This is a genomic window from Bacillus cereus group sp. TH152-1LC (assembly GCF_027710505.1).
GTDB lineage: Bacteria > Bacillota > Bacilli > Bacillales > Bacillaceae_G > Bacillus_A > Bacillus_A mobilis.
On the sequence record NZ_JAQFNK010000014.1, the window covers coordinates 57,672 to 142,839 of the forward strand.

Genomic DNA, 85,168 nt, shown 5'->3' on the forward strand with positions numbered 1-85,168 from the left:
CATTTTGTTGTACTTCCGCACGAATATGGCGAAGTAACGGTAAGTTTGGTAAAAACGTACCACCTTCTACGAAATTTCTCCAGTTCGGCGTTAATGTTGGAGAAACGCCCCACATATGTGTACTTACACGTGTACCTTTACCAGTCGTACTTTCTACAATTCCCATAGCGCGTAGTTCATTATAAGCAGTCGTTACTGTACTTCGGTTTACATTTAACTGCGTAGCTAATTTCCGTTCGGAAGGGAGGAAGCTACCAGGTGGAAGTTCTCCGTATGTAATACGTTTTTCAATAAAGTCAACAACTTGCTGATAAATTGGGATTTTACTGTCGTTATCTAGCTTCCATTCCATACAAACGCCTCCGCATCTCTTATATACATTCAGTATAACAAATTGGCTGGGTAAAAAAACAGCCAATTGGACGGTGTTATATCCAGCCAATTTTACTATGCTAAATATGGAAGGGGAGATTCGGATGAAAAGATGGCAAATGGAATGGCTCCTAGTATCAGTTGCATTAGTATGGGGAGCAAACTATACAATAGGAAAGTATGGCGTGGCATATATGTCATCCATTCAATTTAATAGTTTACGATTTTTAGTAGCATCACCGGTATTATTACTTATTACATTTATGATGGAACGCTCATTACGTATTGAAAGAAAAGATTGGTTACGATTAGTAGCAGTCGGTATCGTTGGTACGGCGATGTATCAAACGATGTTTATGCTATCTGTGAAATATACTTCGGCAACGAACGCCTCATTATTAATTGCGATGTCACCTATTTTTACAGGGATATTAGCAGTATTACACAAACAAGAACGTTTTTCGATGAAAGTACAAATTGGTTCAATAGTAGCGTTTATTGGTGCAGCATTCGTTTTATTAACAGGGCATACAGGAGGAGCTACTTATGAATATGCGTGGCTCGGAAATGTAATTGGATTAGTCGCAGCAATTGCGTGGGGATGGTATCCAATATTAGCGCAACCTCTTATTACAAAATACTCCGCAATGAGAGTCACATCATGGTCTACTTTAATTGGAATTGTACCGCTAGTTATATACTGTTTATTCAACGTAAATTCTTTAACATGGCCAGTAGATACGCCAAGCTGGGGATCACTAGCATATTCAATCATCTTTGCGACAATTTTCGGACTTGCAATGTGGTATGTCGGTATTAGTCAAATAGGCTCAACGAAGGTAATGGTTTATATGTATCTCGTCCCATTGTTCGCAGTTATCTTTGCAGCAGTAACAATTGGAGAGAAAATTAATATGATGCAACTCGTTGGCGGGCTGATTATATTTATCGGTTTATATGTTGTAAAAAAAGGCGGAATCAAAAAGCCTGCTCTCAATTTGAAAAAAGTCAGTTAATAGTAAAAAGGATCTCTTTCAGATAGAAGGAGATCCTTTTTTATTTCGTAATAAAAGAGCTTGTTCAACCGCCCATTTTTGATGATCATGAATGAGAAGCTCTACAGCAAGTAATGGAGACATCCATCGTAAAACATGATCATCCTCACAGTTTTCAGTTTTTTTCTGCACCATGTTTGCAATATAAAAGAACCCATCGTTTAAATAATATGTATCTTCTTTCTCTGCATAAAAATATCGTGCCGCATTACCGATATATTGATTAATTTCAACTACCCATCCTAATTCTTCTAGTAGTTCACGGTGCAAACATGCATCTTTTGTTTCATCACCTTCCATACCACCACCAGGTAAAAAGTAACGGTCACCTTTTTGGATAACAGCAATCATTGAAGAAGATGAATGGAAAATAATCGCATAACAACTAGGTCTTAATACATAATGAACGGTACGTTTTTTCGAGCCAAACGTGAGTTTTGAAATCATAAAACACGACCTTTCTCTATAAAATAAATAAAAGGGATATTAAGGTAAAAGTAGAGTGGTAATAAGTATAATCTTAATAGATTGGAGTGGTAACAACATGATAAATCGAAAATGTTCAAGATGTAAAGAAATAACAGGTACGCTGCACGGTGGTAAAAAAATTAAGGAAGAATTTTTATGTGAGGACTGTTTGCAAAAAGGAATTGAGAGCGGGGAAATCGAATTATCACAAGTGGAGCAAGAACAAACTTCGTATCTTTCTATAAAAATATTAAAAATAATGAGTGTGATTTATTTAATAGCATCTATTTTTATGGCTTTTTCAACCGGTCCATTTATACATAGTATAGGATTTGATGAAATGTCCATTTCAGGCCCAGAATTAGGTCTAATAAGTATTGTTATGTTAGGTTCTATATTCCAGTCTGTTCTTGTATTTTGCGGGATTTGGGTATTCATCCTTTTAGTAGAAACAGTCATTAAAATTTATGAAAAAATGAAGTGAGTGAGAGGGCGAAACATATGCAAGTAAGAAACATCCAAGGGGAAGATTATGTAAAGATTCATTCTGTTTTAAATGATTGGTGGGACGGGAGAGATATGGCTGCTATGTTACCAAAGCTGTTCTTCGTTCATTTTCAAGAAACGAGTTTTATTCTTGAAGAAGATGGCGAAACGTTAGGTTTCTTATGCGGATTCTTTTCACAAACATATAAAGATGAAGCGTATGTTCATTTTATCGGTGTAAATCCGAAGTATAGAAGAAGAGGAATCGCATCGACATTGTATTCTTATTTCTTTGATATCGCTCGTGCAAATAACCGTAAAGTTGTAAAAGCAATTACGTCACCGATTAATAAAAAGTCGATACAGTTTCATCAAGAAATCGGTTTTCGAATTGATGCCGGGGATGATGAGATAGAGGGTGTATCGGTACATACAAATTATGATGGGAACGGCGGTAGTAGAGTTTTGTTTTTGAAAAATGTGTAAAAGTAGGGTGGGCAAATTAAGTTTTATCTTAAAACGCCATCCTTTATTATTTTGTTAATTTGATAGAAGCCAGTAGAGGTGTCGAACGGAATTTCCGTAAAATCATTTTATCAAAAAGGGGATCTATATGAATTTTGAAAGAGATAGATATTTTTTAGAAATGGCATTGGAAGAAGCTGAAAAGGCATTAAATGAAAACACATATCCAGTAGGAGCAGTTATTGTTGATGGAAATAATAATGTCATTGCAAGAGGAAGAAATAGAGTACATCCACAAAAAGACATAACTGCTCACGCAGAGATAGATGCTATTCGCAATGCAGGCCAAGCGATGTTTAATGCAAAAATAAAAAATGAGAAGTTTACTATTTATAGCACGTTGGAACCATGCCCAATGTGTACAGGTGGTATTTTATTTGCAAAAATACAGAGAGTAGTTTGGTTGCTAAATGATGACTTAGGCTTTGGTGGATATAAAAAAATAAAAAATGCTTCAGTTTTCGAAGGGAAATTTAATAAAATCGAAATGGTGGAAGAACCATTTGGAGATTTAAAAATGAGACAATTAGAACTTATGAGACAATGGGAGCTAAATCCAAATAATATAATTAATTTGCGTAAGGCTATAAAAAAATAGTGAAATTACATCGATTTAACAATAAAATATGGAAGATTCTATTATTAATAGAAAGCCGTCCTAAAAGTATTCTAGGATGGTTCTTTTTGTTTGTGAGGAGGAAAGTATATGGAGAGTTCTCAAAGTAAAGATGAATACTTACGACGCATTTATAAAGTGCAAGATTATATAGAATCAAACATTGATAATCCACTTTCAATTGAAGAGTTAGCGGATGTAGCAGGATTTTCAAAGTTTCATTTTCATCGTATTTTTAAGGGGATAGTAGACGAGCCATTATCACGGTATGTAAACCGATTGAAGTTAGAAAGGGCAACACATTTACTTACATATCGCACAGATATGACGATTACACATATTGCGTATCACTTCGGATTTACAGATTCAGCAGTTTTCTCCCGCACATTTAAAAATTATTACGGATTAAGTCCGTCGCAATATAGAAACGACAATAGCAAGAATTGCAAAGACGTAAGCGGAACTTCTCAATACAATGGGTGTAAGAAGGTTCGAGGAAATGTTGAAATTGTAACAGCGGACGATATACACGTCGCATACATAAGACATATCGGTACATATGAAGAGTTAACGATAGCTTTTCCAAAAATGATAGAGAAATTATTTCATTACGCAGCGGAGGAAAACTATCATGCATTTGAGGATACGAAAGTATTAACCATTTACCACGATCATCATGAATTTACTGAGGACAATCATTTAAGAACTAGTTTATGTATAACAGTTCCGAATGAGTCCGCAGTAAAAACGAGGGACATTGGAATAATGGTAATACCTTCTGGAAAGTATGCGGTAGGTCATTTTGAAATATTCCAAGATGAATATAAAGGAGCATGGGATTTCTTATACGGTGAGTGGCTTCCCAATAGCGGATATAAGCCGAGAGATTCGTATCCTTTCGAAATGTATAAAAATGACCCAAGGCAGCACCCGGAAAATAAACATATAGTTGATATATATGTACCTATCGAACCTTTTTAATCATGAGTTAAAGGGGAATGAATAATGAAAACTGCTGAAAAGTTAGATTTGATTATAAAAGAAGAATATAAAAATATTAATGGTATGTTAGTAGTGCAGAGAGATAATGTTGTTTTTGAAAATTATTATAATGATCACGGTCCAGATGATGCATTTCATATAGCGTCAGTCACAAAAACGATAATTTCTGCGTTGATTGGACTATGTGTAGATAAAGGGTATATACAAAGTATTGATCAAAAAGTAATAGAATTTTTCCCGGAATATAACGTTAATTCATCTGAAATAACAGTACGACATCTATTGACAATGACAGCTCCACATCCTTTCGTAGACTGGGAGGAACCGTTAGAAGAGCTATGTACGCAACGAGATTGGGTACAGTATACGTTAAATAGGATAGGAGCAGGCGGAGAAGTTGGGATTTTTAAATATTCATCTGCAGGAGCTCATCTATTATCAGCAATCATAACGAGCGCAACAGCAAAAAGTGCCCGTGACTTTGCAAATGAGTACTTATTTCGACCACTCGGCATGAGAGAAATTCCAAACTACAATATGAAAGCATTTGGATTCGATGACTTATTCGGAAAAGATGTAAAGGGATGGGTTCAAGATCCAAATGGTATTTCGACAGGCGGCTGGGGACTCACGTTAACAGCTAGAGATATGGCTAAGTTTGGACAGTTGTATTTGAATAAAGGTATTCATAATGGAAAACAAATACTATCAAAATCATGGATAAAAGAATCGACAACAATGAACCAAAATCAATATGGTTACTTATGGTGGTTACGAGGAGAGGATGGAATCTTTTCATACTGTGCAATGGGCGATGGTGGGAATGTGATTTGCTGTATTCCGGAGAAGGAATTGGTGGTGGTGATCGCTTCTGAAATTATGGCGAATGTGGGAGATAGATGGAAGTTAATTAAAGACTGCATACTTCCTTATTTAAAAGATTAAGATGTGTATTTTTATGAAAATAAAAGGATTAGTTATACTTCTTATATTCACCATGATTGAAATTAGCGTTGTGAGAACAAAGTCGTTCAACTAAGATTAGAAAACTTCAACACCTATACGATTATTGAATAATTGCAAGGTGTTGAAGTACTTTATAATTTGTTTAGGTACTTTTAACTATTTTTTAACTTTTCGATGTATAAGGTACATCATGCCAAACACAATTACTAGCAAGATAAATTTAATTAATTCCATTAGGCTAATATCCCATTTTGTTTCTACTCCATCTGTTAAATAAAATACATTACACATACCATGTAAAATTGCGGGTATTATCACAGAACGGCTATACTCTCTCGTATATGTCAAAATTATAGATAATATAAATAATAATGAGAGAAAGCTTAATATTCCTACAAGCTGAAACTCATAATTTTTATAAAAGATTGATACTGGTAAATGCCATAAAGACCAAAGCGATGCAGTAATGATTGCTGTTTGTTTTAATGAATATTTTTTTCGTAAATGGTAATGAAAATTTCCGCGCCATATGATTTCTTCTAAAAATGCAGACAAAGCGGCAATTGTAAGACCAATGAGTAGGAGAAATCCCAATTCATTATAATGATGAAATAAGAATTTTACATTATAAATATAAAAATAGAAATGTATACATAGACCTAGAAGTATTGGGAATAAAATGGAGAAAATTAATGCTTTTATTTTTGGACGTGAAATTCCAAATGTATGAACTATATTTTGTTTCTTATATAATTTCTGATATAAAATAGCAGCTAAAAGCGGAATAACCATCGTAAACCCTAAATAATTACGACCATTTTCTATGTTCAGTAAGATGATATATACAAGCGATGTGAGACAATACATACATAATGTTGAATGAAAAACTATGTTTCTATTCATATTGTTCACCTACTTACATGTATAAGTGATTAATCAAATATCCGATATTTTAATTATATATGAAATGGAAATTACATATGTCGAACTTGTAGAAAAAGTTAGACTAACCCAGTAACTTTTCACAGCAAAAAATCGTTTAACACAAGTAAGGATTTTCAATTACGAATGGGGGAGAACTATGAAGATTTTAATTCTAGGTGGTACACGATTTTTAGGAAGAGCTTTTGTAGAAGAGGCTTTAAAAAGAGGGCATGAAGTTACATTATTTAATCGCGGAACAAATAAAGAAATTTTTCCTGAAGTAGAGCAGTTAATCGGTGACAGAAATAATGATGTTTCAAGTTTAGAAAATCGAAAATGGGACGTTGTCGTAGACACGTGTGGATTTTCTCCACATCACATTAGAAATGTTGGAGAAGTGTTACGGGATAATATAAAGCATTATATATTCATTTCAAGTCTTTCCGTTTATAAAGATTGGATTCCGCATTATATAAAAGAAGATTATATATTACAACCTGAACCTACGGGTGATCAAATAAAGGCTGTGGAGAATGGTGAAGTTTCTCCTTATAAGTATTACGGTGCGCTGAAAGTATTGTGTGAAAAAGAAGCAGAGAAGTATTGGCCGGGGCGCGTTTTACACGTAAGAGCAGGACTTCTTTCAGGAATGTTTGATTATACAGATCGGCTTCCATACTGGATTGGTCGTGTAGCAAAGGGAGGGGAAATATTAGTTCCAGGAAGAAAAGACCGTCCAGTGCAGATAGTTGATATAAAAGACATCGCAAACTGGGGACTAAATATGACAGAAAACAATAAAGCAGGTATATACAATGTAACAGGTCCGAACTATGAATTGACAATGGAAGAGCTATTAAGTACGTGTAAAAATGTTACGAATAGTGATGCTGCATTCGTTTGGGTAGACGAGTCGTTTATGAGTGAACATAATGTGCAGCCTTGGACAGAGATGCCTTTATGGCTTCCAGAAACTTTTTCATTAGAAGGTGAAACGAAGCCGTGGAAAGGTGGTTTTTCTATTAATATTGAAAGTGCTGTGAAAGAGGGGCTTACTTTTAGAAAGTTAGAACATACAGTTACAGACGTGTATGAGTGGATGAAGAGTGTGGACGAATGGGAATTTAAAGCAGGTATTTCAGGGGGAAGAGAGAAGAGGTTGTTAGAAAAGTGGTATCAATAAATTTAGATGAGCTCTTTGAATATAATTGATTGCACATAAGGAGGAGAAAAGCTATGTGGAAAAACACCATTCGCAGTATTTCACCAAACTTAAGTTTCAAAAATCCAGCTACAGAGGATGAACTCACTGAAGTTCAAAAAAATTTGCAGGTGGAGTTACCGAATGATTTCTATCAATTATTACCGGAAACAAACGGTGTAGCAGGTGAATACGGGGACTTTATATGGTCTACTTCAAAAATTAAAACTGAAAATATGAATATGAGAAATATAGTTGATTTCAAGGACTTATATATGCCATTTGACTGTTTATTATTTATTGCTGATGGCGGAAATGGTGATTTGTTTGGTTATTCCATTTTGAATGGAATCGTGCAAAGAGAGGATATATATGTATGGAATCATGAAAATGATAGTAGAACTTGGGTTGCTCCTTCGTTAGAAACGTTTATGAAGTGGTGGGAAAGTGGGAAGATAACTATTTAAACATAGTGTCATGAAAAACGCCTTGTTACGAAAGAAACAAGGCGTTTTTGACAATTAACTAATCTACCAGTCTATCGGTTCTTCCCCGTACATGTCCCATAACTTAGGAAACATCTTTTTTAATCCTTCTTCGTCATCATCATCCCAGTCTAACTCAATATCGATATCGTCGAACTTTTCATTGGACAAGACGTGATATAGCGTAAAGTATGTATCATCTTCGTCACCAGTCTTCTCCACATATACTTCTTGTCCGAAATATAGCGTGAGTTCTTCGATTTCAGGAACGTCATCCTCACTCAAATTTTCTAATACAGAAATTAACCGTTCTGGATCTTCAATACATGCTTCGTACGTTTCTTTTCCTTGATATAGTAACCAACCGCGGAAGTAATCAAAACAATCATCCGAACAGCCACCCATAATAATATATGCTGCTGCCCATAAACGAGACGTATAGGAATCTTTTAATATACGATGCATATGCGTATCAAAAGCTACAATTTCGTGTACTGTACGTTTAGCGAGATGAGAAGTAAGCCATTCTATTTGTTCTTCTTGGTCTTCACCTTTTGTTTTTGTACGATTAAGCAGTTCCCAAAATTCTTCTTCTGTTATCGTTTTTTCTTTTATGTAATCTTCCGCCGGGCACGGGTCTGTATATCCCTTTTTACGTTTGGAAGCAATTAGTTTGTTAGCTTCTTTCATACATTCTTCTTCTGTTTCGAACTCTTTCGCTTTCACACTACCTGCTGTGCCAATTTTTCCATAAAACACAACATAGTCCTTTTCTTTCACAACGATTTTCCAAAACTTATTTGATTTCTCAGTTTGCTGGATTAATAACGTTTCCATTCGTACCCCCATAATGTTTTTCTAGTGCGCATTGTGATTGTAATATATGTATATATACCTGTAATGATAAAAGATAAGTCTAATTACCAGAAAGTTCAAAACTTATTGAATGAAATAGAGAAATTTAGTAATCTTATTTGTACAGTACATACATAATAGTTTTATAGCGATTTTTAAATGAAATATAGGGGGTAACGGTGTGGATCTAACATTTAAAGTTGAGGAAACATGTTTTAATTACCGAGTCGGAGCAATTTGTAAACAGGATAATAAAATACTCATTTTGCAAGGTGACGGTGAAGATTTTTGGTACGTACCAGGTGGAAGAGTGAAAATGCTAGAAAATAGTGAAGATGCGTTAAAACGAGAACTTGCGGAAGAGTTAGCGGTTCCTATTGAGGTAAAGAAATTAATATGGTCAGTAGAAAATTTCTTTACACTTTCTGAACGAAAGTTTCATGAAATTAGTTTTTATTATGAAGTAGAGCTGAAACAATTACCTGCAAATGGGGCAGAGCAATATATTTTGGAAGAAGATAGAACGTATTTCTTTAAGTGGGTGCCGGTAGAAGAGTTAGATACATATAACTTACAGCCAGCATTTATTAAAGAGAAAGTAAAGGATGTAATAGTTCATACAGAACATATCGTTTTACAAAAGTGAGCCTACAAACCCCTTTAAATCAATGTTTTCAAGTGCTTTTAAAAGGGTCTTCAAACATTTTTCAAACATTAGCATCAAAATATGTTTTTTGCGAATGCTTTCACCGCATCTTCTTGCATATTTGGTAAAACATGAGAATAGATTCTTAAAGTTAAAGAGATATCCGAATGACCCAAACGCATGCCTGTAGTTATTGCAAGAAGATATCCAATATAATATCGTGATTCTTGTGAGTGTAATAAAAACTGTTTTACTTCTTTCTCTATCCAAGTCTGGATGGAGCTTTTTTCTGTTTTACGTATCACAGCTAAAGTAGCCGGATTTCTAAAAATAATATTTTGTTTTACAGCTAGATTTAAAGCTGCACTTAGGACCCGATGTTGAAAGAGTATAGTGTTGTTTGCAATGCCACTATTCACTCCAGATTGATAGCATTTTTGTATGTGCATAACATTTAATTTATGAAGTGGAATCATGCCTATACTAGACTGATATATAGATAAGCTACTCTTTTCTACACTCATTTTTTTCATTTCTAACCACTGAATCAAATAGTCTTTTAAAGTAACCTTAGATGGCTCTACAAACGTACCTTCATTCAACTCCGTTATCTTCTTCGCTATATCATTTTCAGCTTCTTTTTTTGTTTTATAACCAGAAAACCACTTTTGTCTTCTTTTTCCTGTCTCTGGATCAGGACCGATATCAATAACGATACAATATTTATTTCCTCTTTTCGAATATGTCCTTTCACTTAAAACATTCCTTCAGTTATTTTTGAATCATGTTGTATAAGTCTAGTTGTAATTTTGCTGCTATGAAAATTACATAGTTGGACATATCAGCGATGGATACATTTTACCATATATGAACCAATTCAGTTATAGGGTATGATTGTCAGATAATGCTAATTTTACCTTTACAATATATAGAAAATTCAGTAATATAATTAATGGAATTATAAAGCGATTTAAGGGGAGGAAGAAAGATGAAAAAGTTATTAGCAGTATTTTTCGCACTAGCATTAGTATTTACAGCTATTGGTTCTACACCAGCTATGGCAGCGGGGAATTCTGATGCAAGAATTGTAACTTATGTCGGAGTACTACAAAACTATATTTATGGTAAAAAGCCACTATTCAATAGTCCAAGTGATCCAACAGTAGTAGGATATGTAGCTAATCAATATGTAACAATAAAGCAACCATGGTTTATTGTTAATACATCTTTAGGGGAGAAATGGATGGGATTCAATCAAGGGGAAGTCTCACTATGGCGTGATTTTGATGCAGGTGCTGGACGTTTATATGTATCAGGAAAAGTGGCTATACGCAATGATCCAGGCTCTCAACCAGTAGGTTATGTTGCTAATCAAAACGTTACAGTAAAACAAGCTTGGTATTTAATTAATACATCTTTAGGACAAAAATGGATAGGTTATAATTTATAAAAAAGCGCTCATTATGAGTGCTTTTTTTATTTATATATAAGTCTAGTTGTAATGTTGCTACTATGAAAATTACATAGTTGGACATATCAGCGATGGATACATTTTACTATAGATGAACAAATTCAGTTATAGGGTTGTAAACTTTTACAAGATGAACATTTACAATATAAAGAATTGGGATCTCCTTTCTGGGTAACTTTCTTTGTTTTAAAACCACCTTTAGTGATTTGTTTTTGTTTACCTGTGAGTGGGTCTTTGCCGACATCCATAGTAAGTGACATAAAGGAATTTATAAAAAAGGTTACTTCTCATTAACTTTGGATACAAGAGTAGTGTAGTAATGAAGATTTTGCTATTCATTTTTCGAATATTACTTTAAAATTTAGATAAAAAGATAGTATTACTTTTGATTAATTTTAAATGTCTAAATAGAGGGTGAATGCTAGTGTTTATAATTACACAACAGGACCAAAAGGATTTTAAAAAAAATCTGCTTTATAAAAAAGATAAGACATTTGTTGAATTTATCGTAGATAGTTATGTACATACCAAGGAGTTGTCTAATGATACTGATAGTCTATCTAATAAGGATAAATTAATGGAGTTAGAAAAGAATGAATTAAAGTATGTGAAAGCAAGAATAGAAAGTTTATCTGAGTACCATGATCCACTTAAAATGGATTCAATGATTCTACCAGCTGTTACGGTTTTATTTTCTGTTCTTGCCACTGGATTTTTCGTTAATGCAAAGATGATTAATGGATCCGCTGATTCTATGCAGATTAGTGGATTTACCGTAACGGGTTTCTGGATTTTTACAATCATAACTTTTATTCTTTTCGTATTGAGACCTGGGAAAAAAAAGCATAGTAAGATTATTTTCTTTAGTAAACTGGTTGACATATGTATTGAAGAGAAAGAACAGGAAGAGAGAAGAGAGCAGAAAGAGCAAGAACAGAAAGAGCAGGAAAAGAGAAGAGAGCAGAAAGAGCAAGAACAGAAAGAACAAGAAAAACAGCGAAAAGAAAGTGGTTATAAACTATTACGTTTATACCTTGAAAAACTAGTTAAGCAAGAAGAAATGAAGGAAGTAAAAAGAAGCGGAAGAAAAAGATATAGAAAAAGATGATTCGGTAAAAAGCACACATTTAGGTGCTTTTTCTTTTACACGAAAGAAGCTCGAACGCGAGGTGGCAGGTGAAATGTAGATGGCGAGACAGCGTAGTCCAGACCGTGATAAAGCATTCGAAATATACAAAGCAAGTAATGGTGAGAAGCCACTTGTTGAGATTGCAAAGGAATTAAACTTAAAGCCATCTCAAATTAGAAAGTGGAAATCACAAGATAAATGGGACGAACAATTAAAAGGTAACGTTATTATTGCGAAAAGGAGCGTTACCAATGTAAAAAATCCCAAGACAAAAGCCAAGTTGAAAAAGATGCTAGATGATGAAGAGCTGACGGAACAAGAACGGCTCTTTTGTTTGTATTACGTGAAGTATTTTAACGGTACACAAGCGGCATTGAAAGCCGGTTATGCCAAGGGTAGCGCGCATGTTACGAGTAGCAGGTTACTGAGAAGAGAACGTGTAGCATCGTACATCCGAGAGCTTAAAGGTGAAATGGTTGAAAACATCTTTGTGGAAGCGATGGATGAAGAGAAGTAAAAAAATATGAAGAACTTACGCAAATTTATAAACAGAAGCATAACGGGAAAATGCCAGTGATTCATTTCTTTACAGTAATCAAATACAGGGAAAAGAAACGGGAAGAGTTAGCAGCTAAGTATGATGTTTTTGTGAAGGTTTATGTAATAGAAGAGATATAAAAAAAGTGCTAACAAGTTTGCAAACGAACTTGCTAACACGTATACAAAATAGACATAAAATATCGCTGATATGTCATTTGAAAAAACAGTAATAATTTAGTACTTATAATGAACCACTATTTATTATAATAGAAATCGTAAAACATATCGTTTTACAAAAGTAAATGTATGCGGAGGGGAAAAGGATGAAGGGGACTAAAAAAGAGATTCATGTAGACAGCAAAGTAATTCCATATACACATATCGAAAAAGGTTCCAGTACGGTTTGCTTTATGTTCTCAGGTTCAGGATATAATTATGATAAACCGTTATTTTATTATGCGACGATGCTTATGCTCGAAAATAAAATAGATGTAGTACATATTCATTATTCTTATGACGAACAGGTAATGAATAAATCAATGGAAGAAATAACGAAAGTAATGATGGATGATATTAATCCTGTAATGAAGGAAGTATTAAAAGGTGAGCAATACAATCATACGATGTTTTTAGGGAAGTCACTCGGAACAATTCCGATTGCAAATGATTTAATGAAGAGAGAAGAGTTTTTACAGTCAAAAATGATACTACTTACACCTTTACTAACTTTTGATTCTATTTTTGATTCAATCCTACATAGTCATCATAAAGGGTTATTAGTAATTGGAGACAAAGATCATCAATATAATGCAAATCAAATGGTGCAATTAGAGAAATCTAAATTTAAGATAGAGGTTATTAAAAATGCTAACCATTCTGTGAACGTAGGAGAATTTGAAACCGAGAATTCAATCGAAGTAATAGCAAAAATAATAGAAAAGCTTAAAGAAGTTGTTAGGACAAACTAACCTATCAATACATGAAAAAAGAGGTGCAATTTGCACCTCTTTTTTATTTAATAAGCCCTCAACACATGAAGTAAATAATCCTTTCGATTTAGCGGATTATAATCAACACGTTTTCGAATAGGGAAGGGAGCCTTCAGTTTTGTGTAACCAGATGGATTCGATGTAAAAATGCCTTCTCCTTCAGTGAATGAATGGAGCATTCGCTTAAAATTCTCTGTTTTCGCAACAGGTAATGAACCTGTTAACTGGTAAGAATCATTGTTTAATATAGGCTCGCTAAAAGTTGCTGGAATGGCAGCTAATTTATACATTGCGGTACTAATTGCGTACTCCGGTACATTCAATTCAAACTTGTTTACTGGTTCATATACACATGTTTCAGCTTGCTTTAAAGCAGCCATTAAAACGAGTGGTGTTAAGTTTCTAAAGTCACTTGCTGTTGTAACCGGGCTAGCATAACCTGTATGGGTTAACGTGACGATAATGTCCGTAACTTCCCATCCGTATAAACCTTGTTTTAACGTTTGAAATACAGTATCTTCAATTGCTTTATGAAATGCTAATGGAAGTGATCCCAGTTCAACACCTAACTTATATGTTATGCCAGAATTCAGTTCACCACGTTCGATTTTAAAGCCGATTGTTGCGTAAAATGGATTCGCTTTTTCGCCCATTACTTCAACGCTATTCCCTATGCCAATGGGCTTCTCAATACAAACGACACGCGTATTTGAGAAAGTAACTTGCAAATTGTATTTCTCCAAAAGAGTTGTTTCAATTACTTCTTTTTGTACTTCACCGAAAAGACGAATATATAGTTCATTATGAATATCGTCTGTCCACACTTTAATGAGCGGATCTTCTTCACATAGCTCCATAAGTGCAGCGTATAGATCATGAATACGTTCGTTTGGTAATGCTTCAATAGCAGCTTCCATTTGTGGTTCGGCAAAGTGAATGTCTTTTATATAATCCGTTCGTTCACCGATAATATCACCAATTTTAATATCACTCAGTCCCCACACTTTGCAGAATTCTCCGCTAGAAACGATTGAAGCTTGAACAGCATTTCCGTTATGAAACATGCATATTTTCTTAATCTTTTCTTTATGCGCCAGAGCGTCATCACGCTGTATATCAACATATTTTCTAACGTGTAAACGACCTGAAAAAATCCTTACAAATGCAATCTTTTCCCCAGAAGGTTCACGTTCAATTTTAAACACAACACCGGATAATGTTTCATTTTCAGCAGGCTTATTAGCTGGAAATAAGGTTGAAATATTTTCGAGCAGTTCAGTTACTCCCATACCTGTCATAGCTGAACCGAAAAAGATAGGGAACACATTTGCTTGCGCTATTTGTTTAATGAGTTCCTTTCTTAATCGTGTGTCTGGTACGATTTCATTATTTACATATGACTCAAGTAACGATTCATTATATGGTGCTAACAGTTCCATATAATCGTCATATGATTTGTATGCAATAATTCGTGCTTCTTTCGTTCCTTCGTTTTCTACAGAGTAGAAAGGGAATGCTTCATTTGAAAGAATCTCTTTTATTTGCTTCATAACTTTTTCAGTATTTGCGCCACTACGATCAATTTTATTAACGAATAAAATAGTCGGTATGTTTAGTTTCTGTAATGTTCGCATTAAAATTTTTGTTTGCGCTTGCACACCTTCAGCGGCAGAAATAACTAAAATTGCACCGTCTAGAACACGAAATGATCGCTCCACTTCAGCGATAAAATCAGCGTGTCCAGGTGTATCAATGACATTTACTTTTAAGTTATTGATACAGAAAGAGACGACAGATGCTTTAATCGTAATTCCGCGTTGTCTTTCTAATTCCATTGAGTCAGTTTGCGTATTACCACTATCTACTCGGCCAATTTCTTTAATCACATTCGTTTCATAAAGAATACGCTCAGTCAAACTCGTCTTGCCAGCGTCTACGTGCGCGACAATCCCTATATTTATTGTTGTCATATGTGAATATCCTCATTTCATTTCCCATTTTTAATTCCTCATTTCTATTTGTGTATTGCCGCATTACAATCACTCTCCAGTCATTTGAATTAGTACTATTATAGTGCAATTAACATTATTTGTAACGCGACAAAGCGCCTTAATTTGGAAAAATATAAATGAAAACAAAATGCTTGCATTCTAAATCGATATAGATTATATTGATTGACATATCAACTATTGATACATCAAACATTTTTGTTTTGTATGTAAAGGAGGGGTAGTTTGACAAGTTCATGCTCAAAAGAAGCGATTATTTTATATAAATTACACTTTCTAAATAAAGAAGTAAGCTCGAAGTTTGAAGGGTGTACGGGTATGAGCCAATCTCGATTAGAACTTATACTTCAGTTATATGAAGTAGGTGAAATTAGTCAAAAAGCACTTCAACAAGAAGTGAATATTGATAATGCTGCGATAACGAGGCATTTAAAACAGCTTGAGGCAAATGAAATGATAGTAAGACGTAAAAATCCAGACGATAACAGAATTACGTTAGTGTCTCTTACTGAAGAGGGACGAAATAAAATTCAGGCGTTTCAAGAGGAAAAAGAACGTTTTGCAGCTTCAGCATTTAAAGGATTAAGTGAAGAACAGCGCGACAATCTTTTAAATGTGTTAAATCACATTCAAGAAAATATAAAAGAACTTTAAAAAAGGGAGAATACAACTATGACTAACTCAGTAAAAACAAATGATTTTAACGAAATTTTAACAGGACGCCGTTCAATTCGTAAGTACGATCCTTCCGTGAAAATTAGCAAAGAAGAAATGACAGAAATTCTTACAGAAGCAACACTTGCACCATCTTCAGTAAACATGCAACCATGGAGATTTTTAGTGATTGAAAGTGACGAAGCGAAAGTAACACTTGCGCCACTTGCGAAATTTAATCAATCTCAAGTAGAAACATCTTCAGCGATGATTGCTGTATTTGGTGATTTAAACAACTTTGATAACGCAGAAGAAATTTACGGTACAGCAGTAGAGCGCGGTTTAATGCCAGCTGAAGTAAAAGAAGATCAAATGAAAAAACTTTCAGGTTACTTCTCAATGGTTACACCAGACGTAATGAAAGATACAGTACTAATTGACGGTGGTCTTGTAGCAATGCAATTTATGCTAGCAGCTCGTGCTCACGGTTATGACACTTGCCCAATTGGTGGATTTGAAAAAGACCAAATCGCAGAAGCGTTCGGATTAGATAAAGAACGTCACGTACCAGTAATGTTAATTTCAATCGGAAAAGCTGCTGACAGTGGTTACCAATCAGTACGCCTTCCAATTGAAAAAGTTGCTGAGTGGAAGTAATTTTATAAATACAGAAATAAGTGAGATATGAGAGGGGAAACACCATGATTATTATTCACGCAATATTTCAAGTAGGTCCAGCAAAACAACAATCATTTTTAGAAGAAATTCGTCCACTCATTCATAGTTCAAGAGAAGAAAGTGGAAATGTATCTTATGACCTTTATAAAGATACAGAAAAAGAAAATGTATATACGATGGTAGAAGTATGGAAAGATGCAGAGGCAGTTGCAAGTCATAATACGAGTGAACACTTCACATCTTTCGTTAGTAAAGTAAAACAGTTTTTAACTGCTCCTCTAGATATAAAAGCTTATAATGGAGAGTTAGTAAAATAATTTGGTGAAAAAGATGACTTTAGCGTGTTGCTGGGTCATCTTTTTTTATTTTTATAAGAATATATTTACTTCTACCACGATGTGTTATAATTTGGAAATAAATAATTCTTAATTTTCAGAATAAATAAAGTTAGGAGATACATATATGAGTACATTAAAGAAAATTACGAACAATATTTCGAAGGTTATTATAGGAAAAGATGAAGCGATTGAACTTGCAGCTATAGCTCTTATAGCAAGGGGACATATTTTATTAGAGGATGTACCTGGGACGGGAAAAACAACATTAGCAAAAAGTTTGGCTAAAAGTGTAGACGCTAAATTTCAAAGAATTCAATTCACAGCGGATACTTTGCCGGGCGATGTTATAGGTCTCGAATATTTTAATGTGAAGGAATCGGAATTTAAAACGAGGTTAGGTCCTATTTTTGCAAATATAGTAGTAGTGGATGAAATTAATCGTGCTGTACCGAGAACACAATCTTTGTTACTCGAAGTGATGGAAGAACGTACTGTGACAATTGCGAAACAGACACATTCATTACCAGAACCTTTTTTAGTTATTGCAACGCAAAATCCTCTTGAATCGGCCGGTACATTTCCTTTACCTGATGCTCAGTTAGATCGATTTTTACTTACTATACGCCAAGGCTATCCTACGAGAGAAGCAGAAAAGGAGATGATGAATCGTTTCCAAATGAATGATCCGTTAGCAACGTTACATTCAATTATTTCAACTGAAGAAATTATTACAGTGCAAAAACGTGCAAAAGAAGTGTTAGTAGGGAATGATGTGCAAGATTATTTACTTGAAATTATTGAGGCAACGCGTAAACATGAGTTAATTGAAATTGGAGTAAGCCCGCGGGGGACATTGGCATTTATGAGAGCGATTCAAGCAAGGGCAATATTAAATGAAAGAGATTATTGTACGCCAGATGATATTAAGACACTCGCAGCATCTGTTTGCGCTCATCGTTTAACGTTAACGATTGAGGGGGAGATGAAAACGACGAAAGAACAAATCATGAAAGAAATTCTTCACATGATTAATGTGTCAGTGGAGAATGTACGATGAATCAACAGCTTGTGTATACATCTTTAGCGGAGCCTTTCGTAATGGGAGTTATGTCAGTTGTAGCCGTTATTTTATGTGTATTTTCAAGTAATCTACTGTTTTTATCTCTCGTATTTTTGTATGTAATTTTAATAGGTGCGATGCATGTATACATACGTAAAGTATCTCGTGTTGAATGGGAATACAGTCAAGGGAATTCAACTGTTTTTATAGGTGAAGCGAATGTGTGCAAAATAAAAATTTCAAACAAGTCGTTATTCCCTATTTTCAATATCGTATTTCGATTTAAATGTGAAAATAAGCTAACTTGGAATCATGATGAAATAAACAAAAATACGAATACAGGTTCAAATTATTATATGAATGTACATTTAAAAGGAAGAGAGTCAGTTTCATTTGATTTACAAGCTGTAGCTGTAAAAAGAGGAATTGCGAAATGGGAAGAAGTTGAAATTGTCATTACTGATCCTTTTGGATTCATAACGAACCATATAACATATAAACAGGTTGAAACGCCGTCCTATTTAGTTTTACCAGCTGTTCCGAAAATGCAAGTTCCTGAATTACAAGAATGGTCACGAGGGTTTCGAAAAGCGATGTCATCACCCTTATATGATGAAACGAAAGTAATGGGAGTGAAGTCGTATGAAAATGAAGATTTTCGTTCTATACACTGGAGTGCAACAGCGAAAACAGGGACGATAACCGCGAAAAAGTACGAGCGAACACAATCAGATAAATATGCGATATATCTCAACTTGCAAAATAAAAGCGGTATTTCTTTGAGAAATGATACAGAGGAACTCATTGAATTAACAGCAGGCATATGTAAACAGCTGCTTATTCAAAACTGTTCATTTGAAGTTTGGATCAATAGCGTAAAAGATAATGGATTGTTGCATATAAAGAACGGTCATAACCGGAAACATTTGCAAAATGTATTAAAAGTACTCGCCTCAATATCGGACCAAGATACCCCTGTATCTTCTACTTATTTTTACACAGCAGGCTTTCGTCGAAAAGAATTGGATGCAGTGCCTTTAATTCTTGGTACTTCCCCAAGGAAAAACAGCAGAACGAATAAATGGATTGTAATTAAAGAATAAGAAGGGGGTTATGTCATGGCTAATAAAGAGCGACATATGAAGGTGAAGATTTGGAGTATTAGAGTTTTCATGATACTTTTCTTTACGGTTAGTGCGATAACGTTATCACAAGGTGTTGTGCATGTGCAAGACATAGTAAAAGGGCTTTTTTCTAGTAAGACGGAGACAATATCGGAAAGAAATTATGATTTTACTACTGTAGACGCACAGTTTGATGAACCTGAAAGAATTATAGATGAAGAAACAGGAGTTGTAGATACAAGAACAAAAATAGATAGGGAAATTCCACTTTTTGTACGAAAAAATTCATGGACTGATGTGTTTTCTGTTCTTTCAAATGCATGGATTAGTGTCGTTTTTTATGTAATTATTGCAGTGGTGATTCTATATGCTTTTTATAAATTAAAGAGGAAAAAGGTAACGAATTCAGAAATAGAACAGGATAAACATTCGATAACAAAAGAAAATACGGGTAAAACCGAAAAGAACAAGAAAGTGATGCATCAGTTTGAACAGCCGATACCTAAAGATACGATAAGGAAAACGTTAGTTGAATGGGAAAGAACTTTACCTTTTCACGAACAGCGAAGGTCCTATGAAACGATGCAACAATGGTTAAGCAGAATTTGTAGAACGCGAGATATTATTCCGATATATGAGTCTGTCCGATATGGAGAAAAGACTTATACGGAGTTAGATGTAGAGAGGACTGTACGATGGATAGAGCGAGACGGGAAAGCGTGACATTAATATAAGTAAATGAAATTAACTGTAAATTGATTTCATTTACTTATATTTAATTACATGGTAATGTATACTTACTTTTTTATATCTCTACCAATGGAAAAGGTAGCCTTAGTAGAGTATTGCTCGTTGAATTTTTTTTGAGGTTATCTTCACTTCATCAATATAGAATGAAAAAGAGATAAATCAATTACGGGTATCATGTAAATAAAAAAATATAATTTATAATTAAATTTTTGTAAGGGTGTGAAAATAGAATGAAACCGGTATTGAAAAACATACTCCTTTCCTTTGTTTTTTCTGCAGCAGGGATGTGTTGGTTTCTGCTTATGTTAGTTAGAGGAGGTGGAGACTGGTTATTGTCTTGGGTAGGTGTATTCATGGCCTTTTTATCTTTATACACGTTAATAGATTTATATTGTAAGTATACATACGATAAAAAATGGAGTAAATTGTTTATCAAAGCAACAGTTACTACCTTTAGTTTTGCAGTATTGGGAATCACCTTTGGTATTGTACACGAGCTATTACAGCCATGGAGTCTCAGTTTAATGGTTTGGTATTGGTTGTTAGTGTTACTTTTATTTGTAACGACCATAATATTATTAGTTTTTGTATTATTTGTTAATCGTAAAAATTATAATATTCCTGGGAGATATAGAATACTTATACTGCTTAATCTATTTCTTACGTTAGCACCAGTGCTGTGGCCATTAATACTTACTATTATCGGGAATGGCATGAACGCTAGTACAGGATGGTAAAAGTAAATGAACTAAAAAGTTGATATAGGGTTTTAAATATGTAAAAGAACGAGTTTTCATAAATTGAAAACACGTTCTTTTTTTATTTTCATACATTACTTTTTCTCATCTAGGCGTCTAATTTTGAAAGTAAGTATTTCGTAAGGAATGGATAAGAAAAAAGAGAGTTTTATCATTTAGGATGAAAGTATAGCTTGAATCAATACGATATGAATAGAGGAGAGAAAGCCTTATGAAAAAATGTTATTCCATTAAGTTAGCGAGTTTGGCAGTTTTATTAGCGGGTACTACTTTATTCACACCCGGTTTTACTGTGAAAGCAGAGTCTATTCAAAATATTTCTAATTCATCAGAAGCACATGATCAAAAGAATCGGAATGGTTGGAAACAAGTCATGCAGGAAACAATCCAAATTGGAGCGCCAGGGGTATTAGCTAAGACGTATAATAACGGGAAAATTAGTAGTTATAATGCTGGTTTGGCGGATTTAAATAGTAAGAAACCAATGAAATCGGATTATCGTTTTCGGATTGGAAGTGTGACGAAGACTTTTACTGCTACGACTGTTCTTCAATTAGTAGGAGAAAATCGTGTGCAGCTTGACGATTCGATTGAAAAGTGGCTGCCCGGCCTCATTCAAGGAAATGGTTATGATGGCAATCAAATTACGATACGTCAACTTTTGAATCATACGAGTGGTATAGCTAATTATTTAAAGTCAAAAGACGCTGATATTATGAATTCGAAAAAAACGTATACAGCAGAAGAAATAGTAAAGATAGGACTTGCTCTACCTCCAGATTTTTCGCCAGGTAAAGGTTGGTCGTATTCAAACACAGGATACGTAATACTAGGAATGCTTATTGAAAAAATAACGGGTAATAGTTACGCAGAAGAAATCGAAAAGCGCATTATTGAACCTTTGGATCTATCAAATACGTTTTTACCAGGGAATTCACCCGTTATTCCAGGTAAGAATCATGCAAGTGGATATATGAAAATTGATGAAAAAAGTGAATTGAAAGATATGACGTATTATAATCCGAGTTTAGCTAATGCAGCTGGAGATATGATTTCTAATGCGGACGATTTAAATAAGTTCTTTTCATCCTTACTTGGTGGTAAGTTATTGAAGGAACGCGAGCGAAAAGAAATGCTTACTACAGTTCCTGTAGAAGGAAAAGGGGTTGGTGATGGATATGGTCTTGGAATCTATGAGACTAAACTTCCAAATGGTGTCTCAGTATGGGGTCACGGAGGATCAATTCCTGGGTTTATGACTTTTGCTGGTGGAGTAATTGGAGGCAAGCATACATTTGCTGTCAATGTGAACTCTTTAGGTCCGGCTGATATTCTTACGCAGTTTAATAAAATGATGCAAATTGAATTTAAGAAATAAATGAAAAGAATGGGATCCTGTTTTCAAGGACAGTAATAGCATTCATAGTATGACATCAAGTGTAATTCAATCATATAGTTTAGTATAAAAAAGGATGTCGATTATATAGCATCCTTTTTTATTGAGAATCAAAGAGGTATGTACTGAATTTTGAAAATTGTTATTTTTACAATCATTCCATATAATGAAGGGGACAGGGGTTATACAGGGGAATTATGAATGGAGAATACTTTAGTTTGTTAATTGTTTTTATTTTAATAAATAAAAGTAAATAGATGTGGAGTGAAATTCATTGGGAGAAAATCAGTTTAGATGGAGTAACAAGCAATTAAGAGAACATGTTGAAGTAATAGATGGTAAAAGAAGTCCGCACATTTTATTTAAGAATGCAACGTATTTAAATTCCTACATGCGCGAGTGGGGGCAAGCAAATATTTGGATCTATGATGACCGTATTGTCTATGTAGGAGAAAAACTACCAGCGCAACTACAAGAATGTGAAGTCATTGATTGTGATGGAAAGTATGTAGTTCCTAGTTACATAGAACCGCATGCACATCCGTATCAATTATATAACCCAGAGACGTTAGCAAATTATGCGATGCAATTTGGGACGACGACTTTTATTAATGATAATTTAACTTTATTTTTCACATTACAACGTGAAGAATCATTTCGTTTATTAGATGATTTTGAAAAAATCCCAGCAAGTATGTATTGGTGGTGTCGTTTTGATGGACAGACCGAATTGCAAAACGGGGAATCTTTATTTAATCGTGAAGAAATAACAGAGTGGCTAATGCATAAAGCAGTTCTTCAAGGCGGCGAGCTAACAGCGTGGCCAAAGTTATTACATGGCGATGATGAAATGTTACATTGGGTGCAGGAAACGAAACGATTACATAAAAAAGTAGAAGGGCATTTTCCAGGAGCATCTGAAACGACTTTAGCGAAGTTAAAACTGTTAGGTACAGATTGTGATCATGAAGCGATGACAGGACAGGAAGCTTTTGCTCGTCTTATGCAAGGTTACACGGTTTCCTTAAGAAATTCTTCAATCCGCCCAGATTTAGAAGTGTTACTGAAAGAATTGTTGGAACTAGGAGTAAAACAGTTTGATAGATTCATTCTTACTACAGACGGCTCACATCCTTCATTTTATGAAAATGGAATGACAAACGTAATGATATCAACCGCGATAAAACAAGGAGTGCCAATAATAGATGCCTATCATATGGCAAGCTATAATATCGCTCGTTATTATAATATGGAGCATCTACACGGTTCAATTGCGACAGGTAGAATTGCTAATATAAATATTTTGGAAAGTAAAGAAAACCCGGTTCCAATAAGTGTAATTGCAAAAGGAAAATGGGTGAAGCGTGACGGAATAAACAATAATGAATCAGTACGAATAGAATGGAGTCAATTCAAAGTAACACCATTATTATTAAACTGGTCTATAGAAAAAGAGGATATGATTTTTTCTCAAAAAGTGGGTATACAATTATTAAATAACGTTATAACTAAACCATACACGACTGAAATTGATTTAAACCGTGATGAACTTTCTCTAGATCATGATGAGTGTTTTCTTATGATGATTGCTCGTGACGGTACGTGGCGAGTGAATACAGTTGTCAAAGGCTTTGCTAAAGAATTAGGAGGTCTTGCTAGCTCGTATTCTGGTACCGGAGATATCATTCTTATTGGAAAAAATAAAGAAGATATGCTTATAGCTTTTCATAGAGTAAAAGAGCTTGGCGGGGGAATAGTAATAGCTGAAAAGAATGAAGTATTACACGAAATCGCATTACCATTGCTCGGGATTATGTCTAATTTGAAAATGAATGAATTAATACAGGAAGAGAAACAGATGGTGAAATTACTACAAGAGCGTGGTTACGCGTATGACGATCCGGCATTTACCATTTTGTTCTTTTCTGCGACGCACTTGCCTTTTATACGGGTAACACCTATAGGGCTATATGATGTGAAAAATAGTAGGGTACTGGACTCACCGGTGAATTTGATAAAGCAATGTTAATATGAAAGGCCCTATAAAAGTCCAATTTATAGGGCCTTTCACATTGTTAGCATAAGAATATTGTGAGCCTCAAATAATATAGTATCTAAATTACTTGAGGTGAAACGTAAGTATGAAAAAAATATTGTATATTTTAAGTGTATTTATATTATGTGTATCTATTCAACAAGTTGTACATTCTCAAACAGATGCACCAGAGCTATCTTCTGATTGTCTTGAAAAAAGGGAAATTCGAGATGAGAAGTATGTGAAAAACATTATGAGGGACATTCAATCTACGTTTGATTTAAATATTGATGAACACAGTTTTTGGGAAGTGAGCCAAAGAGACCTGGATGCTGCACATTTAATGTATGGCGGAAGAGAAAATGATTCTTATTATAATTCGCTAACTAAAATTTATGATAGTGGTGGATTTAGAGAGCAGCCTAGTTTATTTGTGGCATTGCAAGAAGCATTTTTACTTTATAAAGAAAAAGATAATATCAATGTAATGAAACACTTAAACCTAGATGTTGAAAAAGGGGAATGGATCGTTATAGAAACGAAAAAGAAGAAAGGGAAAAAAGTGAAATTCAAGCCGTTGCAATGTGAAAAAGATTATATGAAAAAGAGAAATGAGTACCATAATCTAAAATGAAATAACGGAATTTTAAGTGAGGAAAATTTGTTGATAATTGTAAATGAAGTGGTAGAAATTCCTAGTGATTTTGCCATAAAAAAACGTCATTTTTTATTTTTAAAATGACGTTTTTTTATATACTTAAAGCTTTTGCATCGCACTTTCAATCCTCTTCACCAAATCAGCTGACACTTTATGAAAATACCCTAAAACGACCTTTCTAATATCTTCGGAGATAACTTTCAAATCACCAGCTAAATTTTCAGCAAGATGTTCTTTTTCAATCGGTTTTAACTTCGCATAAAATTCGCCAGGCTGCGTAAAGTCATCCTGTTTCGTAATAGAAGTTCTTTCAAGTTTACCTTCAACGTATCTTCCGTCACCGCTCGTAATTTGATTAGCAGGTGTCCAATTTTGCTGTTGGTTAATCGGTAATTTGCGGAATTCAGATCCAATTCTTCTTCTTTGAGAATCACTATAAATGTTAGCGCGTCCTTGCAACATTTTATCATCTGATAGTTCTGCACCGTCTAGTAAATTAGAAGGGGAGAAGGCGACTTTTTCTACTTGCTCCATATAATTTTCAGGATTTTTATTTAATACCATTTTGCCTACTGGTATAAGAGGGTACGACTTTTCATCCCATATTTTTGTATCATCTAAAGGGTCATAAGAAAGATGTTCTTCATCTTTCGGATCCATGAGCTGGACATATAAACCGTATTCTACTGGCTTACCATTTGCAATTGCATCATATAAATCTTTCCCGCTATAATCAGGGTTTTCGGCAGCTAGTTTATTCGCTTCCTCATTAGTAATCATTTGTACACCTTCAAATGGGTACCAATGATACTTTACATACTTGCGGTTACCTTCTGCATTTCTCCAAACATATGTATTTACACTATGTCCTGGGATACGTCGAAGACTTTTGGCCGTACCAACATCAGAGTATAAATGGACAACGAAATGAATGGATTCAGGTGCTCTAGCGACAAAGCTCCAAAATCTATTCGGGTCTAGTAAGTTATTTTTAGGTGAAGGTAATAACGCTTGAATTGTTTCTGGGAAACGCATTGGATCACGAACAGAAAAGACAGGGATGTGGTTACATAAAAGATCGAAAATGCCTTCCTTTGTATAAAATTTTGTAGCAAAACCGCGTACATTTCTTGAAGTGTCAGGTGTTCCTTTCGTACTTACAGCTAATGAAAATCGCACCATAACAGGAACTTTCTCATTAGAACTTTGTAGAAAGCTTAGTGTCGTATGTTCAGACATGGGATAGATTGTTTGAAAATAACCGAACGCACCAAATCCTTTTGCGTGAACAGGTCTTTCTAAAATTTTTTCGTGAATAAATTCTTGTAACGTCTCGTGAAGTACACTATCTTGCTTTAGAACAGGTCCACGTGAACCAACTGTTTGAGAGTGAAGTGTAGCTTGTTCATTACGTTCTCCACTTTCATTAAAGTCTTTCCCTAGTAAAGGTTTCTCCTGTTTATCGTTGTTTTCATCCATCGAAATAGCCTCCAAATCTTTTTTGTCCATTGTTACTAAATATGATTTTATAGCGTTGATTATGAATGACACGCAAAGTTCAAAATAGCTACAGACCGCTAGATGAAAAAAACGAGTATGTAGTGGACCTGTTGGAATAGAAGAAATTATGGAAAAATGAATATCGGGAAGAAAATTACTATTAAAATTTCAATCTTAAAAATGAATTTATACATGACTTTATAGAAAATGAACATAAATAAACAGGGAAAATAACTAGGAGGAATTTAAAATGTCGGATTGGTTTCAATTAGATAAAGAATATATGATGCCTACTTACTGTCGTACGAAGGTTGCGATAGAAAGAGGAGAAGGATGTAAGCTTTATGATGTGGATGGTAAAGAGTATGTAGACTTATTTTCTGGTGTCGGAGTGAATGTATTAGGATATAATCACCCGAAAATCGTGCAAACGACAATGGAACAAGTTACGAAATCGTTGCATCTACCATTTCATTTTTTAAACCCAGTTGCTATTGAATATGCAAAGAAATTAGTCGATTGCTCTTTAAAAAACGGAAAAGTCTTTTTTACAAACTCTGGTACGGAAGCGACAGAAACGACATTAAAATTAATTGATAAATATAGAGCTAATACGGGTGAAGAACGTGAAGGAATTGTAGTGCTGAAGAATAGTTTCCACGGGCGTACGTTAGGAGCACTTCATTTTACGAGACAAGAAAATGTATATCAAAATTTCCCGAAAACATCGATTTCTGTATATGAAGTAGCGCGAGAGAATATAGAGCAATTAGAAGAAACAATTGTTAAAGAAAATCCAATTGCGATTATGCTAGAGCCGGTTTTAGGAAGCGGGGGTATTTATCCTTTATCAGGTGAATATTTACATGGTGTTCAAAACTTATGTGAGAAATATAATGTATTACTTATCGTTGATGAAGTACAAAGTGGTATGGGGAGAACTGGTAAACTATTTGCTTATCAAAATTTTAATATTACACCAGATATTATTCAAATTGGTAAAGGAGCAGGAGGCGGGATACCGCTTGGAGGAATCATTGTAGGTGAAAAGTTATGTGATGTATTTGCACCAGGAGATCACGGCACAACATTTGCTCATTCATCAATGGGAACGGCTTTAGGGCTAACAGTATTAAACACATTGATTGACGATGGTTTAATGCAAGAAGCGTATGAAACGTCACTATATTTACATGATAAATTGCAAGAAATTCAGAAAGAAAATTCGTATTATATTGGGGAAGTACGTCATGCTGGCATGATGTTTGGAATTAGTTTAAATGATACAAATGAAAACGTAAAGAATTTACAAGTAGAGTTAATGGAGAAAGGGATGTTAGTTGACGTTACACAAGGAAATATCATTCGTTTACTTCCTCCATATATAATTACTAGAGAAGAAATTGATGCATTTGTTAAGGAGTTTATTTCTTGTATGCAAAGTTTAGCAGCTACAAGTGTTTAAAAACTTTAATGAAAAATCACCTTATTGTTAATGCAAATAGTAAGAAAATAGTGGTAAAAAAATAAATTTACGTAAAAAAATAAAAAGCTGAAAAAGGTACTCATATAGCGCCTTCTTCAGCTTTTTAAAATACTAAAATTACTTAACTTAGAGAGCATCTCATTGGACAAATAATTAATTATGTGAAACAATAATAACAGATAAGGAGACATTAATTTTCCTTAAGTGCTTCGAATTAATTTATTCAATAAGAGAAGGTGTGCTTAAAGAAGTTAAATTAAATAAGGAGCTGTTTTATTGTATGCAACAAAATAATGATTTAAATTTTGAACCTCAAGACGTTAATATTGTCAATCCTAAACAAGCCAGGAAAGCAGTAATTGCTACTGGTATTGGGAATGCAATGGAGTGGTTTGACTTCGGATTATACGCGTATTTAGCGGTAATTTTAAGTCAATTATTCTTCTCAGGTGTTGATAATAGTGGATTGCAACTTGTACTTACATTCGGTACATTTGCAGCAGCCTTTCTCGTTCGACCAATCGGAGGTGTATTCTTTGGTAGAATAGGAGATAAGTACGGCCGAAAAATCGTGTTAAGTACTACTATTATTTTAATGGCACTTTCTACATTATTCATCGCATTACTACCAACCTATGAACAAATTGGTGTATGGGCACCAATACTACTTTTAGTTGCCCGAATGATTCAAGGCTTCTCTACAGGCGGCGAATATTCAGGTGCAATGGTTTATATCGCAGAATCTTCTCCAGATAAAAAGCGTGGTATACTCGGTAGTGGTCTTGAAATTGGAACACTCTCAGGTTACATTGCTGCATCGGTAATTGTTACCATTTTGACGTTATTGTTAACAGATGAACAAATGCTCAGCTGGGGCTGGCGTATTCCTTTCTTAATAGCTGCACCAATTGGTTTGGTCGGTTTATATTTACGCCGTCATTTAGATGAATCTCCCATCTTTGAAGAGATGGAAAAAGCACAAGAGGAATCTGAAGACAACGAACAATTTTCATTTATGGATATATTAAAATATCACAAAAAAGACTTCTTATTAAGCACAGTAATTGTCGCCTTCTTTAATATTACGAACTATATGATTCTTTCGTATATTCCTTCTTATCTAACTCAAGTACTTAAAGTCAAAGAAACAACTGGCTTATTAATTATTTCTATTACGATGGCACTTATGATTCCACTAGCACTATATTTCGGTAAATTAAGTGATAAAATTGGTAATAAACGCGTCGTGCAAATTGGTTTACTTGGTTTAACAGTATTTGCAATTCCAGCATTTTTACTAATCGGTAACGGACATATTGCAGCTATATTTGCAGGTATTTTCATTTTAGGATTCTTCCTAAGCGTATATGAAGGAACATTACCTTCGTTATTACCATCACTCTTTTTCACCGATGTACGTTATCGAGCGCTTTCGATCTCATTTAATATTTCTGTATCGATATTCGGTGGTACAACGCCGCTCGTATGTTCATACTTAGTTCATGCAACTGGTAACCCGCTTGCACCAGCATTTTATTTAGCAGGTGTTAGTGTTATTGGATTAGTCGTATTTAGTGTATTATTCGTTACAACATCAGGACGTGCGCTAAAAGGTTCATATCCTACAGTAGAATCGAAAAAAGAAGCACACCAAATTGCTAAAGAAGACCCTGAAGAAACACTTTGGTGGCATGAAGAGTCATTAGAAATTGAAGCAGGGAAAAACGCTTCAATTTAAAAAGTAACGTAGAAGTATAAAAAGACTCCTATGAAAATAGGAGTCTTTTTGTTATGTTATTTCTTTCTTTTCTTCAAACTCTTCTGATACATATAAAGCTTATGAACCTCCTCCTTAAATTCCTGAAGTAGCACCATATCCTCACCATTTGAATAACGTACTGTATTATAAGCATCTATAATAATATGACTCTCAATATTTACATTTTCTTCAATATTTATTCTATCTAACCATGCTTCAACAGTTTCTCCTCGTTTTCTATTTAAAGGAGGAGTTAACTTACTTTCAAGTTTGAAAATCTCTTTTCTAATTTCGTTATGTGGTGGTTTGTTTCGTCTCAAACGTTTTTGGCTCATACCTTCTTTATCAGTAATGATAGTAGATTCGAAGACAGGCATATTTGGTAAACTGAATTGTTTTCGTCTTTTTATTATTTTCCAAACGACGTAAATAGCAATGGTTGTACATACTATAATTGTAATGCTATTTATGAGAGTTGGATCAAAATCACGCTGTCCAAATTCCTCCTTAATTTGAGGGTCTTTTAGATTTCCTTTATTCGACCAAAAATCGTCTGTCTCTTTGGATTCAGCTGCTGAAAATAACGGATTGATAGCATATCCGAATCCTAATGCAACTACTTGGACAATATAAGAAAAAATAAGACGTACATAAGGGAATACTAGAATAAGTAAAGCGCTAAATGTTCCAATTGTAATAATAGAAGTAAAACGTAATAACTGCTGATTACGATTGGAACCTGTTAACCAAAATGCAATCATAATGTGTAAGACTAATAGTAACAATTTCCATAATGGTGGAAAAGGTGCATAAAATATAGCTGAAAAGACGAACCATACAATACCACCTAATGACTTTTGAACTGGATATCCAGGACCGACTACATGTACGATAAAGAAGAAAAGCGGTAACATAATTGTGCCAAATAGAGAGAAAGAAAGAAGGATTGAGCAACCGATTATTTGAGTAAGTAACAGTATGACAAATCCTATTGTTCTTTTCTTCATAAATGTATGAATTAGAAATACACCCATATAGCCTGTTGCTAAAAATATAGCAACAGCAACAAGTTCATCTCTTTCCGTTAATAATGAAAGGAGGAGGAGCAGAATAAAGTCATGAACGTGATAGAGCCAAGTTTTCAAGTTGTTCCACCATCCCTTCGTTATTTATGAGAAACGTAGGCTGAGAGAGAAGAGGGAGTTCATTTCTCTGTAAACCAATGTATATCATTGTAGACGATCGTTCTCTTTTTCTCGTTACATAATGAAGAAATCCCTGTTTCGGAAGTAACGTACTATCATCTGAAATACGCGCTAATTCCTCTAAAGATATTCCGTAATGTGTTTGTCCTTCATTTAATGGTAAGTGAAGAGGACCACCTTCAGCTAATGCACTAATGAATAATTCAAATGGTATTTGATGCTTCGTTGCGTATTGGCAAATGTATGTTGCAAATGAAATAAGGTCTTCTATATTATCCTTCCAACCAAACCCGCGATCAGCAGCTAAAGAAAGACAAATCGTCCAACTATAATTTTTTACAGGCTCATATTGCTTCGCCTGTAATGATTGCATTTTAGCAGATGCTTTCCAATGAATAGAACGGAAAGACTCACGTTCATATCGTTTAACTCCAATAATAGATGTTTCATCATTGTAAAAAGAAAAATTCGTTCGGTGAGATCCATTTAAAAGTTGCTGTAGTTCTTGCAAACCTGCTACTTCCTTAGGAGAAGGGTACACAATAATTTCAGTTCGTAATTTATCGAAAATAGGTAAATGTACAGTTAAAAGATGAAAAGGATCTTTCAAAACGCATTCGAACTGTTCAATTTGAAACACACCACGCTTCGTCGCGGTTAATGTTAAATCCCATTTTTGCGCCGAATGAGCAGGTTGTGAAAACGGAAAAGAAAATAACGTTTTTGATATTTGTTCAATTCCTTGATCTTTTTGTGGTAGTAATGACGGATTTAAATGAAAATAACAAACACCGTTAACGAGTGGTATATTTGCTCCATTTTTTAAATGAATGAAAAACTGTCCAGATTCATTAGGGAATAACCGAGTTGTTTGTTTCTCGTTTACCACTTGAAACCTTTTCTCTATATAAGCGACATATTTATAAATGAAAATCGCAAATAAGTAATAGAAGAAAAAGAGAAACATAATAATTCGTTGTGGCATAAAAAATGTAAATAGTATAGCGCCTGGGACAGTTAGTTGAATAATATGGAGTTGGAAAAATAACGGTACCGTTACAACGCGCTGTCCATTCATGCTTGCTCAATCTCCACTGGTACGTCAACTTCTTTTAAAATTCTTTTCATAATTTCATTTTTCGTCGTACGTAATGCGCCTTCCATTGATAGGACGATACGGCGATTCCAAATAGAAGGAACTAAAAATTGTATATCTTCAGGCGTACAATATTCTTTCCCTCGTAAAAATGCTAATGCCTGTACGGCGCGCACTAAAGCAAGTGTGGCACGTGGACTTACACCGTTAGCGATGTAATCATGATTTCTTGTAGCATGAGCAAGTTTAATAATGTAATGTTCTAACGGCTCTGATACGAAAATTTCTTTTACTCGTTTCTGTGCCTCTAAAATGTCTTCTAAAGAAATAACAGACTTGACGCTTTCTAGTGGTACGTCGCTACGAAAACGTCGCATCATTTGTAGTTCATCCTCTGGAGATGGATAACCAATTGAAATTGTCATTAAAAAACGATCAAGCTGTGCATCTGGAAGAGGAAAAGTTCCTTGTGATTCAATTGGATTCTGCGTCGCAATGACAAAGAACGGTTTCGGAAGAGGGGTAGATTGCTTTTCAAGCGTTACTTGTCGTTCTTCCATCGATTCTAATAAACTAGACTGTGTTCTCGGCATAGCGCGGTTAATTTCATCCGCAAGCAAAATATTGGTCATGACTGGTCCAAGTCTTAATTCGAATTCACTCGTTTTCGGATTGAAATATTCAATACCTGTTACATCACTCGGAAGTACATCCGGTGTAAATTGGACGCGAGAAAAATTACCACCAATACTTTTAGAAAGTGTTTTCGCAAGTAACGTTTTCCCCGTACCAGGCACATCCTCAAGCAGTACATGTCCATCAGCAAGCAATGAAACGAGTAATAGATCAATAACATTTTCTTTACCGACAAAAACTGATCCTATGTTTTCTTTCAATTTATTTATCATATGTATCATTCCTTTCAAAATATAAACGGATATTTCTATATTTTAACAAATTATTCAGAAAATTGGTATTATTTTTTAATTCAAAGAAATAAATATCCAATTATTAAATTATACTTGCATATTTTGGAATGTAGTTATAAAATATCGATATACGATGTATCGCATGTCGATATATCACAAAGCGATGTATCGGAGGTGGTTATAATGAATACGAAAGCGAAAAAATATATTCCGTTAACAGAGGCGACATATTACATATTGTTATCACTAGTGAAACCAATGCACGGATACGGAATTATGCAAATGGTAGAAGAAATGACAAATGGGGAAGTAAAGCTCGGTCCAGGTACTTTATACGGGAATACGACAAAGTTACTAAAAGAGAAATTAATAGTTGAAGTGGCTTCTACAGATAGAAAGAAGTGCTATGAATTAACTCCGTTTGGGAAAGAAGTGTTGGAGCTAGAGTACAACAGATTACAGCGTTCGGTTAAAAATGGGAATAGTATATTAGGGGAGTGAATGGAAGATGGAGACAAAAAGGGTATTTAAGTTTTTTACGGCATGGAATTTAGAAAAAGAAGAAGCTTTTTTACGTAAGATGCATCAACAAGGTTGGGCATTACAAAAATACAATTTAATGTATACGTTTAAGAAAACTGAGCCAAAAGATGTAATATATAAAGCTGATTTTAGATTGGCTTATAGAGATTCGAAAGAACAACGACAAGAGTATTTCGAAATATACGAAATGTCAGGTTGGAAATGCGTAACAAGTTTCACAAGCTGGAATTATTTTTGTAAAGAAGTAGAAGAAGTAAATGAATTGCCGGATATTTACTCAGAAAAAGAGACGAGGATACAAAAACTAAATGAGTTATTAGTATTCTTTGTTATTATGTTAGCAACTATATTACCATCAATGTACAATCTTTTTATAAGCCCGATAGAATCAAGAGTGCCAATTTGGGCGAAAGTTATGACAGGTCTTACAAGTTGTATGTGGATATACTTCTTTATAAGACTCACTTGGAAAATTAAGAAATTAAAAAGTGAAATATTATAATAAAAAGTAAAGTTAAAAAGAAGTTGATTTTGTAGGGAGAATATAGAATATCGGAATCAACTTCTTTTGTCTCTATATTATTGTGTTTTTGTTCACTCTTTTTTACATATTAAAAATTTATATAAAGGCGCAAAATTAACTATTATGAAGAACCACACCCGGAAAAATAAATGAAGTGAAAACGATTCATATCGAAAATCAAAAAATAAAAGATGACTAAAAAGCGTGGGGTGTAACTTATAATAAGGAAGAAAAACATTTTTGATTAACATATTAAATGGAAAACCCCCTATAAAAATTCCATAGGGGGGATTAAAAATGTTTAAGAAAAAGATTGATTTTGCGCAGGTTTAATAAATTGCTCCGGGTTTTCAACAAGTCCGCATACAGCGCATTGGACGCGGTAAGTTGGTCCTTGATAGGCCATATGAAAAGCGTTCATCGTTTCATTTGTGTATTCTTCTTCTACTTGACCAGTTTGTGGATTTAACTTGACTGGTTTTACTTGTTGTTCAAGAATATTAAAGCGAGTACGGTTCGTTTTACAGCTTGGACATAGCATTGGTTCCATATGTATACACCTCCATTTGTAGCATTTCTGTAACTCATCAATTTTATGCAAGCAAAAAAACTTTCTCAATATAAATGGGTGTTTAAAGTATTCAAAATTCAGAAAAAATAAAATATAATAAGGGTACGAACTGGTTATGTCCAAACCAAATCTCCTGTTTTATGCCAATAAGCTGGGGGGCCGAGAAATCGGCCTCATTTTTTTGTGCTTATTACTATAGGAAACAAGGTTTTTATGAGACTTTTGTCGAAATTTTAGGGATGGATATAAAGGGGGATATAAAATGAATTTAAAAATGAAGTACATTATTTTATATGTAGAAAAGTTTGAAGAATGTGTAAGATTTTATAAAGATATTTTACAGTTACCTATAAAAGCAGAGCATGGTACATATATTGAGTTTAATACTGGTTCTACAATTTTAGCGATGAATACGAGGCAAGATGTGAAAGAATTAACAGGACTACCACTTACAGAAGGAGAGTTACAATCTTCTCATTTTGAATTGGGATTCGTTGTTGATCATGTACAAGAAACAATCGAACAATTTAGAGAGCAAGGAATTAAGATTTTAGTTGAACCAATTGTGAAACCATGGGGACAAACAATTGCATACATTGCCGATCCAGATGGGAATTATATTGAAATTTGCAGTTCATTAGAATAGAAGGAGAAAACGAGATGGGGTTTCCGAAACTAGAAACAGAACGTTTAGTATTAAGAGAACTAACGCTGTTAGATGCAGAAACGATGTTCCGTTATTTTTCAAAAGAATCTGTTATACGTTATTTCGGAATGGATTCATTCGAGAATATTGAGCAAGCGAAAACGACTATTCAAACGTTTAAAAATCGTTATGAAGAGGGAAGTGTATTTCGTTGGGGAATAGAGAAAAAAGGGACGGGCCAAATAATCGGAACGTGCGGATTTCATTTAATAAACAAACATCATAAGCGAGCTGAAATCGGTTATGAATTAGACGATACATATTGGGGACAAGGGTATGCAACGGAAGCGTTACAGGCAATTTTAACTTACGGATTTGAAACGCTGCAACTGATAAGAATTGCAGCTGTTGTATATGTAGAAAATAAAGCTTCTCAAAAATTATTAAGTAAAGCAGGGTTTCAAGAAGAAGGATTACTTCGAAAACATATGATTCAAAATGAAGTTGCTCATGATACGATTTTATATTCTTTATTAAAAGAAGAGTGGAAGAAATAATGGGTACAAATGAGCTTATAAATATAATGAAGAAACATAAAGAAAATAGGTTCATTCTAGGTATAGATGGTTTAAGTCGATCTGGTAAAACGACATTCGTTGCAAATTTAAAAGAAAATATGAAACAAGAAAGTATTCCGTTCCATATTTTTCATATTGATGATCATATAGTAGAACGTAATAAACGGTATCATACTGGATATGAAGAATGGTATGAGTATTATTATTTACAATGGGATATTGAGTGGCTTCGGCAGAAGTTTTTTCAAAAGTTACAAACTGAAACAAAGCTGACATTACCGTTCTATTATGATGAGACAGACTTAAGTGAAATGAAAAAAGTACAGATCCCTATAGTAGGTGTAATTGTAATGGAAGGTGTTTTTTTACAGCGAAAAGAATGGAGAGATTTCTTTCATTATATGGTGTACTTGGATTGTCCAAGAGAGACAAGATTTCTGCGCGAGAGTGAGGAAACGCAGAAAAACCTTTCAAAGTTTGAGAATAGGTATTGGAAAGCAGAGGATTATTACTTAGAAACGGAATTGCCGAAGGACCGGGCGGATTTAGTCATAGAATGATTAGAAAATAGAAGGTGAACAGAATGAATATTTTATGGGATTTTGATGGGACGTTATTTGATACGTATCCTGCATATACAATGATGCTATCTGAAATATTAGGTGATAGTGTAGATAAACAAGAAATATACAAAAACTTAAAAATATCATACTCTCATGCAATTCAGTATTATAATATTTCATGCGAACAGGAAGAAAAGATTAAAATTTTGAAGGAGAAATTCACTCCAAAAGATATGAAACCTTTTGCAGGTGTTGAAGAGGTTTTGAAATATGCGGATAAAAATGTGATTATGACCCATAAACATAGGGCGGGGGTTATGGAAATTTTAGAATATTACGGCTGGGAGAAATACTTCGTAGACATGGTTACAATTGACGATGGGTTCCCTCGAAAACCGAACGCTTTATCGTATGATCATTTGCATAAAAAGCACAGTATTGATTTAGCTATTGGTGATAGAGAATTAGATTTATTACCTGCAAAAGAATTAGGTATTTCAACATGTATGTTCCAAGGGAATTGTGATGTAGCGGATTATTCTTTATCGCATTACTCAGAATTTTTTAAGGTAGTAATTGATAGAGAGGTTATTTTATAAATCAATTAAATAAAACCTCTACTTTTTGCTTGAAAGTAGAGGTTATTTCCTATGCTTTATAAAAACGATAGAAAATTAATACTTTCTAGTACTTAGGAGGAGATTGGTATAATGATTTGAATTATATAGTTATAGATAAATCTATAAATAAAAAGATTTTTATAAAGCGAGTGATCACATGAGTATTTTCATTTTAGAAGATGATGTCATACAAGCGCAGCAAATGAAGCGGCTAGTTGAAGAGATTTGTGAGGAGTATATGTTGCCTTTTGATTTTATAGAGGTAACTAGTAAAAGTGAAAACATCATTACTAACATTCCTAAGGCGACGTATATCCCAATCTATTTTTTGGATATAGAGATAAAAAGAGAAGAGCGTAAAGGGTTCCAAGTGGCACAAGAGATACGAAAGTATGATACGCAAGGAATTATTGTGTTTGTAACGACGCATTCTGAATTTGCACCTATTTCGTATCAATACATGGTATCAGCTTTAACATTTATTGATAAAGGGTTGCCATATGAAGAGAGGCGTAACGTTTTTGAACAATGTTTACTCCAATATGAAGCGCGTAATAAGCATATCATTCCGTCCGATGACTTTATCGTTGAAAACAGTAATGCGACTGTGCGGGTTCCTTTTCATGAAATTGAATATGTTATGACCGATGAACCACACCGTTTAGCGTTAGTGACGTTAGATCGTATCGTTTATTTTTATGGAACATTAAAGGAGATTGAAATAATAGATGAACGTTTATTTCGCTGTCATCAATCATATATCGTGAATACGAAGCAATTGTCTTTTTACGATGCGAAGCAAAAAATGGTAGTTTTAAAAAGCGGGAAACGTATTCCGGTATCACGTCGTTTAGTGAGTAAAGTACGAAACATGTTAAAGGGTGAGATGTAATGTATATTTATGATTTATTTGCAATACTGCTTACTAGTATAAGCCATACGTTTTTATACATTCAATTAATCCGGTACAATAGATTGTCATATAGAATGTTAATAGCTTTAAGTGCGGTATTCATTATTTTACTTGCTATTGTCGTAACAGTAACGAGATATCCAGAATTGAATAGTACCATTGTGTTGTTTCTAATAAGTTTAGGATTAATGCAAAATGAATTGAAATTTAAGCATAATGTATATTTTGCACTAGTGAGTATGGTGATAATAACGTTAGTGAAAATGTTGCTATTTGATTTAGGAATGAAAATCTTTATGTTAACGCCATTCAATTTATATTTATGGACAGATAGCTTGATTCATCTTACCGTATCGACACTTACTTTTATCGGTATTTTTGTAGCTCGCAAAAGAATCCAAAAAATTGCTCGATATATAGTAGGTAGTCCGCTATACTATGTAACTTATATATTATTAATTGCCGGATTTATTATTGAACTAATCTTAACTCAGCCATCTTCTGCGTTATTAGCACAATTAAATCAACAATACAGTGAAGTAAGTTATATTTCAGCGATTATTATATTTTTATTATTACTAATCATTGTGTTAATAAGCTCACACTTATCGAAAGAAAAGTTACAAGAAGAACACGAGAAACGTTTAGATAAAGAGTTATTAGATTATGTGGAGAAATTAGAGGATATGCACGATGAGCTTGCTAGTTTCCGTCATGATTATATGAATGTATTACTATCGTTAGAGGAGGGCATACGTACAAAAAATGTGAAAGAAATTGAGCAAGTATACTATGACGTGATAGCTCCTACATTAAAAACAATAAATGATAATGAACTTGATATTGCGAAATTATCTCGTATACATATTCCTGAAGTGAGAAGTGTATTAAGGGCGAAAGTTAGCACTGCCCAGCACCAACAAATAAAAGTAATGCTCGATATACCAGAGAACATTGAAAGTGTTTCGATGACGATCATTTCATTTATTCGCATCATTTCAGTTTTAGTAGACAATGCAATTGAAGAAGCAGTACATAGTGAGGAAAAGATGTTGCAAATCGCATTCTTTGAAATGGATTCACGACAATATTTTATCGCGCGTAATAGTTCAAAGAGTGAAGCGATTGATTTGCAAAAAATTTATGAGAAAAACCATTCAAGTAAAGACGGAGCTCGAGGATACGGGTTATTTTCGTTAAAACGGATTATGAATAAAACAAATAACGCGACGTTAGAGACAACTTATGTAAGTCCTTATTTCACACAAACATTCATATTAAAAGAGATGAAATGACCATCTATGATGAAAATGAAACCGAATATGAAAGAACTATATACTTCCTTTACTCGTTTTTATACACTTCAAGTAAGAGGTGAAGCGAGATGAATGGTCTTATTTTTACAACAATGATTAGCTTTGGTTTACCGCTTGTAGCACTTTTATATGCTTTTTGGAAGAAACGCTATATTCCATATATGTTAGGTATATTGGCTTTTGTTGTATCACAAATATTGATCCGCATACCAATACTGAATTATGTAAGTGGAACTAGCACAAATTTTCAAATGTTTTCTATTATGCAGCCTGTACTATTTGTACTTTTGCTTAGTTTATCAGCTGGAATTTTTGAAGAGATAGCTCGTTTTATTGCAATGCGTTATTTTATGAAGCAACGAGATTGGCATTCTGGTTTTTTATTTGGAGCAGGGCATGGTGGTATTGAGGCAGTGTTGATAGTTGGAGTTCCGGTAATATCTCTATTATTGTCACAAACATTCATTCAAAATGGTGACAGTTACTATTTCGGCGGTATGGAGCGTATCGTCGCGATGGTATTGCATATTGGACTGTCCATCATTGTATTGCAAGCTGTCGTCCAAAAGAAATTCCGTTATGTTGTATATGCAATTCTCATCCATGGGACCGCAAATGCATTAGCTGGCATTATATCTCTATATGTACCAGGGAAAAACGGGATCATTATGTCAGAAGTTTCAATAGCAATTTGTGCTTTACTCGTTTTTAGTTATAGTTTTATTTTAAAAAGAAAGGGTGTATGAAAATGAGAAGAATGTTACTTATTATTATAAGTGCTATCGCGGCGTTCGCGCTTGCAGCATGTACCGGTAATAAAGTAAATGAAAGTACATCAAAAAACTTTATTCCGAAGGCGGAAGAAATTGTATCATTTTTAAATGAAGCAAAGTATAAAGGAGTACATGAAAAATTTGATAATAAAATGAAATCAGCCTTATCAGAAGAGCAAATGAAAGAACTTACTCCTATAATTGAAAAAGCTGGTACATTCGAAAAAATTGAGAAAAAATCGATTGAAGAAAAAGATGGTTTATATACTGTTATTCTTGTAGCAAAGTATAGTAAAGAACAACGTACTTTTATCGTAACTTATAACGATAAAGAAGAAATAGCTGGGTTAGTAATTAGGTAGAAGTGTAATGGCAGATAAGGTGGTTGTGTCCACTTTATCTGTATTTTCGTTTTAACCAAATTATGGTTATTCATGCTAATATAAACACATAGCTATAGAGAAGGGGTGTGTTAGTATGAAAACTGAAATAGTTCCTAAAAAGAAGTACAGTATAATAAGCTACATATCTTTACTCATCGGCGTTTTCTGTTTTCTGTTCGTTTTTATAACACCGACAAGGATAGCCAATGCAGGTAATATAGTGGGGGATTATATTACAGTTGCCCTCACAGTTGCAGGTATCATACTTTCTGTCATTACGATGACGAAAAAAAACGAGAAGAAGGGAATTGCTATTCTTTCATTCATACTGTCCTTATCATTCTTTATATTTTGGATCATCGCGATTATTTTAGTTTTGACTGGTCGAGTTAGTTTTGCGCCATAACGCCGAATAAAAAGAGTCCTTCATACGAGAAGGACTCTTTTTATTCGTTGTCTTCCAGTTGATATTCTAAAATATCCCCTGGTTGGCATTCTAACGCTTTACAAATAGCATCTAAAGTTGTAATTCTAATTGCTTTTGCTTTTCCATTTTTTAATATAGAAAGGTTAGCCATTGTAATTCCAACCTTCTCTGAAAGTTCAGTTACACTCATTTTTCTTTTCGCTAACATTACATCAATATTAATTATTATTGCCATGTTATTCACCTCAGACCGTTAAATCATTTTCTGATTTTATATCTATCGCATCTTTTAAAAGTCTTTGGAGAACGGCAGCAAAGACTGCGATAACCATTGAAGCAAAGATAAGGATCATGCCAATTATAATAATACCTGGCGCATCATCTCTCTCTGCTACAAGATAGCAGAGTGGCATACCTAATACATACAATACACCAATTGTAACAGCACATTGTTTTATCTTTTTTAAAGCTCTAACTGATAATTTAGAGAAGGCGTTCCCCTTGTCAATGTAACTTACAAGTTTAAAGGCTTGATAAAGAGCTAAGTAAAAAGGAATCACCGTTGCATATAGATTAATTAAAACAAGATATTTTATATATGCAATATCCGGGTACAATTCCGCTGCGTAATTCCCGATATTAGGAATTAAAAATATACATAAAGCAAAAACAGGAATACCGATAAGGATGATTGCTGTCTTTAAAAAGAGTGTTGATCCTTGTTTCATGTAAAGCACCTCATTTTTAAATTATCTCTTTAATTTAACATGAAATTTATCGTTTAACAATAAATTCTTATTTATTTTAATCAGATTTTTATTGATAAATAAATTTTTTGGGAAGAGAATGATAAGACGTTTTTATAAAATAGGTGTGGCCTCTAGTTATTTGAAAATAAAAAGCTATGATATGTACCGTTGCTTTACTAATAAAAGAAAGTGAATAATGATTGTTAGCTTCATGAAAATTGGGGACTAATAAAACATATATAAATGAATGTAAAACATACGGAGGAACAACAATGTCGAAATTGGGTTTACTGATGAAGAAGATACTGTTAGTAGGAACAATCACACTAAGTATGTTATGTACGGAAAGCATGATGAATTATTACTCGGTGGAAGCGAAAGTGAAAAAAGTAGAACGTCAACCAAAAAATATCATTATAATGGTTATGGACGGAACGAGTTCTTCAGCAACGACATTAGCTCGCTTGTATAAAGGGAAACCACTTGCATTAGATGAAATGGTAACAGGAGGAGTTCGTACATATTCGGCGGAATCAGCAATAACAGACTCAGCCCCAGCAGCTACAGCTTTAGCGACGGGGAATAAATCGAATTCAGGATATGTAGGTGTATTACCTTCTATTGTAAGTTCACCTGGCTTAAAACCAATAAAAGAAGAGGACAAGTTACGGCCAGTTGCCAATGTTTTAGAAGGTGCTAAACGTACTGGTCGCGTAACTGGAATTGTTGCTACAGCTGAAATTCAGCATGCTACTCCGGCCGGGTTCTCTGCTCACCATGTCAACCGCAAGCATTTTGACGTAATTGCGGAGCAACAAGTATATCAAAATATAGATGTCGTATTAGGCGGGGGAAAAGCGGCACTGCTACCTATAAAAAGAAAAGATGGTGAAGATTTAGTAAAGGTGATTCAAGACAAAGGGTACGACTTTGTTGAAACGAAAAATGCATTATTGAACTCTAAATCTAAGAAGATTTGGGGCTCTTTTTCACATCATGCTTTAGCATTTGATATGGATCGTGAAGCAACAAATCCAGAGCAACCGACACTTTCTCAAATGACGGAAAAAGCAATTCAAACGTTATCAAAAGATAAAGATGGTTTCTTTTTATTTGTCGAAGGAAGTAAGCCAGATTGGGCAGCTCATGTGAATGATCCAATTGGGTTGATTAGTGATGTATTGGCATTTGATAAAGCGGTAGCAAAAGCATTACAATTTGCAAAAAATGATGGGAATACACTGCTCATCGCTTTAACTGACCATGGTAACAGCGGTATTTCTATTGGGAATAGGAATACGACAAAAGGTTATAATACTACGCCGGTCTCTGCATACATTGATCCATTAAAAAAAGCGAAAATGACACTTGAAGGGGTAACCCCAAAAATAAATAATGCTTTATCGAATATAGTAGAAGTTGCTTCACTTTACGGTTTAAATAACTTAACTAAAGTTGAAAAAGAAAAATTAAAAGTTGTACAAAAGAAATCGGATATTGGTCCAATACTTACTACATTACTAGCTAACCGTGCAAATATTGGCTTCACAACAGGAGGGCATACAGGTGAGGATGTGTTTTTATATTCTTACGGTCCTCAAAAGCCATATGGTTTGATCCAAAACACAGACATTGCGAAGATGATGGCGAAAGCAATGGGCTTTAACTTAGAAGAAGTAACAAACAAATTATTTGTAGAGAGTGAATCAGCCTTTAAACAAAACGGTGCAACTGTAACAATAGACAAAACGGATGCAGAAAACCGGGTGCTCATAGTAAAACGTAATCATGTAAAAGCTCAATTATTTGTAAATAAAAATATAATTCGTATTAAGAATACAGAATATGAATTAGGTAGTGTAGTTGTAGAAAGTAATGGCAAGTTCTATGTACCAGAAGAAGCAATCCATTTAATCATAAAGCATTCCCGTTAGAAAAATGCCAATTCCTTAGCTAGCGCTTAGAAATTGGCATTTTTGTGTAGCTGAAATTTCATTTGAAAACAAGAGTAAAGAGAATTACAATTTCTAAAATGGACTTCTTGTAAATTTATTTATTATAAGTTTTTCACCCTAAAAAATATTTCTCAACATTTTTGCCCTTTAAAAAGATTGAATATTCGTATTATAACGAATATTATGTTCCTATCGGCAAAAAAAACGATAATTTGCAGACACTGGGGAGGAAGAGCATTGAAAAAGAATAAGAAGTTAAAACCATTATCAGTTTTAGCAACAGCGGCAGTGCTAAGTAGTACGTTTGCATTTGGAAGTCATGCAGCGTATGCTGATACGCCACCATCTCTACCAATTGATGACCATTTAATACCAGAGGAGCGTTTGGCAGAAGCGCTGAAACAAAGGGGAGTAATTGATCAATCTGCATCACAAGCTGAGACATCAAAGGCTGTCGAAAATTATGTTGAGAAAAAGAAAGGCGAAAATCCTGGAAAAGAAATCATGACAGGAGATAACCTTACGCAAGAAGCTTCAGATTTTATGAAAAAAGTAAAAGATGCAAAAATGAAGGAAAATGAACAGGCGCAGCAGCCCGAAGTTGGACCAGTAGCTGGACAAGCTGCAGGATTGAACCCTGGAAAATTAAATGGAAAAGTACCGACTACACCAGCGAAGCAAGCTGAGTACAATGGAGCTGTTCGAAAAGATAAAGTACTTGTTTTACTCGTAGAATTTAGTGATTTTAAGCATAATAATATTGATCAAGAACCAGGGTATATGTATTCTAAGGACTTTAATCGAGAGCATTATCAAAAAATGTTATTTGGAGATGAGCCATTTACATTATTTGATGGATCGAAGATTAATACATTTAAACAGTATTATGAAGAACAATCTGGCGGTAGCTACACAGTGGATGGAACTGTAACAGAATGGCTTACTGTTCCAGGAAAAGCGTCAGATTATGGTGCGGATGCGGGAACTGGTCATGATAACAAAGGTCCTTTAGGGCCACGTGATTTTGTGAAAGAGGCATTAAAAGCAGCTGTAGCAAAAGGTATCAATTTAGCAGATTATGACCAATTTGATCAATACGATCAAGATGGTGATGGAAATAAAAATGAGCCAGATGGGATTATTGACCATTTAATGGTTGTACATGCGGGCGTGGGTCAAGAAGCTGGCGGTGGTAAATTAAAAGATGATGCGATTTGGTCTCATCGTTCAAAACTAGGCTCAAAACCATATGCGATTGATGGTACGAAATCTTCTGTTTCGAACTGGGGCGGCAAGATGGCGGCATACGATTATACAATTGAGCCTGAAGATGGAGCAGTTGGTGTGTTTGCGCATGAGTACGGTCATGATTTAGGATTACCGGATGAATATGATACAAAGTACTCTGGACAAGGTGAACCTGTTGAATCATGGTCTATTATGAGTGGTGGTAGCTGGGCTGGAAAAATTGCAGGAACAGAGCCAACAAGTTTCTCTCCACAAAATAAAGAATTTTTCCAAAAGAATATGCAGGGTAACTGGGCGAATATCGTTGAGGTAGATTACGATAAACTGCGCACAGGAATCGGTACTGCAACATATTTAGATCAAAGTGTTACAAAATCAAAACGACCAGGAATCATTCGAGTTAACTTACCAGACAAAGATATAAAAAATATCGAATCGGCATTTGGTAAGAAGTTTTATTACAGCACAAAAGGAAATGACATTCATACAACACTTGAGACACCGGTATTTGACTTAACGACTGCAAAAGACGCTAAGTTTGATTATAAGGCATTTTATGAACTGGAAGCGAAGTATGATTTCCTTGACGTAAATGCAATCGCAGAAGATGGAACGAAGACGCGAATTGATAGAATGGGCGAAAAAGATGTAAAAGCCGGCGTAGATACAACGGATGGTAAGTGGGTTGATAAATCATACGATTTAAGTCAATTCAAAGGAAAGAAAGTAAAACTACAATTTGAGTATGTAACAGATATTGCAGTAGCTTATAAAGGATTTGCGTTAGACAATGCAGCATTAACTGTAGATGGCAAAGTTGTATTCTCTGATGATGCAGAAGGCCAGCCAGCAATGACGCTAAAAGGATTTACTGTGTCAAACGGATTTGAACAGAAAAAAAATAACTACTATATTGAGTGGCGAAATTATGCTGGATCTGACACGGCGTTACAACATGCACGTGGTCCAGTATTTAATACAGGAATGGTTGTTTGGTATGCGGATCAAAGCTTTACAGATAACTGGGTAGGCGTTCATCCAGGCGAAGGATTCCTTGGGGTAGTAGATTCTCATCCAGAGGCAATCGTAGGAACATTAAACGGACAACCAACTGTGAAGAGCAGTACGCGTTATCAAATTGCCGACGCGGCATTCTCATTTGATCAAACGCCAGCATGGAGAGTAGATTCGCCAACTCGCGGTATCTTTGATTATAAAGGATTACCAGGAGTTGCGAAATTTGATGATTCTAAGCAATACATCAATAGCGTTATTCCAGATGCTGGACGTAAGTTGCCGAAACTAGGATTGAAGTTTGAAGTAGTCGGTCAAGCTGATGACAAGTCTGCAGGTGCAGTTTGGATCCATCGCTAAAATAAAATGAAAAGGAGCTGCCATAAGTCGGTGAAACCTGACTTATGGCAGCTCTTTTCTTCTTGTGAGAAAGAAATTGCTACAGAAATACAAATTGAAAAATCATTTGCCAATTAAAGGGATAAAAAGATGTGCAAAAGTGAAAAAGTTCTCTGTTTTTATATATATTTATTGGAAAAAATATAAGCTTCTTTCATAAATGAAATGCTTTATTTTCCTGATTATATAAGCTATTTTGGACGTAAGTAAATTGTAAGTAATGTGTAAGAAAAAAGAGATTTTTATAATATATAATATTTATTACATCTACTTTTAACACCTGATACTAATAGTATGCTATAATGTGAATTAGCAACATAAAGGAAAGGAATTAGACCAATGACATTAGAAAATACTAAAAATTTAAAAAAACAAGTTGCTCCTTATGAAAAATCAACGATTAAAAAAAGTGTGTGGCAACTTTTTAACACAATCGTACCATTCATTATTTTATGGTACCTTGCTTATAAAAGTTTGTCCGTTTCTTATTTGTTATCAGTAGTTCCATCTCTGTTAGCCGCTGGTTTTATGACACGAATTTTCATTATTTTTCATGATTGTACTCACTATTCATTCTTTAAAAGCCGTCGTACAAATAGAATAGTAGGAACATGCATGGGTGTTTTAACTTTATTCCCATTTGATCAATGGGGGCATGAACATTCTATTCATCACGCTACAAGTGGTAATTTGGATAAGCGAGGTACAGGAGATATTTGGACGCTTACTGTGGATGAATATGCAGCTGCGCCATTTAGACTTCGTTTAGCATATCGCTTATATCGCAATCCATTCGTTATGTTTGGATTAGGGCCGATTTATGTTTTCTTGCTTAAAAATAGATTTAACCGAAAAGGTGCTAGACAGAAAGAACGTATGAATACTTATTTGACGAATATTATAATCGTTGCTTTAGTCGCTATTCTTTGCTGGGCAATTGGATGGCAATCGTTCCTGCTAGTACATGGTACAATATTCTTAATAGCAGGTTCAGTAGGGATTTGGCTGTTTTACGTACAGCACACATTCGAGGATTCTTATTTTGAAGAGGATAAAGATTGGGAATATGTGAAAGCGGCAGTGGAAGGAAGTTCATTTTATAAACTTCCAAAAATCTTACAATTCCTAACTGGTAATATTGGATTCCATCATGTGCACCATTTAAGTCCAAGAGTGCCTAACTATAAACTAGAAGAGGCGCACAATAATACGCTTCCGTTAAAAAATGTACCAACGATTACACTTGCTACAAGCTTGCGTTCACTTCGCTTCCGACTATGGGATGAGAAAAGTAACAATTTTGTTAGCTTTAAAGAATTCAAAAATATAATTAAAAACAATGTTTCTGTTCGAGTGAAATCTGAACTATAATTTTTTGCCTATATTAAACTCCCCTTAATCGTTTTCGATGTAAGGGGAGTTTTTGCTATATATAACTGATATCGAGGGCGTGGGATACTCATATGTAGGTATAAATTTAAGAAGACGGTAATTTTATTATGTAAATAAGGTGGATCATCATAATTTTTATTATTGTGAAGGACATCGTACATATATAATGGAAAGCAGAAGGTAGATGATAGTATTGAATAGAACACATACAACGTAATAAAATAATTCTTTCAAAAGGAAGGGGAAATGAAAGATGTTGAAATTACAAGGAAAATACAATGAAGCGAAAGTATTTACGAATAACGTTGATGAGACTGCGACTGGGCAGATTATTGATCTTTGTAACCAAGAATTCGTAAAGGATAGTCAAATTCGTATTATGCCAGATACACATGCAGGAGCAGGTTGTACGATTGGGACAACAATGACGATACAAGATAAAATTGTTCCTAATCTTGTAGGGGTAGACATTGGGTGTGGGATGGAAGTTGCTGTGATTAATAAGAAAAAAGAAGAAATTAATTTCGATTGCTTAGACGAAACAATTCGTAAATTTGTTCCAAGTGGCTTTCGTATCCGAGATAAAGAACATCGATTCTCAAAAATGATTGATTTTGATGGTGTGAAGGCCCCATATACATTACAACGGGCTCAAAAAAGCATAGGTACTCTTGGAGGGGGAAATCATTTCATTGAATTAAATGAAGATGAAAAAGGGAATGTATATATTGTCATTCATAGTGGTTCTCGTAATTTAGGTAAACAAATAGCAGAATATTACCAAAACTTCGCGTATGAACAACTCATTGATGTTACATCAATGAAAGATGAGATTATTAAGAGATTAACTGAAGAAGGGAGAGCAAAAGAAATACAAGAAACTTTACGTGAAATTCGGAAGCCTAAGATTCGTAAAGAACTAGCTTATTTAGAAGGGCAAGGATTCAAAGATTATATGAATGACATGAATATTGCCCAAAAGTATGCTGCGTTAAATCGTAAAGCAATGATTGATGAAATTGTTACGAAAATGGACTGGAAAATAACGGATCAGTTCACTACAATACATAACTATATTGACATAGAAAATATGATTCTACGAAAAGGTGCTATTTCAGCTCAGAAAGGTGAACGAGTCATTATTCCCATTAACATGAGAGATGGTTCAATTATTGCATTTGGTAAAGGTAATCCAGATTGGAACTTTTCTGGTCCGCACGGGGCAGGACGTATTATGAGTCGTAAGAAGGCTAAAGAATTATTGAGTCTAGAGGAATTTCAAAATACGATGACAGAGGTGTGGACTACATCGGTAGTAGAAAGCACAATTGATGAGGCACCAATGGTATATAAGCCAATGGATGAAATTATCGAAAATACGAAAGAAACAATAGATATAAAGCACATTATTAAGCCATTATATAATTTTAAAGCGAATTAAAAGGGGTAAATAAGCAGCCAGAAAAAACTATTTTTCGCATCTTATGTTCGCAAACAATCTAATCAAGGGAAGTAGTTTCCTTTTATGGCGATGGGATACGAAAAAAAGTCGATTTCCTGTGGAGTTAAGAAATCGACTTTTTTATTTTGTGAAACGAAAGCAATTATTAGCTTAATAGCAAACGATTATTACCGTCTATTTTTCCCAAAGCTCAATTAGACGACCATCAGGATCTTTAATCCAAATAAACTTTCCGAACTCACTAATTTCTTCTTTCTTTTCAAGAGGTACACCAATTTGTTCAAGATGCTGAATAGTCTCATTCATATTATGTACTTGGAAATTTAACATCACTTGCTGTTCTGTTGGAAAATAATTATCATCTTCGGTAAAGAAAGAAAAAATAGTTTCATTTCCTAATTGTGGTTTAATCAAAGTCCCATTCCAATTGTCTATTTCAATTTTCAACACTTCGCTGTACCATTTTTTTATAACATCAATATTTTTAGTTCTCCAAAATATTCCCCCGAAACCTTTTATCATCGTGGATAACCCCTGTCTATTTTTAAATTTTTTTGCATTATATATTCAATATATCAAAACAGTAATAGTAAGGAAAATCATTAACCTATAAACAGTAAGAAATCAGAATAGCTAGTATTGTAGGATTGACTTGTGGAACGATACAGATAACATTCTTCGCATAACCTGGAATTAAAGAAAAAGAGTATAGCAATATGGACTTGTCTTCCCAAAGTAAAGGGAAATGAGTGAAGGAACGACAGAACAAGTGACAATGAAATAAGACCGCACATAAAGTGAAAGCTATGTGCGGTCTTTTATATATAAGTATAATATTACATAGTCTCGCTAATTTTAGTTTCACTACGAGTGTTAGTCGCAATTCTTTTCTTAACTTTAAAGTGATAGTAAGTGTAGCAAAAGATGATAAATGGTACAGTGCAATAGATTCCAAGTCGTTGTTCAGGGATAAAGATAAGACTGATTAATATAATGCCATACAATCCAAAACCAAGAATTGGTACAAGTGGATAAAGTGGTGTTTTAAATTTTAAGTCTTCTAATCTTCCACCGTCTGCTACATAATGTTTACGGAAAAAGAATTGAGAGACACAAATTGACATCCAAACAATGATTGTAATGACGCCAGAAATGGAAATTAACCATAAGTAAACTGTTTCAGCAGCTACAACGCTTGTTAAAAGAGAAAAAGCAGAAATAGAAATTGTCAAAATTAAAGCGTTTAGAGGTATTCCTCGTGATGATAATTTCTTTAAAAAGGCAGGAGCCATTTCATTTTTTGATAATGACCAAAGCATGCGAGTTGCGGCATACAGTCCAGAGTTTGCGACAGAAAGAACAGCAGTAAGAATAACAAAGTTCATAATATCAGCTGCATATGGAATACCGATATTATCAAAAACAGCAACGAACGGGCTCTTTGTGAGTCCTGCTTCTTCCCAAGGAATTAAAGCGACTAGAACAAAGATTGCTAAGACGAAGAAAAACATCGTGCGCCATATAATATTTCTAATAGAACGTGGTAAAGTTTTTGCTGGATCTTCACTTTCACCTGCTGCGATTCCAACAAGTTCTGTACCTTGGAAGGAATAATTGACTGTAACCATTGTTAAGAGGATAGCTGCAAGTCCATTTGGGAATAAACCGCCGTGATTTACAAAATTTGATAATAACGGGGCTGGTTCGTCACCTTTTAAATCAATAAAACCGAACATAGCGGCGCCGCCAAGGATAATAAAAGCTATAATGGCAGATACTTTTATACTTGAAAACCAAAATTCTGTTTCTGCATAACTACGAGCAGATAATGCGTTAATAGTGAAGATTGTAACGCCAAATATTAAACACCAAACCCAGACGGGAATATCAGGAAACCAGCGCTGCATTGTAATGCCGGCAGTTGTAAATTCAAGACCGGTCGTATTCGCCCAGCTTAACCAATATAACCATCCGATCGTAAAGCCAGTTGCGATTGATGAACTTAGTGGCATATTCTTGGAAGGAACCTGAAACAGGCATAGCTACAGCAAGTTCACCAAGACAAAGCATAACGAAATACATTAATAATCCACCAGCCATAAAGGCAAGTACGGATCCACCAGGTCCAGCTTGACTTATAATAAAGCCAGATCCGTTAAATAACCCCGTTCCAATCACACCACCGAGTGCAATCATGAATAAGTGTCTACTTTTCATCGTACGTTTTAATTCATTGTTTGTATTGCTTACTTGCGACATTGTTTTCCTCACTTTCGTAGTTGATAGATTAAAGTTTGATATTTTTCCGTATTGTGGAATGTATTCCGTGATGTGAAATCTTGCTATAATTTTCAGATAATTAAAAAGAAAAGTCAATATTTTTTTGTTTACGCTTTCAAATTATTATTGGCGACATATTTTGTTTTTAGAAAATTGAATAAATAGATTGATTTCATTTTGAATTTTTGTTAAATTGATAGGTAATTGAGCGTACTAACATATTACAAGTCAAGTTGAGGTGAGTTATGGTACAGTCCATTGATCGAGCGATAAGTATTATAAAGTTGTTAAATTCTACTAATGAAAAAGAGTATTGGGCTATTTCTGATATTGCGGACAGAACACATCTTCCAGTTAGTACAGTACATAGATTACTTAATTCTCTAATCGAGCATGGGTTAGTTACGCAAATTTCAGAAACGAAACAGTACAAAATTGGGCCAATGTGGATGGAAATAGGATTACGTCAATTGGAGAAAGTAGATTACAGATCTGTAGCCAGAGAAGTGATGAAACGGTTAGCCTCTGAAGTGGAAGAAAGTGTGTATTTAAACATTCCAAATGGAACGCATTCTATTATCATTGAAAGAATTGATAGCCCTTTAAAAATTCGAGTTATCGATAACTTAGGGGAACAGATTCCACTTTCAATTGGTGCTGCAAATAAAACGATGCTTGCCAATATGAAAACGAATGAAATGGAACATATTGTAGAACATTTACTTTCTTCTTTACCAGAACAAAAGCGTATTCTTTTAGAGCAAATAAAACAAATAAGAAATGAAGGATATGCGGTAAGTTATGGTGAAAAAACAGCAGGGACGGCTTCAGTAGCAGCACCGATTATCGGATTTAATCATAAAGTAGTAGGAGCATTAAGTGTTGGGTTAATTAGTCATCGCATTAATGATGATCGACTATCTTTTCTTATTAGTAAGGTAAAACAAGCAGCTCATGAAATATCAATAAAAATCGGCAGTACATCAGAACTATAATTTTGATAACTGCCGTCATTTTTTATTCATATACTGGAATTCATTTTCATAATGCGGAAAAATAGGGGGATTTATATGTTAAAGTGGCAATCAAAAGAACAATTGATTCAATTATTAAGCGGTCTCGTTGAAATTCCTAGTATTACAGGTACAGAAGCTGAAGTTATATTGCCAGATTTTGTTGTGGCACAATTATCTGATTTACAGTACTTCAAAGAAAACCCGCATCATTTGCAAAAAAATCCGACAGGAGACGGACGATATTTTGTTACAGCCCTCGTAAAGAAAAGCGATAGTACAAAAAATACAGTAATTCTAGTTAGTCACTTTGATGTTGTAGATGTACAAGATTACGGAGTGTGGAAAGAAGATGCATTCAATCCTAAAAAGTTAACGTCTATGTTTTATTCTCATAAAGATGAACTACCAGATCATGTACGTGAGGATATAGAACAAGGAGATTGGTTATTTGGTAGAGGAACAATGGACATGAAATGCGGCCTTGCGTTACAAATGGCGATGATTGAGCAAGCTTGTGAAGGAAGATTTGACGGGAATGTTCTTTTATTAGTTGTTCCAGATGAAGAAGTGAACTCTGTAGGGATGAGAGCTGCTGTTCCAAGGTTACTAGAGTTAGCAAGAGAACATAACTTGGATTATAAAACGGTATTAAATTCAGAGCCTATGTTTTCACGACACCCCGGTGACCAAAATAAGTATATTTATACTGGTACTATTGGTAAAGTGTTACCTGGATTTCTTTGCTACGGAAAAGAGACACATGTAGGTGAACCTTTTGCAGGATTAAATGGGAGTTATATGGCTGCGTTATTAACGGCTGAATTAGAGTTGAACACAGATCTTTGTGATATTGTAGAAGGGGAAGCGAGTCCTCCGCCAACTAATTTACTTCAACGGGATTTAAAGGAGGATTATTCTGTACAAATTCCGCATCGTGCAGTCACATTATTCAATTTGTTTTTATTAGAAAAAACGATGACAGAAGTTGTTTCATTGTTACGTCAAAAAGTAACGAAAGTAGCAGAGAAAATAGAAGAATCATATGAAAAGCAAGCATATCGTTTTTCTAAATATAATCCGTTTATACCCCCTAATATGAAAGTAAATGTTTTAACGTATGAAGAGCTTTTAGTTTATGCAATTGAACAACATGGGCAAGAGAAAATAGATGATATTCAATCTAGCATTATAAAAAATAGAGAAGATAAAGATGATCGTGCGGTAACAATTGATTTAGTAGATAAATTAGCTATTTTATGTAAAGAAAAGGCGCCGATGATTGTACTTTTCTTTGCTCCACCATATTATCCAGCTGTAAGTTCACGCAACAATCCGTTAATTAAAGAAGTAGTTGCAGAAATGGAAAAGTATGCCCACTTTAATCATAACATCACATTTGAAAACCAAAACTATTTTGGAGGAATTTCAGATTTGAGTTATGTGGGCTTACAAAACCCACTAGATTCAATGAGTTCACTTGTAGACAATATGCCATTATGGGATAAAGGTTATTCGATTCCGCTTCAGGAATTAGAAAAGTTTGACGTTCCAGTATTAAATATGGGGCCGGTAGGAAAAGATGCCCATCAATGGACAGAACGTTTAGATGTAAATTACGCATTTGAAACGCTATTAGATATGTTACCGAAATGCATTGAAAAATTACTTATTTCTAATAAAATTCCACAATCAAAGTAGGGAATAAGGAAGGGATAAAACTAAAATCTCAAAAGAAGATATAAATAAAATTATCTCAGTATAACCAAAAGAACGGACAAACTCAAGTATATATGAGTTTGTCCGTTTATCATTTAGTGAAAGCGAGCGAGTATGTAATCCACCATTTTCTAATTAAATTCATAGCTAACGTGATCTCTTATATAGTTTTACTTTTTAGTTTGACCAGATAGTTCAATAGACTTTTGCGTACAACGCTGCATAGCGGAAATAATTGCAGTTCGTAAGCCTTTTTCCTCCAATGTTGCTACAGCCTCTATCGTTGTTCCACCAGGAGAACATACCATATCTTTCAATTCACCTGGATGCATTCCTGTTTCTAGTACCATTTTAGCAGAGCCTAATACAGCTTGAGCTGCGAATTTATATGCTTGGTTTCTTGGCATACCGTCTAGTACAGCAGCATCTGCCATCGCCTCTATAATCATATATACGTATGCTGGTGAAGAACCACTTACTGATGTAACAACATCCATTAATTTTTCACTTACGATCTCTGCTTGACCAAAGCTATTGAAAATGTTTAGCACATCTTCTAAATCTTTTTCTGTCACCATTTCATTTGGGCATAATGCAGACATTCCTTCTCCAACAAGAGCAGGGGTATTAGGCATTACTCGTATAACTTTTAATTTTTTATCAAAAGATTCTTCTGTACTTTTGATGCTTTTTCCAGCAGCAATCGTTACGACGATAACATCGTTTTTGATTACTTCTTTTATTTCGTTAATGATTGATGCGTATAGGTCTGGTTTAATTGATAAAATTAAAATATCAGCATTTTTAGCTACTTTATTGTTGTCAGTAGTTGTAGTGATCCCATACTTTTCGTTAGCGTGTTTTAAATTCGTAGTGTTTAAATCCGAACAAATAACATGATTTGCAGACACTATCTTTTTGTTTAGCATCCCGCCAATGATAGCCATCCCCATATTTCCGCATCCGATGAATCCAATTTGTTTGTCCATAATTACTCAATCTTGCTCCTTTTATAATAAATTATATCATTTTGAAATTGTTATCTTAAAATAACAATAACATCACCATGCAATATAAAGAAACATTCTAAGAGAATATATTCCTTTTTGCAACAGTAAAAGATAAAAATCAATTACATTCAACATTCTGTAAATATATACACTATCATGTAATGTTTTATATTTCTGTATATGAGTTACACTTATATCGATTTGTATTTTCATTCATTAGGGCGAAATTTTCATACAAGTACCATGCCGCTCTATGTATTTTTAAAAATACCACTTGACACCAAATGGAACTATATCGCATAATATAAAAAAATTAAACCGAAAATCGTTGAAGGGAAATAGTACATATGTCTTCTTGCGAAAGAGAGTGGAATTCACCGGCTGAAAGATTCCTCGTATAGAATATATCGAACCTATCCCTGAGTCTTAAATGAAAGTTTAGGCGTTCGCCTGCGTTATAGGCGCCAAGTGGATATCTATGTATATCAATTAAGGTGGTACCGCGGAACAATGACCGTTTCGTCCTTTTTATTTTATTAAGGGCGAAGCGGTCATTTTTATTTTGCTCTTTAATAGGCTAGATGCAGCATTGGTGAGAATAGAAGTCGCTGCAAGCCGAATGAATAAAAGTGAAATTTATAAAAAACTTTGATTTTAGACTTGGGGGATACAAAAGTGAAAAAACAACGAATTGTTGTAAAGATTGGGAGCAGTTCCTTGGCAGATAGTCACGGAGGCATTTCTAAAGAACAACTTTCAGATCACGTTGCCGCATTGGCTCGATTGAAAGAGGAAGGGCATGAAGTTTTGTTAATTACATCTGGGGCTGTCGCTGCAGGTTTTTCTGCTCTAGGGTATCCTAGCAGACCTGTGACAATTAAAGGAAAACAGGCTGCTGCAGCTGTTGGACAAAGTTTGTTAATGCAGGCGTACACGGAGGAATTTCGTAAATATGGCATCGTTACTGCGCAATTATTGCTGACGAGAAGTGATTTTTCTAGAAAAGAACAATATAGTAATGCTTACGCTACTTTAGGAGAGTTACTAAATCGTTCTGCTCTTCCAATCATTAATGAAAATGATTCCATCTCATTAGAGGAGCTGACGTTTGGTGATAACGATATGCTGTCAGCTTTAGTAAGCGGGCTCGTTTCGGCGGATATGCTAATGATTTTTACGGATGTGAACGGTTTATACGACAAAAATCCTCAGAAAAATGCGGATGCGAAAAAGTATTATTTCCTTCCTGAAGTTACAGAAGAAATCGCTTCTCTTGCAGGAGATGCTGGGTCCAAACTTGGGACTGGCGGTATGAAATCAAAAATTGATGCTGCGAAGACGGCACTTTCTCTGGGCGTGAGTGTATTTATCGGAACAGGGCGTGGACAAGAGAAATTTGTAGATGTTTTAAAGGGCAAAGGTGATGGAACGTATGTGGGAAGTGCTCCTCAAAAAGAAATGAAGATGAACAAGCAATGGATCGCTTTGCATTCGCTTGTTAGCGGACAAATTGAAGTAGACGCTGGAGCAGCTACTGCTATCATTCAGCATGGTAAGAGTCTTCTTCCTGCTGGCGTTACAAATGTGTCAGGATTTTTCAAAGTTGGCGATGTCGTAGAAGTTATGACGCAACAAGGGCGCGTCATTGGAAAAGGGCAATGCACATATAGTGCTGAGGAACTAAGAGATGTAAAAGGTATGCAAAGCCAAGAAATTCAAGCAAGAGGCGATAGGCATAATTATGAAGTCATCCATAGAGATTATTGGGTTTCACTTTAAGTATAGTGATGTTAAAAAGGAGGAAATAAAAATGAATGAAGTGTTGTCAAAGGGGAAAAAAGCGAAAGAAATTGCTAGAGAACTTGTACTAAAATCTACAAATCAAAAAAATGAAGCACTTGCTGCTATTGCGGATCAGTTAAGAGTAGAAGTAGCTTATATTTTAGAGGAAAACAAACGGGATTTAGAAGAAGGTAAGGCAAAAGGATTTTCTGATTCACTTCTAGATCGTCTAATGTTGAATGAACAGCGTATTATTGATATGGCAGAGGGGATTAAGCAGTTAATTGAATTACGTGATCCTGTTGGAGAATGTGTAAGTGAATGGGAGCGACCAAATGGATTATTTATTCAGGAGATGCGTGTACCACTTGGTGTTGTTGGGATGATTTACGAGGCTAGGCCGAATGTAACAGTAGATGCTGCTACAATTTGTTTGAAAACAGGAAACGCAGTTATATTACGTGGTAGTTCTTCTGCTATCAATTCTAACAAAGCCATCGTTGCTGTTATTCACCGAGCGCTCAAACAAACAAGCTTGCCTCAAGAAAGTGTACAGCTTATAGAAGATACAACGCGGGATAGCGCAAAGCAGTTGTTTACATTAAATGATTACCTAGATGTTCTTATTCCAAGAGGTGGCAAACAATTAATTGATACTGTAGTGAGGGAAGCGTCTGTTCCAGTACTTGAAACGGGTGCAGGAAATTGTCATATTTTCATTGATGAAACAGCGGATAAGCAAATGGCAGTTGATATTATTATAAATGCAAAAACGCAGCGTCCATCTGTATGTAATGCAATTGAAACGATTATACTTCATGAGAAGTGGGCGCAGCAATTTGGTAGCGAATTGTTTTCATCTTTGAAGGAAAAAGGCGTGGAGTTACGCGGTGATCAAAAAGCACTGGCAATTGATTCTTCAATTGTACTTGCTTCAGAAGAAGATTGGGGTACAGAATTTTTATCACTCACGCTGGCAGTGAAAGTAGTTTCTTCTATAGAAGAAGCGATTCATCACATAAATACGTATGGATCTATGCATTCTGAAGCAATTATTACAGAGGACGAGGAAAACGTCGGTAAATTCTTCACAACTGTTGATGCGGCTGCACTGTATCATAATGCATCAACTCGTTTTACTGATGGATCTGAATTCGGATTCGGCGCAGAAATTGGTATCAGTACACAAAAGCTACACGTAAGGGGACCAATGGGACTTCCTGCATTAACTTCTACAAAATATGTGATTCGTGGAAATGGTCAGGTTCGATAATAATAAAAGACACTCAATTCGCTTGGGTGTCTTTTATTTATTTACCATACAAATAGCCCAACAAGCATAGCGCTTAATAAGGAAACTGCCATCCCGCTAACAAGAAGCTTCCAAACATTTTTACCAATTATGGCTGACTTTTCTCCGCCAAATAATGAATTGTAAGTTCCATAAATCATGCCTACTGTACTAAAGTTAGCAAAAGAAGCTAGAAATGTAGTTGCAACCGCAATCGTATGTGGTTGTAACGACTTTAGATTCGATTTTAAATCCATCATGGCAACAAATTCATTCGTCGTTATTTTGATTCCCATTAATTCAGCTACATACATAGCATCATTACCTGATAAGCCGAGTAAGAAAGCAAAGGGACTAAAGATAATGGAGAAGATTTTTTGTATTGTTAAACCTGTTACGACAAAGCTTAATAGCCCATTTAAACAGGCAGTTAATGCTACATAACCAATTACCATAGCTAAAATAACGATAACCATATTCATCCCGACTAACATACTGTTTGAAATAGTAGAAAAGAAATCCTTTTTTTCATCTTTTGAAGGTGTATATACGACATCTTCTTCTTTCGTAACTTCCACAGGATTTAATACATTGGCCAAAATTAATGCGTTAATACAGTTTAAAGGGATAGCACTGAAAATATATGTTGCCGGAACCATTGATAAATAAGCGCCAAGAATGGATCCGCTAACGCTACTCATACTCATAATTCCAAAGGTTAATAAACGATTTTCTTTTAAAACAGATAATTGATCACGAACAACGGCAAGTGCTTCAGTGTTTCCTAAAAACATCATTTGAATCGAAAAGAAACTTTCTAACTTTGGTAAACGAGAAATCTTTGAAATAACTGCACCTACTTTATCAATAATCCAAGTTAAGATTCCAAAATAAGAAAGAATATCAAAGAACGTGATAACGAAAATGATAGGAAGTAAAGCACTAAAGAAGAAATCAACGGTTTGATTTTCCATAGCGGAAGGAAATGCAAACCGAATACCTTCATTGGCACATGATAGTAGCCAACTGAAAAATGACGCAATTTTATTAATGATAATACTGCCGAGTTTCGTACCTAACATAAACCATGTAATAAAGAGCTCCAATATGATTAGAATCCCGATTGGTCTCCATTTTATTTGTTTTTTATTAGGTGAACATAGGAAAACGAATAAGATTACAATGAAAATCCCTAACATATTTAATATGAAATGCATCTCAACAACTCCTTGAGAGTTATTATTTGTATATAAAAAAGCTCCTATTCTTCCTAATTTAGATTACAACGAAAAGTTATGAAGAATGTAAATTATGTTAGGGATTCATTCATATTATTTTTAAATACTAAAAAGAACTCATAGCAAACAAGCAGGTAGAATTGAAAGTTTTTCAAGTAACGAGTAGAAGAGGGAAACTAATAACTATATCCATTTTTAAATTGTTTAGGTGAAACACCTGTATGTTTTTTAAAGACTTTTGTAAAATGGCTCTGGTCATGGAAATTTAATAGTGTAGAAATTTCGGATATAGAATGTTTTGTGTAGGTCATTAAACTTTTTGATTCATCAATTTTAGCACGCTGTATATATTCGCCTAGTGACATTCCAATTTCTTTTTTGAAAAGGGAAGATAGATAACTAGGATTTAATCCGACTATATGTGCAAGGTGAGATAGTGTAATTTCCTCGTAAAGATGAGTAAATATATAATTTTGACATACGTTTATAGGTTTTGAGTGTTTTTGCATTGTTCCATTCTTTACTCGTTCTGAGAACTCAAGTAAAGCAGTCTCCAAAAATGGAAAAATGGCTTCACTTTTATTTATTTCTTCGAGTTTTTGAATAAATAAATCACTGAGTGTATATGCGATTTCAGGAAATAGTCCACCATCTATAGCTGATCTTGTCGCAAGTGTAATTGCTGCGATGGCAGAGTTTTTCTGGCTGCGCAAGTGACTTGTTTTTGACAACATCCCAAGATCTCCTGATTCAGGTAGACTCCTTAAATTTTTAATTAAATCATCTTTTTTTCCCTGCTTAATACATTCAAATATTTTTCTTTCAGCCTGAGGGTCAATATGAGTTAATGTACTTTGACGTTGCGCCGATATATGTATATCGGGTTGTTCAATTTCAAATTCTGTCTTTTTTATCATTATATTTTTTTGGAGAATATCAGCAATGTCTAATTTTTGTTGATACAACATGTAATATAAAATCATACTTACATTTATAAAATTCAAATTGCTTAAAACGGGGAGGGATTGATAATATTGAACCATTTCCTCCGTGTTTATTTTTAGATGAAGATCGTTTATGAGACCTTTAATGGAGGGTTCTGATAGTTTGGAATAAAGTACGGGTCCAACGATAATGTTCCCACTAAGTTGATCATTCAAGCATAAGTTAATGGAGAAAAAATTTTCAAGAAAAGAAGTCTCTTCTAGTACTGGAAAATTATAAGCGGAATTTTCTTTGAATAGTTGATTACATAACTGCTCTTTTGAAGAATAGAAAGGGTGCTGCTGAAAATTAGGCGAGATTTCAAATGCCAAATCCTCTTTGTTATCAATAAAAAAGATAGGTGTTTTATGTATGTCAAAGACTAACTTACAAATATAATATAGATCTTCTAGTTTGGAGCAATTCATGATTTTAACCTCTATTCTATAAAAAATTAGCCAGTGTGAGTGCGGATAGTCATAAATAATTAACTAAAATTTTTACAAGTATTCTAAAGAATATACCATAATATCTAAAAAATAATAACTATAATAACATTAAGAAAGCGTTTACTTAATTATTTTTTAGGGGGCTATCTATTATGAAAAGAGATATTAAGAGAATTATTTCACAAATGACATTAGAAGAGAAGGCAAGTCTATGTTCTGGATTAGACTTTTGGAATACAAAAGGAATTGAGAGATTAGGGATTCCTTCCATTATGGTAACTGACGGACCACATGGTCTTAGAAAACAAGCAGAGGGAGCAGATCACTTAGGGATTTATAACAGTATCCCATCAACTTGTTTCCCATCGGCAGTAGGGTTAGCAAGTACATGGAATAAAGAGTTAATCAATCAAGTAGGGGTTGCATTAGGAGAAGAATGCCAGGCTGAAAATGTAGGGGTTCTTCTTGGTCCAGGTGCAAATATAAAACGTTCGCCACTATGTGGAAGAAACTTCGAATATTTTTCAGAGGACCCGTATTTATCATCACAAATAGCTACAAACCATGTTAAAGGTGTACAAAGTCAAGGAATTGGAACGTCATTAAAACATTTCGCCGCTAATAACCAGGAGCATCGCAGAATGTCTGTAGATGCAATTGTTGATGAAAGAACATTGCGTGAAATTTATCTTGCTAGTTTTGAAGATGTTATTAAGGAAGCGCAGCCTTGGACAGTAATGAGTGCTTACAACAAAATAAATGGAGAATACGCTTCGGAAAATCCGTATTTATTAAATGATATTTTAAAAGATGAATGGGGATTTGAAGGTTTTGTCGTATCCGATTGGGGCGCAGTAAATGAGCGTGTTGCAAGTTTAGCGAACGGTTTGGAGTTAGAAATGCCTTCAAGCTTTGGGATTGGTGAGAAGAAAATTATTGATGCAGTTAACGGTGGTGAGTTATCTGAAGAAAAGCTTGATCAATCAGTAGAGCGTCTTCTTAACATTATTTTTAAAGCCGTGGATAACCAATTAGAAAAAGTAAGGAAGCGCATCATCAGCTTGCAAGAGAAGTTGCAAGTGAAAGTATGGTGATGTTACAAAATGAAGATTCCATCCTTCCGTTGAAAAAAGAAGGAACAGTAGCAGTTATTGGCGAGTTTGCAAAGCAACCACGTTATCAAGGCGGCGGAAGCTCTCATATTAATCCAACAAAGCTTGAAAGTATTTTTGAAGAAATTGAAATGGTATCAGGTGAAAAAACGAATATTTTATTTGCACAAGGCTATGACCTTGCAAGTGATGATGTGGATGAAAACATGATTAATGAAGCGAAAAGAGTAGCAGAGAGTGCAGATACAGCTGTTCTTTTCGTTGGACTTCCAGATCGTTATGAATCAGAAGGATTTGATCGAAAACATTTACAAATGCCAAAAAATCACGTAATTAATTGAGGCTATCGCTGAAGTACAACATAATATTGTTATAGTCTTAAGTAACGGCGCACCAATTGAAATGCCATGGATAGGCAAAGTAAAAGGAATACTTGAAGGCTATTTAGGCGGGCAAGCGTTAGGCGGAGCGATTGCTGATATATTATTTGGGGACGCGAACCCAAGTGGGAAACTAGCAGAAACATTCCCGAAAGTGTTAAGTGATAACCCATCTTACTTAAACTTCCCTGGTGAAGGTGACAAAGTGGAATATAAAGAAGGTGTGTTCGTGGGCTATCGTTATTACGATAAGAAAAAGATTGAACCATTGTTCCCATTTGGGTTTGGATTAAGCTATACGAATTTTGAATATAGTAATCTTTCAATCGATAAGAAAGAAATAAAAGATACGGATACGGTTTCTGTTCGTGTAAACGTGAAAAATACTGGTAGTATAGCAGGGAAAGAAATTGTTCAGCTGTATATAAAAGATGTTGAAAGCAGTATGATTCGTCCTGAAAAAGAATTAAAAGGGTTTGAAAAAGTAGAATTGCAACCGGGAGAAGAAAAAACGGTTAGTTTTATTCTAAATAAAAGATCATTTGCTTATTACAATGTTGAATGGAAGGACTGGCAAGTTGAAACTGGTGAATTCGAAATTTTAGTAGGGAAATCTTCAAAAGAGATTGTTTTACATGATCGCATTTTTGTTCAATCAACAACTATAATTCAAAAACCTGTCCATCGTAATACGTTACTAGGGGAAATATTTATGGACCCAATCTTAGCGCCAATCGCAAAAGAACTAATGGAGAAAGCATTAAAAGATAGCCAGTTTAGTAGTATGGCTGAAGGGGATAGTGATGCCTCTGAAATGATGGAGGCTATGCTGAACTATATGCCGTTACGAGCGTTAGTGAACTTTAGCGCCGGTGCTTTTACAGAAGAAATGTTAGGTGAAATCATTGGGCTATTAAACGATGTGCAAATGAATCAATAAGTAACGTAAAAAAACGCAGTTTGCAACTAAACTGCGTTTTTTCCGTTCTATAAATTTTTGGAATTCTAAAAAAATAGAAGGTATAATTCTATAAATATAGAATCTAATACGTAGTAAAATAAGGAGGCGATAAAATGGAAGTCTTTCACGTAACGAGTAGAAAGAGGGAAACGTACAATGTTCAAATAAAGTATTCGATACTTTTCGAATGTGCACTAGGTATTGCGGCAATTACTCATAAAAGGTTAATCGATACTCTTGAAAAGAGTCAAAATGAATGGGAAGAAATTAAGGAATCATTAACAGAAGAAATGAGAGAGCACCTACAGTTTGTAGAAGAACATAATACGTGGAAAGCATTGCTTCAGTTATTGTATGAAGGAGAGTTTCAGGATCTATCACAGTTTCATGCTACAATCGATTCGCTTTCAGAAGAAGATTTGAAGTATATATGTTTACCGTTTTTAGGCGAGAAGTATGAAGAGAAAAGACATTTAGCAGCAAGTGGAGATGTAACTGCAACACATGAACTAATGGAACTGACAAATGATCATCAGTTTTTCTCCGCGTATATTCGTTTTATATGTGATGTTCATGTACAAGTGCTGAAATCCCATTTAATCGCTGTTATGACAGGATGGTATGAGAGTGTTATTCAGAAAGAGGAAGAGCAAATACTATCTATATTAAAACGAGATTATGAAGCGAAAAATGAAATGAATAAAAAGATGAAACCAGAGGAGTTTGTCGAGTGGGCGACCGGTGGTGTGAACTATATGCCAGAGCCAAGTGTTCATTACGTACTTCTTATCCCGCAAATGATATACAGACCGTGGAATATTGAGGCGGATATTGAAGATACGAAAGTATTTCATTACTCAGTCGCAAACGAAAGTATCCATCCTGAAGATCTGTATGAACCGAATTATTTTTTAGTTCAAAAACATAAAGCACTTGGGGATGAAGCGAGATTACGCATTGTAAAAATGTTGTTCGAAAAAGAACGAACATTGCAGGAAATTACAGAAAGACTGCAACTCGGTAAATCGACTGTACACCATCATTTGAAATTGTTGCGTGCAGCGAAGTTAGTTGATATACATGACGGGAGATATGTATTAAGAAAGAAAGCAGTACAGTCGTTAGCGAAAGAATTAGATGCGTTTTTAAATAGATAATATGCAACTAGAATGTACATAAAGGGAGGAATTTAAGAGAAAAGTTGGTGTATGAAATTGAAAAATGTGTTGAAAAATCGTTCGTTTTTTTTCATGTGGATTGGTAGCGCGATTTCAGAATTGGGCGGGGCTTTTGGAACGTTATGTAATTCAATTCTTGTTTACGAATTAACAGGGTCAAAAACAGCATTAAGTAGTATGTGGTTACTATATTTTATCCCATCGCTCATACTGCAACTTATAAGTGGTCCATTTATTGATAAATGGAGCCGGAAGTGGATTATGATATTTTCGCAATGGGTACGAGCTTCGGCTTTCTTACTACCGTTAGTGATGTTACTTACTAGTAGTATAGAAGTTTGGCATGTGTATGTCGTACAAATTATAATCGGGCTTATTACGCCGCTGTATACACCTGCAAGTCAAGCGATTACACCGAGCATTGTAAGTGAAGAACAACTTCAAGACGCAAATGCATATATTGATGGGATGGCTCGACTTATGATGTTTCTTGGACCAATATTAGGCGGAGTGGCCATTCATTTGATGGGAGTAGAACTTACACTATCTTTCGTATGTATTTGTCTATTTGTTAGTGGCACTTTTTTACTTTATATAAAAGAAAAGAGAACAACACAATCCATTCGGAAAACGTGGCTAGAACAGTTTCTTCACGGTTTTACATATTTTTTCACAAAACCAGTTATCGTTTGGCTCGGTGTCTTTCTTACTTTCGTGCAATTTGGGGTGGGGGTAACGCTGGTTACAAACCTTCCTTATATAAAAGATGAGCTGTCATCAGGGTATGCGGAGTTTGGTTATTTTATGGCTGGTTTCCCGTTTGGCTATGTAATTGGATCTATACTAGTCGGAAAAGTAACATATAAAAGCCGGCGTATACTTATGCTTGGTGGATTGTTTATAGGAGGACTCACATACATTTCTCTAGGGTTCAATCATAGTATAGTAATTGCGGTGTTCATTGAAGTAGTTGCAGGCATTTGTATTTCATTTTTCAATGTTCATAACACAACAATTTGCCAACAAACAGTACCAAACAATATGATAGGACAAATATTTTCAGTGCGTTTATTTTTCATACGATCCGCTATGCCGTTAGGTGTGTTATTAGGAGGCATACTAAGTGAAGTGTGGGGAATAAGAGCACTATACTTTATTATCGGTGCGATTATATGTGTTACTTCTTTAATAGGATTATTCCTTCCATATTTCAAATTTTTAGATGAAGCTGTTGAAGAGAAAACAGCATAATTCAAACAATTAAAACTTTTTAATTGAAAATAATTATCATAATCAACTATAATAGAAGAATACTAGTATTCGTATTAAAAAGAGGGAGTGGAATATATGTTTATCGAAACGAAAACATTTACAGTAAAAGAAGGTACATCAAATATAGTTGTAGAACGTTTCACTGGAGAAGGTATTATTGAAAAATTTGAAGGATTCATCGACTTAAGTGTTCTTGTGAAAAAAGTAAGACGCGGAGATGAAGAAGTTGTCGTTATGATTCGCTGGGAATCTGAAGAAGCATGGAAAAACTGGGAAACAAGTGAAGAACATTTAGCAGGGCATAGAGCGAGTCGTGGTAAACCAAAACCAGATCATATCATTAACGTTGATCACGCAGTTTATTATGTAAAATCATCGAAAGCGGCTTATCAACAGTCGTAATATATATGTAAAGGTAGAGGATATTTGTTTAGTAATAAACAAATATCCTCTTTTTTTGATTTATAGTAAAATATGGATGTGATATATGTTTTATTGTTTCGTTATAAATGGAGGTAAATGAAGTGAAAAAAATGTTACGAATGGCAACTTTAGCGACGATATTGTTATCAGCGTGTAGTAATAATAATGTGAAAGAAGAAGTATCTAACAACGAGGAAGTAAAACGTGAAAGTAGTGCAAAAATAGTAGAGAGGAAGGAGTATATCATTATTGATAAGAAGTATAATGATATATTTCTAAAAGATGCTAATTCAAATAAAGAAGATAGTGTGAAAGTAAGTTTAAATGATTTAAATCCAACAAAATGGGAAGCACCTGTAAGAAACGGTATTCCAGATATAGGTGATCATATTTCTTTAGAAAAAGAAGAGGGTAAATATACACCTACATTAGTAAAAGATCTTGTTGGTGAAATAAAGTATGATGGTACAATTAAATATAAAATTTTAGAAGCAACTAATAAATCAGTAAAGTGGCTTCCACTAAATAAAGAGAACGATGGTGGGGGTGTTCTACCAGAGATGGTAAAAGTAGTGAATGCTTCAAAAATAAAAGCTGGAGATATTGTTACAATTCAAGATAAAACAAAAAGCAGTAAAGACGCAATTGTATATGAACTGACAATCGTTGAATAAGTATGTAGAAGATTATAAGAAAAGTACAATATATTTAGGTGAGGAATAACTCCATAATAATATGTTTGGAGGTTACAAATGTTAGAAGCACAGACATCTATTAAACATGAACAACATAAAAAATTAGTGCAAACAATAGTAGCTGAAATCTTATCAATAGATAAGGTAACTGGATGTATGCTTATCGGATCTGTCGCAAGAGGTGATGCATATCCTGATTCGGATTTAGACTTATATATTCTTTTAGAGGACGGACAAAAGAAGAAATTTCATTCTGAAATGAGACAAGAAATTTTAGTTGAATATAAGTATGCAGACGTTAATCAAATACTAGTAAACTTTAAAAATAATCCGATGGAACTATACTCATTTTTAGAAGGGGAAGTTTTATTTGATACAAGCGGTGAGTTAAAAAAGTTAAAGGAAATAGCTACATATGAATTTGAAAACTATCGTGTTTCTAGCGGCAAAGTGAAAGGTATTTCTCACTGGTTACATAGTTCGCTCATTAAAATTCAGTCTGCTTTGAAAGCAAATGATGAGCTAAAGGCTTCATACATCGTTCATACGTCAATTTGGACATTGCTAGAAGGGATATGGGCTATGAATAACAAGCCTACACCGCCAGCGGGATCTGTTTTAAGGTATATTCAAGAGTTGCCTAATAAACCAATCCATTTGGAGGCATTACTTCATAAATTATTTTTAGGGGATACGACAGAACGTATTGAGTCGGCAATCGTGTTAATGGAGTGGATGTTACATAATTTGAAAAGTAACTAATGTGGCTATTTTATATCGGTACATTCATATTTCACGTCGAATGGTTCATGTAATTGCATTCATAAAAAAATCGTTCTAGGCTACAGAAAAAAGTATTAGACTATAAAGCATAGTCTTAGATGGAACGCTTGAATATCTTTCCCTACATATTTAAGTATTATGGAAATGAGTCTACATACCCTGTGTTTAAAAGGAGATGAGTGAATGAAGTTAAATCATTTGAATCTATGTGTTGATGATTTATCAGAAGCGAGAGATTTCTTTGAAACATTTTTTGATTTTCAATTTTTAGAGCAAAAGGGAAAGGCACTAGTAGTAATGAGTGATGAAAGTGGATTTATACTTGTACTAAGTGATCCAAAAGCATTTAAAGGAAATATGGAAGTGATGTATCCAGAAGCTTTTCATATTGGTTTTTTAGTGGATACTTCAAATGAAGTTGATCAAACATATAATCGTTTACTATCTGGCGGCATTGAAATAGAAAAGGCACCGTATTCTATGAGAGGTAGTAGTTACGGTTTTTATTTTACAATGTTTAACGGATTGTTAATTGAGGTGTCCTGCCTTGACTATAAACAGGGTAAGAAAATTCAATAGCAACCAACAAGAGTAATTGTTTAATGTTGTAAATATAGCCCCTTATCCAGTTTGGAAGGGGCTTGATTATTTTAAGGAACATAAAAGTAAAAATAAACGAATTTTATTCAGGAAAAGGACTTGTGAGACAGCCTTTTTATTAATCTATCTGAATCTCAAATTCAATTACAGCTTGATCTTTCCTAAACGGTATATTAAGTTCTTTAAATCGTAAGCTTATTCCAGACAAATTATCAGGAAGGGCAGGAGATATAACGAAATGATGACTAAAATGTCCATCAGTGCCGCCACCACCTTCTGGCCAGCAATCATATGTATCATCTATTGATAATTGGAAGAAACTATGAGGCTTATTTTCATTAAAAACTTCATCAGTGGAATCCCAATCACTATATAAATAAACTACACTAGCATTTGCATATTGCCGAATAAAAGTTACGGTATACATAATGCCTTCATGTTCATGTGTTTTAAAAACCGGTATATGTTTTTGGAATGTAGTTGGTTCAACGCGAGGTTTAAATTCACCTTCGTCCATCATAGAAGAAAATAGTGAATTTAAATAATCCGGATAAAATCCGTATTGCTTTGCCCATTTGTAAATGGCTTCATCATGTGGAAATCCTGGATCACCACCTGAAAGTTCTTTCCGTTCTTTTAATAGGGCACAAATTTTTTCATCGATCGTATATAATCTTTCATCGTAATAATCAGTAGGGCGTTCAAAAGTCATACGTTGCATAATCATTCCTCCTTTTCTTTATTTTAACAAAAAAAGAAAGGACGATACATTTTTAAATGTAAATATTAATTGTAAATCTAAGATCATTCATAACTCAAATATGGTAGATTTAAAATGAAGTTTGATAACAAGGTCTATTTTGCAGAGGAATTGCTTATGTATAAAATAATAATAATGTATGAATCAAGCAGGTTTCCCATATGGTAAAGTACGAAACTATTATAAGTAGTACAGTGATATGAATAGGAGGTTATCGCTATGACAGCTGTATTTAAAGATATGGCATTCCAGCTAAAAACGGAGCGACTCGACCTGAATATGTGGGAAGAATCTGATGCGGTCTGGTTGAGAAAGTTAATTGGTGAACGTGGTGTGGACATGCCAACCATTGAATCTGTTCGTAGCCATCTTATCGAAATGCGCAAGAAAGCAGCTGAAAATGGTATTTCTCTTCTTACTATTCGTAGGAGAGAAGAAGGGGATTTCATCGGATACTGTGGCTTAATCATCGGTCGGTCCACGCTTGAAGAACCGGAAATTGCATACGAGTTGTTCCAAAGTGCTCATCGTAATGGTTATGCGACAGAGGCTGCATCAGCAGTGCTTGAGGCTGCGATTGCTACGGGTCGTCATAGACTTTGGTCTACTGTAGGGGCTTGGAATACGGCGTCTTTTCGGGTATTAGAAAAGATAGGGTTTAAGCGGCATCACAGTACGTGGGGGGAGCGCGGCGAGATTGTATGGAACGTACGTGATCTGTAGAAATCTGATCAAATTCGGAACGATAAAAAATATACAAGAAAGCCCATATGTTAGATTACTAAGTAATCTAACATATGGGCTTTTCTTTATAGAAAATATTGATTTTGTTTATATTTTAGCTTAATTTTTTACATCTTCAAATAATTGAAGTGCCTCTTTCACATTCAATCCATTCTTCACAATACCATGAATCGCTTGAATCATCGCAGCAGGATGTTCAGATTGCCATATATTCCGGCCCATATCTACGCCGATTGCACCTTCTTGCAGTGCATTGTACGTAATGTTTAATGCGTCTTCAATTGAATCTAGTTTTGGTCCACCAGCGATTACGACTGGAGCAGGGCAAGTACTTGTAATTTTTTCGAATCCCTCGCAGTAATACGTTTTAATAATGTCAGCTCCCATTTCAACACATACGCGGGAAGCGAGTGCAAGAAAGCGAGCTTCGCGTTTTTGTAATTCTTTCGCAACGGCAGTAATACCGAGTACTGGTAGACCGTAGTCGTGAGCTTCTGAAACTACATTTGCGAGATTTGATACCGTTTGTGTTTCATAGTCTGATCCGACAAAAACAGAAACGCCGACACCTATTGCATTTTGTTTTACTGCTTCTTTGACAGGTGTAACAATTGTTTCATTCGCTAAATCTTTGCCGACGACAGTAGCTCCGCCTGATACACGCATAACCATCGGTGTGCTGCAGTTTTCAGGAATACAGGAGCTAAGTACACCGCGCGTTAAAAAGAGGGAATCTGTATAAGGAAGTAAGTTTTTAACTGTTTCAAGTGGTTGTTCTAGCCCGTGAATTGGTCCTAAAAAGTAGCCGTGATCTATTGCTAACATAACCGCTCTGCCATCAGGTAAAATTGTATTTAATCGATTTTTAAATCCCCAAGTCATGTGAAATCACTCCTTCGTTAATGTTGGATTTTCCGTTTGTACCGTATCTTTATTTGGTAAATGTGGTGACTTAATAAAAACTGCTTTAAAAGGTTTATCGGAATGGTTAATTAAATAGTGAGATTCATGAGGGCGAACTTGCAGGACATCACCTTGTTTAATTGGAACTCTTTCGTTATTCACATAGAAATCTATTTCACCTTCTAAAGCATAAAAGACTTCCTCACATGTTGTATGATAGTGGTTTTGAAACTCTTGCCCAGGCTGGATGACAACAAGGCCAAGATCAATGTTCGGACCTTGTATTAAATATTTCGGCCCGTTATCACCGAAGCGATAGGAGAAATCATTTTCATTCGCTTTTAACATACATTTCACTCCTTTATGTAAGGTGTTACAGAGCACCAGGCGCAATCCACATATGTGAGGTGAGCCCTTTATCAGCTAAGGCGAGTTGACTGTCATACACAGTTTTCCATGTTTCATAGAAGTCTTTATATAGTTCATGATTTTCAGTAATTGGCTCGAATGTGTGCTCCCATTGTACAAACTGTTCAGCAGTTTCTTCCATAGATGAATATATGCCAGCGCCAACTCCAGCAGCAATCGCAGTTCCTAAAGCAGCTGCTTCTTTCACAACCGGTACTTTAACAGGGATACCGAGTACGTCAGATAAAATTTGTGGCCATAGTTTTCCTTTAGCAGCACCGCCAGCAAAAACGACTTCAGAAGGGAATGTCCCTGTGAGATTTTCTATTAATTTTAAGTTACCAAGTGTAACGAAGGCAGCATTTTCCTCAATAGCACGGAACAGTTCTTTTTTTCCGCATTTGTCAGCGTCTAAACTTAAATTTAAAAAAGAAGGTGCGGCATGACGCCAAGAAATGTAGTTCATAACGTTGGAAAAGGTAGGGATAATACCATGTGAACCGACAGGTACGTCTTTCGCTTGTTCTTCTAATAATTCATAAGCATCTACACCGAGTTTGTCAGCAAGTTTCTTTTCCTCTTGGCAAAAAGCGTCTCGAAACCAGCGCATAACAAGGCCAGGGAAAAAGGCAATTGTTTCATATTGCCATAGGTTCGGAACGACGTGACAATTTACCCGAATTGCAGCTTGTGGATCTATTATCGGCGCTGTAATATTCACTTCTTGTTGCCAAAAACTACCGCCGCATATTAATGTTTGATTAGGCTTCACGACTCCAGTTCCGAGCGATGCCATTTGAGCATCTCCACCCCCAGCGACGACAGGAATTCCTTCACGTAATCCAGTTAATGTGGCACACTCTTTCGTAACGTTGCCGATAACGGTACCAGCTTCATTTACTGTTGGTGAAAATGGCAATGTTAAACCACATTCTTTAGCGACATCGTTATCCCACACTCTATTTTGTAAGTCAAAAATACCGGACGTACATCCGTTTGAGGGATCGATTTGCAGTATGCCGCTTAATTTATATAAAATCCAATCGTTTAACATCGTAAAAGAATGAATATTGCTATAGACGTCTGGTTCATGTTTTTTAATCCAAAGTAGGCGGGGGAAAGCACCTAGTGAAAAAGTTTGACCAGATCTTGTATATAAATCTTCTTCAAGATGTGACCTGATTTCTTTTAATTCACTAACTTCATCGGATGCGCGCCCATCAACATTTGCGCAAGCCCATATTTCTTGCCCATCTTTATCATATAAAACAAAACCTTCTCGCATACTAGTAGCGCTAATAGCTTGAATAGAAGAGGGAGAGACATTACTTCTTTGCAGAACTTCTTTCGTACATTGTTGTACAAGTTGCCAGTTTTCAATGACATCAAAATTCATAGAGCCTGGGTAACTAGGATCCGTTTTATGAATCCATTCTTTTTGACTTACCGCAATTTGATTACCTAGTAAATCAAAAAGAACAGCTCGAATGCTTCCTGTACCAGCATCAAAAGCTAATAAATGAGACATTAACAATCACCATCCTTTCGTAATAAGGAGAGGGCCGTTTCCTCATCGGTAATTAATGTATGAATGAATTTTCCTTTTAAGGCACCATAAATTGCATCTATCTTTTCTGTACCTCCAGCAACACCAATGACATGCTTCATTTTGCGAAGGATAGAGAGCGGTGTACCAATAAGGCGGTTGTGATGTGGGAGCTTTAATAAATCACCATTCGTATTGTAAAACTGCCCTAAAATATCACCAGCTCCGTTTTGACTACGAATATATGTCATCTCACGTAGTGTTAACTTTTCTTCCTTTACAATCGTAGCGTCTTGAGATAGTCCTCCAATACCGACAACGGCCGTATGTGCAAGTGAAGCGACATGAAGCATATCCTTTACACTCGGTTCTGATAAAATACTTTGTGCCATTTTTGTTGTAGATGCTAGAAACGGAGTAGGAATAATGTGAAGATCGCCTTGCATGTATTGTAAATAGTTTTGTTTTCTCGGGAGATAGTGATTTACTCCGCCAGTTAGCGTTACGATTGAAAGATTAATGGAACTTTCAAAATGAATATTTTCTAGCATTTTGCTAATCGTTTCACCCCACCCAATGCCGAGTAAATCGCCTTGTTGGAGCTGAGTTTCTAAATACTGTGCAGCAGCTTTTCCGAGAGAAGCATGATAATTGTCTATTGGAGTAGGGATAATAAAAGCATCTTTTAAGTGGAATTTTTTCATTAGGTCACGTTCAATACTTAAACAGTGCAAACCAGTACCTTTTACGTGAAATGTAACGATACCTTCACTGCGTGCCTTATCTAATAACCGGACGACTTTATTTCTAGAAATATGAAGAAGTGAAGCGATCTCCTGTTGTGTTAATTGATCTTTATAATAGTACCAAGCTACTTTAGTTAATAAATTCTCTTCAAAGTTCAGCTGTGTCATACTCGTCATCCCTTTCAACAATTGACCAATGCTTAAACATATGTGCCGTATATTTTGTTTATTCCAGTTGAAACGATTAATAGTCTGATGAAAAAAGGAATATACAATGCTACAAAACAAGTAGAACAAATAATCATTTTCTCAAAAAATGTTCTGTATAAAGGCAGGTGACATCATGTGGATAACGTACCTTTATTACAAGTAAAGGAAATGAGTAAGGCGTTTTCAAATCAACTTGTACTAAAAGAAGTAAACTTACAAGTAGAGCGTGGTGAGATATACGCTTTAGTTGGGGGAAATGGTGCTGGAAAATCAACATTAATGAAAATATTAACGGGGTTATATTCGTATGATAGTGGAGAAATGTATGTAAAAGGAATGAGGAAACAGTTTGCAAATCCGAAAGAAGCACACAGAGAAGGGGTTTACTTAATACCACAAGAACCACTCATTTTTCCGCATATGACCATTGAAGAAAATATATGTATCGGACTGAAAAGGAAGAAAAAGGAATTAAAAGTAAAGATTCAGCAATTAATTGACAGTTTAGGATGGGATATTGACCTTAATGAACTAGGAGGATCACTATCCATTGCGCAGCAACAGTTAGTAGAAATCGTAAGAGGATTAATACGAGAAGCCGAGATTCTTATTTTAGATGAGCCAACATCGACATTAACAACTCACGAAATTAAGAGTCTTTTTGTGCTGATGAAAAATTTACAAGAAAAAGGAATTGGGATGATATATATTACGCATCGCTTTCCAGAAATCTTTGAAATTGCCAACAAAGTAGCGATTTTACGTGATGGAATGATTATAAGCCAAGGGGATGTATGTAACTATACATATGACATGCTAATGGAGGGGTTATTGCCGCAAGGGTATAAACAAGAAGAGAAACGAGAAACAGTGCAAGAGACAAAAGAAACGAAAAAAATATTAGAAGTAACTGATGTAACGAGTCACGCTTTCGAAAATATATCATTCACTGTACATGCTGGTGAAATTGTAGGTATTGCGGGCATTGTTGGATCGGGCAGAACTGAATTAGCAGAATCGATATTAGGATTAAAATCTATAAAATCAGGTTCTATTTTATTAGAAGGAAAATCAATTGATGCATGTTCTTTGCATAAAAGACTAAGAGAAGGACTTGTTTATGTGCCAGAGGATAGAGCAAGAAATGGTATTTTCTCAATTGCATCGGTTAAAGAAAATATGACTGCAGCAAGTTTACATCGGAATTGTCGCTTTTTCATTAACCAAGAAAAAGAAAGCGCTTTAGTAGAGTCGTATATAGAACAGTTTCGAATTGTTGTACGAAGCATGGATGAAGTACTAGCATCTTTATCAGGAGGTAATCAGCAAAAAGTCGTACTTGCAAAATATCTTGCGTGTAATCCGAAAATTATTATTCTTGATGAACCGACTCGCGGAATTGATGCGAAAGCAAGGCATGAAGTATATGAGACGATAGAAAAAATGAAAAGGGAAGGGCTCGCAATATTATTAATCTCTTCAGATATTGAAGAAATTGTCCAATTAGTAAACCGTGTATATGTAATGCGAAATGGAAAATTTGTTTCTCATTTGGAGAAAGAAAAGGTGAATGTAGATGAAGTTACACGTCTTGCTTACGGAGGTGTAACGGAATGAAACGTATGTATAAAATGCACGAAACATCTATCATACTGTTATTACTAAGTTATATTGCCATTGTCGGAATGATAAATCCAAGTTTCGTTCAACTTAACTCGTTATCTTTAATGATGAAATCTAGCGTTATTTTAGTCGTGCTAGCAATTGGTCAATCGTTTGTCTTATTTACGAAAAATATAGACGTATCAGTTGGTTCAATTATGGGATTAAGCGCAGCGATTTGCGGGATGTTGTTAACGGAGGGGTTTAGTACAATCTTGTCTATTACTGCCGCTATAATACTTGGGGCTATTATTGGTTTTGTAAACGGAGTTGGCGTTGCGAAGCTTCGAGTACCCGCTATTATTATGACATTAGGTATGTTAGGGGTCATTAGAGGTGCGATGTTAATTTTCACAGGCGGAAAATGGATTGAAGATATTCCAAACAATTTTAAGCAACTCTCATCTATCGTCATACTTGGTCTGCCAATAACTGTATGGGTTGTTCTGATTATTTTACTACTACTATACTTCTTATTAAGGAAAGTACCATACGCGAGATACTTCTATGCGGTAGGTGATAATGAAGATGGCGCGAGACTTATTGGTATACCAGTTAATAAAGTGAAGATATATGCGTTTATTATATCAGGCATAAGCGCTGCGCTCGCTGGTTGCATATTTGTTATGAATATCGGGTTCGTTCCTAACCAAACAGGTACTGGGATAGAACTACAGGTTATCGCAGCTGCTGTATTAGGAGGAGTTCATTTAAAAGGCGGAACGGGTTCTATAGTTGGAGCGGCATTAGGAGCGATATTTTTAGAGGCGATAAGCAGTTCACTCATCTTTTTAAAAATACCAGCATTTTGGAATAATGCTATTTCAGGTTTTTTATTATTACTAATCGTCATATTAGATAGTGTTATGAAAAAGTGGAGGGCAGAAAGGAGGATGAATCTATGAAGTATTTATACAGATGGGAAAGTGTTCTAATCGTATTACTTCTTATAGAATTCATTCTCTTTAGTTTTATAAGTAGTGATTTCTTAAATATTAGTAATCTCCTTTTTAGTACGAATGATTTCCTCTTTATCGCAATCGCGGCGATACCAATGACTTTCGTTATTGTAACAGGAGGAATTGATGTATCGGTCGGCTCAATAATGGGGCTCACTTCAATCTTGATTGGTGTACTTTGGATGAACGGAATACCTATTTTGTTTGCTGTCATAATAGCCCTAATCATTAGTTGCTTAGCAGGAGCTTTAAACGGAATCATTATAAAAATGACAGATGTAGAGCCACTAGTCGTTACACTCGGAACGATGTTTTTATACGGCGGAATTGCACTCGTCATTTCAGGAGGGGCAGGAGCTTCTGGATATGAAGGGATAAGCGGTTTACCTGACGAATTTGTAAAACTGGCAAACAGTAGTTTTGTAGGGATACCGAATTTATTATGGTTATTGATTATCTTAACGATTTTATGCACTGTATTGTTTCATCGTACTATTTATGGGCGCCACGTCAAATTAACAGGTGCGAACGAAAACGCAGCAAAATACACTGGGATTAAAACGAAAAAAGTAGTTATCATCGCATACATACTTTCCGGGTTAGGAGGTGGATTAGGGGGCGCTTTTTTAACTGCGTATTTCGGTTCCGCGCGTGCAGATATGGGAAGTGAAACGATTTTACCAATCATTACAGCAGTTGTATTAGGAGGGACACTTATTACAGGGGGAAAAGGAAGCATTATCGGTACTGTACTGGCAAGTATTTTTATAGGGTTAATGCAGTATAGTTTGCAAATGACGGGTTTAACAAATGAACAATCCAACGTAGTAATTGGTATTATTCTTATTCTTTCAGTTATTATAAGACATTTCAAATTACATCAATTTACAACGGGGAAAAGAAAGAGTTTGCATAAGGGGGAAATGTCATGAAGAGAAAACTAGGGATTGTATTCATTGTATGTATTTGTTTAATCGGTTTAATAGCTTGTTCTAGTCAAACGGCAGATAAGAAAAAAGCGGATGATGTGAAATTTGCATTCATTCCGAAACTAACTGGGGTTGGCTTCTTTACATCTGGTGGTGAAGGAGCAAAAGAGATGGGAGATAAACTAGGCGTACAAGTGAAGTATGATGGACCGTCTGAAGCAAGCGTATCAGGGCAAGTGAAATATATAAACAATTTTATTAACCAAAACTATGATGCACTTATGATCTCCTCTACTTCAGTGGATGGTCTATCACAATCATTGCAACGCGCTAAGAAAAAAGGGATGACGGTGTTAACGTGGGACTCTGATGTGAATCCGAAAGACCGTTCATTTTATATAAGCCAAGGTACACCAGACCAACTTGCTAACTTATTAATTGAAATGACTTCAAAGCAAATTGGAGATAAAGGAAAAGTAGCCTTCTTTTATTCTAGTCCAACAGTAACGGATCAAAATCAATGGGTAACGAAAGCGAAAGAAATTATTAAAAAGAAATATCCGAACTGGGAAATTGTAACGACGCAGTACGGTGAAAATAATGCGCAAAAATCTTTATCAGTAGGGGAAAATATATTAAAAACGTATCCAGATATTAATGCAGTCATTTGCCCGGATGCAACGGCACTACCAGCGATGGCACAAGCGGCCGAGAATTTGAAAATGGATAAAAAAGTTGTTGTAACTGGCTTCTCTACACCAAATGTTATGCGTGATTATGTAAAACGAGGAACAGTACAACAATTTGGATTATGGGATGTAAAACAACAAGGTGCACTCGCAACGTATGTAGCAAATGAAATAGTAGTAAAAGGGAGGAAGTTAAAAGTAGGGGATAGTTTCGAAGTAAAAGGAATCGGAAAAGTGAAAGTAGAGCCAAACTCCATCCAAGGTTATGATTATGAGGCAGAAGGAAACGGAATTATCGTATTGCCAGAGCGGGTTGTATTTACGAAAGAGAATATTGATAAATATAATTTCTAGTAAAGAAAAAACGTCCGAATATATCGGACGTTTTTTCTTTAGTTATGAACCGTTTCTTTTTCATTTAATCCAAGTGTACGACCAGTCGAAGTGTGAAGGTCTTGGAATAATCTTGGGTTTTCAGTTAATGAAATGCCGTAGGAAGGGATCATTTCTTTTATTTTTCCTTCCCATTCTACCATGCGGCTTGGGAAACATTTTTCTAATACTTCAAGCATGACGTGAACAGCAGTAGAAGCACCTGGTGAGGCACCTAGTAACGCAGCGATTGATCCATCAGCCGCACTAACAACTTCTGTACCGAATTGAAGAGTACCTTTACCACCAGCATCAGTATCTTTAATTACTTGCACACGTTGCCCAGCAACTACAATATCCCAATCTTCACTTTTCGCGTTCGGAATGAATTCCCGTAATTCTTCCATACGTTTTTCATGTGATAACATAACTTGCTGAATTAAGTATTTTGTTAGTCCCATTTCTTTTACACCAGCTGCTAACATCGTTAAGACGTTATTCGGTTTTACAGAACCAATTAAGTCAAGGTTTGAGCCAGTTTTTAAGAACTTAGGAGAGAACCCTGCGAACGGTCCAAATAGTAAAGCTTTTTTATTGTCTATATATCTCGTATCAAGGTGAGGTACAGACATTGGCGGAGCGCCAACTTTAGCTTTACCGTATACTTTCGCATGATGTTGCTCTACAACTTTTTGGTTTTTACATACCATAAATAGTCCGCTTACTGGGAATCCACCGATATGTTTTGATTCAGGGATACCAGTCTTTTGTAGTAGAGGTAGGCTACCGCCACCGCCGCCAATAAAGACGAATTTTGCAGTATGATGCTCAATTTTACCACTATTCATATCGTGTACTTTTACTTCCCACAACCCATTCTTTGTGCGTTTAATATTTTCGACACTATGTTTGTAGTTTAGCTCGACATTTTTAGTTTGTAAGTAATCAAACAACATACGAGTTAATGCACCGAAGTTCACATCTGTTCCAGAGTCAATCTTCGTTGCAGCCATCGGTTCGTTTGGCGCACGTCCTTCCATAATGAGTGGAAGCCATTTTTTTAATGTTTCAGGAGCATCGGAAAATTCCATACCTTGAAACAGTGGATTTTTTGAAAGCGCTTCAAAACGGTTTTTTAGAAACTCAACATTTTTTTCACCTTGTACTAAACTCATATGAGGTAGAGGCATAATAAAATCTTGTGGATTACGAATTAATTTACTTTTTACAAGATATGCCCAAAATTGTCTTGAAAGCTGGAATTGCTCATTCACCTTTACAGCCTTACCAATATCTATAGATCCGTCAGATTTTTCGGAAGTATAGTTCAGTTCGCATAGCGCAGAATGCCCTGTACCTGCATTATTCCATTCATTAGAGCTTTCTTCCCCGGCACTTGCGAGTTTTTCAAAAACTTTAATTTCCCATTCAGGTGCTAATTCTTTTAGTAATGAGCCTAACGTTGCACTCATAATTCCTGCACCAATTAAGATAACGTCTGTTTTTTGCTGCATGTTGCTCATGATAATCTCTCCATCCCCTATATTGGCAAAAAAGAGTAGGTGTTCACTATATCTAAGCCGTAAAAAGAAAACACCGCCTAGGCCCCACCTAGGTATTTACCTTTTTTGTCTCAATTATATAACCATCTCATACTCTATTATAATAATTAATAGACTAAAATATCTAGTGTTATCTGATAATTTTAAACTATTTAACGTTTTATTCGCTAAAAATCTTATTTAACAAGCTCTTTTAAGGTGGTAAATAGAAAAAAATTACAGTTTGAAATTATCTCGAAAAAGCTTACGTATCGTAAAGTGGGTAGAAAGGATACCTTTTTATGGAATTTTCGCACTAGGAATAGTAAGATTATTCTGTAAAAGTAAAAGGAGGGATACCAATGCGTACACAAGAACAAATCGCAAACTTATTTCGAAATTTTTCAATAAAGGAATGTAAAGGGTCAAGTGACTTATATGAATACTTATCAATAAAAATTGCTGAAGATGAGGAAGTACTTACACTATCTTCCTACGCCCAAGTGGGTCAACCAGTTCCAAACTTATTATTAGGCGCAGTACATTATTTATTACTAACAGGGAAAGAACATCAGTTAAAAACGTATTATAGTAGCTTAGTTGAAAATACGAATACAAATTTAGATCAAGCGTTTGATCATTTTAAAGACTTTTGTAAAGAGTGCCGAGAAGAAATCATAACTTTGTTACAAACGAAACTCGTTCAAACGAATGAAGTAAGGCGATGTGCGTACTTATACCCAAGTTTCTGCTATATATTTAATAAAGTGAAAAAGCCGTTAGCGTTAATAGAAATTGGGACAAGTTCTGGATTACAACTATTTTGGGACCAATATAGCTATTCGTATGGAACAGATGAAACATACGGGAATATAAATTCGAATGTACATTTAACTTCTGAAATAAGAGGGGAAAATGTGCCTCATTTTCTAAAAGAAAGTCCATCTGTCGTAGAAAGAATCGGACTAGATTTGCATGTAAATGATTTACATAGTAATGAAGATTATTTATGGCTACGTGCACTCATTTGGCCAGAACATAAAGAAAGACTTGAAATGTTTGACCAAGCCGCATCTTTAGTAAAAAATGAATCTGTCCAACTAATAGAAGGAGACGGTGTAGAGTTATTACCATCTATCATTGAACAAATAAGTGAAGATGCAGTAATCTGTATTTTCCATACACACGTCGCAAATCAAATACCTGAACAAGTAAAATATAATTTAGAAAAACAAGTGCAAGAAATCGGCGCAAAACGTGATGTATTCCACCTGTATAACAACATGTGGGACCGGGACCTTCATATTGATTATTATATTAACGGAAACGAATATCGTGAAACGGTTGGGGAAACGGAAGGGCATGGGAGATGGTTTAGTTGGAAACTTGGGAATGAGACGCTTATTTAGATTAATAGAGGCGCCCTTACTTGTAAAAGATGGGGCATAGGCTCAAGCATTGACTAAATGGTTAAGGAATAAATTTATTAGTAACATACAAAAAATGCTTCGGAGAAATCCTAAGCATTTTTTGAATTACATTTAAACCCCATAATGGATCATGTACTTCTGTTCTGCTGTAGCTTGTACAATTTTTGAAGCTAACTCATTCAGCTCATCAGAATTTTTGAAGAACTTTGAAGATGTAACTGTTTCATAGAATATTGCTAATGATTCAGGCGGGATAATTGTAATACCGTAATAGGCTAAACCATATTCCTGATTTTTGATTGTATGGAAGTAGGTTTTCATAATTGATAAATTTTGATTTAAACTACTGATAATATCATCATCAACAGAAATACAATGATATTTCTCTGGTGTATAATCTTCGTAATTTTTTTGAGAAGTAAAATCGTCAATTATTCCAAAATCATGGACACATGCCATCATTATCATCCTTTCAGCTTTAATAAAGTGAGTTCTATTAAAGCAAAATGGTCATTTTGTTTACGTGTAATAGAAATAGTAATGTAGTTCATAAAATATCTTCGGTTCTTCTTCGTGAAAACAGTTTATTTATCGATAAACTCATCGGGAGTCCAAGTGGCAATTTCATTACCAGGTGCAGCAACTACAAGCCATTGCTCACATTGCGCTCCAGCTTGCCAACATTCATAATCATCATGAAAACCATTTACGAAAATAATTTGCCCATTCCCTAACGTAATGATTAGATGAGGGCTTTCTACGCCGAGTTGTATATCTATAACTTTTTGTCTTCTCATTTCAAATATTCTCTTATATGCTTCTTCCTCAGTATAAGCGTCAAAGTCATCTTCATTTAATGGGTATCTTTTTGGAGATTTATTAAATAAACACCATTTTGTCTCGATATTGATATATAATTGCCCCTCATAATGAACAGGATCATGAAAATTTATAAAATGAATTTTTATTGTGGTTGGAGAAATCTCAAATTGTAATCCATCAACTTGCGCTCATATAAAGAGGTTTTTTAACACATTTTCAGCGTATGTTTTATCCTCTGTATTCATAATTGAAATCCTCCTTTCCTAACAAAATATAACTTATATTTTTATTGTAATAAATAAATTTCCATGTAAAATGAATCTTTTGTAAGAAACGGGCGAATATAGTGTGAAAGATTATGAGAGGGGAACGTAATGTTGGATGAAGCACAATTGAAAGAATGGCTGTATAAAATGGAGTTTTGATGTTTTTCATTGCTCTTTAACAGCCTTGTAAAGTCATTTTTCGCTTCATCTAACAGAATAGTACGTTCAGTAATTTGCGCTATTACTTCTTTATTTGCTACGAGTTGGAAATATAAATTAAAATCAATTTCTTCAAATTTAGCTTTTGTATAATATTCCTCCAAACTAATTTTCAATTGTTCTTCAGAAAAGATAAACGACACATAAATTATAATTTCAATTATAAAATCATTGATAAATTGAATTGTTAATTTTTGATTGATGCTATACATACAATAAGTAATTAAGTGCGTGTACGATGGAGCGAATAAAGAAAAGGGTGAATGGTGCGTATGAGTTCATTTGAGCAAATGATATATGTTGGTGTCATTATGTCTACTGTACTATCCGTGCTAATTTTAGGATCTTTATATTATAATCCTCGTCTTTCGTTAACTGATTATCCGAAAGATATTCAGAAGGTAGTTTTTCCAAAATCGATTTATGAAAAAAAGCAAACGATTTACTTTAATATCGTATATAATGCTATTCTTTTCGGTACTCCTTTCGTTTCTACATATATACTACATAAGCATGAAAAATTATTATATGTTGATGCCTATGTGCATACTTTTGGTATTTTAATGATTTTTAATGTAGTAGATTTGTTTATATTGGATTGGCTAATCTTTTGCTGGATTACTCCAAGGTTTGTTGTTATTCCTAGCACAGAAGGCATGAAGGGGTACAAAGATTATAAGTTTCATTTAAGAGGGGCTATAGTCGGCACGAAATTTTTAGCAATCGTAAGTTTGTTTTTGGCAGGAATCGCGATAACTATGTAGCATAAAAACTATTGTTTCATTTTGTTTTGATAGAAGAATTCTAGGTGATTTTAAACATGTTTTTAGTTTTTATAATACAGTCTCATAAATATTAATATATGTTATATAGAGTGAAAATTTATTTTATAAAAAGGGGTGTGTTATGAAAGAAACGAATGACTCTTTAGGAAACGATTTAAAGAAAGATATAAAGTTTTCTATTATAATCCCTGCGCACAATGAAGAAAAGTACATTGGAAAATGTTTAGATTCCATTTCAAAGGCAGCGGAAGCATATAAAAATCAAACTGAAGTCATAGTGGTTTTAAATCGTTGTACAGATAAAACAGAGGAAATAACAAAGGTGTATAACTGTATTACATTAAAAAATGAAGATAAAAACTTGTCTAAAATCCGAAATGCAGGAGCCGCGATAGCTACTGGGGAAATAATCATTACTATAGATGCTGATACCGAAATGACAGAGTCTTTTTTGTCTAACGTAGATAAATATTTAGTTTCAGGTAAATATATTGGCGGCGGGGTAACTGGTAAGTTTGAAAGAATATCTTTAGGAATCTTTGTTTCCGCATTGTTACTTATAATTCCATTATTTTTTAAGTATGGGGCTATATCTGTCGGGATTTTTTGGTGCTATAGAAAAGACTTTATGGCGATTAACGGATTTAATGAAAATATGCTTATGGCAGAAGATGCAGATTTTGCAAAACGGTTAAAAGAATGGGGAAAACAACAAAATAAGAAATTCGGTACAATAAAAAATGGAATGATAACTTCGTGCAGAAGATTTGATACATATGGAGATTGGACTTTAGTTAAAAATCCAAAAATAATCTTAGCTTATTTAAAAGGAAATGATAAAAAATATGCAGATAAAACATATTATGATAATCAAGAAAGATAACTGTAGCAATTCTTAAACAAATATCCTTTCGCTCACTTCATTTTATATTTGATGAGGTGATTTTTTATGTATAGAACGTAAATGTATAAATTTGATATTCTTGAAGAAAAAGGGTTTTTAACAACAATATATTAAGTAGTATTAATATATTGTTACAAAAGTTTTGATATTCTGTGAAAATACCTTATTTTATGGAAGTATTTGATATAATGGAAGTCAAAAAAACGTAATGGAGGCTAATATGAAAAAAATAATTGGCGCAGCTACAGCAACAGTTTTTGGGATGGGGGCTTTTACCACAGTTGCTACTGCAGAAACTATCGTAACAGCAGATGTACTCAACGTACGTGAAAAACCGACTACGGAATCAAAAGTTGTCGAAAAAGTAAAAGAAGGAGAAAAGTTAAAAGTTATACATACGGAAGAAGGATGGTCCAAAATTGATTTAAATGGTAAAGAAGTATTTGTAAGTGCGGAGTTTACAAAAGATGTGTATTATGTAACCGCGAATTTGTTAAATGTCCGTTCGGATGCAAATACTGAATCAGAAATACTTGGTAGACTGAAAAAAGATGATGTTATTGAATCAACGCACCAAGTAAAAGACGGATGGCTGCAATTTGAGTATAAAGGAAAAACAGCTTATGCAAATGTTTCTTTCCTATCAAGTACAGCACCAGTTGAAAAAAAAGCTGAAGAGAAAACGAAGCAAGTAGCGAAAGTACAAAAAACGGTTAAAGCTAAGGAAGAAGTGAAAACACAAAAGGCAGCAAAGCCTAAGGAAGAAGCGAAAATCCAAGAAGTAGCAAAGCCTAAGGAAGAAGCGAAAGTCCAAGAAGTAGTAAAGCCTAAGGAAGAAGCGAAAGTCCAAGAAGTAGTAAAGC

Annotated in this window: 83 protein-coding genes, 6 pseudogenes and 1 other annotated feature (1 of these 90 running past the window's edge); of the genes and pseudogenes, 61 read left to right on the forward strand and 28 right to left on the reverse strand. The window is 34.8% G+C overall.

Features of this window, described 5'->3' with window-relative positions:
- Positions 1-352, reverse strand: the beginning of a protein-coding gene (gene pdxR, locus PDL00_RS24230) for a MocR-like pyridoxine biosynthesis transcription factor PdxR (protein ID WP_270731621.1). The gene continues 1,091 nt to the left of window position 1, outside the view; 352 of the gene's 1,443 nt are visible here — the first part of the coding sequence; the start codon lies at positions 350-352; its stop codon lies off the left edge, out of view.
- A gap of 124 nt (positions 353-476) precedes the next feature.
- On the opposite strand from pdxR, the gene PDL00_RS24235 reads away from it, so the two are divergent.
- Positions 477-1,388: a DMT family transporter gene (locus PDL00_RS24235; RefSeq protein WP_242251784.1), complete on the forward strand. Its 912-nt coding sequence runs from the start codon at positions 477-479 to the stop codon at positions 1,386-1,388.
- 18 nt (positions 1,389-1,406) lie between these two features.
- Here PDL00_RS24235 and PDL00_RS24240 read toward each other — a convergent pair whose 3' ends face one another.
- The gene (locus PDL00_RS24240) at positions 1,407-1,874 is read right to left on the reverse strand and encodes an NUDIX hydrolase (RefSeq protein ID WP_270731623.1); all 468 of its coding nucleotides are present in this window, start codon (positions 1,872-1,874) and stop codon (positions 1,407-1,409) included.
- A gap of 97 nt (positions 1,875-1,971) precedes the next feature.
- On the opposite strand from PDL00_RS24240, the gene PDL00_RS24245 reads away from it, so the two are divergent.
- The 5 genes from PDL00_RS24245 to PDL00_RS24265 all read left to right on the forward strand — a co-directional run bounded on the left by PDL00_RS24245 (position 1,972) and on the right by PDL00_RS24265 (position 5,469).
- Positions 1,972-2,379, forward strand: a complete 408-nt coding sequence (locus PDL00_RS24245) for a DUF3980 domain-containing protein (RefSeq protein ID WP_242251788.1) — start codon at positions 1,972-1,974, stop codon at positions 2,377-2,379.
- A gap of 17 nt (positions 2,380-2,396) precedes the next feature.
- A complete protein-coding gene (locus PDL00_RS24250; protein WP_270731625.1) occupies positions 2,397-2,867 on the forward strand; it encodes a GNAT family N-acetyltransferase in 471 nt (156 codons plus the stop codon).
- 127 nt (positions 2,868-2,994) lie between these two features.
- Positions 2,995-3,504 (forward strand): nucleoside deaminase, encoded by a 510-nt coding sequence (locus PDL00_RS24255; RefSeq protein WP_242251793.1) that lies wholly within the window; start codon positions 2,995-2,997, stop codon positions 3,502-3,504.
- Between the two features lie 108 nt (positions 3,505-3,612).
- Complete coding sequence (locus tag PDL00_RS24260) at positions 3,613-4,503, forward strand: AraC family transcriptional regulator (RefSeq protein ID WP_270731627.1); 891 nt, start codon at positions 3,613-3,615, stop codon at positions 4,501-4,503.
- Positions 4,504-4,527: 24 nt separating this feature from the next.
- Complete coding sequence (locus PDL00_RS24265; protein WP_270731629.1) at positions 4,528-5,469, forward strand: serine hydrolase domain-containing protein; 942 nt, start codon at positions 4,528-4,530, stop codon at positions 5,467-5,469.
- 177 nt (positions 5,470-5,646) lie between these two features.
- On the opposite strand, the gene PDL00_RS24270 is transcribed toward PDL00_RS24265, so the two are convergent.
- Positions 5,647-6,402, reverse strand: coding sequence for a CPBP family intramembrane glutamic endopeptidase (locus tag PDL00_RS24270; RefSeq protein WP_270731631.1), 756 nt, complete (start codon positions 6,400-6,402; stop codon positions 5,647-5,649).
- Between the two features lie 169 nt (positions 6,403-6,571).
- Between PDL00_RS24270 and PDL00_RS24275 the strand changes: the two genes are divergently transcribed.
- On the forward strand, positions 6,572-7,597 hold the full coding sequence (locus PDL00_RS24275) for an SDR family oxidoreductase (RefSeq protein WP_270731633.1): 1,026 nt from the start codon (positions 6,572-6,574) through the stop codon (positions 7,595-7,597).
- A 53-nt stretch (positions 7,598-7,650) separates the two neighbouring features.
- A complete protein-coding gene (locus PDL00_RS24280) occupies positions 7,651-8,082 on the forward strand; it encodes an SMI1/KNR4 family protein (protein WP_270731635.1) in 432 nt (143 codons plus the stop codon).
- Between the two features lie 63 nt (positions 8,083-8,145).
- Here PDL00_RS24280 and PDL00_RS24285 read toward each other — a convergent pair whose 3' ends face one another.
- The gene (locus PDL00_RS24285) at positions 8,146-8,937 is read right to left on the reverse strand and encodes a DUF4240 domain-containing protein (protein ID WP_270731637.1); all 792 of its coding nucleotides are present in this window, start codon (positions 8,935-8,937) and stop codon (positions 8,146-8,148) included.
- Positions 8,938-9,136: 199 nt separating this feature from the next.
- Between PDL00_RS24285 and PDL00_RS24290 the strand changes: the two genes are divergently transcribed.
- Positions 9,137-9,601: an NUDIX hydrolase gene (locus PDL00_RS24290; protein ID WP_270731639.1), complete on the forward strand. Its 465-nt coding sequence runs from the start codon at positions 9,137-9,139 to the stop codon at positions 9,599-9,601.
- A gap of 170 nt (positions 9,602-9,771) precedes the next feature.
- On the opposite strand, the pseudogene PDL00_RS24295 reads toward PDL00_RS24290, so the two are convergent.
- Positions 9,772-10,355: pseudogene (locus PDL00_RS24295) on the reverse strand (Arm DNA-binding domain-containing protein); the annotation flags it as partial.
- A 234-nt stretch (positions 10,356-10,589) separates the two neighbouring features.
- Between PDL00_RS24295 and PDL00_RS24300 the strand changes: the two are divergent.
- Positions 10,590-11,051: a hypothetical protein gene (locus PDL00_RS24300; protein ID WP_242251813.1), complete on the forward strand. Its 462-nt coding sequence runs from the start codon at positions 10,590-10,592 to the stop codon at positions 11,049-11,051.
- Between the two features lie 185 nt (positions 11,052-11,236).
- On the opposite strand, the pseudogene PDL00_RS24305 reads toward PDL00_RS24300, so the two are convergent.
- Positions 11,237-11,332 (reverse strand): annotated as a pseudogene (locus PDL00_RS24305) (Arm DNA-binding domain-containing protein); the annotation flags it as partial.
- 164 nt (positions 11,333-11,496) lie between these two features.
- Here PDL00_RS24305 and PDL00_RS24310 point away from each other — a divergent pair.
- The 4 genes and pseudogenes from PDL00_RS24310 to PDL00_RS24320 all read left to right on the forward strand — a co-directional run bounded on the left by PDL00_RS24310 (position 11,497) and on the right by PDL00_RS24320 (position 13,709).
- On the forward strand, positions 11,497-12,180 hold the full coding sequence (locus PDL00_RS24310; protein WP_333563535.1) for a hypothetical protein: 684 nt from the start codon (positions 11,497-11,499) through the stop codon (positions 12,178-12,180).
- 79 nt (positions 12,181-12,259) lie between these two features.
- Positions 12,260-12,706: pseudogene (locus PDL00_RS24315) on the forward strand (terminase small subunit); the annotation flags it as partial.
- Between the two features lie 5 nt (positions 12,707-12,711).
- Positions 12,712-12,879: pseudogene (locus tag PDL00_RS34925) on the forward strand (replication-relaxation family protein); the annotation flags it as partial.
- Between the two features lie 185 nt (positions 12,880-13,064).
- Complete coding sequence (locus PDL00_RS24320; protein WP_270731646.1) at positions 13,065-13,709, forward strand: alpha/beta hydrolase; 645 nt, start codon at positions 13,065-13,067, stop codon at positions 13,707-13,709.
- Between the two features lie 47 nt (positions 13,710-13,756).
- Here the strand turns inward: PDL00_RS24320 and PDL00_RS24325 are convergent, their stop codons facing one another.
- A complete protein-coding gene (locus PDL00_RS24325) occupies positions 13,757-15,700 on the reverse strand; it encodes an elongation factor G (RefSeq protein ID WP_270731649.1) in 1,944 nt (647 codons plus the stop codon).
- 264 nt (positions 15,701-15,964) lie between these two features.
- Between PDL00_RS24325 and PDL00_RS24330 the strand changes: the two genes are divergently transcribed.
- The 10 genes from PDL00_RS24330 (at position 15,965) to PDL00_RS24375 (ending at position 25,166) form a co-directional block, all read left to right on the forward strand.
- Positions 15,965-16,393: a MarR family winged helix-turn-helix transcriptional regulator gene (locus PDL00_RS24330; RefSeq protein WP_061676916.1), complete on the forward strand. Its 429-nt coding sequence runs from the start codon at positions 15,965-15,967 to the stop codon at positions 16,391-16,393.
- A gap of 18 nt (positions 16,394-16,411) precedes the next feature.
- Positions 16,412-17,050 carry a nitroreductase family protein gene (locus PDL00_RS24335; protein ID WP_270731654.1) on the forward strand — a complete coding sequence of 213 codons (639 nt, stop codon included), beginning with the start codon at positions 16,412-16,414 and terminating at the stop codon, positions 17,048-17,050.
- 44 nt (positions 17,051-17,094) lie between these two features.
- Positions 17,095-17,388 (forward strand): putative quinol monooxygenase, encoded by a 294-nt coding sequence (locus PDL00_RS24340; RefSeq protein WP_270731657.1) that lies wholly within the window; start codon positions 17,095-17,097, stop codon positions 17,386-17,388.
- 145 nt (positions 17,389-17,533) lie between these two features.
- Entirely contained in the window at positions 17,534-18,466 is a 933-nt protein-coding gene (locus tag PDL00_RS24345) for an AAA family ATPase (protein ID WP_270731660.1), read from the forward strand.
- Complete coding sequence (locus PDL00_RS24350) at positions 18,463-19,572, forward strand: DUF58 domain-containing protein (protein WP_270731662.1); 1,110 nt, start codon at positions 18,463-18,465, stop codon at positions 19,570-19,572. The genes PDL00_RS24345 and PDL00_RS24350 overlap by 4 nt, the downstream gene beginning before the upstream one ends.
- Positions 19,573-19,587: 15 nt before the next feature.
- On the forward strand, positions 19,588-20,316 hold the full coding sequence (locus PDL00_RS24355; protein WP_242251847.1) for a signal peptidase II: 729 nt from the start codon (positions 19,588-19,590) through the stop codon (positions 20,314-20,316).
- 257 nt (positions 20,317-20,573) lie between these two features.
- Positions 20,574-21,080 (forward strand): DUF3902 family protein, encoded by a 507-nt coding sequence (locus PDL00_RS24360; protein WP_242251848.1) that lies wholly within the window; start codon positions 20,574-20,576, stop codon positions 21,078-21,080.
- 232 nt (positions 21,081-21,312) lie between these two features.
- Positions 21,313-22,479 carry a serine hydrolase domain-containing protein gene (locus PDL00_RS24365; protein WP_242251850.1) on the forward strand — a complete coding sequence of 389 codons (1,167 nt, stop codon included), beginning with the start codon at positions 21,313-21,315 and terminating at the stop codon, positions 22,477-22,479.
- A gap of 292 nt (positions 22,480-22,771) precedes the next feature.
- A complete protein-coding gene (locus PDL00_RS24370; RefSeq protein WP_242251862.1) occupies positions 22,772-24,526 on the forward strand; it encodes an adenine deaminase C-terminal domain-containing protein in 1,755 nt (584 codons plus the stop codon).
- A gap of 112 nt (positions 24,527-24,638) precedes the next feature.
- A complete protein-coding gene (locus PDL00_RS24375; RefSeq protein WP_270731668.1) occupies positions 24,639-25,166 on the forward strand; it encodes a hypothetical protein in 528 nt (175 codons plus the stop codon).
- Between the two features lie 123 nt (positions 25,167-25,289).
- On the opposite strand, the gene PDL00_RS24380 is transcribed toward PDL00_RS24375, so the two are convergent.
- Positions 25,290-26,669 (reverse strand): catalase, encoded by a 1,380-nt coding sequence (locus tag PDL00_RS24380; protein ID WP_242251864.1) that lies wholly within the window; start codon positions 26,667-26,669, stop codon positions 25,290-25,292.
- 271 nt (positions 26,670-26,940) lie between these two features.
- Here PDL00_RS24380 and PDL00_RS24385 point away from each other — a divergent pair, with 271 nt between their 5' ends.
- A complete protein-coding gene (locus PDL00_RS24385) occupies positions 26,941-28,155 on the forward strand; it encodes an aspartate aminotransferase family protein (RefSeq protein WP_270731670.1) in 1,215 nt (404 codons plus the stop codon).
- 301 nt (positions 28,156-28,456) lie between these two features.
- Positions 28,457-29,914 carry an MFS transporter gene (locus PDL00_RS24390; protein ID WP_001186929.1) on the forward strand — a complete coding sequence of 486 codons (1,458 nt, stop codon included), beginning with the start codon at positions 28,457-28,459 and terminating at the stop codon, positions 29,912-29,914.
- 56 nt (positions 29,915-29,970) lie between these two features.
- Here the strand turns inward: PDL00_RS24390 and PDL00_RS24395 are convergent, their stop codons facing one another.
- Genes PDL00_RS24395 through PDL00_RS24405 form a run of 3 tightly spaced genes read right to left on the reverse strand, consistent with a single transcriptional unit; the run spans position 29,971 to position 33,144 of the window.
- On the reverse strand, positions 29,971-31,080 hold the full coding sequence (locus tag PDL00_RS24395; protein ID WP_242251878.1) for a DUF4018 domain-containing protein: 1,110 nt from the start codon (positions 31,078-31,080) through the stop codon (positions 29,971-29,973).
- Positions 31,052-32,218, reverse strand: a complete 1,167-nt coding sequence (locus tag PDL00_RS24400) for a DUF58 domain-containing protein (protein WP_270731674.1) — start codon at positions 32,216-32,218, stop codon at positions 31,052-31,054. Before PDL00_RS24400 ends, PDL00_RS24395 begins: the two co-directional genes overlap by 29 nt.
- The gene (locus PDL00_RS24405) at positions 32,215-33,144 is read right to left on the reverse strand and encodes an AAA family ATPase (protein WP_270731677.1); all 930 of its coding nucleotides are present in this window, start codon (positions 33,142-33,144) and stop codon (positions 32,215-32,217) included. Before PDL00_RS24405 ends, PDL00_RS24400 begins: the two co-directional genes overlap by 4 nt.
- Positions 33,145-33,348: 204 nt before the next feature.
- On the opposite strand from PDL00_RS24405, the gene PDL00_RS24410 reads away from it, so the two are divergent.
- Both PDL00_RS24410 and PDL00_RS24415 read left to right on the forward strand, forming a co-directional pair.
- Complete coding sequence (locus tag PDL00_RS24410) at positions 33,349-33,666, forward strand: PadR family transcriptional regulator (protein WP_098586346.1); 318 nt, start codon at positions 33,349-33,351, stop codon at positions 33,664-33,666.
- Between the two features lie 7 nt (positions 33,667-33,673).
- Positions 33,674-34,210 (forward strand): DUF2812 domain-containing protein, encoded by a 537-nt coding sequence (locus PDL00_RS24415; protein WP_270731679.1) that lies wholly within the window; start codon positions 33,674-33,676, stop codon positions 34,208-34,210.
- A 322-nt stretch (positions 34,211-34,532) separates the two neighbouring features.
- On the opposite strand, the gene PDL00_RS24420 is transcribed toward PDL00_RS24415, so the two are convergent.
- Positions 34,533-34,781, reverse strand: coding sequence for a hypothetical protein (locus tag PDL00_RS24420; RefSeq protein WP_000433610.1), 249 nt, complete (start codon positions 34,779-34,781; stop codon positions 34,533-34,535).
- Between the two features lie 283 nt (positions 34,782-35,064).
- Between PDL00_RS24420 and PDL00_RS24425 the strand changes: the two genes are divergently transcribed.
- The 9 genes from PDL00_RS24425 (at position 35,065) to PDL00_RS24465 (ending at position 41,000) form a co-directional block, all read left to right on the forward strand.
- A complete protein-coding gene (locus tag PDL00_RS24425) occupies positions 35,065-35,448 on the forward strand; it encodes a VOC family protein (protein ID WP_076538476.1) in 384 nt (127 codons plus the stop codon).
- 14 nt (positions 35,449-35,462) lie between these two features.
- Positions 35,463-36,005 (forward strand): GNAT family N-acetyltransferase, encoded by a 543-nt coding sequence (locus tag PDL00_RS24430; protein ID WP_242251892.1) that lies wholly within the window; start codon positions 35,463-35,465, stop codon positions 36,003-36,005.
- On the forward strand, positions 36,005-36,586 hold the full coding sequence (locus PDL00_RS24435; protein WP_270731687.1) for a kinase: 582 nt from the start codon (positions 36,005-36,007) through the stop codon (positions 36,584-36,586). The genes PDL00_RS24430 and PDL00_RS24435 overlap by 1 nt, the downstream gene beginning before the upstream one ends.
- A gap of 23 nt (positions 36,587-36,609) precedes the next feature.
- Positions 36,610-37,188 carry an HAD-IA family hydrolase gene (locus tag PDL00_RS24440; protein WP_242251895.1) on the forward strand — a complete coding sequence of 193 codons (579 nt, stop codon included), beginning with the start codon at positions 36,610-36,612 and terminating at the stop codon, positions 37,186-37,188.
- A 178-nt stretch (positions 37,189-37,366) separates the two neighbouring features.
- Positions 37,367-38,101, forward strand: coding sequence for a LytR/AlgR family response regulator transcription factor (locus PDL00_RS24445; RefSeq protein WP_242251898.1), 735 nt, complete (start codon positions 37,367-37,369; stop codon positions 38,099-38,101).
- Complete coding sequence (locus tag PDL00_RS24450; protein WP_270731690.1) at positions 38,101-39,417, forward strand: GHKL domain-containing protein; 1,317 nt, start codon at positions 38,101-38,103, stop codon at positions 39,415-39,417. Before PDL00_RS24445 ends, PDL00_RS24450 begins: the two co-directional genes overlap by 1 nt.
- A gap of 89 nt (positions 39,418-39,506) precedes the next feature.
- Positions 39,507-40,184, forward strand: a complete 678-nt coding sequence (locus PDL00_RS24455; protein ID WP_242251902.1) for a YhfC family glutamic-type intramembrane protease — start codon at positions 39,507-39,509, stop codon at positions 40,182-40,184.
- 2 nt (positions 40,185-40,186) lie between these two features.
- Positions 40,187-40,573, forward strand: a complete 387-nt coding sequence (locus PDL00_RS24460; protein ID WP_270731694.1) for a DUF3887 domain-containing protein — start codon at positions 40,187-40,189, stop codon at positions 40,571-40,573.
- 115 nt (positions 40,574-40,688) lie between these two features.
- Positions 40,689-41,000 carry a hypothetical protein gene (locus tag PDL00_RS24465; RefSeq protein ID WP_000845554.1) on the forward strand — a complete coding sequence of 104 codons (312 nt, stop codon included), beginning with the start codon at positions 40,689-40,691 and terminating at the stop codon, positions 40,998-41,000.
- Between the two features lie 40 nt (positions 41,001-41,040).
- Here the strand turns inward: PDL00_RS24465 and PDL00_RS24470 are convergent, their stop codons facing one another.
- Together PDL00_RS24470 and PDL00_RS24475 are read right to left on the reverse strand one after the other, a co-directional pair.
- A complete protein-coding gene (locus tag PDL00_RS24470; RefSeq protein ID WP_242251916.1) occupies positions 41,041-41,256 on the reverse strand; it encodes a helix-turn-helix domain-containing protein in 216 nt (71 codons plus the stop codon).
- 10 nt (positions 41,257-41,266) lie between these two features.
- Positions 41,267-41,749 carry a DUF2975 domain-containing protein gene (locus PDL00_RS24475; RefSeq protein WP_242251918.1) on the reverse strand — a complete coding sequence of 161 codons (483 nt, stop codon included), beginning with the start codon at positions 41,747-41,749 and terminating at the stop codon, positions 41,267-41,269.
- 293 nt (positions 41,750-42,042) lie between these two features.
- Between PDL00_RS24475 and PDL00_RS24480 the strand changes: the two genes are divergently transcribed.
- From PDL00_RS24480 to PDL00_RS24495, 4 genes are all read left to right on the forward strand, one after another.
- Complete coding sequence (locus PDL00_RS24480; RefSeq protein ID WP_242251921.1) at positions 42,043-43,704, forward strand: alkaline phosphatase; 1,662 nt, start codon at positions 42,043-42,045, stop codon at positions 43,702-43,704.
- Between the two features lie 258 nt (positions 43,705-43,962).
- Entirely contained in the window at positions 43,963-46,347 is a 2,385-nt protein-coding gene (locus tag PDL00_RS24485; protein WP_242251923.1) for an immune inhibitor A domain-containing protein, read from the forward strand.
- Between the two features lie 378 nt (positions 46,348-46,725).
- Positions 46,726-47,757: a fatty acid desaturase gene (locus PDL00_RS24490; RefSeq protein WP_132132655.1), complete on the forward strand. Its 1,032-nt coding sequence runs from the start codon at positions 46,726-46,728 to the stop codon at positions 47,755-47,757.
- Positions 47,758-48,031: 274 nt separating this feature from the next.
- Positions 48,032-49,219, forward strand: a complete 1,188-nt coding sequence (locus PDL00_RS24495) for an RtcB family protein (protein ID WP_270731699.1) — start codon at positions 48,032-48,034, stop codon at positions 49,217-49,219.
- Between the two features lie 195 nt (positions 49,220-49,414).
- Here the strand turns inward: PDL00_RS24495 and PDL00_RS24500 are convergent, their stop codons facing one another.
- Entirely contained in the window at positions 49,415-49,762 is a 348-nt protein-coding gene (locus tag PDL00_RS24500; protein WP_270731701.1) for a VOC family protein, read from the reverse strand.
- Between the two features lie 314 nt (positions 49,763-50,076).
- Positions 50,077-51,499 (reverse strand): annotated as a pseudogene (locus PDL00_RS24505) (amino acid permease).
- Positions 51,500-51,765: 266 nt separating this feature from the next.
- Between PDL00_RS24505 and PDL00_RS24510 the strand changes: the two are divergent.
- Together PDL00_RS24510 and PDL00_RS24515 are read left to right on the forward strand one after the other, a co-directional pair.
- Positions 51,766-52,515 (forward strand): IclR family transcriptional regulator, encoded by a 750-nt coding sequence (locus PDL00_RS24510; RefSeq protein ID WP_270731703.1) that lies wholly within the window; start codon positions 51,766-51,768, stop codon positions 52,513-52,515.
- A 51-nt stretch (positions 52,516-52,566) separates the two neighbouring features.
- Positions 52,567-54,234, forward strand: coding sequence for a M20 family metallopeptidase (locus tag PDL00_RS24515; protein WP_270731705.1), 1,668 nt, complete (start codon positions 52,567-52,569; stop codon positions 54,232-54,234).
- A 188-nt stretch (positions 54,235-54,422) separates the two neighbouring features.
- On the opposite strand, the gene proC is transcribed toward PDL00_RS24515, so the two are convergent.
- The gene (gene proC, locus PDL00_RS24520; RefSeq protein ID WP_242255914.1) at positions 54,423-55,241 is read right to left on the reverse strand and encodes a pyrroline-5-carboxylate reductase; all 819 of its coding nucleotides are present in this window, start codon (positions 55,239-55,241) and stop codon (positions 54,423-54,425) included.
- A 340-nt stretch (positions 55,242-55,581) separates the two neighbouring features.
- Positions 55,582-55,792: a binding site (T-box leader), on the forward strand.
- Between the two features lie 145 nt (positions 55,793-55,937).
- Between proC and proB the strand changes: the two genes are divergently transcribed.
- A complete protein-coding gene (gene proB, locus PDL00_RS24525) occupies positions 55,938-57,041 on the forward strand; it encodes a glutamate 5-kinase (protein WP_242255913.1) in 1,104 nt (367 codons plus the stop codon).
- A 31-nt stretch (positions 57,042-57,072) separates the two neighbouring features.
- Complete coding sequence (locus tag PDL00_RS24530; RefSeq protein WP_270731709.1) at positions 57,073-58,317, forward strand: glutamate-5-semialdehyde dehydrogenase; 1,245 nt, start codon at positions 57,073-57,075, stop codon at positions 58,315-58,317.
- A gap of 41 nt (positions 58,318-58,358) precedes the next feature.
- Here PDL00_RS24530 and PDL00_RS24535 read toward each other — a convergent pair whose 3' ends face one another.
- Together PDL00_RS24535 and PDL00_RS24540 are read right to left on the reverse strand one after the other, a co-directional pair.
- A complete protein-coding gene (locus tag PDL00_RS24535) occupies positions 58,359-59,552 on the reverse strand; it encodes a NupC/NupG family nucleoside CNT transporter (RefSeq protein WP_270731711.1) in 1,194 nt (397 codons plus the stop codon).
- 197 nt (positions 59,553-59,749) lie between these two features.
- Positions 59,750-60,985 (reverse strand): helix-turn-helix domain-containing protein, encoded by a 1,236-nt coding sequence (locus PDL00_RS24540; RefSeq protein WP_270731713.1) that lies wholly within the window; start codon positions 60,983-60,985, stop codon positions 59,750-59,752.
- 173 nt (positions 60,986-61,158) lie between these two features.
- Here PDL00_RS24540 and PDL00_RS24545 point away from each other — a divergent pair.
- From PDL00_RS24545 to PDL00_RS24575, 7 genes and pseudogenes are all read left to right on the forward strand, one after another.
- Positions 61,159-63,438 (forward strand): annotated as a pseudogene (locus PDL00_RS24545) (glycoside hydrolase family 3 C-terminal domain-containing protein).
- 134 nt (positions 63,439-63,572) lie between these two features.
- Positions 63,573-64,616 carry an ArsR/SmtB family transcription factor gene (locus tag PDL00_RS24550; protein WP_242255907.1) on the forward strand — a complete coding sequence of 348 codons (1,044 nt, stop codon included), beginning with the start codon at positions 63,573-63,575 and terminating at the stop codon, positions 64,614-64,616.
- Between the two features lie 51 nt (positions 64,617-64,667).
- Positions 64,668-65,888, forward strand: a complete 1,221-nt coding sequence (locus tag PDL00_RS24555; protein ID WP_270731717.1) for an MFS transporter — start codon at positions 64,668-64,670, stop codon at positions 65,886-65,888.
- A 96-nt stretch (positions 65,889-65,984) separates the two neighbouring features.
- Positions 65,985-66,311: a heme-degrading monooxygenase HmoA gene (gene hmoA / locus PDL00_RS24560; protein WP_000469503.1), complete on the forward strand. Its 327-nt coding sequence runs from the start codon at positions 65,985-65,987 to the stop codon at positions 66,309-66,311.
- Positions 66,312-66,418: 107 nt separating this feature from the next.
- Positions 66,419-67,006, forward strand: a complete 588-nt coding sequence (locus PDL00_RS24565) for a hypothetical protein (RefSeq protein ID WP_242255904.1) — start codon at positions 66,419-66,421, stop codon at positions 67,004-67,006.
- 78 nt (positions 67,007-67,084) lie between these two features.
- Positions 67,085-67,789, forward strand: a complete 705-nt coding sequence (locus tag PDL00_RS24570) for a nucleotidyltransferase domain-containing protein (RefSeq protein WP_270731720.1) — start codon at positions 67,085-67,087, stop codon at positions 67,787-67,789.
- A gap of 204 nt (positions 67,790-67,993) precedes the next feature.
- Entirely contained in the window at positions 67,994-68,389 is a 396-nt protein-coding gene (locus PDL00_RS24575; protein WP_242255900.1) for a VOC family protein, read from the forward strand.
- A gap of 139 nt (positions 68,390-68,528) precedes the next feature.
- Here the strand turns inward: PDL00_RS24575 and PDL00_RS24580 are convergent, their stop codons facing one another.
- Positions 68,529-69,131, reverse strand: coding sequence for a hypothetical protein (locus PDL00_RS24580; protein WP_270731723.1), 603 nt, complete (start codon positions 69,129-69,131; stop codon positions 68,529-68,531).
- A gap of 258 nt (positions 69,132-69,389) precedes the next feature.
- Here PDL00_RS24580 and PDL00_RS24585 point away from each other — a divergent pair, with 258 nt between their 5' ends.
- Positions 69,390-69,893, forward strand: a complete 504-nt coding sequence (locus PDL00_RS24585) for a GNAT family N-acetyltransferase (RefSeq protein ID WP_242255897.1) — start codon at positions 69,390-69,392, stop codon at positions 69,891-69,893.
- Positions 69,894-70,013: 120 nt separating this feature from the next.
- On the opposite strand, the gene lsrF is transcribed toward PDL00_RS24585, so the two are convergent.
- From lsrF to PDL00_RS24605, 4 genes are read right to left on the reverse strand one after another with little or no spacing between them, the layout of a single operon-like run.
- A complete protein-coding gene (gene lsrF / locus PDL00_RS24590; protein WP_000219776.1) occupies positions 70,014-70,796 on the reverse strand; it encodes a 3-hydroxy-5-phosphonooxypentane-2,4-dione thiolase in 783 nt (260 codons plus the stop codon).
- Positions 70,797-70,802: 6 nt separating this feature from the next.
- Positions 70,803-71,165, reverse strand: a complete 363-nt coding sequence (locus PDL00_RS24595; RefSeq protein ID WP_000909986.1) for a cupin domain-containing protein — start codon at positions 71,163-71,165, stop codon at positions 70,803-70,805.
- A gap of 25 nt (positions 71,166-71,190) precedes the next feature.
- Positions 71,191-72,753 (reverse strand): autoinducer-2 kinase, encoded by a 1,563-nt coding sequence (lsrK, locus tag PDL00_RS24600; RefSeq protein WP_270731726.1) that lies wholly within the window; start codon positions 72,751-72,753, stop codon positions 71,191-71,193.
- On the reverse strand, positions 72,753-73,685 hold the full coding sequence (locus PDL00_RS24605; protein WP_242255892.1) for a sugar-binding transcriptional regulator: 933 nt from the start codon (positions 73,683-73,685) through the stop codon (positions 72,753-72,755). Before PDL00_RS24605 ends, lsrK begins: the two co-directional genes overlap by 1 nt.
- A 177-nt stretch (positions 73,686-73,862) precedes the next feature.
- Here PDL00_RS24605 and PDL00_RS24610 point away from each other — a divergent pair, with 177 nt between their 5' ends.
- From PDL00_RS24610 to lsrB, 4 genes are read left to right on the forward strand one after another with little or no spacing between them, the layout of a single operon-like run.
- Entirely contained in the window at positions 73,863-75,344 is a 1,482-nt protein-coding gene (locus PDL00_RS24610; RefSeq protein ID WP_270731729.1) for a sugar ABC transporter ATP-binding protein, read from the forward strand.
- The gene (locus PDL00_RS24615) at positions 75,341-76,294 is read left to right on the forward strand and encodes an ABC transporter permease subunit (protein ID WP_242255890.1); all 954 of its coding nucleotides are present in this window, start codon (positions 75,341-75,343) and stop codon (positions 76,292-76,294) included. The genes PDL00_RS24610 and PDL00_RS24615 overlap by 4 nt, the downstream gene beginning before the upstream one ends.
- Positions 76,291-77,280: an ABC transporter permease gene (locus PDL00_RS24620; RefSeq protein ID WP_270731732.1), complete on the forward strand. Its 990-nt coding sequence runs from the start codon at positions 76,291-76,293 to the stop codon at positions 77,278-77,280. Before PDL00_RS24615 ends, PDL00_RS24620 begins: the two co-directional genes overlap by 4 nt.
- The gene (gene lsrB, locus PDL00_RS24625) at positions 77,277-78,320 is read left to right on the forward strand and encodes an autoinducer 2 ABC transporter substrate-binding protein LsrB (protein WP_242255887.1); all 1,044 of its coding nucleotides are present in this window, start codon (positions 77,277-77,279) and stop codon (positions 78,318-78,320) included. The genes PDL00_RS24620 and lsrB overlap by 4 nt, the downstream gene beginning before the upstream one ends.
- Positions 78,321-78,358: 38 nt before the next feature.
- Here the strand turns inward: lsrB and PDL00_RS24630 are convergent, their stop codons facing one another.
- On the reverse strand, positions 78,359-79,861 hold the full coding sequence (locus tag PDL00_RS24630) for a malate:quinone oxidoreductase (protein ID WP_063259466.1): 1,503 nt from the start codon (positions 79,859-79,861) through the stop codon (positions 78,359-78,361).
- Positions 79,862-80,241: 380 nt separating this feature from the next.
- Between PDL00_RS24630 and PDL00_RS24635 the strand changes: the two genes are divergently transcribed.
- Positions 80,242-81,288 carry a DUF2332 domain-containing protein gene (locus PDL00_RS24635; protein ID WP_270731736.1) on the forward strand — a complete coding sequence of 349 codons (1,047 nt, stop codon included), beginning with the start codon at positions 80,242-80,244 and terminating at the stop codon, positions 81,286-81,288.
- Positions 81,289-81,420: 132 nt separating this feature from the next.
- Here PDL00_RS24635 and PDL00_RS24640 read toward each other — a convergent pair whose 3' ends face one another.
- The 3 genes from PDL00_RS24640 to PDL00_RS34930 all read right to left on the reverse strand — a co-directional run bounded on the left by PDL00_RS24640 (position 81,421) and on the right by PDL00_RS34930 (position 82,732).
- Positions 81,421-81,771: a short-chain dehydrogenase gene (locus PDL00_RS24640; RefSeq protein ID WP_242255883.1), complete on the reverse strand. Its 351-nt coding sequence runs from the start codon at positions 81,769-81,771 to the stop codon at positions 81,421-81,423.
- Between the two features lie 122 nt (positions 81,772-81,893).
- A complete protein-coding gene (locus tag PDL00_RS24645; protein ID WP_242255918.1) occupies positions 81,894-82,292 on the reverse strand; it encodes a hypothetical protein in 399 nt (132 codons plus the stop codon).
- Positions 82,293-82,417: 125 nt separating this feature from the next.
- Entirely contained in the window at positions 82,418-82,732 is a 315-nt protein-coding gene (locus PDL00_RS34930; protein WP_442868348.1) for a hypothetical protein, read from the reverse strand.
- 156 nt (positions 82,733-82,888) lie between these two features.
- Here PDL00_RS34930 and PDL00_RS24655 point away from each other — a divergent pair, with 156 nt between their 5' ends.
- From PDL00_RS24655 to PDL00_RS24665, 3 genes are all read left to right on the forward strand, one after another.
- Positions 82,889-83,380, forward strand: a complete 492-nt coding sequence (locus PDL00_RS24655) for a nitroreductase (protein ID WP_242255881.1) — start codon at positions 82,889-82,891, stop codon at positions 83,378-83,380.
- Between the two features lie 142 nt (positions 83,381-83,522).
- Complete coding sequence (locus PDL00_RS24660) at positions 83,523-84,284, forward strand: glycosyltransferase (RefSeq protein ID WP_242255879.1); 762 nt, start codon at positions 83,523-83,525, stop codon at positions 84,282-84,284.
- A 241-nt stretch (positions 84,285-84,525) separates the two neighbouring features.
- A partial coding sequence (locus PDL00_RS24665; RefSeq protein ID WP_270731738.1) for an SH3 domain-containing protein occupies positions 84,526-85,168 on the forward strand: 643 nt, incomplete at its 3' end.

Bases quoted from the DNA above. Each gene is read 5' to 3' on its own strand.
- PDL00_RS24235 (WP_242251784.1), top strand. From the start codon at position 477: ATGAAAAGATGGCAAATGGAATGGCTCCTAGTATCAGTTGCATTAGTA.
- PDL00_RS24240 (WP_270731623.1), bottom strand. From the start codon at position 1,874: ATGATTTCAAAACTCACGTTTGGCTCGAAAAAACGTACCGTTCATTAT.
- PDL00_RS24245 (WP_242251788.1), top strand. From the start codon at position 1,972: ATGATAAATCGAAAATGTTCAAGATGTAAAGAAATAACAGGTACGCTG.
- PDL00_RS24250 (WP_270731625.1), top strand. From the start codon at position 2,397: ATGCAAGTAAGAAACATCCAAGGGGAAGATTATGTAAAGATTCATTCT.
- PDL00_RS24255 (WP_242251793.1), top strand. From the start codon at position 2,995: ATGAATTTTGAAAGAGATAGATATTTTTTAGAAATGGCATTGGAAGAA.
- PDL00_RS24260 (WP_270731627.1), top strand. From the start codon at position 3,613: ATGGAGAGTTCTCAAAGTAAAGATGAATACTTACGACGCATTTATAAA.
- PDL00_RS24265 (WP_270731629.1), top strand. From the start codon at position 4,528: ATGAAAACTGCTGAAAAGTTAGATTTGATTATAAAAGAAGAATATAAA.
- PDL00_RS24275 (WP_270731633.1), top strand. From the start codon at position 6,572: ATGAAGATTTTAATTCTAGGTGGTACACGATTTTTAGGAAGAGCTTTT.
- PDL00_RS24280 (WP_270731635.1), top strand. From the start codon at position 7,651: ATGTGGAAAAACACCATTCGCAGTATTTCACCAAACTTAAGTTTCAAA.
- PDL00_RS24285 (WP_270731637.1), bottom strand. From the start codon at position 8,937: ATGGAAACGTTATTAATCCAGCAAACTGAGAAATCAAATAAGTTTTGG.
- PDL00_RS24300 (WP_242251813.1), top strand. From the start codon at position 10,590: ATGAAAAAGTTATTAGCAGTATTTTTCGCACTAGCATTAGTATTTACA.
- PDL00_RS24320 (WP_270731646.1), top strand. From the start codon at position 13,065: ATGAAGGGGACTAAAAAAGAGATTCATGTAGACAGCAAAGTAATTCCA.
- PDL00_RS24325 (WP_270731649.1), bottom strand. From the start codon at position 15,700: ATGACAACAATAAATATAGGGATTGTCGCGCACGTAGACGCTGGCAAG.
- PDL00_RS24335 (WP_270731654.1), top strand. From the start codon at position 16,412: ATGACTAACTCAGTAAAAACAAATGATTTTAACGAAATTTTAACAGGA.
- PDL00_RS24340 (WP_270731657.1), top strand. From the start codon at position 17,095: ATGATTATTATTCACGCAATATTTCAAGTAGGTCCAGCAAAACAACAA.
- PDL00_RS24345 (WP_270731660.1), top strand. From the start codon at position 17,534: ATGAGTACATTAAAGAAAATTACGAACAATATTTCGAAGGTTATTATA.
- PDL00_RS24350 (WP_270731662.1), top strand. From the start codon at position 18,463: ATGAATCAACAGCTTGTGTATACATCTTTAGCGGAGCCTTTCGTAATG.
- PDL00_RS24355 (WP_242251847.1), top strand. From the start codon at position 19,588: ATGGCTAATAAAGAGCGACATATGAAGGTGAAGATTTGGAGTATTAGA.
- PDL00_RS24360 (WP_242251848.1), top strand. From the start codon at position 20,574: ATGAAACCGGTATTGAAAAACATACTCCTTTCCTTTGTTTTTTCTGCA.
- PDL00_RS24365 (WP_242251850.1), top strand. From the start codon at position 21,313: ATGAAAAAATGTTATTCCATTAAGTTAGCGAGTTTGGCAGTTTTATTA.
- PDL00_RS24375 (WP_270731668.1), top strand. From the start codon at position 24,639: ATGAAAAAAATATTGTATATTTTAAGTGTATTTATATTATGTGTATCT.
- PDL00_RS24380 (WP_242251864.1), bottom strand. From the start codon at position 26,669: ATGGATGAAAACAACGATAAACAGGAGAAACCTTTACTAGGGAAAGAC.
- PDL00_RS24385 (WP_270731670.1), top strand. From the start codon at position 26,941: ATGTCGGATTGGTTTCAATTAGATAAAGAATATATGATGCCTACTTAC.
- PDL00_RS24390 (WP_001186929.1), top strand. From the start codon at position 28,457: ATGCAACAAAATAATGATTTAAATTTTGAACCTCAAGACGTTAATATT.
- PDL00_RS24400 (WP_270731674.1), bottom strand. From the start codon at position 32,218: ATGAATGGACAGCGCGTTGTAACGGTACCGTTATTTTTCCAACTCCAT.
- PDL00_RS24405 (WP_270731677.1), bottom strand. From the start codon at position 33,144: ATGATAAATAAATTGAAAGAAAACATAGGATCAGTTTTTGTCGGTAAA.
- PDL00_RS24410 (WP_098586346.1), top strand. From the start codon at position 33,349: ATGAATACGAAAGCGAAAAAATATATTCCGTTAACAGAGGCGACATAT.
- PDL00_RS24415 (WP_270731679.1), top strand. From the start codon at position 33,674: ATGGAGACAAAAAGGGTATTTAAGTTTTTTACGGCATGGAATTTAGAA.
- PDL00_RS24420 (WP_000433610.1), bottom strand. From the start codon at position 34,781: ATGGAACCAATGCTATGTCCAAGCTGTAAAACGAACCGTACTCGCTTT.
- PDL00_RS24425 (WP_076538476.1), top strand. From the start codon at position 35,065: ATGAATTTAAAAATGAAGTACATTATTTTATATGTAGAAAAGTTTGAA.
- PDL00_RS24430 (WP_242251892.1), top strand. From the start codon at position 35,463: ATGGGGTTTCCGAAACTAGAAACAGAACGTTTAGTATTAAGAGAACTA.
- PDL00_RS24435 (WP_270731687.1), top strand. From the start codon at position 36,005: ATGGGTACAAATGAGCTTATAAATATAATGAAGAAACATAAAGAAAAT.
- PDL00_RS24440 (WP_242251895.1), top strand. From the start codon at position 36,610: ATGAATATTTTATGGGATTTTGATGGGACGTTATTTGATACGTATCCT.
- PDL00_RS24445 (WP_242251898.1), top strand. From the start codon at position 37,367: ATGAGTATTTTCATTTTAGAAGATGATGTCATACAAGCGCAGCAAATG.
- PDL00_RS24450 (WP_270731690.1), top strand. From the start codon at position 38,101: ATGTATATTTATGATTTATTTGCAATACTGCTTACTAGTATAAGCCAT.
- PDL00_RS24455 (WP_242251902.1), top strand. From the start codon at position 39,507: ATGAATGGTCTTATTTTTACAACAATGATTAGCTTTGGTTTACCGCTT.
- PDL00_RS24460 (WP_270731694.1), top strand. From the start codon at position 40,187: ATGAGAAGAATGTTACTTATTATTATAAGTGCTATCGCGGCGTTCGCG.
- PDL00_RS24465 (WP_000845554.1), top strand. From the start codon at position 40,689: ATGAAAACTGAAATAGTTCCTAAAAAGAAGTACAGTATAATAAGCTAC.
- PDL00_RS24470 (WP_242251916.1), bottom strand. From the start codon at position 41,256: ATGGCAATAATAATTAATATTGATGTAATGTTAGCGAAAAGAAAAATG.
- PDL00_RS24475 (WP_242251918.1), bottom strand. From the start codon at position 41,749: ATGAAACAAGGATCAACACTCTTTTTAAAGACAGCAATCATCCTTATC.
- PDL00_RS24480 (WP_242251921.1), top strand. From the start codon at position 42,043: ATGTCGAAATTGGGTTTACTGATGAAGAAGATACTGTTAGTAGGAACA.
- PDL00_RS24490 (WP_132132655.1), top strand. From the start codon at position 46,726: ATGACATTAGAAAATACTAAAAATTTAAAAAAACAAGTTGCTCCTTAT.
- PDL00_RS24495 (WP_270731699.1), top strand. From the start codon at position 48,032: ATGTTGAAATTACAAGGAAAATACAATGAAGCGAAAGTATTTACGAAT.
- PDL00_RS24500 (WP_270731701.1), bottom strand. From the start codon at position 49,762: ATGATAAAAGGTTTCGGGGGAATATTTTGGAGAACTAAAAATATTGAT.
- PDL00_RS24510 (WP_270731703.1), top strand. From the start codon at position 51,766: ATGGTACAGTCCATTGATCGAGCGATAAGTATTATAAAGTTGTTAAAT.
- PDL00_RS24515 (WP_270731705.1), top strand. From the start codon at position 52,567: ATGCGGAAAAATAGGGGGATTTATATGTTAAAGTGGCAATCAAAAGAA.
- proC (WP_242255914.1), bottom strand. From the start codon at position 55,241: ATGGACAAACAAATTGGATTCATCGGATGCGGAAATATGGGGATGGCT.
- PDL00_RS24530 (WP_270731709.1), top strand. From the start codon at position 57,073: ATGAATGAAGTGTTGTCAAAGGGGAAAAAAGCGAAAGAAATTGCTAGA.
- PDL00_RS24535 (WP_270731711.1), bottom strand. From the start codon at position 59,552: ATGCATTTCATATTAAATATGTTAGGGATTTTCATTGTAATCTTATTC.
- PDL00_RS24540 (WP_270731713.1), bottom strand. From the start codon at position 60,985: ATGAATTGCTCCAAACTAGAAGATCTATATTATATTTGTAAGTTAGTC.
- PDL00_RS24550 (WP_242255907.1), top strand. From the start codon at position 63,573: ATGGAAGTCTTTCACGTAACGAGTAGAAAGAGGGAAACGTACAATGTT.
- PDL00_RS24555 (WP_270731717.1), top strand. From the start codon at position 64,668: ATGAAATTGAAAAATGTGTTGAAAAATCGTTCGTTTTTTTTCATGTGG.
- hmoA (WP_000469503.1), top strand. From the start codon at position 65,985: ATGTTTATCGAAACGAAAACATTTACAGTAAAAGAAGGTACATCAAAT.
- PDL00_RS24565 (WP_242255904.1), top strand. From the start codon at position 66,419: ATGGAGGTAAATGAAGTGAAAAAAATGTTACGAATGGCAACTTTAGCG.
- PDL00_RS24570 (WP_270731720.1), top strand. From the start codon at position 67,085: ATGTTAGAAGCACAGACATCTATTAAACATGAACAACATAAAAAATTA.
- PDL00_RS24575 (WP_242255900.1), top strand. From the start codon at position 67,994: ATGAAGTTAAATCATTTGAATCTATGTGTTGATGATTTATCAGAAGCG.
- PDL00_RS24580 (WP_270731723.1), bottom strand. From the start codon at position 69,131: ATGCAACGTATGACTTTTGAACGCCCTACTGATTATTACGATGAAAGA.
- PDL00_RS24585 (WP_242255897.1), top strand. From the start codon at position 69,390: ATGACAGCTGTATTTAAAGATATGGCATTCCAGCTAAAAACGGAGCGA.
- lsrF (WP_000219776.1), bottom strand. From the start codon at position 70,796: ATGACTTGGGGATTTAAAAATCGATTAAATACAATTTTACCTGATGGC.
- PDL00_RS24595 (WP_000909986.1), bottom strand. From the start codon at position 71,165: ATGTTAAAAGCGAATGAAAATGATTTCTCCTATCGCTTCGGTGATAAC.
- lsrK (WP_270731726.1), bottom strand. From the start codon at position 72,753: ATGTCTCATTTATTAGCTTTTGATGCTGGTACAGGAAGCATTCGAGCT.
- PDL00_RS24605 (WP_242255892.1), bottom strand. From the start codon at position 73,685: ATGACACAGCTGAACTTTGAAGAGAATTTATTAACTAAAGTAGCTTGG.
- PDL00_RS24615 (WP_242255890.1), top strand. From the start codon at position 75,341: ATGAAACGTATGTATAAAATGCACGAAACATCTATCATACTGTTATTA.
- PDL00_RS24620 (WP_270731732.1), top strand. From the start codon at position 76,291: ATGAAGTATTTATACAGATGGGAAAGTGTTCTAATCGTATTACTTCTT.
- lsrB (WP_242255887.1), top strand. From the start codon at position 77,277: ATGAAGAGAAAACTAGGGATTGTATTCATTGTATGTATTTGTTTAATC.
- PDL00_RS24630 (WP_063259466.1), bottom strand. From the start codon at position 79,861: ATGAGCAACATGCAGCAAAAAACAGACGTTATCTTAATTGGTGCAGGA.
- PDL00_RS24635 (WP_270731736.1), top strand. From the start codon at position 80,242: ATGCGTACACAAGAACAAATCGCAAACTTATTTCGAAATTTTTCAATA.
- PDL00_RS24640 (WP_242255883.1), bottom strand. From the start codon at position 81,771: ATGATGGCATGTGTCCATGATTTTGGAATAATTGACGATTTTACTTCT.
- PDL00_RS24655 (WP_242255881.1), top strand. From the start codon at position 82,889: ATGAGTTCATTTGAGCAAATGATATATGTTGGTGTCATTATGTCTACT.
- PDL00_RS24660 (WP_242255879.1), top strand. From the start codon at position 83,523: ATGAAAGAAACGAATGACTCTTTAGGAAACGATTTAAAGAAAGATATA.